At 67.6% G+C, this 114434-nt stretch carries 97 protein-coding genes, 1 tRNA gene, 1 rRNA gene and 3 pseudogenes (2 of these 102 cut by a window edge); 65 read left to right on the top strand and 37 right to left on the bottom strand.

Annotated elements, in window-relative coordinates:
* On the top strand, positions 1 to 1373 hold the 3' portion of the coding sequence (locus ACW17Y_RS11230) for an MBOAT family O-acyltransferase (RefSeq protein WP_492035785.1). Its footprint begins 31 nt before the window's first position; 1373 of the gene's 1404 nt are visible here — the last part of the coding sequence; the start codon falls outside the window, past its left edge; its stop codon occupies positions 1371 to 1373.
* A gap of 10 nt (positions 1374 to 1383) precedes the next feature.
* Positions 1384 to 1917: a hypothetical protein gene (locus tag ACW17Y_RS11225; RefSeq protein ID WP_492035784.1), complete on the top strand. Its 534-nt coding sequence runs from the start codon at positions 1384 to 1386 to the stop codon at positions 1915 to 1917.
* Here ACW17Y_RS11225 and ACW17Y_RS11220 read toward each other — a convergent pair.
* Together ACW17Y_RS11220 and ACW17Y_RS11215 are read right to left on the bottom strand one after the other, a co-directional pair.
* On the bottom strand, positions 1914 to 3461 hold the full coding sequence (locus ACW17Y_RS11220) for a DUF1501 domain-containing protein (RefSeq protein WP_492035783.1): 1548 nt from the start codon (positions 3459 to 3461) through the stop codon (positions 1914 to 1916). The two genes, ACW17Y_RS11225 and ACW17Y_RS11220, sit on opposite strands and share 4 nt — an antisense overlap.
* Positions 3458 to 5041 (bottom strand): DUF1800 domain-containing protein, encoded by a 1584-nt coding sequence (locus tag ACW17Y_RS11215; RefSeq protein WP_492035782.1) that lies wholly within the window; start codon positions 5039 to 5041, stop codon positions 3458 to 3460. Before ACW17Y_RS11215 ends, ACW17Y_RS11220 begins: the two co-directional genes overlap by 4 nt.
* A 340-nt stretch (positions 5042 to 5381) precedes the next feature.
* On the opposite strand from ACW17Y_RS11215, the gene ACW17Y_RS11210 reads away from it, so the two are divergent.
* From ACW17Y_RS11210 to ACW17Y_RS11195, 4 genes and pseudogenes are all read left to right on the top strand, one after another.
* Positions 5382 to 8678, top strand: coding sequence for an amidohydrolase family protein (locus tag ACW17Y_RS11210; protein ID WP_492035781.1), 3297 nt, complete (start codon positions 5382 to 5384; stop codon positions 8676 to 8678).
* 205 nt (positions 8679 to 8883) lie between these two features.
* Positions 8884 to 9111 carry a DUF6894 family protein gene (locus ACW17Y_RS11205; RefSeq protein ID WP_492035780.1) on the top strand — a complete coding sequence of 76 codons (228 nt, stop codon included), beginning with the start codon at positions 8884 to 8886 and terminating at the stop codon, positions 9109 to 9111.
* On the top strand, positions 9111 to 9815 hold the full coding sequence (locus ACW17Y_RS11200) for a Crp/Fnr family transcriptional regulator (RefSeq protein ID WP_492035779.1): 705 nt from the start codon (positions 9111 to 9113) through the stop codon (positions 9813 to 9815). Before ACW17Y_RS11205 ends, ACW17Y_RS11200 begins: the two co-directional genes overlap by 1 nt.
* An 81-nt stretch (positions 9816 to 9896) precedes the next feature.
* Positions 9897 to 10235: pseudogene (locus tag ACW17Y_RS11195) on the top strand (IS5 family transposase); the annotation flags it as partial.
* Between the two features lie 253 nt (positions 10236 to 10488).
* Here the strand turns inward: ACW17Y_RS11195 and ACW17Y_RS11190 are convergent.
* The gene (locus tag ACW17Y_RS11190; RefSeq protein ID WP_492035778.1) at positions 10489 to 11514 is read right to left on the bottom strand and encodes an IS110 family RNA-guided transposase; all 1026 of its coding nucleotides are present in this window, start codon (positions 11512 to 11514) and stop codon (positions 10489 to 10491) included.
* A 33-nt stretch (positions 11515 to 11547) separates the two neighbouring features.
* Here ACW17Y_RS11190 and ACW17Y_RS11185 point away from each other — a divergent pair, with 33 nt between their 5' ends.
* Positions 11548 to 12015 (top strand): IS5 family transposase, encoded by a 468-nt coding sequence (locus ACW17Y_RS11185; RefSeq protein WP_492035777.1) that lies wholly within the window; start codon positions 11548 to 11550, stop codon positions 12013 to 12015.
* A gap of 13 nt (positions 12016 to 12028) precedes the next feature.
* On the opposite strand, the gene ACW17Y_RS11180 is transcribed toward ACW17Y_RS11185, so the two are convergent.
* Positions 12029 to 12847, bottom strand: coding sequence for a DUF2306 domain-containing protein (locus ACW17Y_RS11180; protein WP_492035776.1), 819 nt, complete (start codon positions 12845 to 12847; stop codon positions 12029 to 12031).
* A gap of 146 nt (positions 12848 to 12993) precedes the next feature.
* Here ACW17Y_RS11180 and ACW17Y_RS11175 point away from each other — a divergent pair, with 146 nt between their 5' ends.
* Entirely contained in the window at positions 12994 to 13989 is a 996-nt protein-coding gene (locus ACW17Y_RS11175) for a helix-turn-helix domain-containing protein (RefSeq protein WP_492035775.1), read from the top strand.
* Between the two features lie 10 nt (positions 13990 to 13999).
* Here ACW17Y_RS11175 and ACW17Y_RS11170 read toward each other — a convergent pair.
* A tRNA-Lys gene (locus ACW17Y_RS11170) sits at positions 14000 to 14075 on the bottom strand.
* A gap of 164 nt (positions 14076 to 14239) precedes the next feature.
* Here ACW17Y_RS11170 and ACW17Y_RS11165 point away from each other — a divergent pair.
* Positions 14240 to 15691: an amino acid permease gene (locus ACW17Y_RS11165; RefSeq protein WP_492035774.1), complete on the top strand. Its 1452-nt coding sequence runs from the start codon at positions 14240 to 14242 to the stop codon at positions 15689 to 15691.
* The gene (locus ACW17Y_RS11160) at positions 15691 to 16044 is read left to right on the top strand and encodes an Hpt domain-containing protein (protein ID WP_492035773.1); all 354 of its coding nucleotides are present in this window, start codon (positions 15691 to 15693) and stop codon (positions 16042 to 16044) included. Before ACW17Y_RS11165 ends, ACW17Y_RS11160 begins: the two co-directional genes overlap by 1 nt.
* Here the strand turns inward: ACW17Y_RS11160 and ACW17Y_RS11155 are convergent.
* Both ACW17Y_RS11155 and ACW17Y_RS11150 read right to left on the bottom strand, forming a co-directional pair.
* Positions 16041 to 16313 carry a chorismate mutase gene (locus ACW17Y_RS11155; protein WP_492038290.1) on the bottom strand — a complete coding sequence of 91 codons (273 nt, stop codon included), beginning with the start codon at positions 16311 to 16313 and terminating at the stop codon, positions 16041 to 16043. The genes ACW17Y_RS11160 and ACW17Y_RS11155 overlap by 4 nt on opposite strands.
* A gap of 58 nt (positions 16314 to 16371) precedes the next feature.
* Positions 16372 to 17187 (bottom strand): ferredoxin--NADP reductase, encoded by an 816-nt coding sequence (locus tag ACW17Y_RS11150; protein WP_492035772.1) that lies wholly within the window; start codon positions 17185 to 17187, stop codon positions 16372 to 16374.
* A gap of 211 nt (positions 17188 to 17398) precedes the next feature.
* Here ACW17Y_RS11150 and ACW17Y_RS11145 point away from each other — a divergent pair, with 211 nt between their 5' ends.
* A complete protein-coding gene (locus ACW17Y_RS11145) occupies positions 17399 to 19639 on the top strand; it encodes a S9 family peptidase (RefSeq protein WP_492035771.1) in 2241 nt (746 codons plus the stop codon).
* Entirely contained in the window at positions 19576 to 21138 is a 1563-nt protein-coding gene (locus tag ACW17Y_RS11140) for an amidase (RefSeq protein ID WP_492035770.1), read from the top strand. Before ACW17Y_RS11145 ends, ACW17Y_RS11140 begins: the two co-directional genes overlap by 64 nt.
* Before the next feature lie 83 nt (positions 21139 to 21221).
* On the opposite strand, the gene ACW17Y_RS11135 is transcribed toward ACW17Y_RS11140, so the two are convergent.
* Positions 21222 to 21875: an IPTL-CTERM sorting domain-containing protein gene (locus tag ACW17Y_RS11135; protein ID WP_492035769.1), complete on the bottom strand. Its 654-nt coding sequence runs from the start codon at positions 21873 to 21875 to the stop codon at positions 21222 to 21224.
* A 214-nt stretch (positions 21876 to 22089) separates the two neighbouring features.
* Here ACW17Y_RS11135 and ACW17Y_RS11130 point away from each other — a divergent pair, with 214 nt between their 5' ends.
* Both ACW17Y_RS11130 and ACW17Y_RS11125 read left to right on the top strand, forming a co-directional pair.
* Entirely contained in the window at positions 22090 to 22584 is a 495-nt protein-coding gene (locus tag ACW17Y_RS11130; protein ID WP_492035768.1) for a low affinity iron permease family protein, read from the top strand.
* Positions 22581 to 22862 (top strand): SemiSWEET family sugar transporter, encoded by a 282-nt coding sequence (locus tag ACW17Y_RS11125; RefSeq protein ID WP_492035767.1) that lies wholly within the window; start codon positions 22581 to 22583, stop codon positions 22860 to 22862. Before ACW17Y_RS11130 ends, ACW17Y_RS11125 begins: the two co-directional genes overlap by 4 nt.
* Here the strand turns inward: ACW17Y_RS11125 and ACW17Y_RS11120 are convergent.
* Positions 22859 to 24226, bottom strand: coding sequence for a pectate lyase family protein (locus tag ACW17Y_RS11120; RefSeq protein ID WP_492035766.1), 1368 nt, complete (start codon positions 24224 to 24226; stop codon positions 22859 to 22861). The genes ACW17Y_RS11125 and ACW17Y_RS11120 overlap by 4 nt on opposite strands.
* A 195-nt stretch (positions 24227 to 24421) precedes the next feature.
* Between ACW17Y_RS11120 and ACW17Y_RS11115 the strand changes: the two genes are divergently transcribed.
* Complete coding sequence (locus ACW17Y_RS11115) at positions 24422 to 27370, top strand: TonB-dependent receptor (protein WP_492035765.1); 2949 nt, start codon at positions 24422 to 24424, stop codon at positions 27368 to 27370.
* Between the two features lie 118 nt (positions 27371 to 27488).
* Here ACW17Y_RS11115 and ACW17Y_RS11110 read toward each other — a convergent pair whose 3' ends face one another.
* On the bottom strand, positions 27489 to 28328 hold the full coding sequence (locus ACW17Y_RS11110; RefSeq protein ID WP_492035764.1) for a type II secretion system minor pseudopilin: 840 nt from the start codon (positions 28326 to 28328) through the stop codon (positions 27489 to 27491).
* Positions 28325 to 28900, bottom strand: a complete 576-nt coding sequence (locus tag ACW17Y_RS11105; RefSeq protein WP_492035763.1) for a type II secretion system protein GspJ — start codon at positions 28898 to 28900, stop codon at positions 28325 to 28327. Before ACW17Y_RS11105 ends, ACW17Y_RS11110 begins: the two co-directional genes overlap by 4 nt.
* Positions 28901 to 28980: 80 nt before the next feature.
* Between ACW17Y_RS11105 and ACW17Y_RS11100 the strand changes: the two genes are divergently transcribed.
* Positions 28981 to 29739: a hypothetical protein gene (locus ACW17Y_RS11100; protein ID WP_492035762.1), complete on the top strand. Its 759-nt coding sequence runs from the start codon at positions 28981 to 28983 to the stop codon at positions 29737 to 29739.
* Between the two features lie 10 nt (positions 29740 to 29749).
* Here ACW17Y_RS11100 and ACW17Y_RS11095 read toward each other — a convergent pair whose 3' ends face one another.
* From ACW17Y_RS11095 to gspL, 4 genes are read right to left on the bottom strand one after another with little or no spacing between them, the layout of a single operon-like run.
* Positions 29750 to 30973, bottom strand: coding sequence for a type II secretion system F family protein (locus ACW17Y_RS11095; protein ID WP_492035761.1), 1224 nt, complete (start codon positions 30971 to 30973; stop codon positions 29750 to 29752).
* Positions 30973 to 32460, bottom strand: coding sequence for a type II secretion system ATPase GspE (gene gspE / locus ACW17Y_RS11090; RefSeq protein ID WP_492035760.1), 1488 nt, complete (start codon positions 32458 to 32460; stop codon positions 30973 to 30975). The genes ACW17Y_RS11095 and gspE overlap by 1 nt, the downstream gene beginning before the upstream one ends.
* Positions 32457 to 32924 carry a type II secretion system protein M gene (locus ACW17Y_RS11085; RefSeq protein ID WP_492035759.1) on the bottom strand — a complete coding sequence of 156 codons (468 nt, stop codon included), beginning with the start codon at positions 32922 to 32924 and terminating at the stop codon, positions 32457 to 32459. The genes gspE and ACW17Y_RS11085 overlap by 4 nt, the downstream gene beginning before the upstream one ends.
* Positions 32921 to 34054: a type II secretion system protein GspL gene (gene gspL / locus ACW17Y_RS11080; RefSeq protein ID WP_492035758.1), complete on the bottom strand. Its 1134-nt coding sequence runs from the start codon at positions 34052 to 34054 to the stop codon at positions 32921 to 32923. The genes ACW17Y_RS11085 and gspL overlap by 4 nt, the downstream gene beginning before the upstream one ends.
* 101 nt (positions 34055 to 34155) lie before the next feature.
* Between gspL and gspG the strand changes: the two genes are divergently transcribed.
* The 5 genes from gspG to gspD are packed head-to-tail and all read left to right on the top strand — an operon-like array spanning position 34156 to position 38421.
* Positions 34156 to 34620, top strand: a complete 465-nt coding sequence (gspG, locus tag ACW17Y_RS11075) for a type II secretion system major pseudopilin GspG (protein WP_492035757.1) — start codon at positions 34156 to 34158, stop codon at positions 34618 to 34620.
* The gene (locus tag ACW17Y_RS11070; protein WP_492035756.1) at positions 34620 to 35102 is read left to right on the top strand and encodes a prepilin-type N-terminal cleavage/methylation domain-containing protein; all 483 of its coding nucleotides are present in this window, start codon (positions 34620 to 34622) and stop codon (positions 35100 to 35102) included. The genes gspG and ACW17Y_RS11070 overlap by 1 nt, the downstream gene beginning before the upstream one ends.
* On the top strand, positions 35099 to 35476 hold the full coding sequence (gene gspI, locus ACW17Y_RS11065; protein WP_492035755.1) for a type II secretion system minor pseudopilin GspI: 378 nt from the start codon (positions 35099 to 35101) through the stop codon (positions 35474 to 35476). Before ACW17Y_RS11070 ends, gspI begins: the two co-directional genes overlap by 4 nt.
* Entirely contained in the window at positions 35473 to 36366 is an 894-nt protein-coding gene (locus ACW17Y_RS11060; RefSeq protein ID WP_492035754.1) for a type II secretion system protein N, read from the top strand. Before gspI ends, ACW17Y_RS11060 begins: the two co-directional genes overlap by 4 nt.
* Positions 36367 to 36375: 9 nt before the next feature.
* On the top strand, positions 36376 to 38421 hold the full coding sequence (gene gspD / locus ACW17Y_RS11055) for a type II secretion system secretin GspD (protein WP_492035753.1): 2046 nt from the start codon (positions 36376 to 36378) through the stop codon (positions 38419 to 38421).
* Here gspD and ACW17Y_RS11050 read toward each other — a convergent pair.
* Positions 38418 to 39116, bottom strand: coding sequence for a hypothetical protein (locus tag ACW17Y_RS11050; protein ID WP_492035752.1), 699 nt, complete (start codon positions 39114 to 39116; stop codon positions 38418 to 38420). The two genes, gspD and ACW17Y_RS11050, sit on opposite strands and share 4 nt — an antisense overlap.
* 120 nt (positions 39117 to 39236) lie before the next feature.
* On the opposite strand from ACW17Y_RS11050, the gene mntR reads away from it, so the two are divergent.
* Positions 39237 to 39671 (top strand): manganese-binding transcriptional regulator MntR, encoded by a 435-nt coding sequence (gene mntR / locus ACW17Y_RS11045; RefSeq protein ID WP_492035751.1) that lies wholly within the window; start codon positions 39237 to 39239, stop codon positions 39669 to 39671.
* Between the two features lie 33 nt (positions 39672 to 39704).
* Here mntR and ACW17Y_RS11040 read toward each other — a convergent pair whose 3' ends face one another.
* The 5 genes from ACW17Y_RS11040 to ACW17Y_RS11020 all read right to left on the bottom strand — a co-directional run bounded on the left by ACW17Y_RS11040 (position 39705) and on the right by ACW17Y_RS11020 (position 44156).
* Positions 39705 to 41045 (bottom strand): sulfite reductase subunit alpha, encoded by a 1341-nt coding sequence (locus tag ACW17Y_RS11040; protein WP_492035750.1) that lies wholly within the window; start codon positions 41043 to 41045, stop codon positions 39705 to 39707.
* Positions 41042 to 42028: an FAD:protein FMN transferase gene (locus ACW17Y_RS11035; protein ID WP_492038289.1), complete on the bottom strand. Its 987-nt coding sequence runs from the start codon at positions 42026 to 42028 to the stop codon at positions 41042 to 41044. Before ACW17Y_RS11035 ends, ACW17Y_RS11040 begins: the two co-directional genes overlap by 4 nt.
* An 86-nt stretch (positions 42029 to 42114) precedes the next feature.
* Complete coding sequence (locus ACW17Y_RS11030; RefSeq protein WP_492035749.1) at positions 42115 to 42942, bottom strand: DUF4198 domain-containing protein; 828 nt, start codon at positions 42940 to 42942, stop codon at positions 42115 to 42117.
* Between the two features lie 12 nt (positions 42943 to 42954).
* Positions 42955 to 43476, bottom strand: coding sequence for a DUF2271 domain-containing protein (locus ACW17Y_RS11025; RefSeq protein WP_492035748.1), 522 nt, complete (start codon positions 43474 to 43476; stop codon positions 42955 to 42957).
* A 14-nt stretch (positions 43477 to 43490) separates the two neighbouring features.
* Positions 43491 to 44156, bottom strand: a complete 666-nt coding sequence (locus tag ACW17Y_RS11020; RefSeq protein WP_492035747.1) for a PepSY-associated TM helix domain-containing protein — start codon at positions 44154 to 44156, stop codon at positions 43491 to 43493.
* A gap of 128 nt (positions 44157 to 44284) precedes the next feature.
* On the opposite strand from ACW17Y_RS11020, the gene ACW17Y_RS11015 reads away from it, so the two are divergent.
* Positions 44285 to 46600 carry a GH92 family glycosyl hydrolase gene (locus tag ACW17Y_RS11015; RefSeq protein ID WP_492035746.1) on the top strand — a complete coding sequence of 772 codons (2316 nt, stop codon included), beginning with the start codon at positions 44285 to 44287 and terminating at the stop codon, positions 46598 to 46600.
* A gap of 193 nt (positions 46601 to 46793) precedes the next feature.
* Here the strand turns inward: ACW17Y_RS11015 and ACW17Y_RS11010 are convergent, their stop codons facing one another.
* Positions 46794 to 48185 carry a glycoside hydrolase family 47 protein gene (locus ACW17Y_RS11010; protein WP_492035745.1) on the bottom strand — a complete coding sequence of 464 codons (1392 nt, stop codon included), beginning with the start codon at positions 48183 to 48185 and terminating at the stop codon, positions 46794 to 46796.
* Between the two features lie 164 nt (positions 48186 to 48349).
* Here ACW17Y_RS11010 and ACW17Y_RS11005 point away from each other — a divergent pair, with 164 nt between their 5' ends.
* Complete coding sequence (locus tag ACW17Y_RS11005) at positions 48350 to 50020, top strand: MFS transporter (protein WP_492035744.1); 1671 nt, start codon at positions 48350 to 48352, stop codon at positions 50018 to 50020.
* Positions 50021 to 50043: 23 nt separating this feature from the next.
* On the opposite strand, the gene ACW17Y_RS11000 is transcribed toward ACW17Y_RS11005, so the two are convergent.
* On the bottom strand, positions 50044 to 52290 hold the full coding sequence (locus ACW17Y_RS11000; RefSeq protein WP_492035743.1) for a TonB-dependent receptor domain-containing protein: 2247 nt from the start codon (positions 52288 to 52290) through the stop codon (positions 50044 to 50046).
* 230 nt (positions 52291 to 52520) lie between these two features.
* Positions 52521 to 52862: an iron chaperone gene (locus ACW17Y_RS10995; protein WP_492035742.1), complete on the bottom strand. Its 342-nt coding sequence runs from the start codon at positions 52860 to 52862 to the stop codon at positions 52521 to 52523.
* Positions 52863 to 53019: 157 nt separating this feature from the next.
* Between ACW17Y_RS10995 and ACW17Y_RS10990 the strand changes: the two are divergent.
* From ACW17Y_RS10990 to ACW17Y_RS10970, 5 genes and pseudogenes are all read left to right on the top strand, one after another.
* Positions 53020 to 53139 (top strand): annotated as a pseudogene (locus ACW17Y_RS10990) (LuxR C-terminal-related transcriptional regulator); the annotation flags it as partial.
* 160 nt (positions 53140 to 53299) lie between these two features.
* Positions 53300 to 53557 carry a hypothetical protein gene (locus ACW17Y_RS10985; RefSeq protein ID WP_492038323.1) on the top strand — a complete coding sequence of 86 codons (258 nt, stop codon included), beginning with the start codon at positions 53300 to 53302 and terminating at the stop codon, positions 53555 to 53557.
* 175 nt (positions 53558 to 53732) lie between these two features.
* Positions 53733 to 54074 (top strand): hypothetical protein, encoded by a 342-nt coding sequence (locus tag ACW17Y_RS10980; protein WP_492035741.1) that lies wholly within the window; start codon positions 53733 to 53735, stop codon positions 54072 to 54074.
* 45 nt (positions 54075 to 54119) lie between these two features.
* A complete protein-coding gene (locus ACW17Y_RS10975; RefSeq protein WP_492035740.1) occupies positions 54120 to 54593 on the top strand; it encodes a hypothetical protein in 474 nt (157 codons plus the stop codon).
* Positions 54594 to 54597: 4 nt separating this feature from the next.
* Complete coding sequence (locus ACW17Y_RS10970; RefSeq protein WP_492035739.1) at positions 54598 to 54969, top strand: helix-turn-helix domain-containing protein; 372 nt, start codon at positions 54598 to 54600, stop codon at positions 54967 to 54969.
* 506 nt (positions 54970 to 55475) lie between these two features.
* Here ACW17Y_RS10970 and ACW17Y_RS10965 read toward each other — a convergent pair.
* Entirely contained in the window at positions 55476 to 56417 is a 942-nt protein-coding gene (locus ACW17Y_RS10965; protein WP_492035738.1) for a LysR family transcriptional regulator, read from the bottom strand.
* A 107-nt stretch (positions 56418 to 56524) separates the two neighbouring features.
* Between ACW17Y_RS10965 and ACW17Y_RS10960 the strand changes: the two genes are divergently transcribed.
* The 3 genes from ACW17Y_RS10960 to ACW17Y_RS10950 all read left to right on the top strand — a co-directional run bounded on the left by ACW17Y_RS10960 (position 56525) and on the right by ACW17Y_RS10950 (position 59608).
* Complete coding sequence (locus ACW17Y_RS10960) at positions 56525 to 56710, top strand: hypothetical protein (protein ID WP_492035737.1); 186 nt, start codon at positions 56525 to 56527, stop codon at positions 56708 to 56710.
* 12 nt (positions 56711 to 56722) lie between these two features.
* Entirely contained in the window at positions 56723 to 58528 is a 1806-nt protein-coding gene (locus ACW17Y_RS10955) for a PHA/PHB synthase family protein (RefSeq protein ID WP_492035736.1), read from the top strand.
* Between the two features lie 246 nt (positions 58529 to 58774).
* Entirely contained in the window at positions 58775 to 59608 is an 834-nt protein-coding gene (locus tag ACW17Y_RS10950) for a flagellin (protein WP_492035735.1), read from the top strand.
* A 143-nt stretch (positions 59609 to 59751) separates the two neighbouring features.
* Here ACW17Y_RS10950 and ACW17Y_RS10945 read toward each other — a convergent pair whose 3' ends face one another.
* Entirely contained in the window at positions 59752 to 61194 is a 1443-nt protein-coding gene (locus ACW17Y_RS10945; protein WP_492035734.1) for an aldehyde dehydrogenase family protein, read from the bottom strand.
* Positions 61195 to 61448: 254 nt separating this feature from the next.
* Between ACW17Y_RS10945 and kdgD the strand changes: the two genes are divergently transcribed.
* From kdgD to ACW17Y_RS10930, 3 genes are all read left to right on the top strand, one after another.
* Positions 61449 to 62393 carry a 5-dehydro-4-deoxyglucarate dehydratase gene (gene kdgD, locus ACW17Y_RS10940; protein WP_492035733.1) on the top strand — a complete coding sequence of 315 codons (945 nt, stop codon included), beginning with the start codon at positions 61449 to 61451 and terminating at the stop codon, positions 62391 to 62393.
* A 69-nt stretch (positions 62394 to 62462) separates the two neighbouring features.
* Positions 62463 to 63365 carry a LysR substrate-binding domain-containing protein gene (locus ACW17Y_RS10935; protein WP_492035732.1) on the top strand — a complete coding sequence of 301 codons (903 nt, stop codon included), beginning with the start codon at positions 62463 to 62465 and terminating at the stop codon, positions 63363 to 63365.
* A 13-nt stretch (positions 63366 to 63378) separates the two neighbouring features.
* Positions 63379 to 64956 (top strand): carboxylesterase/lipase family protein, encoded by a 1578-nt coding sequence (locus ACW17Y_RS10930; RefSeq protein ID WP_492035731.1) that lies wholly within the window; start codon positions 63379 to 63381, stop codon positions 64954 to 64956.
* A 108-nt stretch (positions 64957 to 65064) separates the two neighbouring features.
* Here ACW17Y_RS10930 and ACW17Y_RS10925 read toward each other — a convergent pair whose 3' ends face one another.
* Together ACW17Y_RS10925 and ACW17Y_RS10920 are read right to left on the bottom strand one after the other, a co-directional pair.
* Positions 65065 to 66264: an SGNH/GDSL hydrolase family protein gene (locus tag ACW17Y_RS10925; protein ID WP_492035730.1), complete on the bottom strand. Its 1200-nt coding sequence runs from the start codon at positions 66262 to 66264 to the stop codon at positions 65065 to 65067.
* A 100-nt stretch (positions 66265 to 66364) separates the two neighbouring features.
* Complete coding sequence (locus ACW17Y_RS10920; RefSeq protein WP_492035729.1) at positions 66365 to 66949, bottom strand: hypothetical protein; 585 nt, start codon at positions 66947 to 66949, stop codon at positions 66365 to 66367.
* A gap of 147 nt (positions 66950 to 67096) precedes the next feature.
* Here ACW17Y_RS10920 and ACW17Y_RS10915 point away from each other — a divergent pair, with 147 nt between their 5' ends.
* Both ACW17Y_RS10915 and ACW17Y_RS10910 read left to right on the top strand, forming a co-directional pair.
* A complete protein-coding gene (locus tag ACW17Y_RS10915) occupies positions 67097 to 67345 on the top strand; it encodes a hypothetical protein (RefSeq protein WP_492035728.1) in 249 nt (82 codons plus the stop codon).
* A gap of 52 nt (positions 67346 to 67397) precedes the next feature.
* Positions 67398 to 67589, top strand: coding sequence for a hypothetical protein (locus ACW17Y_RS10910; RefSeq protein ID WP_492035727.1), 192 nt, complete (start codon positions 67398 to 67400; stop codon positions 67587 to 67589).
* Positions 67590 to 67730: 141 nt separating this feature from the next.
* Here ACW17Y_RS10910 and ACW17Y_RS10905 read toward each other — a convergent pair whose 3' ends face one another.
* Both ACW17Y_RS10905 and ACW17Y_RS10900 read right to left on the bottom strand, forming a co-directional pair.
* The gene (locus ACW17Y_RS10905) at positions 67731 to 69578 is read right to left on the bottom strand and encodes a DUF8034 domain-containing protein (RefSeq protein ID WP_492035726.1); all 1848 of its coding nucleotides are present in this window, start codon (positions 69576 to 69578) and stop codon (positions 67731 to 67733) included.
* Positions 69578 to 70927, bottom strand: coding sequence for an MFS transporter (locus ACW17Y_RS10900; RefSeq protein ID WP_492035725.1), 1350 nt, complete (start codon positions 70925 to 70927; stop codon positions 69578 to 69580). The genes ACW17Y_RS10905 and ACW17Y_RS10900 overlap by 1 nt, the downstream gene beginning before the upstream one ends.
* Positions 70928 to 71390: 463 nt before the next feature.
* Between ACW17Y_RS10900 and ACW17Y_RS10895 the strand changes: the two genes are divergently transcribed.
* The 12 genes from ACW17Y_RS10895 (at position 71391) to ACW17Y_RS10840 (ending at position 85632) form a co-directional block, all read left to right on the top strand.
* On the top strand, positions 71391 to 74186 hold the full coding sequence (locus tag ACW17Y_RS10895) for a TonB-dependent receptor (RefSeq protein ID WP_492035724.1): 2796 nt from the start codon (positions 71391 to 71393) through the stop codon (positions 74184 to 74186).
* 117 nt (positions 74187 to 74303) lie between these two features.
* Positions 74304 to 75965, top strand: coding sequence for an MFS transporter (locus tag ACW17Y_RS10890; RefSeq protein ID WP_492035723.1), 1662 nt, complete (start codon positions 74304 to 74306; stop codon positions 75963 to 75965).
* 338 nt (positions 75966 to 76303) lie between these two features.
* Positions 76304 to 76501, top strand: a complete 198-nt coding sequence (locus tag ACW17Y_RS10885; protein ID WP_492035722.1) for a hypothetical protein — start codon at positions 76304 to 76306, stop codon at positions 76499 to 76501.
* Entirely contained in the window at positions 76498 to 76683 is a 186-nt protein-coding gene (locus ACW17Y_RS10880) for a hypothetical protein (RefSeq protein WP_492035721.1), read from the top strand. Before ACW17Y_RS10885 ends, ACW17Y_RS10880 begins: the two co-directional genes overlap by 4 nt.
* Before the next feature lie 252 nt (positions 76684 to 76935).
* Complete coding sequence (locus tag ACW17Y_RS10875; protein WP_492038288.1) at positions 76936 to 77019, top strand: potassium-transporting ATPase subunit F; 84 nt, start codon at positions 76936 to 76938, stop codon at positions 77017 to 77019.
* Positions 77020 to 77032: 13 nt separating this feature from the next.
* Positions 77033 to 78736, top strand: a complete 1704-nt coding sequence (gene kdpA / locus ACW17Y_RS10870; RefSeq protein ID WP_492035720.1) for a potassium-transporting ATPase subunit KdpA — start codon at positions 77033 to 77035, stop codon at positions 78734 to 78736.
* Positions 78737 to 78749: 13 nt separating this feature from the next.
* Positions 78750 to 80813 (top strand): potassium-transporting ATPase subunit KdpB, encoded by a 2064-nt coding sequence (kdpB, locus tag ACW17Y_RS10865; RefSeq protein WP_492035719.1) that lies wholly within the window; start codon positions 78750 to 78752, stop codon positions 80811 to 80813.
* Between the two features lie 11 nt (positions 80814 to 80824).
* Positions 80825 to 80986, top strand: coding sequence for a hypothetical protein (locus tag ACW17Y_RS10860; protein ID WP_492035718.1), 162 nt, complete (start codon positions 80825 to 80827; stop codon positions 80984 to 80986).
* A gap of 3 nt (positions 80987 to 80989) precedes the next feature.
* Positions 80990 to 81697, top strand: a complete 708-nt coding sequence (locus ACW17Y_RS10855) for a TorF family putative porin (RefSeq protein ID WP_492035717.1) — start codon at positions 80990 to 80992, stop codon at positions 81695 to 81697.
* Positions 81698 to 81709: 12 nt separating this feature from the next.
* Entirely contained in the window at positions 81710 to 82279 is a 570-nt protein-coding gene (kdpC, locus tag ACW17Y_RS10850) for a potassium-transporting ATPase subunit KdpC (protein ID WP_492035716.1), read from the top strand.
* A 75-nt stretch (positions 82280 to 82354) separates the two neighbouring features.
* Positions 82355 to 84943 (top strand): DUF4118 domain-containing protein, encoded by a 2589-nt coding sequence (locus ACW17Y_RS10845; protein ID WP_492038287.1) that lies wholly within the window; start codon positions 82355 to 82357, stop codon positions 84941 to 84943.
* A complete protein-coding gene (locus ACW17Y_RS10840) occupies positions 84943 to 85632 on the top strand; it encodes a response regulator (protein ID WP_492035715.1) in 690 nt (229 codons plus the stop codon). Before ACW17Y_RS10845 ends, ACW17Y_RS10840 begins: the two co-directional genes overlap by 1 nt.
* 51 nt (positions 85633 to 85683) lie before the next feature.
* On the opposite strand, the gene ACW17Y_RS10835 is transcribed toward ACW17Y_RS10840, so the two are convergent.
* Positions 85684 to 86799, bottom strand: coding sequence for a CapA family protein (locus ACW17Y_RS10835; protein WP_492035714.1), 1116 nt, complete (start codon positions 86797 to 86799; stop codon positions 85684 to 85686).
* Positions 86800 to 86978: 179 nt separating this feature from the next.
* On the opposite strand from ACW17Y_RS10835, the gene ACW17Y_RS10830 reads away from it, so the two are divergent.
* The 5 genes from ACW17Y_RS10830 to ACW17Y_RS10810 all read left to right on the top strand — a co-directional run bounded on the left by ACW17Y_RS10830 (position 86979) and on the right by ACW17Y_RS10810 (position 94633).
* The gene (locus tag ACW17Y_RS10830; RefSeq protein WP_492035713.1) at positions 86979 to 89858 is read left to right on the top strand and encodes a TonB-dependent receptor; all 2880 of its coding nucleotides are present in this window, start codon (positions 86979 to 86981) and stop codon (positions 89856 to 89858) included.
* 15 nt (positions 89859 to 89873) lie between these two features.
* Complete coding sequence (locus ACW17Y_RS10825) at positions 89874 to 91457, top strand: AbgT family transporter (protein ID WP_492035712.1); 1584 nt, start codon at positions 89874 to 89876, stop codon at positions 91455 to 91457.
* On the top strand, positions 91454 to 93313 hold the full coding sequence (locus tag ACW17Y_RS10820; RefSeq protein ID WP_492035711.1) for a CocE/NonD family hydrolase: 1860 nt from the start codon (positions 91454 to 91456) through the stop codon (positions 93311 to 93313). The genes ACW17Y_RS10825 and ACW17Y_RS10820 overlap by 4 nt, the downstream gene beginning before the upstream one ends.
* Before the next feature lie 9 nt (positions 93314 to 93322).
* Positions 93323 to 94240 (top strand): LysR substrate-binding domain-containing protein, encoded by a 918-nt coding sequence (locus ACW17Y_RS10815; RefSeq protein ID WP_492035710.1) that lies wholly within the window; start codon positions 93323 to 93325, stop codon positions 94238 to 94240.
* A gap of 102 nt (positions 94241 to 94342) precedes the next feature.
* A complete protein-coding gene (locus ACW17Y_RS10810; RefSeq protein ID WP_492035709.1) occupies positions 94343 to 94633 on the top strand; it encodes a YciI family protein in 291 nt (96 codons plus the stop codon).
* 48 nt (positions 94634 to 94681) lie between these two features.
* Here ACW17Y_RS10810 and cysC read toward each other — a convergent pair whose 3' ends face one another.
* From cysC to gcvA, 4 genes are all read right to left on the bottom strand, one after another.
* On the bottom strand, positions 94682 to 96556 hold the full coding sequence (gene cysC / locus ACW17Y_RS10805; protein WP_492035708.1) for an adenylyl-sulfate kinase: 1875 nt from the start codon (positions 96554 to 96556) through the stop codon (positions 94682 to 94684).
* Entirely contained in the window at positions 96556 to 97521 is a 966-nt protein-coding gene (gene cysD / locus ACW17Y_RS10800) for a sulfate adenylyltransferase subunit CysD (RefSeq protein ID WP_492035707.1), read from the bottom strand. Before cysD ends, cysC begins: the two co-directional genes overlap by 1 nt.
* 87 nt (positions 97522 to 97608) lie before the next feature.
* Positions 97609 to 98427, bottom strand: a complete 819-nt coding sequence (locus ACW17Y_RS10795; protein ID WP_492035706.1) for a ferredoxin--NADP reductase — start codon at positions 98425 to 98427, stop codon at positions 97609 to 97611.
* Between the two features lie 107 nt (positions 98428 to 98534).
* Positions 98535 to 99464, bottom strand: a complete 930-nt coding sequence (gcvA, locus tag ACW17Y_RS10790) for a transcriptional regulator GcvA (RefSeq protein WP_492035705.1) — start codon at positions 99462 to 99464, stop codon at positions 98535 to 98537.
* A 112-nt stretch (positions 99465 to 99576) separates the two neighbouring features.
* Here gcvA and cysG point away from each other — a divergent pair, with 112 nt between their 5' ends.
* From cysG to ACW17Y_RS10750, 8 genes are all read left to right on the top strand, one after another.
* Positions 99577 to 100941, top strand: coding sequence for a siroheme synthase CysG (cysG, locus tag ACW17Y_RS10785; protein WP_492035704.1), 1365 nt, complete (start codon positions 99577 to 99579; stop codon positions 100939 to 100941).
* A complete protein-coding gene (locus ACW17Y_RS10780) occupies positions 100938 to 101207 on the top strand; it encodes a DUF2849 domain-containing protein (RefSeq protein ID WP_492035703.1) in 270 nt (89 codons plus the stop codon). Before cysG ends, ACW17Y_RS10780 begins: the two co-directional genes overlap by 4 nt.
* Positions 101207 to 102874, top strand: a complete 1668-nt coding sequence (locus ACW17Y_RS10775; RefSeq protein WP_492035702.1) for a nitrite/sulfite reductase — start codon at positions 101207 to 101209, stop codon at positions 102872 to 102874. Before ACW17Y_RS10780 ends, ACW17Y_RS10775 begins: the two co-directional genes overlap by 1 nt.
* A complete protein-coding gene (locus ACW17Y_RS10770) occupies positions 102861 to 103979 on the top strand; it encodes a phosphoadenylyl-sulfate reductase (protein WP_492035701.1) in 1119 nt (372 codons plus the stop codon). The genes ACW17Y_RS10775 and ACW17Y_RS10770 overlap by 14 nt, the downstream gene beginning before the upstream one ends.
* Before the next feature lie 33 nt (positions 103980 to 104012).
* A complete protein-coding gene (locus tag ACW17Y_RS10765; protein WP_492035700.1) occupies positions 104013 to 105032 on the top strand; it encodes a cysteine synthase A in 1020 nt (339 codons plus the stop codon).
* On the top strand, positions 105032 to 105808 hold the full coding sequence (locus ACW17Y_RS10760) for a sulfite exporter TauE/SafE family protein (protein ID WP_492035699.1): 777 nt from the start codon (positions 105032 to 105034) through the stop codon (positions 105806 to 105808). The genes ACW17Y_RS10765 and ACW17Y_RS10760 overlap by 1 nt, the downstream gene beginning before the upstream one ends.
* A 68-nt stretch (positions 105809 to 105876) precedes the next feature.
* Positions 105877 to 106140: a DDE-type integrase/transposase/recombinase gene (locus ACW17Y_RS10755; RefSeq protein WP_492035698.1), complete on the top strand. Its 264-nt coding sequence runs from the start codon at positions 105877 to 105879 to the stop codon at positions 106138 to 106140.
* Positions 106141 to 106253: 113 nt separating this feature from the next.
* On the top strand, positions 106254 to 107630 hold the full coding sequence (locus ACW17Y_RS10750; RefSeq protein ID WP_492035697.1) for a tetratricopeptide repeat protein: 1377 nt from the start codon (positions 106254 to 106256) through the stop codon (positions 107628 to 107630).
* A gap of 500 nt (positions 107631 to 108130) precedes the next feature.
* Here the strand turns inward: ACW17Y_RS10750 and ACW17Y_RS10745 are convergent, their stop codons facing one another.
* The gene (locus ACW17Y_RS10745) at positions 108131 to 109201 is read right to left on the bottom strand and encodes a hypothetical protein (protein ID WP_492035696.1); all 1071 of its coding nucleotides are present in this window, start codon (positions 109199 to 109201) and stop codon (positions 108131 to 108133) included.
* Between the two features lie 40 nt (positions 109202 to 109241).
* Here ACW17Y_RS10745 and ACW17Y_RS10740 point away from each other — a divergent pair, with 40 nt between their 5' ends.
* Positions 109242 to 111704, top strand: a complete 2463-nt coding sequence (locus ACW17Y_RS10740) for a S8 family serine peptidase (protein WP_492035695.1) — start codon at positions 109242 to 109244, stop codon at positions 111702 to 111704.
* 77 nt (positions 111705 to 111781) lie between these two features.
* Positions 111782 to 113416 (top strand): DUF6065 family protein, encoded by a 1635-nt coding sequence (locus tag ACW17Y_RS10735; protein ID WP_492035694.1) that lies wholly within the window; start codon positions 111782 to 111784, stop codon positions 113414 to 113416.
* A 236-nt stretch (positions 113417 to 113652) separates the two neighbouring features.
* Here ACW17Y_RS10735 and ACW17Y_RS10730 read toward each other — a convergent pair.
* Positions 113653 to 113989, bottom strand: a pseudogene (locus ACW17Y_RS10730) (IS3 family transposase); the annotation flags it as partial.
* Positions 113990 to 114368: 379 nt separating this feature from the next.
* On the opposite strand from ACW17Y_RS10730, the gene ACW17Y_RS10725 reads away from it, so the two are divergent.
* A 16S ribosomal RNA gene (locus ACW17Y_RS10725) occupies positions 114369 to 114434 on the top strand (it continues 1395 nt past the right edge of the window).

Here is a 114434-nt window from a genome sequence, read left to right as displayed (position 1 = left end):
TCTTCCTGTTCGTCTATTTCACCGCCTGGTCGCTGGATCGCGACAACGGGCGGCGCAAGCTGTTCCTGCTGCTGGCCAGCTGGTTCTTCTATGCCCAGTGGGACTGGCGGTTCGTCGCCCTGCTGATCGCCTCCGCCATCCTGAACTGGGGCGTGGCGGCGCTGATCGCGCGCTCGGACGAGGCCGGGCGGCGGAAATGGCTGGTCGGGCTGGGCGTTGCGGCCAACCTGCTGATCCTGGGCTTCTTCAAATACTACGGCTTCTTCGTCGAAGAGGCGGGCGACCTGCTGACGCGGTTCGGGTGGGAGCGCGACCTGCCGCTGCTGCAGATCGTGCTGCCGGTGGGGATCAGCTTCTTCACCTTCCAGGGCATCAGCTATGTCGTCGACGTGCATCGCGGGAAGACGCCGGTGGCGAAGTCGCTGCTCGACGTCATGCTGCTGATGAGTTTCTTCCCGCATCTGGTCGCCGGACCGATCGTGCGGGCGTCGGACCTGTTGCCCCAGTTCGACCGGGCGCCGCGGCTGACGCGCGAGATGGCGGCGCATGGGCTGCTGCTGATCTGCTGGGGTCTGTTCAAGAAGACGGTGATCGCTTCGGAGCTGTCGGTGCGGCTGGTCGATCCGGTCTTCTTCGATCCGGCGGCCTATGGAACGCTGGACCTGATGGCGGCGGTCTATGGCTATGCGGTCCAGATCTATTGCGACTTCTCGGCCTATTCGGACATGGCGATCGGGATCGCGGCCCTGCTGGGCTATTCCTTCCCGCGCAACTTCGACCAGCCGTATCGCGCCAGGTCGATGCAGGACTTCTGGCGGCGCTGGCACATCAGCCTGTCGAGCTGGCTGAGGGACTACCTCTATGTGCCGCTGGGGGGCGGCAAGAAGGGGCTGATCCGGTCGTGCCTGAATGTTTTCATCACCATGCTTCTGGGCGGGCTGTGGCACGGGGCGGCGTGGACCTTCGTGGCCTGGGGCGCGCTGCATGGCGGGGTGCAGGTCGTCGAGCGGCTGGGACGGGCCGCCCTGGGAGATCGCAAGGGGCCGCCGGCTTGGCTGGGGGTGCTGGTGACCTTCCACATCGTCTGCCTGGGCTGGATCCTGTTCCGGGCCGAAACCTTCCCGATGGCGATGGAGGTGCTGACGGGTCTGGGTCGGTTCGAGGCGGCGACCCTGGTGACGCCGTTCGTGCTGACGCTGATCGTCGGCGGTCTGGCCATGCACTGGTTGCCGCCGCGTGCGGCCGAGGGGATCGCGACCTGGCTGAAGCCGGCGCCGTCCCTGACGATGGGTCTGCTGGTCGGGGCGGCCATCCTGCTGGTCGAGGCCGTGCGCCCGGACGGCGTGGCCCCCTTCATCTATTTCCAGTTCTGAGGGAGGCGATATGAGCGACCGTCCCGACGATCCCGAAATCCCGCTGGAACCCTTCCCTGCGGCGATCCCGGCCAACCCCTTCCCGCCGCTGGAGGGGGAGGCCGAGCCTTATCTGGACGACCCCGTCGAGGACGTCGGTCAGAATCCCCCCCTTCCTGTTTCAGGGGCCGACTGGATCGAGACGGCCGACGCGCACGACCTGCCGACCGCGCCGGAACCGGTCAATCCGCTGCTGGCGCTGGGGCGGTTCGCCTTCCCGCCGGGAGAGCCGCCGGACGAGGAGGGTGTCGCCGCGCGCGACCGCCGATGGACCAGCCGGATCATTGTGCTGGCCACCGTCTTCCTGCTGATTTTCAACGCCGTCTCGATCCAGAACTGGTCGCGGCAACAGGCGCCGGGCTGGGTGACCACAACGGTGCGACGAATGGCCGATGTCTGGGCCGAACAGATCGCCCAGCTGGGCGCGGACCAGCCGAGACAGGCGGTGCGCGACGGCTATGAGGCTTCGCGCGACGCGGAGTGGGCGGGGACGCCGAAGCGCTAGAGGAAGCCCAACCCGCGCGTGACCATGTTCCTGAGGTTCGGGAAGATGAGGTCGAGGTTGGTCTCCGACACCCCCATCCAGCGGCCGAAGGTGGCGGCGTACTGGTCCACCGAGGTCGTCGGGATCAGGTAGGACGAGGTCATGTCCGGGTTCCGGAAGCTCGTGCCCTGATCCATGCCGATGGTCGGGAACTGGCCGTAGATGTCGCCGCCCCTGACCGACCCGCCCATGACGAGATGGTGGCCGCCCCAGGCATGGTCGGTGCCATCGCCGTTGGTGGTGAAGGTGCGCGAGAAGTCCGAGGCGGTGAAGGTCGTGACCGCCTCGCGCATGTTGACGCCGCCGAGGTTGCCGAGCGCCTCGTCGAAATAGGCGAGGGCGGAGGCGACCTTCGACAGGTTGTTGGGCTGAGCGACGTTCTGGACGTCGTGGCTGTCCCAGCCGCCGAGGCTGACGAAGAAGACCTGGCGCTTGATGCCGAGGGTCGGGCCGGCGGCGATCATGCGGGCGACCGTCTGAAGCTGGACCGCCAGGGAGTTGGTCTCGGTCGCCCCGCTGATCGGGTTGCGATAGGCGGGCGCCGCCAGGACCCCGGTGACGGCGGACGAGGCGAAGGTTGCGTTCAGGGACGTCGCCGCGCCGAGGGAACGGTCGGTGGTGGTGGCGTAGTCGGCGGCGAACAGGCTGGCTGATGACGTATCCCGGATCAGGTCGCGCACGCGGCCGGGCGCGACGGTGGAGCCGAACAGGCTGGTCCCCGATTGCCCGTTGATGACGACGGCGGGCTGGGCGCCCGTGCTCATCTGGTACTGGACGACGTCCCGGCCGGACAGGAAGACGGCGTTGCCGGCCGTTGAGACGGCGGTGAACAGGGCGTTCGTCCCGTTCATTCCGGTCAGGAGGTCGCTGAACGACCCGCCCCAGCCCCGCTGGGCGCCTTCCACCCGTCCGGCCTGCCAGGTCGACTGCTGGTCGTTGTGGGAGAAAAGGTTGGTGGGCAGGGTGACGCTGCGCGCCTCGTACTGGGCGCGCGTGACCGGGCGGATCAGGGTGCCGATATTGGCGACGACGGCCAGGCGACCGGCGTCGAACAGGGTCTTGGCCGGGCCCATGAAGGGATGCAGGCCGAAGGTCCGGGTCCCCCCGCTGGTCGGAACGGTCTGTATGGTGCGCGGGACAATCGGAAGGACGCCGCCCCACGCGTCGGGCGATGCTGCGGTCGCCACGCGTCCGGTCAGGGGATTGGTCGCTCCGACCGCGGTGGGTGCGGTCCCGACGGGCATCAGGGCAATGGGGTCGGCGCCGGTGTTCCGGGCGCTGAAGTAGCGTGTCCAGGAGCTTTGATCGGTCGCCAGGACCATGTTGTTCGCGTCATTGCCGCCGAACAGGAAGACGCAGACCAATGCCTTGTAGTCGGGCGCGCTCTGGCTGACGGCGGCCCCGGCGGCGGCGAGCTGCGCCGCAAAAGGCGCCGCGGCGCCCAGGATGGACAGGCCGCCGCCGACACGCAGCAGCTGACGACGGGTGTGGATTCCGTGGCTCATCGCTGCACCAGATATTCGGGGGAGACCATCGTCATGTAGACGGCGAGCTTGGCCCGGTTGAGTTTGGCCGTGGCGATGGTCGCCGCATTGCTCGCAGTGGGCGCCGGGATCGCGATGCTGTTCACGCTCTCGACGAGACGGGCACGAAGGGTTGGGCTCATCTCGCCGTACAGCAGCATCCGATCCATGCGATCGACAAGGGTGTTGGCGTCCGCAGCGATGGCGATCTCGTTCACATAGGCCGAACGAACGTCCGAGCCCGAGCCGATCCCTGTGCCGATCGCGGTCTGCATGGTGTTGGCGTAGCCGGCGACCGTGACCTCGTCGACGATCTGGAACTCCGGCGCCGTCAGGCCCTGGGCTCCCAGGCGGGTGTTGGGCGGGACATAGCCCGGCCGGTAGAAGTTGAAGACCGAAGGCGAGGTCAGCGGTGACTGCCCGAGGGAGGTGTTCGCGCTGGTCGAGGTGATCAGATAGTTGCCGCTGATCGAGGTCGCCCCGAAGGCGCGCATCCAGTTGGTCAGACGGATCATCGGCTCGCGCACCTTGCCGAAGCTGGGGGTGGAGGCGAGGGACGAACTGCGTGCTTCGGGGTCGAGCAGGATCGCCCGGATGACGGCCTTGAGGTCGCCGCGCACGCCCGAGCCGTTGTTGATGAACACCGCCGAGCAACGCTCGACATAGGCCGGCGTCGGGTTGGAGGTGACCAGCCGCTGGATGATGCGGTGGCACATGAATGGCGGAACGTTCGCGTGGTTGAAGATGGTGTCCAGCGCGATCGTCAGATCGTTGGCGCTTGCGGCGCCGGCCGGGATCGTCGTCCCGAGGAAGGTCTTGGCCGTGATCGAATGATAGTTGGCATAGAAGATCATCGGCCGCACCGAGGCGTCGACGTTGCGCGACCCACCGGCGAAGGTGGTGTTCGTCGGCGTCGGGCTATACCAACTGTAACCGGTGAACACCTTGGCGAGGTTGGAGACGTCGTCCGAGGTGTAGGTCGGGATGGTTGCACCGGCGCCGTCGCGGCGGGGCGTCCCGTCGTTGTTCATCTGGTAGGTGCCGATGGACATGAGCTGGAGAACTTCGCGGGCGAAGTTCTCGTCCGGCTTGCGGCCTGAGGTCGTGTCTTCTTTCTGGTTCGCCAGATGAGTCAGGTAGCGACCCATCATCGGGTGCAGCGCCACCTGCTCCAGCAGGGTGCGGTAGTTGCCGAAGGCGTTGGCGCCCAGCATGTCATAGTAGGAGGCGGCGCCACGGACATCGACCGCGGCATCCACCAGGGAGATGACGAAGATCTCCGACAGGGCCAGCTTGGTCCGTTCGCGTAACTGGGCCGGGCTGGTCGCGGCGTAGAGCCAGTAGCTTTCGTAGAACTGGTTCGCGCTGAGGCTGGCCGACGGATTGGTCAGCCGCATCTGCATCAGGCGGTTGTCCATATAGGCCAGATGCGACGAGGAGACGGCGTTCAGCTGGCCGTCCAGGTAGGCCCCGTAGCCCTGCGCCAGGACGGTCTTGATGTCGTTGTCGGTCGGCCCAAAGGTCGTCTGGGTCAGGAAGCGCGCCGCCGTCGCCGAGTTCAAGACAGCGTCTTCGACAGGCGTGGTGCGTTCACCTGTGCCGCCGAAAACGGACAGTGTTCGACCGTCTCCACACGATGAGAGGCCGGCGACAAGCAGCACCGAGAGCGCGCAGGCGCGAATGCGTTTCAACACCAATTCAGACACGCACAGGTCCCCCGACCGATCTTCGCTATACTTTAACGACAGCCTTGATTGCTCTTGGTCTTACACCGTTACGGTGAATCGTTCCCATAGAACAGTTTCACGAAATCGTGCGCGGCCTGGCCTTTGGCGCGGGCTCTCGCCAAAGCCCGGGACGATGCCTTACACAATCGTGCGAGAGTGTTTTGGGGAACTTCCTATGCTGATGCGTGTCGTGCTGAGCGCCGTCGTGGCGCTGTCCGTGGCCAACACCGGGTGGGCCCAAACCGCGACGCCGCCGGCGATCGCGCCCGCCGCTACGCTGGCGGAGGAGGCTGAGGCCGAAACGCCCGAATGGGACGTGCAGAACCCGCCCGGACCTGCGCACGACGCGGCCATCGACGTCACCGAAGGCACCTGGATGGCGCTGGACGTCAGCCCGGACGGTCAGGAGATCGTCTTCGACATGCTGGGCGACATCTATGTCATGCCCATCGGCGGCGGTGAGGCCCGGGCCATCGCGTCCGGCGTCGCCTGGGACATGCAGCCAAAATATTCGCCGGACGGGACGAAGATCGCCTTCACCTCAGACCGCGACGGCGGCGACAACATCTGGGTCATGAACCGCGACGGGTCGAACCCGACGCAGGTGTCGGACGAGAGTTTCCGCCTCTTGAACTCGCCCGACTGGTCGCCCGACGGCGAGTTCATCGTGGCGCGCAAGCACTTCACTTCGGCCCGCTCGCTAGGGGCCGGCGAGATGTGGATGTATCACCGCTCGGGCGGTGGCGGGGTGCAGCTGACCACGCGCCGGACGCAGCAGAAGGACTCGGGCGAACCCGCCTTCTCGCCAGACGGCCGCTATCTGTATTTCTCGGACGACAATACGCCGGGTGAGACCTTCCAGTATTCCAAGGACGTCAACACCGAGATCTATGTGATCCAGCGGCTGGACCGCGAGACGGGCGAGGTCGAGGAATTCCTGGGCGGACCCGGCGGTTCGATCCGGCCGACGCCCTCGCCGGACGGCAAGAGTTTGGCCTTCATCCGGCGCGTCCGCTACCAGTCGACCCTGTTCGTGATGGACATCGAGAGCGGGCGCGAAACGGCGATCTACTCAGGCCTCGACCGCGACATGCAGGAGACCTGGGCGATCCACGGTGTCTATCCGGCGATGAGCTGGACGCCCGACAACTCGGCCATCGTTTTCTGGGCCGGCGGCAAGATCCGGCGCATCGACGTGGCCTCGCGCGAGGTCGCCGACATCCCGTTCCACGTCGCCGACACGCGTCGTGTCGAGGAGGCCGTGCGCTTCCCCGTGGACGTCGCGCCCGACACCTTCGACGTGAAGATGATCCGCTGGGCGCGGACGTCGCCGGACGGATCGCGCGTGGTCTACGAGGCGCTCGGCAATCTGTGGATCAAGGATCTGCCCAATGGAACGCCGCGTCGCCTGACGCGCCAGAACGACCATTTCGAGCTCTATCCCAACTGGTCGCGGGACGGCCGGTCGATCGTCTACACGACGTGGGACGACCAGGACCTTGGGACCGTGCGCGTGATCCCGGCGGGTGGCGGTGAAGCCCGCGTCGTGACCTCCAACCCCGGCCACTACATCGAGCCGACCTTCTCTCCGGACGGACGGACCATCGTCTATCGCAAGGTGGCGGACGGAACCCTGACCTCGGGTCTGTGGAGCCGCGAGCCCGGCATCTATCGCATCCCGACGGCGGGCGGCGACGCGACCTTCGTCACCGACGACGGCACCGCGCCCCAGTTCGGGGCATCCAACGACCGCATCTATTTCACCGGCCGGGTCGACCGGAACTCCGCCCTGAAGTCGGTCGATCTCACGGGTCACGACGAGCGGGTCCACCTGACTTCGGAATGGGCGGCGGACTATGTCCTGTCGCCGGACGAGCACTGGATCGCCTGGACCGAGCGGTTCAACGCCTTCGTGGCGCCGTTCGCCCGCACGGGGCGACCCGTGACCCTGTCGTCGGATGGCAAGGCCCTGCCGCAGACCCGGTTCACGCGCGATGCGGGCGACTGGCTGACCTGGTCGGGCGATAGCAGCAGCCTGAGCTGGTCGCTCGGGCCGCAGCTGTTCAGCCGCGACCTGAACCAGGGCTTCGCCTTCGTCGAGGGTGCTCCGGAGGAACTGCCCAAGCCGCCGGAGACGGGGATCAACCTCGGCTTCCAGCAGGCCGCGGACCGGCCTGAAGGACGCCTGGCCCTGACCGGTGCGCGCATCGTCACCATGAACGGTGATCGCGTCATCGAGGACGGCGTCATCGTCACCAACGGCAACCGCATCGAAGCTGTCGGCCCCCGCAGCGAGGTGACGGTTCCGGCCGGCGCGACCGTCGTTGACGTCACCGGCAAGACCATAATCCCCGGCATCATCGACGCTCACTGGCACGGGTCGATGGCGTCCGACGAGATCATCCCGCAGCAAAGCTGGGTGAACTATGCGGCGCTGGCCTTCGGGGTGACCACGATCCACGACCCGTCGAACGACACGTCGGAAATCTTCGCCCACTCCGAGCTGGCCCGCGCCGGCCGGGTGGTGGGGCCGCGGATCTTCTCGACGGGGACGATCCTGTACGGCGCGAACACCAACTTCACGGCGGTGGTCAACAACCTGGACGACGCCCTGTCGGTGCTACGGCGTCAGCAGGCCGTCGGGGCCTGGAGCGTCAAGAGCTACAACCAGCCGCGCCGCGAGCAGCGCCAGCAGATCATCGAGGCCGCGCGCCAGCTGGGCATGAACGTTGTGCCGGAGGGCGGGTCCCTCTATCAGCACAATATGACGATGATCGTGGACGGCCACACCACGATCGAACACTCGATCCCGCTGGCCCGGATGTACGACGACGTTCACGACCTGTGGCGTCAGTCGGACACGGCCTACAACCCGACCCTGGTCGTCTCTTACGGCGGGTCGTCGGGCGAGAACTACTGGTACCAGGAGAGCGAGGTCTGGAACCACCCGATCCTGACCCAGTATGTGCCGCGTCGCCTGCTGGACGCGCGCGCGCGCCGGCCGGTGACCCAGCCCGCCAACGAGTGGAACCACATCCAGATCGCGGAACAGGCGAAGGCGCTGAATGACCTCGGCGTCGTTGTCGAGATCGGCGCCCACGGCCAGCGTGAGGGTCTGGGCGCGCACTGGGAGATGTGGATGCTGGCCCAGGGCGGGATGACGCCCATGGAGGCGTTGCGGGCCGGCACCCTGAACGGCGCCCTGGCGCTGGGTCTGGATCGCGACGTCGGCTCGCTGGAGGTGGGCAAGCTGGCCGATCTGGTGGTGCTCGATGCCAACCCGCTGGAGAACATCCGCAACACCACCTCGATCCGTTACACCCTGGCCAACGGGCGGCTCTACGACGACCACATGGACGAGGTCGGTCTGCGTCAAAGGGCAAGGGCGCCGTTCTGGTTCGAGAACGAGAGCGACCAGGGCTTTGCGGTCGGGGCGACGGACGCCGAGGGACACGGCCACAGCGGGGATTGATGTTCGGCGAAACGCCGGCTCATGCCTGAGGACGATGGAACGCCGCGCCGACGCGGGCATGATGCCCTGCGCCGAATGGCCCAGCCCGAGGCGGTGGCCAAGCGATCATCGCCGCCGCCGGGCGCTGAGGGCACGATATCCGGGAACCGTCGGCGGCGGCTGGGCTTTTCGTCCTGCTGATCCAGCGCCGCCGACGGAGACCTGTATGCCCCGATACTTCTTCCGCCTCCGCAACGGGGAGGTGATCCGGGACGAGGATGGCGAAGAGCTGGCCGACAACGATGCGGCTTGTGCGGCCGCGCTTGAGGTGTTCGCCGAGACGATTCCGTCCAGGCGAGAGTCGCTGATGGGCGGCGGCGACTATGAGGTGATGGTGACCAACGCCGACAACGGGCAGGTTTACAGCGTCACGGCGCAGGGTCGGCGGTTCTGATGGTGAGCGCTGCAGAGGATCCGAACGCCAACAGCCTGTGGGCGGCGATGGCGGCGGAGGACAAGGCGGCGTTGCGTCCGCAATTGATTCTGCGCCATCTGCCGCAGGGCGACGTGGTCACACGAGCGGGTGAGCTTGTGGAGGTGGTCTATCTGCCGGTCACTGCGGACCTGGCCAATGTCATCCGGTTCGAGGACGGGCGTTCCGGGATGGCGACCAATGTGGGCCGTCAGGGCGTGACGGGACTGGCGGCCTTCCTGGCCGACGAACCCTGCGGCTGGGACGTTGAGGTGCAGATCGCCGGCGACGCCTGGGCCCTGCCGGCCGATGCGCTGCGGCGGCGGGTGCTGGAGAGTCCCCCGCTGTTACGGGTGCTGATGCGGCTGACGCACAACAACCAGGTCGAGGCGGCGCAGAACGCGGTCTGCAACGCGGTGCATACAGTGACGCCGCGACTGGCGCGCTGGCTGCTGACCATCCAGGACCGGACAGGGCAGGACGCCTTCAAACTGACCCAGGACGACTTGGCCACCACGATGAGCGTGCGGCGGACGACGGTGAACGCGTCCTGGCAGGAGCTGGGGAAGCTCGGCGGCATCAAGGCCTCACGCGGCGTCGTGCGGATCGCCAGCCGCGACGTGCTCGAGCACGCCGCCTGCGAGTGCTACGGCGCGCTGAGGCGACGGATGGTGGCGGTCGACTAGGCTCAATCGACATTCAGGGATTCACGCGCGGCCCGATGCATGATTCATAGGTCTCCGCTTTGGCGGAGGTCTGTGATGGTCGTGAAGCGCTACGAACTGGATGAGGCGCAATGGGCTCGTATCGAGCCCTTGCTGCCGGGGAAGGCGTCGGATCCTGGTCGGACGGGATCGGACAACCGGCTGTTCGTGAACGGCGTCCTCTGGGCGCTGCGATCCGGCGCCCACTGGCAGGATCTTCCCGAGCGCTACGGCAAGTGGAAGACGGCGCACAAGCGCTTCAGCCGATGGGCGGCGGCGGGGGTGTGGGAGAAGGTCTTCGCCGATCTCGTGGAGGATCGGGACAACCAGTATCTGATGCTGGACTCGACCCTGGTGCGGGCTCACCAGCAGGCGACGACCGGCCGGGGCAGCGGCTCAAAAACGTATGGCTCGCCCCGTCGGCAAGCGGTTTGTGCTGATGTTCTAAGCAGTCTGCGAAAACGTATCCGGCCTTTCGACATGAGGTCGTTGGCCAAGATGGAGATCCGCGCGTCCTGGTCCTCATAAAGGGGCCGGCATCGAGTGCCATTTTTAGCCATAGGGTTCCAGGACACCGGTCGACTGTCAGGCCATCTTTCACTCACCTCCCGCAGACATCATCCAGCCGGATGCATGGTGCATCGGCCGATCTTGTTCACACCGCTTTGGCGATCGGATCGTAGTCGCGTTCATGACGCAGCAGTGCCCAGACGATCCTCGCCATCTTCGCGGCCAGCGCTACGACGACTGTGTTGGAATGGGAGCGCGACAGCAAACCGCGCAGCCAGGCACCAAGTCGCGTGTTGCTTTTGCTCATTACGGGCAGTGATGCCCGAGCGCCCTGGATCAGGTTCTTTCGCAGATAGCGGCTCCCGCGCTTGGTGATGCCAAGCAGCCGTGGCTTGCCACCTGTCGTCGCCTGCCGCGGAACCAGACCGAGCCAAGCGGCAAGATCGCGACCACGGCCAAAGGTTCGGGCATCACCGACAGCGGCCACCAGCGCGGTTGCATTGAGCGCTCCTATACCGGGGATGGTCAGCAACCTCCGTGTCCGTGCATCCGTCCGGGCCGCATCGGCGAACTCGGCGTCAAGCTCTCCAATCCGATCGTCGAGGGCGGTCCAGCGCAGGCGCATGTCGCTCACGAGCCGATGGATGCGTGGGCCGAGCACCGGTGCGCTGTCGTCCAGCATCTCACCTAGCCGGACAGCCAGCTTTGCCCGACCTTGAGGCACGATGTGACCCCGCTCGAGAAGAAGGCTTCTGATCTGATTCATCAGTGAGGTGCGGTCCCCGACGAGCTGGTCGCGGATGCGATGCAAGGTCTGCATGTCGAGCTGCTCCTCAGACTTCAACTCGACGAACCGCATGGTCGGCCTGGTTGACGCTTCCGCGATCGCCTCGGCATCCCGGTCGTCGTTCTTTTGCGCCTTGACGTAGGGACGGACATATTCCGGCGACATCAACCGTACCGTATGACCTTGCCGTGCCAGAGTGCGTCCCATGTGATGCGCGCCGCAGCAGGCCTCCATCGCCACGAAGCAGGCGGGCAAGGTCGCCGCGTAGGTGATGACCGTCTCTCGCCGCATCCGCCGACGGACGACAACCTTGCCCGTTGAGTCCAACCCAACGACGCTGCAGCTGTTCTTGCCCAGATCGATTCCAAGAACCGATACGTCCATGACCTTCGCTCCCTCTTCAAACGACCCTCTGTCGTGCGGCACCAACGATACAGTGAGGGGCGAGCCATCCATAAAGGGGGCCTCAATCCGGCTGTGGGGCGTTCCCGAGGCGGACTGACGACCAAGGTTCACATGGCCTGCGACACGCTCGGACGGCCGGTCCGCTTCCTGATCGCACCGGGACAGAGCCACGACATTCTCGCTGTGCCGGCACTTCTGGAAGGTCACCAGCCCAAAGCCGTCCTCGCCGACCGGGCCTATGACGCCAACAGCCTGCGCGCCCACCTGGCCGCGATCGGCGCCGAAGCCGTCATCCCATCGACCCGTTCACGCAAGACCCCGATCCCGCATGATCCCCTGATCTACCGCCTAAGAAACCGCGTCGAGCGCTGCTTCAACAAGCTCAAGCACTTCCGACGCTTCGCCACACGGTTCGACAGGCTCGCTCGCCACTACCTCGCCTTCGTCCACATCGCCGTTTCCATGCTCTGGATGCGCTGAATGTCGATTCGTCCTAGAGGTAGGGGCCCCACATGAAGGCCACGGTTCCGAAGACGCCGAGCGCCGTATAGGCGGCGGCCGCGACGACCACGACGGCGGCGATGACCTTCAGCGCGGCGCCAGGATGGCGCTGGGCGGCGAAATAGAGTTCCAGCACGGTGAGCGGGATCAGGTAGCTGCCGAAGGTCATCACGCTGTCCACGGGACCGCTCATATCAGCGGTCAGGCCGGCGGGGCCGCGGTTGAGCACGACCCAGCCCATCAGCCCGACCCGCAGGAACCAGACCCCGCTGACCACCATGAAGGTGCGCATCGCCCACATTCGATGCTGCTCGAACCTGCGCTTGATCGCGTTTCGCCAGGCGAGGCCGGCGAAGACCAGGATCAGCACGGCGTTGATAAGGATGGCGACGTTGGAGATGGTGGACAGATAGGTCCCCCTGACGAGGGCCAGCCAGACCCCGCTCAGCGCCATGAGGATCGCGATGACGAGGAAGGTGCGGCCGGTCCAGCGGTGCAGGCCTGGCCATCGGCGACGAATGGCGGGGATCAGCTGCATCAGCCCGCCGAGCGTGACAACGGCGGCGAGCAGGACGTGGGCGGCGAAGACGATGTTCCCCGTGTCGTCACCGGCGATGTAGCCGTCGATCAGGGGCTTGTCGTTCCAGCCGGCGAAATTCCCCGTCGCGGTGCGCACGCCGTAGTAGGCGACGATGAAGCCGATGAAGGCCGTCTGCCCGATGGCGGCGATCAGGAACCATAGAAGGCCTGCCCAACGCAGGGCCTTTGCGGCGAGGCCGCGTGAAGGCGACGAGGAAGCGACAGGCGACATGGGTTCTCCCGACAGGTCTCTAGCTTGAAGTCGTCGGCAGGGATGCAGGCCGCCCGGGCGCGGCGTCTCGCCGATTTGGAATTCGGCCAGAAGTTCTTGTTTCGGGGACATGGCCCGGTCATGAAACGGGTCCGGGGAGGGACGCGATGTCCACGACTGCAGGCTTCAGTTCGATCGCCGGCCTGACCGGGCTGCGGTTCCGGCCCCCGGACCGGTTGCGCGCCTATGCGGCGATCGCGGCGTTCTCCTTCGGCTGCTTCATACTCGCGCGTGTGGTGGACGGCGGGTTCGGGACGGCGTTCCAGGCCGTGGGCGTCGGGTCCTGCGGCTGGGCCTGGCTGTTGACACGGGCCCTGTTCGATCCCGCCCCGCGCGACGCCTGGTGGCCGCGCATCGTCGGGCTGATGGTGGCCGTGAGCGGAGCGCTGGCGGTGCTGATGCCTGAGGGCGGCGTGGCGTCGCGTGTGACCGGCAACATCTATGCGATCGGCGGCTCCGCGGCCCTGCTGCTGGCATTCGTCGAGCCGTTCAATCGCTATCGTCGCGACATGCCGGGCGGGGAGAAGCGGTTTCGCCTCGCCTTCCTCGGAGTCTATGCCGTGCTGGTTTCGGCCTCGATGCTGGGCTTGTGGGCCTCAAGCGGCAGTCCGCAGGACGTCTTGCGGGACGATCTGATCAAGGGCGGCTCGGCTGCCGTCGGGTTGGGCGCGGCGATGGCGGCGGTCTGGTTCCGTCTGCGCCATCCGCTGACGGAGCCGGCGCCGGTTCGTCGTGCGCCGACGGCTGAGGACGCCCGTCTGGCCGAGAGATTGCTCCGGCTGCTGAAGGACGAGGAAATCGACAGCGATCCCGACCTGAGGATCGGGGACGTCGCGGCCCGGTTGGGGGAGCCGGAGTACCGGGTGTCGCAGTGCATCAGCGCGGCGACGGGGTTCCCGAACTTCAACCGGCTGATCAACCACCACAGGGTCGAGCGGGCCAGGGCGAGGCTGACCGACCTCGCGGACGACGCTTCGATCCTCGAGATCGCCTTCGACTGCGGCTTCGGCTCGATCGGGCCTTTCAACCGGGCCTTCAAGGCCCAGGTCGGACAGACGCCCCGCGCCTGTAGATCTGCGCGCCGCCAGTCTGTCGTGATCTGAAAGGGGACGATGGTGGGTGATGTAGGGTTCGAACCTACGACCCGCTGATTAAGAGTCAGCTGCTCTACCAACTGAGCTAATCACCCGTACCATCGTCGCACGGTCGTCATGGACGTCCGGCGAAGGGGGCGGAAATAGAGACATCGGCCACGGGATGCAAGGGTTTTCCGCCCGGTGTTTCGGATCGTCGCAGGGCGGTCTAGCATCCCCCGGATTCGGTCCGCAAAGGGCCATCGGGGGAGTTAAGCGAATGGCCTTCTGGAACCGGCGCAAGTCGATCGACGCGATGCACCAGGCATCTGATGGACCGAGGCTGAAGGCGACTCTGAGCTGGCCGCACCTGCTGGCTCTGGGCGTCGGAGCCATCGTCGGCACCGGGATCCTGACCCTGATCGGCGTCGGCGCCGGGCTGGCGGGGCCGGCCGTGATGATCAGCTTCGGTCTGGCCGGACTGGTCTGCGCCTGCGCCGCCCTAGCCTATGCCGAGCTCTCGACCATGATGCCGCAGGCGGGCAGCGCCTATACCTATTCCTATGCGGTGCTGGGCGAACTGATCGCCTGGATCGTGGGGTGGAGCCTCATCCTTGAGTATTCCCTTGTGGTCTCGGCCGTGGCCGTGGGTTGGTCGGGTTATGCCGTCGGCTTCCTGACCGGGTTGGGGATCGACCTGCCGACGGCCCTGACGATGGGACCTCACGTCGAGGGCGGCCTGATCAACCTGCCGGCCGTGGCGATCATCGGCGTGGTGACGGGGTTGCTGCTCCTGGGCACGCGGGAAAGCGCGACGCTGAACGCGGTGCTGGTGGTCATCAAGGTCGTGGCCCTGATCGTGTTCGTGGCCATCGCACTGCCGGCCTTCGACGCGGCCAACTTCACCCCCTTCATGCCGAACGGCTTCGGGGCGCCAACCCTGCCGTTTGCGGAGCTGATCACCGGCCAGCCGGTGGTGCAGACCGGGGTCATGGCGGCGGCGGCGATCATCTTCTTCGCCTTCTACGGCTTCGACGCCATCTCGACGGCGGCGGAAGAGACCAAGAAGCCCGAGCGCGATCTGGCCATCGGCATCGTCGGTTCGATGCTGATCTGCACTGCCCTGTATCTGGTCGTGGCGGCGGCGGCGATCGGCGCGCGGCCGGTGGCGAGCTTCGCGGCCAGCCCGGAACCTCTGGCCCTGATCCTGCGCGAGATGGGGCAGGGGACAGCGGCTCAGTGGATCGCGGCGAGCGCCGTGATCGCCCTGCCGACCGTGCTGCTGGCCTTCCTGTTCGGCCAGAGCCGCATCTTCCTTGGCATGGCGCGCGACGGCCTGCTGCCGACCTCGCTGGCGAAGATCTCGTCGCGTGGCGTGCCGGCAGTGGTGACGGTGTTCACCGCCATCGTGGTCGCGGCCCTCGCGGGCGTCATGCGTCTGGACGAGCTGGCGTCGCTGGCCAATGCGGGGACGCTGGCGGCGTTCGCGGCGGTGGGCGTCAGCCTGATCGTCCTGCGCCTGCGCGATCCGAACCGGGTGCGGATGTTCAAGGCGCCCCTGTGGTGGCTGGTCGGTGCGGTCACGATTGTCGGCTGCATCGTCTTCTTCTTCAGCCTGCAGACCCGGACCCAGCTGTACTTCCTGTACTGGAACCTCGGCGGACTGGTCGTCTACTTCCTCTGGTCGTCGCGGAACGCGCGTCTGGCCAAGAACCCGGATCAGGCCGCCTGATGTCCCGCCGCGACCTGTCGGGCGCCGTCGACTTTTCGGTCCTGGACCGGACGACGGGCGGCGACGACGGGGTCGCGGAAGAGGTCCTCGGCCTGTTCGTGCAGCAGGCCGGGATCTGGTCCCCGATGCTGGATGCCCGGATCGAGGGCTGGCGCGACGCCGTGCACACGATCCGGGGGGCGGCGGCTGGGATCGGGGCAGGCGTGCTGGCCGGGGTCTGCGCCGAAGCCGAGGCGGCGGAAAAGGACGTGGCCCCGGCCAAGCTGGACCATGTCCGTGACGCCCTTGGCCAGGCCCTTGCTGATGTCGCAGCCTGGCGACACGAGCTGATGCTGAGGTCGCTGCGGGGCTAGCGCCGCGTGCGGTCGTAGACGCCGAACTCGTGGGCGATGCAGCGGTCGATCAGCAGGCGCCAGACCGGTTCGGCGATGTCACGCGAGAGGTGATGAGCGTCTGCGGCCGCAAGAACCTTGGACACCACGTCCTCGATGCGGGCATCGTCGTGGACGGCGTCGCGATCGGGCTTGATGCGGGCGGCGGCGTCCATGTAGCGCTGGCGTTCGGACAGCAGGGCGACCAGGGCGCGGTCGAGGGCGTCGACGCCCTGGCGAACCTCGACCATGGTCTCGCAGGCTGCGGGATCCACCCGCGCATCCACGGCCACGATCTGCGGGTGGTGTTCAACCGACAAAGGCGCGCTCCAGTACGTAGTCGCCGGGCTCTGCGTTGGAGCCCTCCTTCATGCCGAAGCCGTCGAGCAGCGCGGCCGTTTCCTTGATCATCGCCATGGAGCCGCACAGCATGACGCGGTCGCGGTCGGGCGAGAAACCCTCCGGCAGGCCGAGGTCGCGGAAGATCGCGCCCGATGAGATGCGGTCGGTGATCCGGCCGGGGGTGTCGAACGCTTCCCGGGTCACGGTGGGATAGTAGGTCAGCTGGGCCTTCGCCTCGTCGCCGATCAGGGGATCCTCATGGATGCCTGTGGTCAGGAAGTTGCGGTAGGACAGGTCGGCGACGTTGCGGACCGTGTGGCAGACGATGACGCGGCCGAAGCGGCTGTAGGTGTCGGGGTCGCGGGCGACGCTGAGCCAGGGCGCCAGGCCCGTGCCCGTTCCGATCAGCCACAGGGTGTCGCCGCCGGTCAGGGCGTCGAGCACGAGGGTGCCGGTCGGCTTCTTGCCCATCAATACGGTGTCGCCGGCCTTGATGTTCACCAGACGCGAGGTCAGGGGGCCGTCGGGCACGGCGATGGAGAGGAACTCCAGTTCTTCGTCCCAGCTCGGGCTCGCGATCGAATAGGCGCGCAGGACCGGCTTGCCGCCGTCAGCGCCGGGCAGGCCGATCATCACGAACTCCCCGGAGCGGAAGCGGAAATCCTCGGGCCGGGCCACGCGGAAGCTGAACAGCTGGTCGGTCCAGTGATGGACCCACTGAACCTCGAGCTCGTGGAAGGCGGAGGGCTTGGGCGGCGGCGGGGAGAGGGCGGCGTCGGTCATTGCGGGTCTTCTAGGCGGACGGGCCGCCGGGTGAAAGGTCGTCAGGGTCGCGGAAGCTGGACTCCTGTCCAATGAGTCCAGCTTGTCCAATGAGTCCAGATCGCGCCCCGCTGGATCGAAGGCCTGGCAGAGGGATACGACAAGGTGGGTCGCAGGGGCCGGAATGGAAGGGGCGTGACGCCGGGAGATTCCACCGCTAGCGTCCGCGCCCATGCGCACAGTTCTTCTTGCTTCCGTCTTCGCCCTGACGGCCGGTTCGGCCTTCGCTCAAGCAAACCCCGCGGTGCTGACGCCGGAACGGGTGTTCGCCAACCCCAGCCTGAACGGCCCGGTGGCCCAGGGGGTCAGCCTGTCGCCCGACGGTGAACTGGTCGCCTTCCTGCGGGCGCGCGAGGACGACGTCTCGGTGCTGGACCTGTGGGCCGCGCCCACGGGAGCGGGAGAGCCGTTCAAGCTGATCGACGCGCGGGCGCTGGTCCCCGACGCCGGCGAACTGTCCGAGGCCGAGAAGGCGCGGCGCGAGCGGATGAGGATCAGCCAGCGCGGCGTGGTTGAGTATTCCTGGGACGAACAGGGGCGCTACATCCTTGCGCCGCTGGAAGGTGACATCTTCCTGGCCAGCCGGGAGGGGGGCGAGATTCGCCGCCTGACCGAGACCGAGGCCGACGAGATCGACGCCAAGGTCAGCCCTGAGGGCAACTACGTGTCCTTCGTGCGCGACCAGGATCTGGTGGTGCTGAACCTCGCGTCCGGGGACGAGCAGGCCGTCACGACAGACGGCGAGGGCCTGATCACCTGGGCCACCGCCGAGTTCATCGCCCAGGAGGAGATGGACCGCGACACCGGCTACTGGTGGAGCCCGAACGAGAAATACATCGCCCTGCAGCGAACCGATGAATCGACCGTCGATATCGTCCCGCGTCTGGACATCACCGGCGGCGGCGCCAGCGTGGTCGAGCAGCGCTATCCGCGCGCGGGCCGGCCGAACGCGGTCGTCGAACTGTATGTGCAGGACGTGGCGGCGAACCGGCGGGTCAAGGTCGACCTGGGCACGAACGCCGACATCTATCTGGCGCGGGTGAACTGGTCGAAGGACGGCGGGACCCTTTACGTCCAGCGGCAGTCGCGGGACCAGCAGACGCTTGACCTGCTGGCGGTCGATCCGGCGACCGGGGCGTCGCGGGTCATCGCAACCCAGCGGTCGGACGCCTGGGTGTCCCTGAGCCACGACTTCAAGGCGCTGGAGGACGGCGCCTTCATCTGGTCGTCGCAGGAGAGCGGCTGGCGGCACCTGTATCTGTACGGCGCCGACGGACGCGTGATCCGGCCGATCACGCAAGGCGACTATGCGATCAAGAGCCTGAGCGGCGTGAATGCCGAAACGGGCGACGTCTATTTCACCGCCTCGATGCGCGACGGCGAGGAATATCCGATCGAGCAGCAGCTGTTCCGCGCCAGCCTGAACCGCACCGTCGAACCCGTGGCGGTGACGCCGGCGGGCGGATGGTGGTCGGCCAGCATGAACCGGACCGGCACGGCCTATGTCGGCAACTACACCGACCCGACGACGCCGATGCGGTCGGGCCTTTATCAGGCGGACGGGACCTTCGTGCGCTGGATCGAGGAGAACGCGCTGGACGCCGATCACCCGTTCGCACCCTATGTCTCGCGTCGCCCGGTAACGGAGTTCGGCACGCTGGAAAGCCACGGGGAGACCCTGGTCTGGCAGATGTCGAAGCCGGTCGATTTCGATCCGTCGAAAACCTATCCGGTGGTGATGCAGGTCTATGGCGGACCCGGCGGCGGCGGGGTGAAACGGGGCTGGCAGCCGGCGACCAATCAACTGTTGACGGAGGCTGGATATATCGTCTTCCGCCTCGACAACCGCGGCGAGGGCGACCGGTCGGCGGCGTTCAAGGAAGCCCTGTATCTGAAGATGGGGCAACCTGAGATCGAGGATCAGGTTCTGGGGGCTGAGTATCTGAGATCACTGCCTTATGTTGATGACGCCCGGATCGCCATGATGGGCTGGTCCTATGGCGGGTTCATGAGCCTGATGGCGCTGACCGAGCCGGACATGGGGCTGGCGTCGGCGATCGCGGGGGCCCCGCCGACGGAGTGGAGCCTCTACGACACCCACTATACCGAGCGGTTCATGTCGACCCCGGAAGCGAACGCGGAAGGCTATGCCGCCTCGGACGCCATTCCGCGCCTGGACAATCTCACTGGCCGGCTTCTGCTGATGCACGGCATGGCCGACGACAACGTCATTCTCGAAAACTCGACGCGGGTCATCGACGCGCTTCAGGCGAAATCCATTCCGTTCGAACTGATGCTCTATCCCGGGCAGCGGCACGGCGTTCGGGGCAACGAAAGGCAGCTGCAACAATGGCGCACGTATCTCGACTTCCTCGATCGCACGATCGGATCGCGGGCGCCGTCGGGGGACTGATCCTCGCGGGGCTGGCGGCGCCGGCGTTCGCGCAGGACACGGCGCCGATCCTGGCCGCGCAAGCGGCGGCATCGGACGTGGAGTGCGGCGCTCTCGCGGCGACGCGGGGCGCGGGTCCTGTCCAATCCGCCGCGTTGGTCCAACTCGCCAAATGCTACTCCGACGCGGCCAACTCCCACGCGGTCATCCGTTGGACTCCGCTGCCGGACGTCGCGGCGTTCGAGGCGCGCGGAGGGGACGGCCTGTCCATCCTGCTGAAGGACAATATCGAGACGGCCGACATGCCGACGACGGCGGGCTCTCTGGCGTTGGCGAACAACGCGCCGGGTCGCGACGCGCCGCTGGTCACGCGGCTGCGCGAGGCGGGCTTCCTGATCCTCGGCAAGGCCAACCTCTCGGAGTGGGCCAACATCCGTTCGAACCGGTCGATCAGCGGCTGGAGCGCTGTCGGGGGGCTGACGCCCAATCCCTATGATACGATGCGAACATCCTGCGGATCGTCGTCGGGCAGCGCCGTCGCAGTGGCCGTCGGACTGGCGCCCGTCGCCATCGGGACGGAGACCAACGGCTCCATCGTCTGCCCGGCCTCGGTCAACGGCGTGGTCGGGTTCAAGCCCACCGTGGGGCTGGTCAGCCGCACCCACATCGTGCCGATCAGCCATTCGCAGGATACCGCGGGCCCCATCGCCGACACGGTGGAGAACGCCGCGCGGGTGATGAACGCGATCGCCGGGTCGGATCCCGCCGATGCTGCGACGGCCGACGCCGATGCGCGCAAGGTCGACTATGTCGCCGCACTAGATGTGAACGCCCTGCGGGGCGCGCGGATCGGGGTGCTGCGGTTCCTGGCGAACAACTTCTCGGACGACACCAAGGCGGCGTTCGAGCGGTCGCTGCAGGCCATGCGCGACGCCGGCGCCGAACTGGTCGAGATTACCGAAGGACCGGACATGCGGGCCATCGGCGGGGCGCAGCTGACGGTGTTGCTGACAGAGCTGAAGGTCGACCTGAACGCCTATCTGGCATCGACCGACCCGGAGCAGGTGCCGACGCGAACCCTGGCGGATGTGATCGCCTTCAACGCCGCCGAGCCGCGCGAGACCGTCCTGTTCGGACAGGAGCTGTTCGAACGGGCCGAGGCGACCGGCGGGCTGGAAGACCCGGCCTATGTGACGGCGCGCGAGACCTCGCTGAGGTTGTCGGGCGTCGAGGGGATCGACAAGATGATGGCGGAGAACGGGGTGGTGGCCCTGGTCTCGCCGACCACCTCGCGCGCCTGGACCAACGACCGGGAGGATGACGACGAGGGGCAGGGGTCGGCCAGCACCCTGGCCGCCGTCGCCGGCTATCCGCACCTGACCGTCCCGATGGGGATGGATCGCGGCATGCCGGTCGGGATCAGCTTCATGGCCGGCGCCTGGCAGGACGCGACGGTCCTGTCGCTGGGGTATGCGTTCGAGCAGAAGACGCATGCGCGGGTGGCGCCGCCGGCGAACTGACCTTCGCAAGGTCCGCTAAGGGTGGGAAGCGGACATGCAAACGGCCCCGCTGTCGCCAGCGAGGCCGCCAAGTCTTTCTGGTGTTACGACCAGGCCGTCAGCTGTCGTCGCTGAAGGTGTAGCGCCGCGACGCCCGCCAGCGTCAGGCCCAGCAGGATCATCGCCCACTCCGACAGGGTCGGAACCGGCGCCGGCGCAGAGAAGCTGGCGGAGAACCGCAGGTCGGAGAGGCCGACACCACCCCCTTGAACGCTCGGAGGGTCACCGAAGATTCTCGATCCCGGGGCATAACCGCCCGCGTTGTTCTGGGCATAGCTGCCGGCCTCGACGCCGGGACTTTGAAGTCTGACGGCAAGCACGTAAATTTTGCTGGGATCCAGGGTGATGCCGCCGGTCGGGATTACGACCGGAGCGCTCGTGGTGCTGGTGATCGAGACCGGAGCGCCGGTCCAGACGATGTTCGGCGTGTAGTTGGTTTGCGGATCACCGGTCCACTCATAGACGAACGGGACGACCGACAACGTCGCCGTGGTTCGCCACACATACAGGGTGTAGCTGTTTAGGATTGCAGCGGGTGGCGAGACGGATTGGCCGATGACGGTCTGAAAACCCTGCTGAACAGGAAAGTCATTGGTGCTCGCCGCTTCGCCGATCGTCTGGGCCCCAGCCGGGTTGCCGAAAGCGAGAAGGGCTGCCGCAAGAGCGGTCGCGAGGATGAGCTGGACGGTTTTGAACACGTATCCCCCAAATGATGCCGCACGCATCGGCGGCCGGTGCGTCAACCGCGAAGCTTACCGCGTTGAGGGACGTTCGCCACTGGACACTTTTGGTGCACTTCGATCGGGGCTGGTGGTAGACCTCGGATGGTCCGCTTCGGGCCGGAAGCGGTCCTAGGCGATCTGCCCGAATGCAGACTCAGGAACCGTCGCCAAGCTTGGCCGTTCCGCCCGCATGGAAAAGCTGTTCGTCCGTTTCGCCACCCTGACCGCCAAGATCGCGGGCAAGCCGTGGACCTTCATCACCTGTCTGGGGATCGTCGTCGTCTGGGCGGCGACCGGGCCGATCTTCGGGTTCAGCGAGACCTGGCAACTGGTGATCAACACCGGTACGACCATCATCACCTTCCTGATGGTCTTCCTGATCCAGAACACCCAGAACCGCGACGGGGCGGCCATGCAGGCCAAGCTGGATGAGCTGGTCTATGCGGTGAAGAAGGCCGACGCGCGGTTCATCGGCATCGAACACCTGACCGAACGCGAGCTCGACAAGATTCTGGAGGAGGTCGAGAAGCGGGGGCTGGAAGTCCATGCGGGCAAGCCTGCACGCGCCATCAAGGGCAAGCCCGCGGTACGCGCCGAAGACGTGGAGGCGCTCCAGCCCAGGGCGGCGACGCCGGCCGCAGAACGCAAACCGGCCGCCAGATCACGCGCCAGGTCCAAGGCGTGAGCGACCTGATCGCCAACGTCTTCGGCACGGCCGCGGCGGCCTGTTCGATCGTCAGTTTCGCGCCGCAGATGATCAAGATCTGGAAGGATCGGGACGCCTCGTCCGTGTCGCTCAAGACCTATTCCCTGACCGTGACCTGTTTCGTGCTGTGGGTCGTCTATGGCGTGCTGACCGAGGCCTGGCCGGTCACGATCGCGAACGCCGCCGCCCTGGTCATGGCGAGCGGGGTGCTGGCGATGAAGTGGCGGTTCCGGGACGGGGACCCGGACAGGGCCTAGGTCGCGAGACTGTTCAGCCAGTCCTCGAGGTTGGTGTAGCCGTCGCCGTTGCGGTCGGCCGCGCCGTCTGCGGTCGCGGGATCGAGACCGTGGGCGGTTTCCCAGTCGTCGGGCATGCCGTCGGCGTCGGTATCGATCCAGGGCGTTCCGGGGGCGAGATCGGGCCAGCCGCCGACGTCGGTCTGGCTGTTGATGATCCGGCCCGTGCGGTCGGCGACGCCGGCGAGGATGCGGGCGTCCACGGCGTCCCGGGCGCGCGAGGCGCCGGCTTTCGCCAGCACCGACGCATAAGCCTGATCCGCCGTCTCGGTCGCGCCCATGGCCCAGTCGGGGAGGGCGGTCAGGCGATAGCCGGGGGCGTCGTCGCCGGTCACCGGCTCCCACGGATCGGCGGGCGTGACGCCGTCGATGCTGTTGCCCTCGAACCAGGCATGGGCCGCCGGGGACTCCTCCTCAAAGATCACCGCGCCGGTCGAATCCGGGCCGCGTCTGTAGGCGTTGCCGGCGAAGACATAGGTCGAGATCGTCGCCGGATCCTTGTCGGCGTTGTAGCCGGCATGGCCCTGACCCCAGTCGTAGAAGACGTTGTTGGTGAACTCGAAATACGGGCCGACCGGATCGATGTCGGGCGTCAGATAGTTGCCGGGCCGCGGCATCCTGGCGCGGTGGGCGGCCCAGAGGTTGTGATGGAAGGTGAAGCGGGCCCCGCGATTGCCGCGCACCAGCGAGCCATAGCCGTGGTCGCCCTTGGAATGGGCCGACAGGTTCAGGCTCTCGGCGATAATCGACCACTGGACGGTGACGGCGTCGATGACGCGGTCGCGGCTGCCGATCGACAGGGTCTCGTCCACCGACCAGGAGGCGGAGACGTGGTCGAGAATGATGCGCTGGCCCCGGTCGATGGTGACCGCGTCGGTCTCAACCCCGTCCTCGTCGCCGAGGCGCGAGCGGATGTAGCGGATCACCACGTCGTCCGCCGAGATCAGCAGGGGCTGGCCGCGCAGGGTGATTCCGCCGCCGGGCGCCGTCTGTCCGGCGAGGGTGAGGCGCGGCTCGCGGATGCGCAGAGGCGTCGTCAGCCGGATCGTGCCGCCGATGTCGAAGACGACCGTGCGCGGGCCGTCTGTCTCGACCGCGGCGCGCAGGCTGCCGGGGCCCGAATCGTTCAGGTTGGTGACGCGAAGCACCGCTCCGCCGCGTCCCCCGACGGCCGCCCGACCCGCGCCGAGCGCGCCCGGGAAGGCGACGATCTCCGCCGCGTCAGCCTGTCCAGGCGCGGCGGCCGTGGCGCATCCGGCGGCTGTGGCGAGAATGCCAGCCGCCACGCTTGCCTGAACGAGACGGGTTGCAAGATCGGTCTTCATCGGGTTAGGTTCGCTATTGATACCGGTGTCAGGTCGTTTGTCGGCTGTAAATGATACCGGTGTCAATCGGTCACGGGGAAGGCTCCGGATCGGCAATAACAGATCGGCGACAAGCCGGCGTCATGACATTCCTTGGGAGGAGGCACTATGTATCAGTATCGTCAGGGGCGCCCGTGCGCTCTTCGTCAAGGGCTTGTGGCCGGTGTATCCGGTCTCGCCATCGCGCTGACCCTTGGGGTGGCGTCGGCGTCTGCACAGACCGCACCCGCGCAGGATGATGAGGCGACCCAGGTCGACGAAATCGTCGTCACCGGCTTCCGCGCCTCGCTCGACGCGGCGCTCGGCATCAAGCGCCGTGAAGCGGGCGTCGTGGACGCCATCGTCGCCGAGGACATCGCCGACTTCCCCGACCTGAACCTGGCCGAAGCCGTCCAGCGCATTCCGGGCGTCTCGATCGACCGCGACGCCGGTGAAGGCCGTTCGATCACGGTCCGCGGCCTGTCTTCGGACTTCACCCGCACCCGTATCAACGGCATGGAGGCCCAGGCCACCACGGGCGGCACGGACTCCTCGGGCGGCGCAAACCGCGGCCGCGGCTTCGACTTCAACGTCTTCGCTTCAGAGCTTTTCAACTCGATCACCGTGCGCAAGACGGCCGCCGCCGAGACCGAAGAGGGCTCGCTGGGCGCGACGATCGACCTGCAGGCCACGCGCCCGTTCGACTATGACGGCTTCACCCTCGCGGCCTCGGTCCAGGGCGGCTACAACGACCTTTCGGAAACGACCAACCCGCGCGGCGCGCTGCTGCTGTCCAACACCTGGAACGACGGCATGTTCGGCGCCCTGGTGTCGGTCGCCTATTCCGAGCGCGACCTGTGGGAAGAGGGCTTCAGCTCCGTGCGCTGGGCCCCCGCCGCAGCTCCGGGCTCCAGCAACTCCGGCGGCTTCTGCTCGCCGCTGGGCCTTACCCCTCAGAACCCCGGCAACAGCACCGCCAACGGCACCACGGCAACGACCTGCGCCACCGGCGTGAACCGTCCGGCCGGCACCGCCGAGAACATCGCCGCCTACAATACGGCCAACCAGGCGGGCGTCTTCATCCCGCGCCTGCCGCGCTATGGCCGCCTGACCCACCACCAGGAGCGGCTGGGCGTCACCGGTTCGTTCCAGTTCGCGCCCGATGACGACACCGTCATGAGCCTCGACATCCTCTATTCGAAGCTGGACGCGACCCGTCAGGAAGACTTCCTGGAATCCCTGTCGTTCAGCCGCAACGCGGCTGCCGGGGGCCAGACCCAGATCGCCGTGCGTCAGGCGGCCGTCGAGAACAACGCCCTGGTCTATGGCGTCTTCGACAACGTCGATGTCCGTTCCGAGCAGCGCTATGACGAGCTGTCGACCGAGTTCACCCAGGTGAACTTCACCATCGATCGCCAGTTCACCGACACCCTGCGCGGCAAGTTCTACGTCGGCCGGGCCCAGTCGGAGTTCTCCAACCCGGTCCAGACGACGGTCACCCTCGATCGCCAGAACGTCCAGGGTTATTCGTTCGACTTCCGCAACAACCCGAACACCCCGGTCATCAACTACGGCTTCGACGTCGCCAATCCGGCCAACTGGGCCTGGCGTGACGTCAGCCTGGGCACGACCCTGGCCAGCCTGCCGCGCTCGGAGATCCGGCTTCGTCCGAACGGCGTGGACACCACCTTCGAAGCCGTATCGGGCGACATCGCCTGGGACGTCAACGACTGGCTGACCCTGAAAGCCGGTCTGAACGGCAAGACCTATCTGTCGGACTCCTATGAGTTCCGCCGGACGGACGAGACGGTGGTTCCGGCCCTGCCGGCCGGCACGACGATCGCCGGCATCACCAATCTGCTGACCGGCTTCGGCGCCGATCTGATCCCCGCCGGCACGGCCTCGTCCTGGGTGCGTCCGAACCTCGACGCCATCGCCAGCCTGTTCAACATCTACTGCAACTGCAACACGGGCGTGGCCGGCGGTGACTTCACCCTGACCAGCATCACCAACGGCAACGCCCGCGGCGGCAACCGGACGATCGAGGAAAACGACTTCGCCTTCTATGTCCAGGCGGACTTCAACACCGACCTCGGCGGCATGCCGTTCCGCGGCAACATCGGCGTTCGCAAGGCCTATACCGAGCTGATCGCCGAGGGTTACTCCTCGACCGGCGGCGGCACGCGCGTCCGTGGCGAGAACAAGTACGACGACGTCCTGCCGTCGATGAACCTGGCCATCGAGCCGATGGAGGACCTGATCGTCCGCTTCGGCGCCGCCAAGGTGATGGCGCGTCCCCAGATCGGCAACACCCTGGCCGGGACCAACTATCTGGTGCCGACCACATCGCTGTCGACGACGGGCCCGAACTTCACGGCCTCGATCGGCAACGTCGGCCTGGAGCCGTTCCGCGCCAAGACCTACGACTTCACTGTCGAATGGTATTTCGCGCCGGAAAGCCTGCTGTCCTTCGCCTACTTCTACAAGGACATCGACACCTACATTCAGATCATCCGTCAGGACCTGCCGTATACGGCCCTGACCGGTCTGAACCCGTCGGCCTTCGATCCGGCCTTCTGCACGGGCGTTTGTTCGGGCTCGACCGTCTTCCAGCTGACCTCCGCGGTGAACACCGAAGGCGGCCCGCTGAAGGGCTTCGAGATCAGCTACCAGCAGCCCTTCCGCTTCCTGCCGGGCTTCCTGGAGAACACGGGAATCCAGCTGAACTACACCCACGTCGAATCCGAAATCGACTACTGCAACGACGCGCTGTGCACGACCTTCGTGACCAACGACCTGATCAACCTGTCGCCGGAAGCTTACAACGGCACCCTGTACTACGAGGATGACCGGTTCTCGGCGCGGGTCTCGGCTTCCTACCGCCAGCAGTATCTGCAGAACGTCCCGGGCCGGAACGGCAACCTGATCGAGGGCAAGAACGAAACCCTGAACTGGGATGTCTCGTCGTCCTTCAACCTGACGGAACAGGTCAGCCTGACCTTCGAAGGTCTGAACCTGACGGACGAGGAGAACCACCAGTACGTCGGCGACGGCAGCCGCCAGTCGACGTCGGTCTATCACCACACGGGCCGCCAGTATTACTTCGGTGCGCGTTACCGCTTCTAGGATCGTTCACTCCTGAACGCGACCTGGGCCGGGGAAGGGAAACCTTCTCCGGCCTTTCTTTGTGCGGCGGCGCCGGAAATCCAGGCGCGGTTGAAGCGGCGCAGGCGAAGGGCTGACCTCAGCCCGCCGTGCGGCGTCGGCCGGTCACCACCACATCGACCGTGCGGTCGCGGCGGATGCGGGCGATGCGGCTGTCGAGCGCCTGGGTCACGTCGCCGACGGTGACGGTGGTGATGACGCGGTAGTGGTTCGAGGTGAAGCCGGTCCCGGCCAGGGTCGGGGCGCCCTCATTCGCGAGGTCGGCAGGGGTCAGCAGGCCATTGCGCGCGCGGACCTCGATCAGCTTGCGCGCGACTTCGGGGTCCTGGGTCATCAGCGACAGCAGCGGCAGGCCGACGGTGTTCAGGTTGATCGTCGCGCCCTCCGGCAGAATGGCGACCCAGGGCCGGAGCGTGTCGAGGTCGGCGCGGGGCACGCCGGCGGCGACGATCAGGCTGTCGTCGGTCAGGGGACCGGCGACGCGGACGACCGAGGCGATGCGGATCATCGATGCGGGGTCGATGTTCAGGCTCGCGCCGATGGCCTGGAACAGGGCGATGGGCGCGGCCTCGCCGGAGTGCATGGCGTTGAGGTTGAAGCGGGACTGCTCGTCCTCGATGGCGAGGGCGAACCGGCCGCCGGGGACGGAGATGTCCTGCTGGCCCAGTTGGGCCCAGGGTTCGGCGAGGTTGTCGGTCCCGGCGGCGACGAGGGCGTCGCGACGCAGGGTGGTGACGGCTGACAGTTCTCCGGCGCGGGCGTAGGCGTTGGCCTGGGCCGCGTCGCGCAGGCGGGTCGAGCGCTGGACCTCTATGTCCTGGGTCGAGACCATGATCAGGACCGCGACACTGGCGACCGCGAGGACCAGCAGGACGTTGAGCAGGATCATGCCCTCGCGGCGGGTGAGTTTGATCCTCATGGCGCGGCGGCCGGGGGCGGGGGATCCATCAGGGGGATGGAGGCGACGCGGCGCAGGGTGGCCGTGGGCTGGTCGTCGAGACCGGTCAGGGTGATGTCGAGGGCGACGGCGGTGACGCCCTCGTCGGGCGCGGGACCGGACGCGGGGATCGTACCGTCGGGGGAGGGAACGGGAGGCGCGACAGGCTGTGCGGGCTGGGGCCAGTTCTCCAGCCAGTCGCCGCGACGACGGTGGAAGGTCCAGCGCAGGGCCGAGACCCGGGTCAGCAGGGTCTGGACCCGTTCGCCGCCCGCGCCCGTGACAGTGCGCGTCAGGGCGTCACCCGCGAGCTCATACCGAACGTTGACGATGCCGCCCGTGATATCCGCCTTCTGTAACGACAGGGACGAACCGCCGCCGCCCAGCGAACCGGTGATCTGGTCGAGGTCGGAGGAGACGACCAGCATGGCGCGCTGGATCTCCGCCATCCGGCCGAGGCGGGTGTCGGTCGCGTCCTGGGTGCGCAGCACGCTGTTCAGCAGGGTAAAGCCGGCGACGCCGATCAGGGCGAACAGGCCGAGGGCGATCAGCACCTCGATCAGGGTGAAACCTTTGCGACGGCGCTTCGCATGGCGCGCTCGCGTGTTATCCGGGGACGAACGGAGAGACGCCGATGCTGAAGGTCTGGAGAACACGCGAGGGCGAAGGCGGCCGGGCTGCGGGCGCATTTCAGTTCGAGCGGCTGACGGTGAAGGTGACGCGCTGGCGCGTGGTCCTGGCCGGCGTCGGGATCGGCGCATATGCGCTGGGCCTCATCGCCATGGCGCCGTCGGAGATCATCGTGGCGCGGTCCTCCAACGGAGAGAGGCAGGCGGTCGGGACCATCTGGGCGGGTGAACGGGCCATGCCGGGCGGGTTCGGAGCGCGCTGGGCGGTGATGCCGTTCAGCTCGATCCTCCACCTGTCGGGCGCGCTGCGGCTGGGTCTGCGCGGGCCGGACACGGCGGCCACGTCACAGGTGCTGGCGCGGCCGGGACGGGTGCTGGTGCGCGACCTCGAGGGGACGGGCTCGATGCGGTTGCTGAACGCCGCGGCGCCCGGCTTGCCGTTCGCATGTTCGTCGGTGATGCGGTTCGACGTGGCGCGGCTGTCGATCAAGGGGACGCCGGAAGGGGCGGGGACGATCGCCGTCTCGCCCGGCGACTGTGCGCCCACGGGCGGCGGGGCGTCGACGCCTTTGCCGGCGTTGAACGGGACAGTCTCGGCCGACGGGGCGGCGACCACGGTCGTGTTCGCGCGGGCGGACTCGGCGGCCGAGGTGATGAAGGCGCGGGTGCAGGCGGACGGCGGACTGACGGCCTCGATCGAGCCCGGCGGCGTCGGCCTGATCCCCGGCGTCGGCGCGCCGGTGTCGATCGAGACCACGCTGTAGGCGGTCTGGCTCACAGCCCGGCGAGGTTGTTGAGGTTCACGATCGGCATGAGGATGGCGAGCACCATCAACAGGACGATGCCGCCCATCACCAGAAGCACGCCGGGCTCGACCAGCGAGACGAGGGCCTGGACGAGCGAGTCCAGCTCCTGCTCCAGGTCCTGGGCCGCGCGTTCGAGGCCGTGGCCCAGCTTTCCCGACTGTTCGCCGGCCGCGACGATGGCCAGCAGCAGGGGCGGGAAGACGTCGGCCTCGGCCATGGCGCGGCGCAGGGACGAGCCCTCGCGCACCCGGGCCGCGACGAGGATGGCGCGTTCGCGGGCGAAGCGGTTGGGAGTGACGGCGGCGGAGGCTTGCAGCGCCTCGACCAGAGGCACGTCGGACTTGACGAGGGTGGCCAGCGATCCCGCGAACCGGGCGGCGTTCAGGTGCTGGACGAAGCCGGCGAAGGGCGGGGTCTTCAGCAGGAATTCGGCGAAGCGGCGGGCATTGGCTGGGACGACCAGCCAGCGGTTCCAGGCGATCCCGGCGACGACGAGCGCGATCAGCACATAGACGCCGAAGGTCTGGACGAAGGCCGACAGTGCGATCAGGGCCCGCGTGAGGAAAGGCAGTTCGGCGCCGCGCGAGACGAACACTTTCACGATGTCCGGCACGACATAGATCATCATCAGAGTGATCATCAGCAGGGACACGCCCGCCAGCAGGGCCGGATAGAGCAGGGCCAGCTGAACCTTGCGGCGGGCCTTCTCCTGATTGCCGACGAACTCGGTCAGGTGGGCGAGCACAGTCGACAGCTTGCCTGACTGTTCGCCGGCGGCGATCGAGGCGCGGTAGAATTCGGGGAAGACCTTGGGGTGGCGAGCGAGGGCGGCGGCGAAGCTGCGGCCTTCCAGGATCGCCGAGCGCACGTCGGTCAGGACCACGCCGATGGGCTGGCCCTCAGTCTGCTGGGCGGCGATGCGCAGCGCCTCCTCGATGCGGATGTCCGAGCCGATCAGGGTCGAGAGCTGGCGGGTGACGGCGGACAGGGTCTTCGAGCTGATGCCCCGCTGGAAGATAACGATGCCCCTGGACAGGTCGGTCTTGCGACGCTCTCCGGCCAGGGCGACGGCGGTGGGGAGCAGGCCCCGGTCGCGGACCAGCTGGCGCGCGCCGACATCGGAGGCGGCCTCGATGGTCCCCTTGTGCGGGCGCCCTTCCGCATCCACGGCCTGAAAGGCGAAGACGGGCATCAGGCGTCCTCGCGGACCACGCGGGCGACTTCCTGGACGGAGGTCTCGCCGGCCAGGGCCTTGGCGGCGCCGTCTTCCAGAAGGCCCGGACCGCGCTGGCGGGCGAGACGGATCAGGTCGGCCTCGGCCGCGCCGTCGTGGATGGCCTGCTGCATCTCGCCGTCGATCTCGATGACCTCATAGACGCCGAGCCGGCCCTTGTAGCCCTCGCCCCGGCACTCGGGGCAGCCGACGGGGCGGAAGATGCGGGCGCCGATCGGGACCACGCCGCCGGTCATCTCGCTGTCCGCCGGGGTGGCCTCCGCGGGCGACTTGCAGTGGGGGCAGAGGCGACGGACCAGACGCTGGGCGATCAGGCCGGACAGCATGGGGGCCAGCAGGTAACGCTCCACGCCCATGTCGATCAGCCGGGTGACGCTGCCGACGGCCGTGTTGGTGTGCAGGGTCGACAGCATCAGGTGGCCGGTCATGGAGGCGCGGACGGCGACCTCGGCCGTCTCGTGGTCGCGGATCTCGCCGACCATGATGACGTCGGGGTCCTGACGCAGGATGGCGCGCAGGCCCCGGGCGAAGGTCAGGTCGATGCGGGCGTTGACCTGCATCTGGCCGATGCCGTCGAGCGCGTACTCGATGGGATCCTCGACCGTCATGATGTTGCGGCGACGATCGTTCAGCCGGGTCAGAGCCGAATAGAGGGTGGTGGTCTTGCCCGAGCCGGTCGGGCCGGTGACGAGGATGACGCCGTGCGGACGGGTGATCATCCGCTCGAACGCATCAAGGTCGCGGGGGCTAAAGCCCAGCTGTGCCAGATCCAGAGAGGTCGAGCCCCGGTCGAGCAGACGCAGGACGACGCGCTCGCCGTGCTGGGACGGGATGGTCGAGACGCGGACGTCGACATCGAGGCCGCCGATGCGCAGGGTGACGCGGCCATCGTGGGGGACGCGCTTCTCGGCGATGTCGAGACGGGCCATGACCTTGATGCGGCTGACCAGCAGGGGGGCCAGGGCGCGGGCGGGCTGGAGCACCTCGCGCAGGACGCCGTCGATGCGGAAGCGGACGACGAGCCGCTTTTCCTCGGCCTCGATATGGATGTCGGAGGCGCCGTCGCGGATGGCCTGGAGCAGAAGGGCGTTGATCAGGCGAACGACGGGGGCGTCGTCGCGGCTGTCCAGCAGGTCGTCGACGGCGGCGGCGTCCTCGGCCAGGGCGGCGAGGTCGTCCTCCGAGGCGGCATAGTCGGCGGCGGGCGCGGCCTCGCCTCCCGTCTGTTCGCGCAGGATGGCGTCGAAGCGGTCGTCGTCCACGGCCTCGAAGGCGATGTCGCCGCCATTGACGCGGCGGACCTCCAGCAGGGTCTCCAGCGTAGCGCTGCGACGGTGCAGGCAGATCGGTCGGTCTCCGCCGCGCAGGATCATGGCGCCGCGCCGGCGGGCGAAGCCGTAGGCGAGGCTGGCGGCGGGGGCGGCGGTGTCTTCGTCGAGGCTCATGGTTGAAGTACGCGCAGGGTGACGTCCACGACGCCTTCGGAGGCGCCGCGCCGGATGTTGACGCTCGACAGGGTCGCGCCGGAGGCTTCCAGCGCCGCCAGCCAGGGGATGACGGCGTCGTAGCGGGCGCCGGTGACACTGACCTCGGCCGAGCTCTCGTCGCCGGTGACGTTGGGGACGATGCCGAAGGTCGCGGCCTGGACCGGAATGGCGGTCTGCAGCGGACCGGACAGGGACGTGGTCGGGGCGACCACGCCGCCGGCGGTGCGGACGTCGACCATGACCTGTTCATAGGCGGCGATGCGGCCGATGGCCGTAGCGCGGGCGTCGAGCAGGGGGCACAGGATGGCGAACCAGACGATGGCGATCACCAGGACGCCGCCAAGGAAGGCGATCAACGCCTGTTCGCGACGCGAACGCGACGCCATCCAGGCGGCGGCGTTGTCGAGGGCGGGGGAATTCATCCGGCGCCTCCGGGTGTGATCTGGATGGTGGCGTTGAGGCCGTTGGTCGCCTGGGTCGCATCGACGGCGGCGGGCGCGCCGGTCGCGGTCAGGCCCGAGGCGTTCAGGGCGGCGACGGCGCGGTCAAGGGTCGCGGCGTCCGAGACAGCCACGCCGAGATCGAGCGACCCGGGCGCATAGACGGCGGAGTTGAAGGCCACGGCGCCCGCGCCCGGCAGGGCGCCCGAGGTCTGGGCCAGCAGGCGGGTGAACGGACGGACGCCGCCCCCGGCCGAGGGCAGAACGCGACCGGCTGCGGCGATCAGATCGTCCTCGGCCGCGATCTGGGGCGCGACGGACTGGAGTAGGGTGCGGGCCTCCGCCTCCTTCTTCTCCGCCATGGTGTGGAGCAGCAGGGTGTCGATGCCGAGGATGCCGATGTGAGCGAGGACGCCGATCCCGGCGACGAGGGCGATCGTGCGGGCGGCGGTCGGGGCGCCGGAGCGGGTGGCCGCATAGACGCCCTGACGCAGGTCGAGCGGCGGCAGGACGGCGACCGTCTCTCCCATCGAACCGAGCAGGGCGGCCTCGTGCTCCACGCCATCGGCCAGGGCCTCGGGCAGGGGATCGCCGACCGTCTGAATCCTGGGCTTGCCGGCGGCGGTCCAGGCCGCGTCGATGGCCGACAGGGGCAGGGCGAAACCGGCGCCGTTGTCGGTGCGGACGAGGGCGCGGTCGCCTTCCGCCTTCACCACCCATGCGCCCGGTGACGGCATGGGCAGGGTCAGGGCGTCGGGCAGCAGGATCGACACATCGAGCTCGGCCTCGGCCAGCAGTGTGATCCACGACTGCATTCGCGCGTGGCGGACCACCCCGGCGATGTGGCGGCGGGGGCCGACCTCCATGCCCAGGGCGAAATGCAGGGTCGCCAGCGGCTCGCCGACGGCGTCCTCCAGCGCATAGGCCAGGTTGGCGACCCGTTGCGCCCGCGTCGGGAACGGCAGGTCGACCGTCAGGGTCAGGACGTCTTCCGAAGGGACCAGAACCGTCGTCGGACCGGCGTAGGACCGATCGACTGCTATGATTCTGTCATCGACGATGCGCCATAAGCCTCGGCTCGGAAGGTTCGAACGGGCGGGTCGACCGAGCATTGGCGAAACTCAATAGAAGGGCGTGGTCGGAGGCGTTGACCCGGTCTATAGCAGCGAAAACAAGCCTGTCGCCACTGGCTGCGTTGTCGAGAAAAAGTGTCATGATTACTTTGTCCGAGCGTCACAAGCTTAACCGTCGTCTTGATACGCGCCGCGCCGGTCTGACCCTGGTGGAGATGATCGTGGTGCTGGCCATCATCGCCGTGGTGGCCGTTCTGATCGTGCCGAATGTCATCGGCCGCCCGGACGAGGCGCGGGTGACCGTGGCCAAGACCGATCTGAAGACCGTCGCCACGGCCCTGCGGATGTACCGGCTCGACAACGGCGACTATCCGACGACGCAGCAGGGGCTGGCCGCCCTGGCGGGTCGACCGACGTCGCCGCCCGAGCCGCGCGCCTATCCGGCCGAACCCTATCTGACCGAGGTTCCCACCGATCCGTGGGGCAAGGACTACATCTATCGCAGCCCCGGCCTGAACGGCCCTTACGACCTGTTGTCCTATGGCAAGGACGGCGAAGAGGGCGGCGAGAAGCTGGACGCCGACCTGACCGAACGAACGCGCTGATGACCGCTGTCGGGGGACAGATATTGAAGCGTCGGTCCGGCATGACGCTGGTCGAGATCCTGGTGGTGCTGGCCATCGTCGGGGTGATGGCGGGCGTCGTGACGCTCGGCGTCGGCGCGGCCGATCGCGGCATGGGCGTCGAGACCGAGGCCAACCGTCTGGCGGACCGGCTCAGGCTGGCCGCCGACGACGTGCTGGTGACGCGCCGGCCCCTGTCTCTGGCCTTCGACGGCGAGGGGTATGTCTTCGTGCGCGGCGACGCGGGCGCGACGGGCGTGGTCGACGCCCTGGCCGAGCGACACGCCCTGCCGGACGGCGTCCGGATGGTCGGGCTGGGCGTAGCTTCCCCCGTGTCGATCGACCCCGACGGCGCACAGCCGGTCGCGGCCTTCGGTCTGGCCAAGGGAGACCGACGCTGGCGCGTAACCTTCGACGGACTGAACGCCGTGGCCGAGCCCGTGAGCGAAGAGGCGCCGGCATGAGGCGGCCTGTTTCGATCCGGGAGGGTTATTCCCTGATGGAGGCGCTGGTCGCCCTGTTCATCCTCGCCATAGCGACGGTCGGGCTGACGCGCGCGACCCAGGCCCATGTCGACGGCGTGCGCGGGCTTGAGCAGCGGGTCGTGGCCCAGTGGGTGGCGGAGAACCGCCTGGTCGAACTGAACCTGGAAGGCCCTGCGCAGACGCCGGACGTGTCGGTGGTTCGCATGATGGATCGCGACTGGGACGTGCGGGTCGCACGCCGGAACACCGACGATCCGGACCTGGTCGCCGTGGACGTCGCCGTCTCGCCGGCCGGGTCGGGTCGTGAGGCCGTGCGCCTGTCGGGCTTCGTCGATCGGGGAGTGTCCGCATGACCCCCGAACGCAGGGACGAGATCGCGCTGAGGGTCGTCAGCGTCGTGGTGACGGGATCGTTGGCTCTGGCGCTGGCGGGCCTGACCTGGCGGCTGACCGGATGGGACGACGGCCGGGACAAAGTAGCCGTGGCCGGGACGCTCGCGCCTCCGGGCGGAGCCGCGGCGCCCGGCGCGGACGCTGACGTGGCTCGGATCGTGTCGCTGGCGCCGTTCGGCGGGGCGGCGGCGGCCGGCGGCCTGCCGGCCTCGACGCTGGGCCTCGTGCTCAAAGGCATACTGATGGCGTATCCGCCCAGCGCCTCGACGGCGCTGATCGCGGTCGGCGAGGGACCTGCGGCCATCTATGGCGTTGGCCAGACGCCGGTCGGCGACGCCGTGATCGAGTCCATCGAGGTCGACCATGTCATTCTGACCTCGGGCGGTGCGCGCCAGCGACTGGACTTCCCGGAGCCTGTGGCGGTCGATCCGGCCACCGTGTCCGGCGCGACGCCGGGAGCCGGGATCACCGTGACGCCGGTTCAACCTGCGCAGTCGCCGGAAGCGGCGGCGGCGCTCGCCATGTCCTCACCCGTGGCCAGCGCGGCCGCAGCGGCTCAGCAGGCGCCGCGCGTCGCCGATGCGGGGGCCACGCCGAACGTGGCTGCAGCCGCGGGAGCCGCCGGTGTGACCGCGACAGCCGCCGGCTATCGCATCGGCCCCAATCCTTCGCCCGAACTGCGTCGCTTCGGCCTGCAGCCCGGCGACGTGATCGAGACGCTCAACGGCCAGGCGGTCGGCGGGGCGGCCAACGATCAGCAGCTCATCGAACGCGCCCGGTCCGCCGGACAGGCGCGCGTTGTCATTCTTCGGGAAGGCCGCCGCCTGACCGTCAACCTTCCCCTTCGCTAGGAGCCCGGCGTGACGAAGTTTCTCCGCCTGACCACCACCAGCGTGCTGGCCCTCAGCCTCGCCGCCGGCCCCGTGGCCGCTCCCTCATTGGCCCAGACCGTCGCTCCGGCGCCGGTCGCCATGCAGGACGTGGTCATCAACATGCGCGGCGCCGACATCAAGGACGTCGCCGAACAGGTCAGCCGCATCACCGGCCGCACCCTGGTGCTGGACCCGCAGGTGCAGGGTGTCGTGAATGTGGTCTCGGCCGAACCGCTGAGCCGCAACGGGGTGTGGGAGCTGTTCCTGTCGGTACTGCGAACCTCGGGCTTCGCGGCCGTTCGCAGCGGCAATGTCTGGCGCGTGGTGCCCCAGGCGACCGTGGTCCAGAGCGGTGCGTCGGAGACCGGCGCGGCCAGCTCTAACCAGCAGATCGTCACGCGCCTGATCCGCCTGCGGAACCTGCCCTCGGATCAGGCTGTGCGGGCCTTGCGTCCTCTGGTGTCGTCCTTTGGCGCCATCGAGCCCCTGACCGAGCCGAACGGCGTCGTCGTCACCGACTACGCCGAGAATATCCGCCGCGTGCAGCAGCTGGCCGCAACTCTGGACCAGGGCGGGGGGACATCGTTCGACAGTATCGCCCTGCGCCATGCTTCGGCGACCGAGGTGGCGGCGTCGGTCAGCGCCCTGCTGGGCTCGGACGCCGGCGGTCCACGCGTGACGGCGGACGAGCGGTCGAACGTCCTCCTGATCCGCGGCGACGCGGCCGATCTGGCCCAGGCCCGGTCGATCGTGCAGGCCCTCGATACGCCGGGCGGGGCGACGCCGGTGACCCGGGTCGTGCGTCTGCGGAATTCCGACGCGGAATCGATCACGGAGATCGTGCGCGGTCTGCTTGGCGGGGAACCGTCGGCGACCAATCCTGTGGCGCGGTCGCTGCGCAACAATACGGGCCTCGCCAGCCTCAGCGCATCAAACCGCGACACGGCGGCCCAGGCAGCCAGTGCGATGTCGTCGTCGGGCGACGGCGCGGCGGCGGCCCCGGCAGGGGCAGCGGCGCGGCCTGAAGGCTTTACCGCGGACGGCGTGACGGTTCAGGCCTCGCCCGAGCTGAACGCCGTCGTCATGCGGGGTCCGCCGGCGACCGTGGACATGCTCGAGGACGTCATCAGCCAGCTCGACCTGCGTCGCGCCCAGGTGAAGATCGAGGTCGCCATCGTCGAGATCACCGGCGAACTGGGCGAACAGATCGGAGTGCAGCTGGGCCTCGGCGGGGCGGTGCCGGACGACGGCGTCATCGGCGGCACGGGCTTCTCCAACGCGGGGACGGATCTCGGCACGGTGTTGACGGCGCTCGGCTATCCGGCCGGGCGTCTGCTGGGCGCGGGCCTGTCGCTGGCGGCGGGGTCGGAGGGCGACTTCGGCCTGCTGCTTCAGGCCGTGGGCACCAACAACGCGGCCAACCTGCTGTCCTCGCCCAGCATCACGGTTCTGGACAACGAGGCGGCGGAGATCGTGGTCGGCCAGAACGTGCCGTTCCGCACCGGCAGTTTCGCCACCGACGGCAACTCGACCAACCCCTTCACGACCATCAGCCGCGAGGACGTGGGCCTCACCCTGCGGGTCGTGCCGCGCGTGCACGAGGGCGGGGTGGTGCGTCTGGAGGTCTCGCAGGAGATTTCATCCCTGGTCCCGACGGCCGTGATCGGCGCGGCGGATCTGGTGACCAACCGGCGCAGCCTGCAGACCTCGGCCCTGGCCGACGACGGCGAGACCATCGTGCTGGGCGGGCTCGTCACCGACGACCGCCAGACCGCCAACAGCCGCGTGCCGGGTCTGGGCAGCCTGCCGCTGGTCGGCGCGGCCTTCCGTTCGCGCCGTGACAGCCAGACGCGCCGGACCCTTTTCATCTTCCTGAAGCCGACGATCCTGCGCGACAGCGCCTCGGTCGCGGCTGATGCGCAGGACGCCTACGACCGGCTGCGCCGTTCGGAGCCGGTGCGGCTTGATCCGACGCGGCCCGAGCCGATCGCGCGCGATCCGCGTCTTCAGCCCGAGGTGGACGAGGTCTTCTAGCCGCGTTTTTCGTTGAAGCGAGGAATGACGAGGTCCGGATCCGCCTCGGCGCCTTCCGGCGGTCGGGCGAGGGGCTGGCGCTGGTCCGTGATCCGCAACACGGGCGCCGCGATCCGTGTCCGTTCCTCGGCGCGGCGGTAGACGGTCTGGCCGCCGAACAGGGCCCCGGCGCCGGCCAGCGCTCCGCCGAAGAAGATCAGCAGGGCGGTGAACGCCCCATCCCACCAGCGGTCCTTGCCATAGATGGCGGTGGGGGCGGCGGCCGTGGCGGCGGGGACCGGCGGGCGCGCCGTGACCGGCTCGGCCAGGGTCATCAGCGATCCGCCGCGCGCCAGCATCATCGGCACATTGGCGCGCGGGATGACGGCATAGGCGCCCGGGGCGGTGCGCATCAGGGCGATGTCCTGGTCCAGCAGGGCGGCGCCGAAATCCTTCAGCAGGGCGTCCGAGGAATACCAGCCGTCGGCGCGGAAGGTGACGATGCCGTCGATCGCCGGATCGATGGTCAGGTCGTAGGCCAGGGCTCCGCCGACCACATCCTGGGCCGCTTCGGCGACGGGGGTGTCGGTGAAGCTGAAGACATAGAACTGCAACGGCTCGGCGGCGGCCGGGATCGGCGCGGTCGCGGGCGCCCGGGCGAGCGCCGGGGCGGCGACCAGCATGAAGACGAACAGGGCGGGGCGGAGCAGACGCATCGGGAGTCTCGATACCATGCCGACCTCATGCGGACCTAAGACGACAGGACGATGAAATCGCGCCCCGCCTCGTCTAGGGTGATCGGGCACGAACCTCACCGTGCGATTCAGGAGACCGACGTGGTCCAGGTTCCCGGCGCCGCCCGACGCGCCGCCGCCTTCCGCCGAATGCGCGACGCCCGCTCCAGCGAGGTCGCGGAGGACTATGTCGAACTGGTCGGCGACCTGATCGCGGAGACGGGGTCGGCGCGGCTCACCGATCTGGCGGACTGCCTCGGCGTCGCCCCGGCGACGGCGGCCAAGGCCCTGCAGCGACTTCAGCGCGATGGACTGGTGGAGACCAAGCCCTATCGGTCGATCGCCCTGACGCCTGAGGGCGAGACGATGGCGGCGGCGTCGCGCGAGCGGCACCGGATCGTGCACGAGTTCCTGATCGCGCTCGGGGTGACGGGAGAGACCGCCGAAGCCGACGCGGAGGGCATCGAACACCACGTCAGCCCCGAAACCCTGACCCTGTTCGAAAGCATGACGAAGCGGCTGCGCGAGGGCGGCTAGGGCCGCCGGCCACACTCCGTCTTGCGCAGGCGCCTAGTAGACGTCGCGGCGGTAGCGGCCTGTCTCGACGAGGTCGCGCAGGGTCTCGAGGCCGAGGGCGGTTTCCAGCGCGGCGTTCACCCCGCCGGCCATGCCTTCGAGGCTGCCGCAGACATAGAGGACGGCGCCGCGCGCGACCCAGTCGCGGACGGTCTGCGCCTCGGCGTCGATCACGGCCTGCACATAGCGGCCGTCGCCGGGGTCGCGGGAGAAGGTTCGGTCCAGCCGGGTCAGGGTCCCGTCCGCCAGCCAGCCCTGCAGTTCGGCGTCGTGGAAGCTGTCGTGGGCGGCGGTGCGCTCGCCGAACATCAGCCAGGCGCCGCCGCTTGTTCCGGCCGCGGCGCGCGTCTTCAGGTGCGAACGAAGCCCGGCCATGCCCGTACCGTTGCCGACCAGGATCATCGGGGTCGCCGCGTCCGGGCCGTGGAAGGCGCGGTTGGCGCGGAGACGCATCGGGGCGATCTCTCCGACCTGCAACGTCCCGGTCAGCCAGCCGGAGGCGAGGCCGGGGGCGCCGTCCGGTCGACGGATCAGGCGGATCAGGAACTCGACGCGGCCGTCGGCGGGCAGGGAGGCGACGGAGTATTCGCGGTGAGCCAGGCCGCCCTCGGGCGAGGGAACGCCGACCTCGGCGATGTCGCCGGCGACCCATTGCAGGACGCCGTCGACCGGCTCGAACGCCAGATGCCAGGCGCCCTCGCCGGGGCTGCCGGGGTTCAGCAGGCGACGCTCGACCAGACGCCAGTCGGCATAGGCGGGCGGGGCCCAGTCGGGGGCGGCGACGCTGCCGGTCAGGCGGCTGAGCTCGCCCTGCCAGTGGCGAATGGCGGCGGCGTCGCCGTTGTCGACCTCGACCGGGTCGAACAGGGGCTGAGCTCCGGCGGAGCGGAGCCAGCCGTCCAGCGCGCGGCCGAAACCGCAGAACTCCGAATAGGTCCGATCGCCGAGGGACAGCAGGCCATAGCTGACGCCCGTCAGGTCGGTCTGGCCCTTCATCACCTTGCGGACGAAGCCGGAGGCGCTGTCAGGAGCGTCGCCCTCGCCCGTGGTCGAGGCGATGAACAGGACGCGCGCTGCGGCCGTCAGGTCGGCGGACTCGATGTCGGCGAAGGACTTCACCTGCACCGACTGGCCGGCATCGGCGAAGGCCTTCGCGGTCATCCCGCCCAGTTCGTCGCCGAACCCGGTCTGGCTGGCCACGGCGATCAGGGTCGCGCCGGGCTGGGCGGCCGGTGCGGGCTTCGCGCGGAACCGCCAGATCGTCCAGCCGGTGAAGACCAGCCAGGCGACGACGGTCAGAGCCGCCCAAAGCCAGCGGACGGAGTCGTCGCTCACGCGGCGTCGTCCTCGTCCATCATGGCGACGAAGGCGGGGGTCAGATGTTCGACGACGCCGTCGGCCGTGCGGACCACCATCTGGGCGGCGAGACCGTAGGCCTCGGCGAGGCCCGGACCTTCGTTCGGGCCCATCACGGTCAGGGCGGTGGCCCAGGCGTCAGCAATCATGGCGCTGGCGTGGAAGACGGTGACCGAGGCCACGCCGTTGTCGATCGGCCGGCCGGTGCGGCCGTCGATCGTGTGCGGATACAGCCGGCCGTCGTGCTCAAAGGCGCGACGCCAGTCGCCGGAGGTGGCGACGGCGATGTCCACGAGCGCGGCGACGGTGCGGGTCGAGGGGGCTCCCGGCGGCTCCTCCAGCCCGATCCACCACGGCTGGCCGTCCGGCTTGACGCCCTTGCCCAGCATCTCTCCACCGATCTCGACCAGATGCGAAGTGGCGCCCAGACGGGTCAGGGCGGCGGAGACGCGGTCGACGGCATGACCCTTGGCGATGCCGGAGAAGTCCAGCTTCATGCCGCCGGGCTGCATAGCGCCCCGCGCATCGCGGTTGAGGCGCAGCTTCTGCCAGCCGCTGACGGTCAGGGCCTCCGCGATCTCCTCGTCCGAGGGAAGGACGGCGCCGATACGCGGACCCGGAGGGCCGAAGCCCCATAGATCGACCAGTGCGCCCAGGGTCGGATCGACCGCGCCGTCGGTGTCGTCTGCCAGGTTCATTGAGGCTTCGAGCACCGTCCAGAACGTCTGCGACAGCGCCCAGATGCCGGTTGGCGCGGCGTTGAAGCGGGAGATTTCGCTGCTGCGCTCCCAGGGGCTGAAGACGGAGACGACCGCGTCCAGTTCGGTCTGGACGGCGGCGGTCAGGGCCGCATCGTCGAGCCCGGCCGGAGCGACGGCGCGGACCGACCAGGTCGTGCCCATGGTCGCCCCGCCCAGACGCCGGACGTCATCGCCGGGCGGCCGGGACGGCGGAGCGTCCATCGGCGGGATCAGGACGCGGGTCGCCGACCGCTCGTCCGCCTCGCGGAGATCGAGCGGCGGCGGGGCGCCGCGCGACCCGCTGCGGGTCAGGGCAGGACCTGCAGGACGGCCGTGTATTGTGCCGAGGCGACCGGCGGGCCGTTGCGGCCGCCGCCGGCCGGCGCCGACGGGTCGCGCCACGCGGTGTTGACCCAGTACAGGCCGGCTTCGGGCCAGGTGATCGAGACCTTGCCGTCGGCGTCGGTCTTCGCGGCGATCTCCTCCGGGTTGTCGCGGTACTGCAGGCCGCCGCGCGCCACGATGACGTCGGCGTTGGCGTAGGGCTGGCCGTCGCGAAGGAACTGGAACGTGCCCGCCTCGCCAGCGACCAGATCGTTCGGGTGGGTCACCGGGACCATCTCGATGCCGACGCCGGTCGGCGCGAAGACGGTCACGGTGGGTTCGCCGAGGGTCACGAAGGTCTCCAGGCGGTTGGCGCTGAAGGCCGAGACGACGTCGGTGGCGCCGGCCGGGATGTTGGCGGCCATCTCGGCCTGGGGCCCGCGCCACCGGCCGGGTTCGCCGTTCAGGGTCCAGGCGGCGTTCATGCCCGCCGAGGCATTGGCGATCTTCCAGGTGCCGGGCTTGTTGATCTCGACGTCGAAGGTGGTGCGATAGGCGCCCTGCATCAGGTTGGCGGCCGCGCCGGCCGAGCCGTCGGGCGCGGTGATCGACAGGGTCTGGGGCGACAGGCGCAGCGGGGCGTGGTCGGCGATGAAGACGCCGTTCGAGGCGCCGGCGTCGAAGGCGACCCAGGCGGAGTCGCCCGACAGGACGGTCGAGGACGGCATCAGCCAGCCGCGGTGCGCCTGGGCGGGCATGGGGGCGGCGACGGCGGCCATGACAGCGAGAGCGGGGAGGATGAACTTCTTCATTGCGGCTGATCCTTAGCGGGTGACGGCGACGCGCACGGCGCCCAGTTCGGAGGTTCCGGCGGCGGAGGCGGTGTTGGCGGCGCCGCCCCAGGTGAAGGGCACGCGGACGATCTCGCGGCCGCCCTGTTCGCGTGCCGCTTCGACGACGACGACATACTGGCCGGCCGGAAGGGCGGACATGCGGCCGGCCGGGGCGGTGATGGTCTGGCGGCCCGGCGCCCGGGTGGGGCCGGTCACTCCGTCGATCGGCAGGGTGGTCGCGCGACCACCCTTGCGCCACCAGGTGCGGATGTCCTTCAGATACTGTTCGCCGTCGCCGTCGCCGCGCGCCGTGGCGCCGGCTTCGTACCACAGGCCGATGGTGTGCATCGGAACCTGATCGGCCGCGCGCTCGATCCACAGTGCGACATAGGGGCGGTGGTAGGCGGCGGTGGCGATCGTCGGCACCTCCACCGTCACCGTCAGGTCGGCGGCCAGGGTCGGGGCGGCGATCGCGGCGGCGCCGGCGGCAAGGATCAGGGGCAGGGGACGCATTGGGGGAGAACTCGTCAGTGGATGAAGATAAGGGCGATGATGACCGGGATGGCGATGCCCAGCCCGACCAGGGGCCAGGTCGAGGCGCGGGTCCGGGCGTGCAGCCAGAGCAGGGTCAGGCCGGTGACGGTGAAGACGATGCAAGCCACGGCGAAGACGTCGATGAACCAGTACCAGACCGGACCGGTGTCGCGGCCCTTGTGCAGGTCGTTGATGTAGGCGACCCAGCCGCGGGTCGTGGTCTCGCGCAGGGCCTCGCCCGAGGCGCGGTCGATGGTGACCCAGCCGTCGGAGCCCGGACCTTTCAGGGCGACATAGATTTCGTCGGGCGCGGTCTCGGTCGGCTTGCCGGCGACGGAGACGTCCAGCTCCGAGGAGACCCAGCGGGCGATGGCGCCGGGCACCGGATCGGTGGTCTCGTCAGGGAAGTCGGACAACCGGGCCAGCAGGGGGGCGGGCAGGGTCGCGGTCAACTCCACCGTCACCGGCTCGGCCGGGATCTGGGCAGCGTGGTTCAGGGTGATGCCGGTAATCGCGAACAGCAGCATTCCGGCCAGGGACAGGCCCGCCGAGATCCAGTGCCAGCGATGCAACTCCTTCAGCCAGAAGGCGCGGGCGCCGTTCATCGAGCGCGCGCGGGGCGCGGCCTTGTCGACAGGTTTTGCGGCGGCGTCGGTCACGGACGGGCTGTGCCAAAGCTGAGAATGATTTGCAAGTGCCTCGACCGAGGTTCGCTTGTTGCAGGCAGTCGGGCGACACGGCGAATCCCGGCTGATAGGGTCCCGAAGTATCGACGAGGAGCAACCTGATGCGGCGTATCGGTCTGGCGGCGGCGATGGCGGCGTGTCTGGCGGGGCCCGCATGGGCACAGGCGTCCGATCCGGTCGAGGCCGTGGACGTCTTCATCGGCACGGCGGGCAAGGGTCACACCTTCCCGGGGCCGGTCGCGCCGTTCGGCATGGTCCAGCTGAGCCCCGACACCGACTACCGCTATTTCCGCCAGTCCTATGACTGGGCCTCGGGATATCGCCACGACGACCCGACCATCATGGGGTTCTCGCATACCCATTTCTCCGGCACCGGCCACTCGGACCTCGGCGACGTCCTGATCACGCCCCAGACGGGCGACGTGGTGAAGTGGGACGTTGGCGACGTCGCCACGCCCGGCTCGGGCTACCGCTCGCGCTACGACAAGGCCTCCGAGACCGCCGAGCCCGGCTACTATTCGGTCCAGCTCACCGACACCAACGCCCGCGCCGAGCTGACGACGGGCGTGCGCACCGGTCTGCACCGCTACACCTTCGCGGAAGGGGAGCGCGCGCGGGTGCTGCTGGATTTGCGCAACTCCATCTACGACTATCCGGGCAAGGTCCTGTGGTCGCGCATCCGGGTGCATCCCGACGGGACAGTGACGGGCTTCCGCGAACTGCGCGGCTGGGCGCCGGGGCGTCAGCTCTATTTCGCCATGCGGTTCTCCGCCCCGATGGTCGGTCACGAGATCCAGAACCGCGAGACCGACGTCCCCTACAACGGCTTCCGCCAGCCGGGTCGGGCGCTGGATGACCGCCAGCAGGTGCAAGGCCGGGCGCTGGAGGCCGCGTTCGACTTCGGCACGCTCGACGGCCCGCTGCTGGTCAAGGTCGCCATCTCCTCGGTCGACGAGGCCGGGGCGATCGCCAATCTGGAATCGGAGGGCGAGGGCTTCGACTTCGACGCCCAGCGCGCGGCGACGCGCGCGGCCTGGACCGAGGCGCTCGGCGTCGTCGATATCGAGGCCGAGCCCGAGCTGCGGACGACCCTCTACACCGCGCTCTACCACGCCCTGATCGCGCCCTCGGTCCACTCCGACGCCGACGGTCGCTGGCGGGGGCCGGACAATGCGGTGCACAGGTCCGGCTTCACCGTCCACTCGACCTTCAGCCTGTGGGACACCTTCCGGGCCGAGCATCCGCTCCTGACCCTGCTGGCCCCGGCACAGCGCAACACCGATATCGTCAACTCGCTGATCGCGGCGCAGCAGGTCAGCCCCTATGGCATCCTGCCGGTCTGGTCGTTCCACGGTCAGGAGACCTGGACCATGATCGGCTATCACGCCGTGCCGGTGATCGCGGATGCCTACCTGAAGGGCATCCCCGGCATCGACGGAAACGCGGCGCTCGACGCCATGGTGGCCTCGGCCACCTACCGTCCCTACGGCGGGCTCGGCGACTATATGGACCTCGGCTATGTCCCCATCGACCGCGAGCCGGAGGCGGCGTCCAAGACGGTCGAATACGCCTATGACGACTGGACCATCGCTCGCATGGCCGAGCGTCTGGGCCGGACGGACGTCGAGACCGAGTTCGACCGCCGCGCCGGCTTCTGGAAGAACACCTGGGATCAGGAGACACGTTTCGTCCGCGCCCGTCTGGCCGATGGCTCCTTCCGCGAGCCCTTCGATCCGGTCGCGATCAACTATGGCTCCGACTACACCGAGGGGAACGCCTGGCAGTATTCGTGGTTCGTGCCCCAGGACATGGCCGCCCTGGTCGACGTCATGGGCGGCGACGAGGCGACGGTCGGCAAGCTCGACGCCATGTTCGACTACGACAACTCCGGCCTCGACTATTCCCACGCCGAGGACATCGCCGGCCTGATCGGCCAGTACATCCACGGCAATGAGCCCAGCCACCACTCGGCCTATGCCTATGTCTATGCCGGCCAGCCGTGGCGGACGCAGGAGCGGCTCAAGCAGATCGTCGAGAGCCAGTACCACTCCCGCCCCGACGGCCTGGCCGGCAATGACGACGTGGGTCAGATGTCGGCCTGGCTGATGTTCACGGCCCTGGGCTTCTATCCGGTGACCCCGGGCTCGGGGCAGTATGTGATCGGCCGCCCGTTCACCGTGCGCACGACGCTGAACCTGCCGAATGGTCGGAGGTTCGTGATCTCTACGGCCGGGCTGGCGGAAGGGAACCGCTACATCCAGTCGGTCACCCTGAACGGCCGCCCGCTGGACCGGACCTGGATCGGGCATGACGAGATCACCGCCGGGGGCGAACTGCACTTCGTCATGGGCGCTGAGCCGAACCGGACCTGGGGCGCGGGCGAGGCGGCGCGGCCGTATTCGATGTCGGCGGAGTGAGGGGAATCAACGCCGAAGAAAACTTTCTATTCGACGTCGAAAACCTGATCTGGTCAGTGCTGGCGGGACGTGTGCTGCTCCGAGCGCGCCTTGGTATCGCGGCGCCCTATAGTGCGCGGTCTCGGTTCTCGGAGAGAGCGAACACCGGATTTCGTCCGTTTCGTCCGTTTCGTCAGGGTGTTTTTCGTCCGGACTAACGGACGAAGCCCTGCAGCACATTGGCCTCGGTCGACAGGACCAGCCGGTCGATGTCGATCCGCTTCGGCTCGGCGAACATCAGGTAGTAGTATTTCATCTGCTCGGACCACCAGTAGCCGGGGCAGTTGTCGCCCTGTGCCATCGGGCGGGTCGTGATGTCGGTCAGGGCCGTGTAGCCCCAGGCCGCCTTCGAGCTCGCTTTCATGTTGCGATAGTGGGTCGCGGCGATGGCCCGGTAGCGGTCGTCGCGGTCGTGCTGCCACAGGTTCAGCGCCGCATCGGCCACCTCGGGCCTAAGGCCGGTGCGCAGGGTGCGCGGGCGGGCGGTGGTGACGTCTGTCGATTCGGGGACGATCAGATACCGCTCCTGCATCGTCGTGTAGGTCTTGAGGAAGTCGTCGCCCTCGGCCTTGAACCCGGCCTGACCCAGCAGCCCGGCCAGATAGGCGCCCAGCACGGTCTGGGACGTGCCCGTCACCTCACCGGTCTCGAAGTCGACCATCGGGAACCACAGAAGGCCGTCGTAGCGCCTGCCCTGATGGTCGATCATGGCCTCAAGGCACTGCTCCGCAGCCAGCTTCAGCTCCGCGTCGCCGAACAGTTCCGAGGCGTCCCACAGGTATTCGTAGAAGCTGTCGGCATAGACATCGATCGAGGCGTTGCGGCTGATGAACTGGCCTGTCTCGGCGTGGATGTTGGCCGCCATCAGCCCGATCGGCGAGCGCAGGTTCAGGGCGTGCATCATCGCCCGCCTGGCCGCCGCATAGTACCGCTCGTCGCCGGTCAGTTCGCCCAGCACCCCGAATTCGGTGATGTAGGTGCCGATCTCGGCGAGGTTGGTCTCGGGGTCGCGCACCGCTCCGGTCTTCAGGTTCACATAGCGATACGGCAGGCCGTGCGGCGAGGCGTCGAACGCCTTCAGCAGCCGGTCGGCCAGATCCTGGGCCTTCTCCAGCAGGACCGGATCGCCACAGGCGAGGAAGGCGGACAGCAGCCCGCCGACGAGCCGGATATTGGTCTCGAATACCTGGGCGTAGCCGTCGATGTCGAAGCTCAGGTTCGCCTTGACCCAGTCGACCCCGGCCTGGAACTCGGCGTCCAGCTCCATGATCCACAGGGTGTCCAGCGCCTCGACCAGCGACAGGCCCAGGTCGTGGCCTTCGATGAAGAAGGACTGGGACGTGCCGGAGACCGGATTGATCTCGTCCTTGCCCCAGGCGCGGTCGACATAGTGATCCCAAGCCCATTTGAACTCGGCCTTCACATCGGCGCCGAGCGCGGCCCAGTCCTCGGATTGCGCGAGTGCGGGCAGGGGAGCCAGACTGGCCAGCAGACCGCCTCCGGCCAGGGTCAGCGCCGAACGACGGTGCAGGGACAGGGTTCTCATCGCCGAACTCTCCGATTCACTCCCGCCGCACCATGCCGGTGGCTTCGGCGTTCCGCCAGCGGGGCCTGACATGGTCGAGGACTTGCTGTCATGGTGGCGGCGACGGGCGCCTTGGGGGGCGATTCCGATGCGGCCGATAACGAGCCTGCCGGGAGGGGACGACCATGACGGACACGACCATCGAGGCGCCGGCGGACCCCGACCACAAGGTCGACCGCAACGACCGGCTCGTGATCCTGGCCTCGTCGGTGGGGACGGTGATCGAATGGTACGACTTCTATCTGTACGGCTCCCTGGCGGCGATCATCACGACCCAGTTCTTCTCGGGCGTGAACGAGACGACCGGCTACATCTTCGCCCTGATGGCCTTCGCCGCCGGGTTCGCAGTGCGGCCGTTCGGGGCCATCGTCTTCGGGCGGCTGGGGGATCTTTGGGGCAGGAAGAACACCTTCCTGGTGACCATGTTGCTGATGGGCCTCTCGACCTTCGTCGTCAGCCTGCTGCCCAACTACGCGACCATCGGCATCGCGGCGCCGATCATCCTGGTGCTGATGCGGCTGTTGCAAGGTCTGGCGCTGGGTGGAGAATACGGCGGCGCGGCCACCTACGTCGCCGAGCATGCGCCTCCGGGCAAGCGCGGCTTCTACACCTCCTTCATCCAGATCACGGCGACGGCCGGTCTGATGATCTCCCTGCTGGTGATCCTCGGCGTGCGGTTCGCGGTGGGCGAGGAAGCCTTCCTCGACTGGGGCTGGCGCATCCCGTTCCTGCTTTCGATCCTGATGCTGGGCGTGTCGTTGCTGATCCGCCTGAAGCTGGCCGAGAGCCCGGCGTTCGCGAAGATGAAGGCCGAGGGCAAGGGCTCGACCACGCCGTTGAAGGACAGCTTCGGCAAGTGGCCCAATCTGAAGCTGGTGCTGATCGCCCTGGTCGGTCTCGCCGCCGGTCAGGCCGTGGTCTGGTACACGGGCCAGTTCTACGCCCTGTTCTTCCTGGAGCGGGTGCTCAAGGTCGACGGCGCCCTGGCGAACATGATGATCGCCGCGGCCCTGTTGCTGGCCACGCCCTTCTTCGTCTTCTGGGGCTGGCTGTCGGACAAGGTCGGTCGGAAGCCCATCATCCTCGGCGGCTGTCTGATCGCGGCCCTGACCTATTTCCCCCTGTTTCACGCCCTGACCGGGGCGGCCAATCCGCAGCTGGCGGCGGCCACCGCCTCGGCCCCGGTCAGCGTCTACGCCGACCCCGCCGACTGCTCGGTCCAGTTCGATCCGATCGGCAAGACGGTCTTCAACACGTCCTGCGACCTGGCCAAGTCGTATCTGGCCAAGGCGGGCGTCACCTATGAGAACGTCGCCGCCCCGGCCGGGGCGGTCGCCGAGGTCCGCATTGGCGAGGCGGTGGTCCAGAGCTTGCGCGGCGAGGCCCTGTCCACCGCCGACTTCAAGACGGCCAAGGCCGACTGGGACAAGGGGCTGGGCGAGGCGCTCGCCGCCGCCGGCTATCCGGCCAAGGCCGACAGCGCCCTGGTGAACAAGCCGCTGGTCATCGCGATCCTGTTCATCCTCGTCTTCTATGTGACCATGGTCTACGGGCCGATCGCGGCGGCCCTGGTCGAGATGTTCCCGACCAATATCCGCTACACCTCGATGTCGCTGCCCTACCACATCGGCAACGGCTGGTTCGGCGGCTTCCTGCCGACCACGGCCTTCGCCATGGTCGCGGCCACGGGCAATATCTACTACGGCCTCTGGTATCCGATCGTCATCGCCCTCGCCACGGCGGTGCTGGGCTTCCTGCTGGTCAAGGAAGGCAAGGACGTGAACATCCACGCCTGAGCCCCGAGGCGATGACGGGCGGGTTATCCGCCCGTCGGGGCGCTGCCGAAGTCGAACTGCGGATCCTGCTGACGACGGGGGCCGGAGCCGAAGGTCCAGGTCAGGCCGACATAGGCGGCGCGGCCGCCGAACTGTCGCTCCGTGCGGTCGCGGAAGGTCGGGGTGTCATAGGTGGTGACGTCGCCAAACTCGTCCAGAAGGTCACGGACGGTCATCTGGAAGGCGACGGTCTCGGTGAGTTTGCGACGGTAGCCGAGGTTGATCATGGCCCGGCTCTCGCGGGTCCCCTGCGCCTGAAGGGTGTCACCGTTCCACTGTCCACTGATCTGGAGGAAGTCCCTGGCTGTCGGCTGCCAATTCAGGTTCAGGCGACCCGAGACGAGGGTGCCAGACCTGTCCGTCGCTCCGGAGATGCCCGAGGCGTCGATCTCGGAGCGGTAGACATTGATGCTTGCGTTGTAGCGCAGCGTCGAGGTCAGCCGGCCGTTGGCGACCATCTCCACACCTGTATCGCGACGGGCGCCGAGGTTTTCGGGGCGGGTCAGGAGGACGCCGCCGCCCACATCCGTCGCGATCTCGGTGAATGCCTTGGTCGTTTCGCGATAGTATGCGGTCGCCTGATAGAAGGTCTGACCCGCCCGCATCTGCCACTGCAGTTCGAAGGCATCCGTCTCCTGCGGCTGCAGGTTCGCGTTGCCCGAGCGCAGGTTCAGCGGATCGACGTAGGACACGAAGGGGTTCAACTGGAAAGGCGCGGGCCGCTGGATGCGGCGCGAGTAGCTGCCGCGCAGGGTCTGGCTCTCGGCCAGTTGGTACTGAAGGTGCATGGTCGGGTAGGCGCGGAAATAATCCTGCGAGGCGCGCACGCCAGTCGTGATCGAGTTGACCTCGATGTCCGCCTGCTCCAGCCTCAGCCCGAACTGGGCCGACAGCTTCTCGCCGAACGGCCGTTCGTAGGTTGCATATAGGGCATGCACCGCCTGCTCGGCCTCAAAGCGGTTGGTCAGGCCGGGAACCACGACGGGCAGGCCCGAGATCGTTCCGCGCCGGACGACATTGTCCTGTTTCGGCTGTCGAATCTCCAGCTCATAGCCGAGACGCAGCTTGGCCAACTCCCCGATCGGCCGGACATAGGCGCTCTTCAGGAAAACGCGGGTGAAGGGACTGTCGGTCGTGACCTGTTCAGACGCCGTCGGGCCCGCGGGAACACCGGGCGTGGTGGTGCTCATCTGGTCGAGAGAGTTTTCGCCTCGGTCGAACTGAACCTCGTTGCTCCATTCGTGGCCCGCGTCATCGAACTGGTGCAGCACCCGCGCGGTCGCGCCATACCCTTCCCACCCCTGCTCGATGTCGCTGTCCCGGCGATATGATGACGCGACCCCGCCCGTGACGTTCTGCGCCTGGAACAGCTCCATGCCGTCGCCCGCATTATCGAACTGGCCGCCGCGCGCTTCCAGCGTCAGCAGGGTCTTGTCGGTCAGCCGATACTCCAGCCCGACGTCGCCGTAGTAGCCGTCGGAGGTGAAATCGACGTTCTGGTCCTGGGTGCTGGGCACGAAGCGGCCCGACGCTGTGTCGAGGCGCTCGCGCTCGCGCCGTATGACTTGCTCGCCCGTGTCGTGGCGCACGCCGAGATTGCCCGATAGCGTCATCCGCCCGGATGTGCGCGAGCCGCTGAAGCCCAGGTTCCAGCGTCCGTCCTCGCCGACGTTGGCGCTCACCGAGCCGGTCGAGACAGTGCCTGGCCGCGGCTGGTTCGGCTTGGTGATCAGGTTGATGACGCCGCCCGATCCCTCCGGGCTGTAGGCGGCGGACGGGTTGGTCATCACCTCGATCCGGGCATACTGGCCGGCCTGCATCTGCTGCAGGGCCAAGGCGCGCCCTTCACCAGACAGGACGCCGGAGGGGCGCCCGTCCACCAGGATGGTGACATTGCCGTCGCCGCGCAGGGAGACGTTGCCCTGGGGGTCGACATCGACGGACGGCACGTTCCGGAGCGCGTCCGCCAGGCTGCCGGTCGTGGCCTGCAGATCGTCGGCGAGGCTGTAGCTGATGGAATCGATCGAAGCGCGCACATCGGTGGTGCGGGCGGTGACCGTGACCTCGTCCACCGTCGTCGCCTCTTCCTCGGGCGTCACCTGCGGTGTCGCGGCCGTAGCGGGCCTGTTCTGCGCTGTCGCTGTGGCGGGCGTCGCCGCCTGGGCCAGCACCGGCGCGGCCGGGAGCGCGAGGGCCGTGGCGGCCAGCAGGCGCAACTTCAAAGACGTCATGATCAGAACCCCGTCGACCCGCTTGTCGGCATCGCCCCGCCTCACTCGGTCATTTCGAAGGTGAGCGGCATGAGCGCGTTCTGAGGTCTTGCTAAAAAGCACCCCGGACGACGATCAGGCGGGCGAGCGAGCCAGTGGCGGCGTGGGTAACATCCGTCTGGGGCAACCGACAGTTACATCGGCTTCATGACCTGGACGTGATGCCCTTGGCCGAGTTGGACGGCCGAACCCTAACCGTATTGCGCCGCCAACACCTCCGCGACATCTCCGATGAGGTCGACGGGGATCGGGTCCTTGTGGGGGAAGATCAGATTGCCCTTGGGCCCGCAATACGGCGCCAGTCTGGCCATCAGTTCATCAGGCCCATCCACTGGCGGGTAGACGCCGATGTGCCGCCTGAAGCCCGCGAAGTAGAAGAAAATGCGGCGCAGACGCCAGGCCGGCATCTTGTAGCCGATGCAGCGCGTCGCGCCCGGAACGCGACGTTCGACCTCGGCCTGGATCGCCAGGAGCCTTTCCCTGACGGCCGGGTCGCAGGCGGCGAAATGGGCGTCGTGTGTCGTGTCGTTCACGTCTCAATCTCCCGACGGCGCCGGCGACACTACGGCCCGCGCGCACGACCCGATACCGTTGCGACCTGTGTGTGTCCTCCCGTACAAAAATTACAAATCGAACGCATAGGATTTGCGTTCCCTTGCGTAACCCTATTGGTTGTCCAGGGGCGAACCGATGAACAACCTTGAGCAACTCACCACTCGAGAACGCCAGTGTCTGGTCGGCGTGGCGCAGCATCGCCAGTCGAAAGAGATCGCGCGCGATCTCGGCATCTCCTCAAAGACCGTCGACAAGCATATCGAGACCGCGTGCAAGCGACTGGGCGTCAGCTCACGCCGTGACGCGGCGCTTCTCTTGCTGCACGCAGGACTACGGAATGAACCCGTAGGGGAACCAGCCCGAGTAGCCGAAACGGCCTCGGGCGACGCCTTCTTTCATACGAAAGGAGGCCCCATTGACCCTCACACTTCCGAACTGGACCTGGGACTATCTCGAGACCGTCTTCGAGGATCTGGCGCAGACCCCGGCAGAGAAAGCCGCAGTTCTGCATCTGGTCGCGGTGACGCGAGAGATGAGCCCATATCTCTCGAAGCTCGATCTGCTGCGCGAGATTATCTGCATCGGGCTCGTACTGTTGCCCGATCACGATCGGCCGCAGAGCGCGGCCCAACTTCGATCGTCGAGTACAGCCGCGTCGGGCGGGACCTGTTGATGGTGATCGTCTTGACCTGCGGCATCGCCCTTCTGCTCGCGGGAGCCATCGGCGCCACCCTGATGATCCAGCAACTTCTGCAAACGGCCGATCAAGCCCAGCGACTTCGCTGACCTGAACCGACCTCACAAACAAGGCCCACCACAGCCCCCGCGAAGCGGGAGAAGGATCCCCCATGCAACGTCGTGAGTATGGACAGAAGCTGGCCACGGCTCTGTTCGAAACCGAAGACGCCATTGATGCGGCCCTTGAAAAGGCCGCCCATCTGATCGCCGCGATGTCGTCCATTCGTCGCGAGAATGGTCTGTCGGCCGTGCTCGGCAGCCACGCCATGACCGGCGTCACCGGGTCGGTGCGTGCGCTGGGTGAAGCCCGGGACCAGATCGTCTCCGCCCACCACGCGCTTCAGACCGCCGCACCGCAGGTGGGACTGGGCAACACCGTCATGCAGGGCACGGGCGCCGGAAAGCCTGAAGAGAGCCTGCCGCGGCCGACCGGTCTCAAGGTCGCCGCATAGTGCTATGCTCGCGGCGCGCTCCGACAGCGCGCCGCGAGCCTTTGCATGTTCAACGATAATGTCCTGTTTCTGGCCACGGCCGCCCAGATCGGCGGCTTGATCCTGACCATCCTCGTGTGCGGTGCGGCCATCTGGAAAGGTGCGCATACGGAGCGGGTCGCCGCCATTTCGATCGTTGTCGCCTCGATCCTCACGCCCCTGGTCCAGAATTGGACGGACTGGACCTCGCCGCAGTGGAACATTCTGATCATCGACGCCGCGAATCTCGGGGTGTTTCTATATTTGCTCGTCAGAACCCACAGGGTCTGGCTTCTGTTCGGCTGCGCGTTCCAGCTCCTGGCGGTCCTGAGCCATTTCGGCATGGTGATCGACCCGCGCATCATGTCGCACGCCTATATCTCCACCCTGTACGTGATGTTCTACGGTCTCATGGCCGCTCTGGCTGCAGGAATCTGGGAGGGCCGGCGGCGCGATTCGCGCGCGCGAGTTGCTTCGGCAGAGCGGAATGTTCTAGCTTGAGCGTATGAGTTCCCCGACGCCTAATCCGATCGACATCGCCGTGGGGCAGCGTGTTCGCGCCATACGCGAACTGCGTGGCCTCACCCAAACTGATCTGGCCAAGGCCACGGGCGTGACTTTCCAGCAGATACAGAAATACGAACGGGGCACGAACCGCGTCTCGGCCTCACGTCTGATGCTCATTTCGCATGCGCTCGGTCAGCCGGTGAGCGCGTTCTTCGACGCTGAGGAGCCCGGAGCCAGCGATGGCCTGGACCTGTTCGCGGTCAGCGGCTCGAAAGCTCTGCTTGAGGCCTACGGCCGGATCGAAACGCCCGATCAACGCCGCATTGTCGTCGCGCTCGCGCGTTCGCTCGCGGGCGAGCCATCCGCCTGATTCATTCGGAAGATCCGACAGGGGCGGGGCCCGGCCGCTATTGGCCAGGCCTTGCGGGCTGAAAGTCCCCGACCGTCCTCGTGCCAGCGCGAGGCGGCAGTGGCGGCCTGACCGGCGAGCGTGGCCGCCGTTTCAGTGATTGTCGCGGGGCAGGCCGAGCGTATCGGTGATCCGGTGGAATCGCGTCGTGCTCTCGAGCACGGCGCCGGTCTGCAGTCGCCGACGAGTCCGCGCTGGATTTCCTGTCATGGAGTCTGGGAGGCCGGATACCTGTAACCTCCGGCGTCCTCCAGGTCGCGGCGACGTTCGGACAGTTCCTCGTTGTTGAGGCCTACATCGACCCGGGCGCGAGCAGATCGATCCGGATCCCCTGTTTGATCAGGCAGGAGGGCGGACGCAGGTTCACGACCTCCGCCGCGCCGGTAGCCGACCGGACCCGACCCGCGCATCAACAGGACGGTTTCCGTCGTGATCGCCTCGGCCGGATCATCGATGTGCCGGGCGGATCAGGTTCGTGCGGCTACAGAGAGAGGCCCCGGTTGATGCGCGTCCTGCCCGATAAATCTCTGTCGGTTGCTTCGCACGGCTTCGATGATCAGGCTCGTGACCGCCCGGATCCGCGCGAGACGTCGGAGATCGGCGTGGGTCACAAGCCAAAGGCTACGCTCCAGTCGCACCGCCTCGGGCAGGACCTGAACGAGAGCCGGTTCCTGTGCGGCGATGAAATTCGGCAGGACGCACAGACCGGCTCCGGCCAGGGCTGCCTGCAGCTGGGCGATCAGGTTGGAGCTCTGCAGTCGAACCACGACTTCCACGTCCGGGGCCTGCATGTAGTCGAGCTCGGGGGCGTAGAGCAGGTCGTCGATATAGCCGATGAACCGGTGCCCGCTCATGTCGGTTCGCTTCAGGATCGGCGGTCGTGCCTCGAGATACGCTGCCGACGCATACAGGCCGAGCCGGTAGTCGGTCAGCCGCCGGGACACCAGTCGGCCCTCGCGTGGCGCGCTGAGGCTGACGGCGATGTCGGCTTCCCGCTTGGACAGGTTCACCGCACCGGCCATGGCGACCAGCTGGATCTCCAGCTCCGGATGGCGATCCGCCAACGCCGCCATCAAGGGGGCGATGACATAGCTGCCGAAGCCTTCGGGCGCGCCGATGCGGACCGTTCCGGTCAGGGCCTGATCGGCCTGGCCGAGTTCGCCGGCTGCGCGGATTGCGAGGGTCTCCATGGCCTCCGCCGTCGGCATCAGGCGTTCGCCGTGCGCCGTCAGAACGTGACCGGCAGGCGTTCGATCGAACAGTTGGGCGCCCAGTTGAGCCTCCAGAGCGCCGATCCGTCGTCCTACCGTGGTGTGATCCGCGTCCAGGCGTGAAGCGGCCGCGGTTAAACGCCCGGTGCGCGCCACTGCCAGAAAAGCCCTCAGATCATTCCAATTGAACTCGGACAACGTGGCTCCTGTGCAAAAATGCACGGCGGTTGGGTATTTCGTAGCATGGTTATGCGAAAATCTCCATGCGATAGGGCGATCGACACGCCCGTTCGAGGAATTCAGCCATGGCTTTCGACTCTTTCGTCGCTCCCCGCACTCCGCTTTCCGCCGACATGACCGCCGCCGAGGTGATTGATCGGGCCGGCGCGCCTTGCCCCGTGTGGACCGCCGAGAACCCGGACCGCGCCCTGGCCTGGCTCTATGTCGCGCCGGCCGACTGCATGGCCGTAGACATCCTGACCGCCCGCTGATCTGAGAGCGCCATGACCACGACGACCGGCGACAAGCCCCCGTTCGATTTTCCGATCCCGATCCTGCCGGACCCCGAAGTCGCGGCGGAGGCCATGATGCGTCTGGCCGAGGTCGCAGCGGCTGCGGCCCGGACGACCGCCGCCAGGTCGATGCAGCCGACGGCGCTGCCCTATGATCCGACCACGCTGGTGCGGGCGGTCGTGGACTTCAACCTGGCGGTGATGGCCCGGCCCAGCGCCCTCCTGGAAGCCCAAACGAAGAACTGGACCGACTGGACCAACCTGTGGACCTCCACCGCCCAGCGCGCGTGGGGCCTGGCCGCCGATCCGGTCGCGGCGCCGATCAAGGGCGACCGCCGCTTCTCCGGCGCCGACTGGAGCGAGCCGGCCTATGACGCACTGAAACAGGCGTATCTGCTGGCGGGCCGCCAGCTTCAGGACTTCATCGCCACCGCGCCTGTCAGCGACGAGATCCGGGGCCAGGTCGACTTCCTGGCGCGCCAACTCACCAACGCCCTGTCGCCCGCCAACTTCGCCCAGACCAATCCCGAGGTCGCACGTCGTGCGATGGCGACCGGCGGTATGAGCCTTGTCACGGGCCTGACCCATCTGCTGGAAGACGTGGCCCGCGGCGACGGACTGGTCGGCCGGCGCGCGCCCAACGACTTCGAACTGGGCGTCAACATCGCCGCCACGCCCGGCGCAGTGGTGTTCAGGAACCGGCTGATGGAGGTGATCCAGTACGCGCCGACGACGGAGACGATCTATCGCCGCCCGCTGCTGTTCGTGCCGCCGCTGGTCAACAAATTCTATCTCTTCGACCTGACACCCAAGGCCAGCTACCTGAAGTGGCTGGTGGATCAGGGCCACACCGTCTTCGTGATCTCCTGGGTCAATCCGGACGCCAGCCACGCCGATGTCGGCCTCGACGACTATGTGACCGAGGGCATCGTGGCGGCCATGGACGCCGTCGAACAGGCGACAGGCGAGCCGGACGTGGATCTGGTCTCCTACTGCCTGGGCGGGACGTTGTCGGCCATGACCCTGGCCTGGCTCGCCCAGACGGGCCGCGCGGATCGCGTCGCTTCGGCCACACTGATCGCCAGCCTGGTCGACTTCTCCGAACTGGGAGAATGGTCGGTCTTCACCGGCGAGAACGACATGAAGGCCTTCCACCGCTATCTGGACGAGCGCGGATATGTCGAGGCGCATGACCTCGCGAGGCTGTTCTCGACGGTTCGCGCCAACGACCTGATCTGGTCCTCCGTGGTCCAGCACTATTTGATGGGTGACGATGCCCGCGCGTCCGACCTGTTGTGGTGGTTCGACGACGGCGCCCGGATGCCGGCGCGCACGCTGAAGGAATACGGTGACTGGGTTCTTCGACAGAACAAGCTCAAGGAACCCGGCGGCGTGTCCATCGATGGCGTCGCCCTGGATCTGAAGGCGATCGAGACCCCGGTGATGATCGTCGGCTTCCACGACGACCACGTCTCGGCGTGGCGTGCAACCTACGCCCAGCGCGGCCATTTCGGCGGGGACACCCGGTTCATCCTGGGCGGTTCGGGTCACAACGCGGGGATGATCAATCCGCCCGCCGCGAACAAGCACGGCTACTGGACCAGCGACGAAACTCCGGCAGAAGCCGACGCCTGGTTGGCCGGGGCGGAGAAAAAGCCGGGCTCCTGGTGGCCCGAGTGGCAGGGATGGCTCGACGCGGCCGCGGTCGACGAGAAGGTCAAGGCCAGGAAAGTCGGTTCCGGCAAGCTGAAGGCCGGCGATCCCGCCCCCGGCACCTACGTGCGCGTTCGCCACTAAGGCCCATGCGGCAGCGGACGGGCTACGGCCGAACGCTCCGCCGGAACGCCGGACCCGCGTAGGCGGCCATGCTGGCGGCGAAGAAGCCGGTCAGGTCAGGACTTGGTTACTCAAGTCTGAACTGTGTTAAGACTCATGTAAAACAATGTTCGACAAATATTAGGTAGATCTACCTATTGTGCAGGACGGGCAAAAAGCTCTCGGACGTCAAAATGACGCCCGGAACCTGCGAATAGGAACATCGTCATGGCGCTGAACAGCGTGAACACGAACTCTGGAGCGCTGGTCGCGCTCCAGAACTTGCAAACAACCAGGGTACAACTCGACACGGTCCAGAGCCGCGTCAACACTGGCAAGAAGGTCAACAACGCCAAGGACAATGGCGCCATCTGGGCTATCGCCCAGGGCCAGCGCGGTGAAATCTCGGCTCTGAACGCCGTCAAGGATAGCCTGGATCGCGGTTCGTCCGCCGTCGACGTTGCCATGGCCGCCGGTGAATCGGTTTCGGACCTGTTGATCCAGCTTAAGGAAAAGGCCCTGTCGGCGACTGACAAGTCGCTGTCGACGGCTTCGCGAAAGGCCTTGAACGAAGACTTCAAGTCCATCCGCGACCAGATCGGCACGGTCGTTTCCAACGCCAAGTTCAACGGCATCAACATGCTGGACAACTCGACCGGCACCAACGGCTTCAAAGCTCTGTCGAACACGGCCGGCTCCACCATCAAGGTGGCTCCTGAAAACCTGTCATTGGGCGGCGCCAACGTGACCCTGGCCGCGACCGCAACCATCGGCACCTCGACCCTGGCGACGACCGCGCTTGCCGCCATCAACACCTCCATCGACAATGTGTCGTCCGCCCTGGCTCGCCTGGGCACCGGCGCCAAGTCGCTCGACACGCATCGCTCGTTCGTCAGCAAGCTCTCCGACGCCCTGGAAAACGGCGTGGGCAACCTGGTCGATGCGGATCTGGCCAAGGAAAGCGCACGACTGCAGTCGCTGCAGACCAAGCAACAGCTGGGAGTGCAGGCTCTGTCGATCGCCAATTCCTCGACCTCGATCCTGCTCGGCCTGTTCCGATAGGCGTGCGGCGCGGGGCGCTGTGCGCCTCGCCCGCATCTGCGAACGACACGATCCCGGGGAAGCTCACGACGGTTACGCGGAACCACTAACCGCTGACGCATTCAGGCGGGAGAGACATCGGCGCACGGACTGGGGGCTCCGCGTCAGCTCCAGGAGTAGGCGGTCTTGGTCTGGGTGTAGAACTCAACGGCTGCGAAGCCCTGTTCGCGCGCGCCGTAGCTGGAGGATTTCGAGCCGCCGAAGGGCACGTGATAGTCGACGCCGGCGGTCGCCAGATTGACCATGGTCATGCCGGCGCGGGCGCGGCGCTGGAAGTCGCGGGCGTGTTTGAGGCTGGTGGTCACGATCCCGGCCGACAGGCCGAACTCGGTGGAGTTGGCGACGGCGAGCGCCTCCTCGTAGTCCTTGACCCGGATGGTCGAGGCGACCGGGCCGAACACCTCTTCGATGTTGATGCGCATCGACGGATCGGTGTTGGCGATCAGGGTCGGCTGGACGTACCAGCCGGGCGTTGAGAGACTGAGCCGTTCGCCTCCGGTGACGATCCGGCCCCCGGCTTCGCGAGCGATGTCTATGTACTTGTAGCTGGTTTCCATCTGGGCCTCGGAGACCGCCGGGCCCATCTGGGTGTTCGGATCCAAGGCGTCGCCGACGCGCAGGGCGGCGACCTTTTCCGCCAGCAGGGCGACGAACCGGTCGTGGATGGCGTCGGTGACGATCAGGCGGCTGGAGGCCGTGCAGCGCTGGCCGGTGGCGAAGAAGGAGCCGTCCAACGCGACCATGACGGCCCGGTCCAGATCGGCGTCGTCGAGCACGATGAGGGGGTTCTTACCGCCCATCTCGAGCTGGACCCGGGCCTGACGCCTGATGGCGCCCAGGGCCACGCCCGCGCCGACGCTCTGCGACCCAGTGAACGACAGGCCGTCGACGTCCGGGTGATCGACGATCGCCTGACCCACGCCCCCGCGACCGATCACGAGGTTGAACACCCCCTTCGGCAGACCGGCCTCGACGAGGATGTCGGCCAGGGCCGAGGCGGTCGCCGGGGTGGGACCCGCCGGCTTCATCACCACGGTATTGCCGAAGGCTAGCGCGGGCGCGGCCTTCCAGGCCGGAATGGCGATGGGGAAGTTCCACGGCGTGATCAGGCCATAGACGCCGACCGCCTGACGATAGGTCTGGATCTCGACGCCGGGGCGGACGCTGTCGAGGTTCTGGCCGTGGCGACGCAGGGCCTCGCCGGCGAAATACTTCAGGATGCGGCCGGCGCGGACAGTCTCGCCGATGCCCTCGGGCAGGGTCTTGCCCTCCTCGCGCGACAGCAGGCGGCCCAGCTGTTCGCGCCGTTCCATGACGAGCGTCCCGGCCCGGTCGAGCACGTCGGAGCGGACCTCGGGCGAGGCCTCGGACCACGACGGGAAGGCGGCCTTCGCAGCAGCGACGGCGGCGTCGACCTCGGCCTGACCGCCGTCCGGCGTGCGGGCGACCACCTCACGGGTGTTCGACGGGTTGAGGCTCTCCGTCGGCCGGGCGACGTCCGCGCGCTCGCCGTCGATCAGATGGCTGAGGTTCAGGGTGGCGGTCATGGGTAGGTCCTTCGGCTGTCTCAGGCGGTTTAGAGCCTGATCCATGCGCTGCGAACACCGAAACACGCATGGATCGAACCGCAATGTGCATCGATCCAGGCCCGCTCCCGCGCCTGTGAGCGCCGATCAAGCCAAAACGCGTATCGGTCGATAGCTCATTTGGCTTAGACCCGCATCGAACCCCCCGATACCGTTTGGACAAGGCGCGGCAATGGCGCCGGGCGGCGAGGCCGTCGAACAGTGAGGGGAATCCCATGTCCAGAATGACGCCCGCGGAAATGGCCGCGACGATCGGCGGCGGTTTGCTGTCGTTCCCCGTGACCCATTTCGACGGCGCGCATCAGTTCGTTGAAAAGGACTACCGCGAGCACTGCGGCTGGATGCTGGAGTACGAGCTGGCCGGCCTGTTTGCCGCGGGCGGCACGGGCGAGTTCTTCTCCCTGACGCCGGCCGAGGTGACCGCGGTGGTCAAGGCGGCCGTGGACGAGACCGCCGGCAAGACCCCGGTCGTGGCCGGTTGCGGCTACGGCACGGCGATCGCGGTCGATCTGGCGAAGTCCGCCGAGGCCAACGGCGCCGACGGCGTCCTTTTGCTGCCGCCCTATCTCATGGTCCCCGGACAGGAAGGCCTGGCGGCGCACGTCGAGGCGGTCTGCAAGGCCACGAAGCTGGGCGTCATCGTCTACAACCGCGACAACGCCGTGCTGAACGAGGATACCCTCGAGAAGCTGTGCGACCGCAACCCGAACCTCGTGGGCTTCAAGGACGGCGTCGGCGACATCGAGTTGATGATGAAGGTCTATGCCCGGATGGGCGATCGCCTGACCTATGTCGGCGGCCTGCCGACGGCGGAGACCTTCGCGCCGGCCTATCTGGAGATGGGCGTGACGACCTACTCGTCGGCGATCTTCAACTTCGTGCCGGAGTTCGCGCTGGACTTCTACAAGGCGGTCCGCGCCCGCGATCATGCGACGATCATGGCGGGTCTGCGCGACTTCGTGCTGCCGTACATCGCCCTGCGCAACAAGGGTAAGGGCTATGCGGTTTCGATCGTGAAGGCGGGCATGACCGCCATCGGTCGCAGCGCCGGGCCGGTTCGGATGCCGCTGGTCGATCTGTCGGAGGCCGAGCTGGCCGAGCTGTCGGCCCTCATCGCACGGGTCCAGCCGGCGGCGCCGAAGCTGGCGGCGAACGGATAAGAACCGTGGCCTGTCCGGCCCGGTCCGGAGCGCCTAGCATGGTCCGCCTGAAAAAGGGCGGGACCGATCATGTTTGAGCTGAGCCAGCTGCGGTGCTTCGTCGCCGTCGCCGAGGAACTGCATTTCGGGCGGGCGGCCCAGCGACTGAACATGACCCAGCCGCCGCTGAGCCGTCAGGTGCAACTGCTGGAGCGGATCCTAGGCGTGGTCCTGCTGGATCGGACCAGCCGGTCGGTGCGGCTGACGCCGGCGGGACGGTCGTTCCTGATCGAGGCCAAACGCATCCTGAGGCTGGCCGAGAGCGCGGCCCTTGCCACGCGACGGATCGGCAAGGGGGATGCCGGGCGGGTCGCGATCGGGTTTACGGCCGCCTCGGGCTACAGCTTCCTGCCCAACCTCGTGGATCTGGCCCGCACGAAGCTGCCGAACGTGGACCTGGCGCTTCGGGAGCTGGTCTCGGGCGAGCAGGTCGAGGCCTTGTTGACCGGGCGCATCGACCTCGGCCTCGTCCGACCGCCCCTGACCCGGCCGGAGTTCGACAAGGTGCGGGTGCTGACCGAACCCCTCGTCGCGGCCCTGCCGAGCGGCGATCCCCGGCTGGAGAAGGAGCGGTTGACCCTGGCCGATTTCGACGGCCTGCCGATGGTCACCTATGCGCCCGAGGGCGCGGGATACTTCCACACCATGCTGACGGCGATGTTCGACGAGGCCGGGGTGTCGCCGAACTATGTCCAGCACATGGCCCAGATCCACTCGATCCTGGCCCTCGTCCACGCCCGGATCGGGGCGGCCGTGGTGCCGGAAGCCGCGACCAAGCTGCATTTCGAGGGGGTGGAGTTCCGCCCGCTGGAGACCGTCCCGGAACGCCCGGTCGAGCTTTTCGTGGCGTGGCGCAAGGACAACGACAATCCGAGCCTGAAACCGCTGCTTGAGCTGATCTCGGCCCAGGTGGAGGACGTACAGGCCCCCTAGAAAGGACACCTCCATGCCCACCCGCCGTACCGTCGTCGCAGGAACTGTCGCCCTGGCGGCCCTGATGCCCGGAGGCGTCCACGCGGAGGGGGCGGCGCCGGTGGCGATGACCCGGCACGGGCCGGTGCGGGGTTATCTCGATCAGGACATCAAGGTCTTCAAGGGCGTCCGCTACGGCGCCGATACGGCGGTGCGGCGGTTCCGGCCGGCGGTGGCGCCGGGGCGCTGGACCGAGGTGGTCGAGGCGACTTCCTATGGCGCGGCCAGCCCGCAGAGGTCGGACGAGGCGAACCAGTCGGAGGACTGCCTGTTCCTGAACGTCTGGACCCCGGCGCTCGACGATCGGAGGCATTCTGGTCGAGGGGGGCGGCCGGTCATGGTCTATGTCCACGGCGGGGCCCACGCCAACGGCTCGGGATCGAGCCCGCTGTATGACGGCGCCGCCCTGTGTCGGCGGGGGGATGTGGTCGTGGTGACCCTGAACCACCGGCTGAACGTCTTTGGCTACAACGGGCTGGGGCAGGTTCTGGGCGGCGACTTCGCCAGGTCGGGCAGCGTGGGCAACCTCGATCTGATGCTGGCGCTGGAGTGGGTCAGGGACAGTATCGCGGCCTTCGGCGGGGACCCGGACAACGTGACCGTCTTCGGCCAGTCCGGCGGCGGGGCCAAGCTGGTGACCCTGATGGCCATGCCGTCGGCGGCGGGGCTGTTCCACAAGGTCATCACCATGAGCGGCCAGCATGTGACGGCCATGGGGCCGCAGCATGCCGAACTCAGGATGCGGGCCTTCCTCGACCATCTAAGCTTGACGCCGGAGCGGGCGGGGGAGCTGGCGACCCTGCCCATGGGCCGGCTGGTCGAAGCGCTGTCGATGGACGATCCGATCGAGAAGGGCGGCATCTATTTCTGGTCGGTGATGGATCACGACACCCTGCCGAGGCACCCCTTCGTCCCCGATGCGCCCAGAGAAAGCGCACATATTCCGATGATTATCGGAAACACCCACGACGAGGCGCGCGCCTTCACCGCGAACGACGAGCGGAACTTCAGCCTGACCTGGGACACGGTGGCGGCCAAGCTGGCGCCCGAGTTCGTGGTCGACCTGAACGCCCAGTATGTCGTCGACTGGTACCGGGCGAGGTTCCCGCAAATGAGCCCGGTCGACGTCTTCTTCGCGGCCGCGACCTGCGGCCGGTCCCGGCCTGGCCATCTGATCCAGGCCCAGGAGCGTGCGCGGATCGGGGACCGGACCTGGATGTACCAGCTCGATTTCGGCTCGCCGGTCGAGCCTAGGCTGGGCGCCTATCACTCGTTCGACATCGCCCTGGCCTTCGACAACTGCCACCAGCCGACGTCGAAGACCGGAACAGGGCCCGAGGCGATCGAGGTGGCGCGAAGGATGAGCGAGACCTTCATCGCCTTCGCCCGCACCGGCGATCCGAACAATGCCGCCATCCCGGCCTGGGCCCCCTATGACCTCGAGCGGCGGCCGACGATGATCTTCGATGTCGACACACGGCCGGTCGATGACCCGCGCGGCGACGAGCGGCGGCTGTTCCAGGTGGCCCCCTTCCTGAAGCAGGGGACGTGATCGACTCCATTCCGGCAAAATAGAATCGGGCTCGACCGCAGAGGCGGCAAAATGGAATGGGGCTGGAGCGCAGAGTCGGCCCAGACGGCACATCTTCGATGAAGTTTGCTAGTCGCAGACATCGAGCGAAATGGCCTGCGCCATCGCCGCGTAGCCCCCGTCCGACGGATGGAGTTTGTCGCCGCTGTCGTTGGCGGCGAGGAGGCGGGTGGAATGCTCCGGGTCACGGACGGCGGCGTCGAAGTCGATGACCGCGTCGGGCTCGCCTGAGGTGCGGATCCAGGCGTTGGCGGCCTGACGGATCGCCTCGCCGGTTTCGGTGAAATAGTTGGCACCCTCGTATGGGGGCAGGGTGGCGAGGATGACGCGGAAGCCGGCGGCATGGGCGCGAGCGATGACCTGTCGGTAGCCGGAGATCAGGTCTTCGGCGGTGATGGCCTCATGCGCGTACTCCGGTCGTGCCGGGCGGCCGAGGTCGTTGATCCCCTCCAGCAGGATCAGACAGCGGGCGCCGGAAATGACCAGGGCGTCGCTGTCGAGACGCTGGAGGCCGGACGGGCCGGAGCCCTGGTACAGCAGGCGGTTACCGCCGATGCCGGCGTTGACGACGGCCCAGGGGGCGTGGGCCTCGACCATCCGCCGGGCCAGCCGCTCGGGCCAGCCGCCGGGGCCGGAGGGAAGGGAGCCGGTGCCCTCGGTGATGGAATCCCCGAAGGCGACGATGACGTTGACCGGGGCGTCGGTCTCGACCTCGACGGCCGTGATCGGGGTGCCGAGACGCAGGGGCGAGGCGTCGGCGGGGACGGCCGAGCCGGTCGCGTCGCCGTCGCGCAGGACCTGGCGGATGCGGTGGACGGGCAGGGGCGTGGAGTCCGGCAGGTATGTGCTGATGGTCAACCGGTCGAGCGCATGGACGGGGAGGGCTACGGGATCGGACAGGCGGGGGACGCCGGCCGGGAGGGTGACGCCCGGGGCACCGTCGAAGGTGATCGGAACGGGCGCGCCGTCGCCGACCGCGACGCTGGCGGCGCCGATGCGGACAGGGGCGGCGCCGTGGAGGTTGGAGAACCGGACCCGGATGCGGTCGCCGTCGGCTGCGACGACAAGGGTCTGGCTGAGGGTCTGGTCGGAGACCTCGGAGGGACCGAGCGGGCCGCGCACGTCGTTGGGATTGGGCAGCGATGCTGCGACGACCGGGCCGAGACTGGCGGACGGCGCCCAGGTCCAGCCGGCGATCCAGCGATCCTGGGCGGAGGCGGGCGTGGCGAGCGCGAGGGTGAGGGCGAGGAGGGCCAGGGGCTTGTGCACGATCCCATTCTAACCGGACTTCGCGAAGGTCGCCTACGGGTGGTTTTCAGACGTTACCGCAGCCGGTCTCAAGACCCTCGACTGACCGCCCCCAGCCGCCTCACCACCTCGGCCCGGCGAGATCAGAGTCATAGGTCGCCCGGCTCCGCCGGATCCCGGTCGTGCCCGCGTTTGTCGCGGGTTGGCCCGCACCGGCACCGCGGCCGCCGGTGCCGGTGCCGCCGAACGGGTTGCGACCGGCCCTGTTGTTCCTGTCCGCACGCCATCCGGCTTCCTGCTCGGCCTCCAGGGCGGAAATGGCAAGGTCGCCGTCACTGCCACTCCTTAGTTGGTTGGTGTCGATAAGTTCCCGACGCGCCACAATAAGAGTAATCAACAATTGCTCTTCTGACAGTAATCTACCAACTGTGTTGAGATTGTGATGAAGGTAATCTTGCAGATGGCGCTTGATTCTCTGTTGCGCGGGCTCTCCGCTCAGGCCATCGTCCTCAGCCATGCCCACGATCGACAGGATTTCGCCCATCACATTTTCCACCCGTGCGCCTGAAACCTCCGCACTGCCACTGAGGAGTCTTCTATCGATCGGCGGTTGAGACTGCATGACAGGCGGTGCGGAAGCCGCCACTGCCCCTGCCATGGCCGCCATCGCGATCACGGCAGCGCTGACCAGACCTATGTTCCGCATCCCAGGCTCCTGCAAAGTTGACCAAAGATACACGGCGCAAGCGCAGAAGATAGCCGTCGGAAGCGTCCGCTAAGGGTCGATAGCGGTCATTTGACCCCGGGCGGAGAACCGACACGTGCTCTAAGGCGACCCCCAGTGGAGTCGCCTATGGCCGTCGAGACCGTCTACATCATTCAGACCTATGTGCAGGGTCGCGGAAAAGGCCTGAAGTCTGAGCAGCAGCAGGGTTGCAAGACCGCCGAAGAGGCTCGACGCAAGGCCGAACGTCTTGCACCTTTGCGGCTCGGCGTGGTCGCATTCGCCGCGTCAGCCGACACAGAGATGGGGGACTACGATGAGAACCCCACGATCCTGTTCAAGGCGGGTCAGTTACCGCCCCCTTGGGACGAGGAATAGGCTAGGGCTGGCGCGTCGCCCTTCCTCACCCTCACTGGGACCTCGCACAATGATGACCGACCCCGAACGCATTGATGCGCTCCTCGACATGGTCGATCCCGCTCGCCCGCCGAACGAGAGCCGGGGACCGGAACTCACCGTTCTCGGGCTGGCCGTCGCGAAAGCCAAGGGCGGTTATGAGCCGACGAATGCCGGCTGGGTGATGATCGGAAATCGCGGCAGGGCGTTTCAGCCGCGCAAGTAGCGTCTTTCTGTTCGCCATCGTTCGGGTCCTGAAAAGCCTGACCCGGCGCTGGAGGGCGGCTGGGGTCCGCGCGGAACGCGGACGCAGTGAACGACCGCCGAGGCTCGGAAGCGGGGATTGGACTAACGGTGTCCCCGGACCCTACCGATCCCAAGGGAAGCGCAGCGTCGGCGGGTTCACATGCCGGTCCATCGCCAGCACCAGACGCGCGCCTGCCCCCGGGGCGAGGGTGACGGTGAACGTCGCCGCATCCACCGCCTGACGCGCGTCTCCGATCGTGACCGAGCGGATCCGGTGCTCGCCGTAGCCGCCGCCTTGCACCGTGACGGTGCGGGCCTCGGTGACGTTGAGATTGACCAGGGTGACGGCGGTTTCGTCGTCGGTCATGCGGTCGACGAGGGCGGCGACGTCCAAGGGCACGCCGGCGCGGCGCTCGACCGGGTCGAAGTAGCGCAGGCGGGCGTAGAGGGGCGAGCCGCCGGCGTTGGCGGTGGTCGGGGACCAGCCCGGGCGGCCGATATGGATGGCGCCCATCATGGTCTGCATCAGGGCGGTGACCCGCGCCGGATTGATGTCGAGGACGGCGTCGGCGAGGCGGGTGTCGGGCGTCGTGGTGTCACGGCGCTGCAACTCCGCGCGGGCGGCCACCTGGGCCAGCCCGTCGCGGAGCGCCGCCTCGGGGAAGTCGGGATTGCGGCCCTCCAGATACGCGACCCAGGGATGGTCCGGCGCACGCGCGCGGTCGGACGCCTTCATCGAGAACCACCAGATGTCGAGGCTGTTGGTCTGGTGCAGGCCGTTCTTCCAGCCGTACCAGCCGTCGGGGCCGTACATCGTCGGGGTCTGGACCTGGCCGTCGACGGTGCGTTTCTCAGCGTTCAGCCGGTCAGCCTGTCTGCGCCAGGTGTCGAGGTATTTGTCGTCGCCGGTCAGCAGGTAGGCGTTGAAGAAGCCGAGGATGGTGCGCAGCACGCGGCTGCGGTCCTCGCGCAGGCCGGTGACAGGGTTCACGGGGGAGAAGCCCCAGCCGTAGGTCCCGCCCCACCAGTTGCCGTCCGCGGCCGAGCCGATGACGCCGTCGAGGCCGACGTTGGAGGGGAGCAGATCGTCGTTCTGTTTCGCCCGCTCGGCCCAGGCGTCGACATAGCCGAGCAGCCAGTCGCGGTATTTGGGCTCGTGGTCGATCATGAAGGCGTTGAGCGCGAGCGTCGTGGCGAACAGGTTCAGCGGGTGGTCGCCGACCACGTCGGTGTATTCGTCGTAGTGGTGCAGGGTCTGTTCGTAGGTGTCCTCGCCGTGCTCCATGAAGAAGCCGGCGGTGTCGAACGGGTCGCCGGCCCAGTCCAGGGCGGTGGCCTTGCGCAGCATCGGGCCGCGCGAACCGTTCATCAGGCTCCTGATGATCCTGTGCTCGGGATCGTAGTTCGGGGCGTCGGCGTCCTCGCCCATATACATCGCGCTGAAGCGTCGGGCGCGGTCGTGGAAGCGGGGATTGTTCGGGTCCGACAGGCCCTGGACGTGGAACAGCGTCATCTCCTCGGCATGGTGCTGCCAATCGAGTTGGACGTTGAATTCCTTGTAGAACATGCCCTCGCGGGCGATCTCGACCTCGGTGGTTTTGGCCGCCGTGAACTGGCGCAGGTGGCCTTCCCAGCCTTGCGTGTACATCGACTTGACGATCTCGGCGCCGCCGAGGGCGTGGAGCAGGGGCCAGTCGTTGAAGTTCTCGATCGCGTCGTCGGGGCCGTCGTTGGCGCCCCAGCGTTCGAAGCAGAGGAAATAGCCGCGCTCGTCGAAATAGCGTTCGTAGAAGACCTGGCAGGCCTCGGCGTTGGCGTGGAGAAGCTGGCGCTGGAGCAGGGCCCAGTCGGGCGGCGACATGGGGGTGGAGATGCGCAGGGTCGTCGCGGCCTTTGCGCGCGGGGCAGCGGCGAGCGCGAGGGCGCCGGCGGCGGAACCGCCAAGGAAGGCGCGACGACTGGCGGCCATCAGGCGGCGCTGGCGGGCTTGAGCGTCAGGCGCTCGATCTTGCCGACGATCAGGAAATAGGCGGCGACCACGAGGATGCAGTGGAGCCCCACGAACCACAGGGCGCCGTCGAAGGAGCCGGTGGCTGCGACGATGTAGCCGATGACGATCGGGGTCACGATGCCGGCCGAGTTGCCGAAGGTGTTGAAGATGCCGCCGGTGACGCCGACCAGCTCCCTGGGCGAGGTATCGGAGACGACGGCCCAGCCGAGCGAGGCGATGCCCTTGCCGAAGAAGGCCACGGCCATGACCACCACGATCAGCCACTCCTGCTGGATGTAGACGCAGGCGATGATGGTCGAGGCCAGGATCATGCCGATCAGGAGCGGAGTCTTGCGGGCCAGGGTCAGGGAGCCCGTGCGCTTCAGGATGGCGTCGGAGATGACGCCGCCGAGGACGCCGCCGACGAAGCCGCAGAGCGCCGGGGCGGCGGCGGCGAAGCCGGCCTCGAGGATGTTCAGGCCGCGCTCCTTCACGAGGTAGATCGGGAACCAGGTGACGAAGAAATAGGTCAGGACGTTGATGCCGTACTGGCCGATGAAGACGCCGATCAGCATGCGGCTGGACAGGACCTGTTTGACGTTGGGCCAGGTGAAGGCGGAGGCCTTCACGACCTTCTCCTCCATGCGGATCAGACCGCCGCCGGCTTCGATGTAGTCGAGCTCGGCCTGGTTCACGGAGGGGTGCTCCACGGGGGAGTGGATCAGCTGCCAGAAGACGACGGCGGCGACGAGACCCAGGCCGCCCATGACGAAGAAGACCGAATGCCAGTCGTAGGTGTGGACCAGCCAGCCCATCAGGGGTGCGAAGACCACCAGCGAGAAATACTGGGCCGAGTTGAAGACCGCGGAGGCGAAGCCGCGCTCCGAACCCGGGAACCAGGCGGCGACGAGGCGGGCGTTGCCGGGGAAGGAGGGGCTCTCGGCCAGGCCCACGGCGAAGCGCATGGCGAACAGGCCGACGAAGATGGCGCCGCCGGTCAGGAAGCCGGAGAAGCCCTGGACCAGGGTGAAGAAGGACCAGGCCGCGATGGCGATGGCGTAGATCAGCTTGGTGCCGAACCGGTCGAGCAGGGCGCCGCCGGGGATCTGGCCCAGCACATAGGCCCAGGCGAAGGCGGACAGGATGTAGCCCATCTCGACCGGGTCCAGGCCGAGGTCCTTCGACGCCGCGTCGCCCGCGATCGAGAATGTGGAGCGGTCCGCATAGTTGATCGTCGTCAGCAGGAAGATCAGCAGCAGGATCAGGAAGCGGACCCGGGTGCGTTTGGCCTGGCCAGAAACGGGGGCAGGTGCGGTGGTGTCGGTCATGGTCTCGGCCTCCTCCTCGGTGCGGCGGGATGCGATGACCGGAATACGGAACGGAAGTCCGACCCCTGAGCGCTGCGCGTTCCCTTTGGCGTCATGTGACGCCGGCCGCCGCCTCTGCGGGCGTTTGATCCAGGGGAACGATAGGGGGCGGGTATCGGACGGTCCAAGCCAATCCGGCTATCGACCGATCCAGAAACGGCATGAATGCGCGACATTTCAGCGCGATCGGCTATGGATCGCCAACCGTCTGACTCTGTCATCTATGCGTCAGGCGTCAATCGGGAGCTGGATTGGTTCACGTCCTGCATCGGTCCATGCCCGATTGGGATTGGCTTACGCCGGTTTCCCAATCCTACAGTCCACTCGAAGCTACGCGGACCAGCAAGGTTTGCGGGATCAATGGGCGCCTCGGCGTCGGCCAAAAACGATCCGCGACAGCGGGCGACCTGGGGAGGATTTATCGATGCGCACGTCGCAGCAGTTCCACGTTTGTCTGAAGGCCGGAGCTTCGGCTCTCGTGCTGGCCATGGCCGCCGCGGCCGGCGCCGCCCAGGCCCAGGACGCTCCCGCCGCCGATGAGCAGCAGGCCGACCAGGTCGACGAGATCGTCGTGACCGGCTTCCGCGCCAGCCTTCAGAGCGCCGTCGCCGCCAAGCGGCGCGAGAGCGGCGTCGTCGATGTCATCAAGGCCGAGGACATCGCCGACTTCCCCGACCTGAACCTGGCCGAGTCGCTGCAGCGGGTTCCGGGCGTCACCATCTCCCGGTCGAACGGCGAGGGCCGGCAGATCTCGGTGCGCGGCCTGGGTTCGGAATACACCCGCGTCCGCGTCAACGGCATGGAGGCGATCGCCACCACCGGCGGCACGGTCAACTCGGGCGGCACCAACCGCACGCGCGGTTTCGACTTCAACATGTTCGCCTCCGAGCTGTTCAACAGCCTGACCGTGCGCAAATCCGCCTCGGCCGATGTCGAGGAAGGTTCGCTGGGCGCCACGGTCGATCTTCAGACCGCGCGGCCGTTCGACTACAGCGAGCCGACCCTCGTGATGGGTGTACAGGCCAGCTACAACGACATGGCGCGCGACGTGCAGCCGCGCTTCACCTTCCTGGCCTCCAACACCTGGATGGACGGTCGTCTGGGTCTGCTGGTTTCCGCAGCCTACGAACAGCGCCACATCCTGGAGGAGGGCGCCAACATCACGCGCTGGACCTTCGGCGGCGCCAACGGCGGCTTCAACACCGCCTCGACGCTGAACGGCTATACGATCGGCCAGATCAACGACTCCAACACCGCGACGGCGCTGTATCACCCGCGCATCCCGGCCTACGTCCAGTACGACCACAATACCGAGCGTCTCGGTCTGACGGGCTCGCTGCAGTTCCGGCCGGACGACCTGACCACCATCAGCCTCGACGTTCTGTACTCCGACGTCCAGGCGACCCGCGACGAGGCCCAGCTGCAGGCCATCGGCTTCAGCCGCGCCGGCACCGGCAAACCGCAGACGATCATCCGTTCGGGCACGGTCGTGGGCCGTAACCTGGTCCAGGGCGTGTTCGACGCCGTCGACGTGCGGACCCAGTCTGCCCATGACGAGTTGCAGACCCAGTTCCAGCAGTACACGCTGACCGGGACCCGCAACTGGTCGGACACCTTCCGCACCGGTTTCGTGGCCGGCTATTCGCGGTCGGAGTTCTCGAACCCGGTTTCGACCATCGTCACCTTCGACCGCGCCAACACCAACGGTTTCTCCTACGACTTCCGCTCGCGGATGCCGAAGTTCGACTTCGGCTTCGACCTGACCAACCCCACCAACTGGTCGATGATCACCGGCACGTCGGAAGTCCGCATTCGTCCGAACGAGGTCATCAACACCTTCTCGACCGCCAAGGCTTACGGCGAGTGGGACGTCAGCGACAACATCACCCTGAAGGCCGGCCTCGACTATCGTCGCTTCCACTTCGACTCCGAAGGCCAGTACCGCACGAGCGAGACCGTGGTGCAGACCCTGACACCTCAGCAGTTGGCGGATGTGTCGCGGGTCTTCTCGGGCTTTGGTCGCAACGCGGGTCTGCCGGGCGGATCGCCGACAAGCTGGCTGGCCCCCGACCTCGACCGGTTCATCGCGACCTACAATATCTATTCCAACACCGGCATCTATGCCCTGACGGGGCTGAACAACTCCTCGGCGCGCGGCCAGTACATCACCGTCGACGAGAAGGACATGGGCGCCTACGGGCAGGTCGACTTCCGCTTCGACGCCCTGGGCATGCCATGGCGCGGCGACATCGGCGCCCGCTACGTCCTGACCGAGCAGTATTCCGACGGGTTCGCTGCAGTCGGCACGACGATCGACCTGGTCCGCGCCCGCCGCGACTACGACATGTTCCTGCCGGCCGCCAACCTGGCTGTGGACCTGACAGAAGACGTCGTGGCCCGCCTGTCGGCCGCGCAGACGATCGCCCGGCCGTCGATCGCGGTCCTGACCCCCGGTGGCGACGTCGGCATCCAAGGCGCGAACCGCAGCTTCTCGTCGGGCAACCCGAACATCCTGCCGACCAAGTCCGACAACGTCGACTTCTCGCTGGAATGGTACCCCGACGCGGACAGCCTGTTCGCAATCGGTGTCTTCTACAAGAAGATCAACACCTTCGTTCAGACCCTGCGTCAGGACATCCCGTTCAACCAACTGGGTCTTCCCTCCAGCCTGCTGACCGGCACCACCGCCCTGCCGACCGACCTCTTCGTGGTGAGCCAACCCGTGAACTCGCCCGGTGGCGATCTGACGGGCTTCGAGATCAACGTGCAGAAGCGTCTCGACTTCCTGCCCGGCTGGCTGGAGAATTTCGGCGTCCAGGCGAACTACACCTTCGTGGACTCCAACATCGAGTATCTCACCTCGACGACCGCCGGCGCGCCGACGATCAACGAGACCCTGGTCGGCCTGTCCAAGAACGCGGCGAACTTCACCCTGTACTACGAGACCGACCGGTTCTCGATCCGCGGGTCGGCCGCCTATCGCGCGGGCTATCTGACCCAGGTTCCGGGCAACGACGGCAACTCGGTGCACGGCACCAATGAGACGCTGAACTTCGACGCCCAGGCTTCGTACAACATCACCGAGCGGCTGAAGGTCTCGGTCGAGGGCATCAACCTGACGGACGAGTTCAACGACCAGTACGTCGACGCCTCCAACCGCCTCAACGTCTACAGCCACACCGGCCGCCAGTTCTTTGCGGGGTTGCGCTACACCTTCTGATCTCTTTCGCAGGCTTCTTCTCCCAGCCAAGCGATCCAGGGCCGGCCCTCCGACGAGGGTCGGCCCATTTTTCTTGCCCGCGGGTGCGTGGGGGGCCGTCGGGCGTTACCGTTGCGAATGGACTCATCAGACGCTTCTGCCGAGGCCGCCCGGTCGCCATGGCGATCGCCGATCTTCCGGTCGGTCTGGACCGCCAACCTGGCGTCCAACTTCGGCGGGTTGATCCAGACCGTCGGCGCGGCCTGGATGATGACGGCGCTCGGCGCCTCGTCCCAGCTCATCGCCCTGGTTCAGACCGCGACGGTCCTGCCGATCATGCTGCTGTCCTTGCCGGCCGGAGCCCTGGCCGACAGTCACGATCGCCGCATCTTGATGCTGATCGCCCAGATCTTCATGCTCGTCGTGTCGGCGGCTCTGGCGATCTGTGCGGCGTTCGGCGTGCTGACGCCCTGGCTGCTGCTTGGTTTCACCTTCCTGATCGGCTGCGGGACATCGCTGAAGAACCCGGCCTGGCAGGCGTCGGTCGGCGACATGGTGCCCCGTCCCGCCCTGCCGGCCGCTGTGGCCATGAACGGGATGGGTTTCAACATCGCCCGCAGCCTGGGCCCCGCGATCGGAGGCGTCATCGTCGCCGCGCTGGGCGCCGCGGCGGCCTTCGCCATCAACGCCGTCAGCTACATCGGACTGATCGCGGTCCTGGCCCGATGGAAACAGCCGCCTTCGCCCAAACTGTTGCCGCCCGAACGGCTGGGCCTCGCCATCGAAGCCGGGCTTCGCTACGTGGCCATGTCGCCGAACCTGCGGGTCGTGCTGATCCGGGCGGCGACGTTCGGCGTGGGGGCCAGCGCCATCCCGGCCCTGATGCCCCTGATTGCGCGCGACCTCGTCGGCGGCGGGGCCCTGGTCTACGGCCTGCTGCTCGGCGCTTTCGGGATCGGGGCGGTTGGCGGAGCCTTCGGCCGCAACCGGTTGAGATCGCGGATGTCCAACGAGGGGCTGGTCCGGTCGGCCGGCGTCGCGCTGGCTCTCGGGGCAGGAGTCTCCGCGATCAGCCCCTGGGCGTTCATCACCCTGCCGGCGCTTGCCCTCGCCGGAGCGGGCTGGGTGCTGGCCCTGTCGACGTTCAATGTCTCGGTGCAACTGGCCTCGCCGCGTTGGGTCGTCGCCCGGACCCTGTCGATCTATCAGATGGCGGTCTTCGGGGGCATGGCGGCGGGCAGCGCCCTGTTCGGCTGGCTGACCGACACGCATGGGGTGGCCTTCAGTTTGCTGGTCGCCGCCGGCGCGCAGATCGCCGCCGTGGCGCTGGGCTTCGCTCTGTCGCTGCCTGATGCGGAGGCGCTGGATCTCGATCCGCTCGACCGGTTCAGGGAGCCGGAGACCGATGTGCCGATCGAGCCTCGCAGCGGACCGATCGTCGTCACGGTGGAGTACAGGATCCCGGAAGACCGGCTTGTGGCCTTCCTCACCGCCATGTCGGAGCGCCGGCGCATCCGTCGCCGCGACGGGGCGCATGGATGGCGGCTGCTGCGCGACCTCGGCGATCGGGGCCTGTGGGTCGAGCGCTATCACGTTGCGACCTGGCTTGATTACGTGCGGCACAACACGCGTCGCACCCGGGCGGACCTGGCCAATATCGAACTGCTGCACGCCCTGCAGGACGAGAACGAGCCGATCCGGGTGCATCGGATGATTGAGCGCCAGACCGGGACCCTGCCATGGACGCGAGGCGCGGATGCGAGAGAACTGGCGGCCGACGATCCGACCGCGAACGCGTGACGATCAAGCCGGATCGGCGGCCGGCTGTGGTCCTGCCAGCGCCGCCTCGATGGCCTCGCCCCCGTCCGATGACGTCGTTGCAATGGCCCTCGCGCGTCTCGGTTTACGGGAAAATGATGCGTGGGCCGCCGTTCCGCATGGCGACGTTACGTCCATCGGGCGTTGGATGCGGTCTCTGAAAGGAGACTGCGCATGACGCGGATCAGTACGCTTTCCCGGCTGGCGACTTCAAAGGAGCCTCCCCCTTTGAGCGTGTGGCGAATGACGATGGCGGTGCTTGGGGCCGCCTTTGGCGCCGCATCCTCGCCGAGGCGGGCTCCGCGGAGGCTGGACCGATGATGACCGGCTGCGTTGACTATCCCGTGGCAGGAAGCGCGCCCAGGCCGAAGGTCTATACGGTGATCGCCCGTTGCGGAGGCTGGAGCGTCCGCCTGAACGGCGCCTGCACCCGGCCTTTCCGGACGCGCAGCGCGGCGAACCGGATCGCCCGGCTGCTGCAGCGCCAGGCCGATGCCTTGTCGGACGGCAGGCGATGAGCCTGATTATCGACGTGCCGCCGGCCATCCTCGAAGTCCTGCCCGAGGGCGGTCGCTGGCGGCTCCGATCCAGCGACAACCTGTTCAGCGGGATATTCATGGACCGGAGGACGGCCCTGAGACACGCGGAGGCCGAGGCGGACAGCCATCCGGGCCACATCGTCATCGTCACCGAGCGCTGACCCATCGACCCCACGCCCGGCGCCCTGCGTCGGGCGTTTTCGCATGCCGAGCCGACGCGCCGCCGTCGGATTTTATGCTCCCGTTATGCGCCGCCGGGAGACTCGCATGGCTCCGTTATGCGGCTTCGTGGTCCTTCCGCCTCCTGAACTTCTGGAGTCGCCTCACATGGCCGATCTGTTTTTCCTGGCGCTGGGCGGCGGGGCGTTCTTGCTCTTCGCCGTCCTCGCCTCAGCCTTGCGGAGGGTGTGACGATGATCGCCCTTCTCTGGGGAGCCGGCGCCGTCGTGGTCGCCGTCTACATGATCGTGGCGCTCGTGCGCCCCGAGCGGTTCTGAAGGAGCCGCCGCAATGAATATTCAAGGCTGGGCGGAAATCGCCCTGATCCTCGGCTTGTCGGTGCTGATCGCATGGCCGCTGGGGATCTATCTGTCGCGCGTCTGGAACGGCGAGCGTACCTGGCTCGATCCGGTGCTGCGGCCTGTGGAAGGCGTCTTCTACAAGGCCTCGGGGGTCGACCCGAAACGCGGTCAGGGCTGGGTCGGCTATGCCGGCGCCCTGATCGCCTTCAACGCCGTCGGCTTCTTCCTGCTGTTCGCCATCCTGCGTCTGCAGGGCCTCCTTCCGCTAAACCCGCAGGGGTTCGCGGGTCTGTCGCCGCATCTGGCGTTCAACACGGCCGTCAGCTTCGTCACCAACACCAACTGGCAGAGCTATGGCGGTGAAAGCACCCTGTCGACCTTCAGCCAGATGGTCGGACTGACGGTGCAGAACTTCCTGTCCGCCGCCACCGGCGCCGCCATCGCGGCCGCCCTGGCGCGCGCCTTCGTCGCCAACCGCGGCGAGGGTGTCGGCAATTTCTGGGCCGACATGACCCGCACGACCCTCTACCTGCTGCTGCCCGCCGCGCTTCTGCTGGCAATGGTGCTGACCGGTCTCGGCGTGGTCCAGAGCCTGGCGGCCTCCGTCACGGCCCGGGGCCTCGAAGGCGGCGAACAGACCCTGTCGCTGTTCCCGGTCGCCAGTCAGCTGGCCATCAAGCAACTGGGCATCAACGGCGGCGGCGTCTTCAACGCCAACTCGGCGCATCCGTTCGAGAACCCTTCGGCCCTGACCAATCTGATCACGGCCGTGTCGATCAACGTCCTCGGCTGGGCGGCCTTCTTCGCCTTCGGCCGCAGCGTGCTGGCGAAGAAGGATGTCCGCGCCCTGGTCATCGCGGCCTTCGTCCTGCTGGCCGCCTGCACGGCCGGCATCTACGTCGCCGAAAGCCAGCCCGCGCCGGCGCTCGTCGCCGCCGGGATCGATCAGCCCGTCAATATGGAAGGCAAGGAAACCCGCTTCGGTCTGCCCGCCTCCGTCGCCTGGGCTGGTCAGACGACCGGCGCCTCGAACGGCTCGGTCAACGCCATGCACGGCAGCTTGATGCCGCTGTCCGGCGGATTGACGATGTTCCTGATGCAACTGGGCGAGATCCTGCCCGGCGGGATCGGCTCGGGCATCGCGATCATGGTCGTGATGGCCATGCTGGCGGTCTTCATCGCCGGACTGATGGTCGGCCGGACCCCGGAATATCTCGGCAAGAAGATCGAGGCGCGCGAGATCCAGTTCGCCATGATCGCGGTGCTGGTGCTGCCGCTCGCCATCCTGGGCTTCACCTCGATCGCCGCCGTCTTCCCGACCGCGATGGAGGGGCTGCTGAATCATGGGCCGCATGGTCTGTCGGAGATGCTGTACGCCTACACCTCGGCGGCGGCGAACAACGGTTCGGCCTTCGCAGGGCTCACCGCCAACGCTCCCTGGTGGAACACGACCCTGGGCATCTCCATGCTGATGGGCCGGTTCATCCCCGCCGTCGCCGTGCTGGCCCTCGCCGGCGCCCTGGTGGTCAAGCCCAAGCTTGCGCCCTCGACCGGCACCCTGCCGACGGACGGCCTGCAGTTCATCGGCCTGCTGATCGGCGTCATCCTCATCCTGGGCGGGCTGCAGTTCTTCCCCGCCCTCGCCCTCGGACCCATCGTCGAGCATTTCCAGATGCTCGGCGGGGTCCAGTGATCGGACATCTGACATGACCTTCGCAAACCCCGAGATCGGCGAAAGCCGGCCCTCGACGTCCAAACTGGGCGGCGGCCTGACCGGCGCCATGCTCGGCCGCGCGTTCGGCGACGCCTTCGTCAAGCTGAACCCGCGTCACCTGCTCAGGAACCCGGTCATCTTCGTCACCTGGATCGTCGCCCTGCTGGCGACGGTCTCGGCGGCGGGGGCGATCGCGTCCGGTCAGTCGGCGGGCTTCGCCATCCAGCTGGCGCTCTGGCTCTGGGCCACGGTTCTGTTCGCCAACATCGCTGAAAGCGTCGCCGAAGGGCGGGGCAAGGCGGCGGCGGACAGCCTGCGCGCCACCCGCGTGACGACGCCCGCCAAGCTGGTTGATCCGACGACCGGCGCGGTCTCGCAGATGCCGGCCGGTGACCTGACGGTCGGCTCCATCGTCCTGGTCGAGGCCGGCGACGTCATCCCCTCCGACGGCGAGATCGTCGAGGGCGTGGCCTCGGTCAACGAGGCCGCCATCACCGGCGAGAGCGCCCCGGTCATTCGCGAATCTGGCGGCGACCGTTCGGCCGTCACCGGCGGCACCACGGTCGTGTCCGACTGGCTGAAGATCCGCATCACCTCGGCGCCCGGCTCGACCTTCCTCGACCGCATGATCGCCATGGTCGAGGGCGCGAACCGTCGCAAGACGCCGAACGAACTGGCCCTGTCGGTTCTGCTGGCCGGCCTGACCCTGGTCTTCCTGATCGCGGTCGTGACCCTGCTGGGCCTCGGCGCCTATTCGGGCGTGAAGCTGGATCCCATCGTACTGGGCGCCCTGTTCATCACCCTGATCCCGACCACGATCGGGGGACTGCTGTCCGCCGTCGGCATCGCCGGCATGGACCGGTTGCTGAAGGTGAACGTGCTGGCCACCTCGGGCCGTGCGGTGGAGGCGGCAGGCGACGTCGACACCCTGCTGCTCGACAAGACCGGCACCATCACCTTCGGCAACCGCATGGCGACCGAGGTCATCCCGGTCGCCGGCGTCCGGCCCGAAGCCGCCCTGCGCGCCGCCGTCATGGCCTCGCTGGCCGACGAGACGCCGGAGGGTCGCTCGATCGTCGAGCTGGGCAGGAATGCCGGCGTGGTCGCCGAACTGCCCGATGGCGCCAAGGCCATCTCCTTCACCGCCGTGACCCGCCAGTCGGGTGTGGACGCCGGAACCCTGTCCTGGCGCAAGGGGGCGGTCGACGCCGTACTCAAGTCGCTGGAGAAGGGCGCCGTCGCCCCGGCCGAGTTCACCGCCGCCGTGGACCGGATTGCCCGTTCGGGGGGCACGCCTCTGGCCGTGACCGAGAACGGCCGTCTGGTCGGGGTCATCCACCTGAAGGACGTCGTCAAGCCGGGGGTCAAGGCGCGCTTCGCCGAACTCCGCGCCATGGGCCTGCGCACCGTGATGATCACCGGCGACAACCCGGTCACGGCCGCCGCCATCGCCTCGGAGGCCGGGGTCGATGACTACCTCGCCGAGGCCACGCCCGAGGACAAGATGCGCCTCATCAAGGCTGAACAGGCCAAGGGTCGGCTGGTCGCCATGTGCGGCGACGGCGCCAACGACGCGCCTGCGCTGGCCCAGGCCGATGTCGGCGTGGCCATGCAGACCGGCGCCCAGGCCGCCCGCGAAGCCGGGAACATGGTCGATCTGGACTCCGACCCGACCAAGGTCATCGAGATCGTCGAGGTCGGGAAACAGCTGCTGATCACGCGCGGCGCCCTGACGACGTTCAGCATCGCCAATGACGTGGCCAAGTATTTCGCCATCATCCCGGCGATGTTCGTGGTCGCCCTGCCGGCGCTCGGCGCGCTGAACGTCATGCAGCTGGGTTCGCCGGAAAGCGCCATCCTGTCGGCGGTCATCTTCAACGCCCTGGTGATCGTGGCCCTGATCCCGCTGGCCCTGCGCGGGGTGAAGTACCGGGCGGTCGGCGCGAGCAAGCTGCTGGGTCGTAACCTGTTGATCTATGGCCTCGGCGGGCTCGTCGCGCCCTTCGTCGGCATCAAGGCGATCGACCTGATCATCACCGGTCTCGGCCTGGCGTGAGGACGATCGCCATGCCCCGCCGTTCCCGGTTGAAGGCCGCCGGCAAGAACGATGCCTGGTTCGCCGTCTTCTTCATCGCCGCGATCGTGATCGCGGCCCTCATCCCCCGACATGACTACGCCGGATCGTCGGCTCGTCCCGCGCCGGTCCCGGCCGCCCAGATCAAGGAATAGACAATGCAAATCCAAACGCGCTCCGCCGTAGCGATCACGGCGCTTCTGACCCTCGGATCTATCGCATCGGCTGCCGCCGCCCAGACGTCCGGACCCCGGTGGTCGTTCAACGCCGCCGCGACCTCGGACTACGTCTTCCGGGGCGTCAGCCAGACGGAAGAGGACTTCGCCCTCTCGGCCGGAGCCGATGTCACGGCCGGCCAGTTCTACGCCGGCGGCTGGGCCTCGAACGTCAGCTTCCCCGGCGACGACGACACCAATGCCGAGATCGACCTGTACGGCGGCGTCCGTCCCGAGGTCGCCGGCTGGAACCTGGACCTCGGCGTCGTCGGCTATTTCTACACCGGCCAGCCCGACGCGGCGGACTATGACTACGTCGAGCTGAAGGCTGCCGCCTCGCGCGCCATTGGCCCGGCCACGGTGGGTGCGGCCGTCTACTGGTCGCCCGACTTCTTCGGCGCGTCGGAAGACGAGGCCACCTACGTCGAGGCCAATGCCGCCTTCAGCCTCGCCGACAAATGGACCGTCAGCGGCGCGGCCGGCCGCCAGTTCCTGTCCTCGGACTTCGACTACACGACGTGGAACGTCGGCGCGGCCTACCAGCTGACTTCCAACCTCGCGGTCGATGTCCGCTATCACGACACCGACGAGCACGACTTCGGCGACATCTACGGCGCGCGCGCCGTGGCCTCGCTGAAGGCGGTTTTCTAGGGAGCGACACAGATGCTCAACCACCTCCGTCCAGCCGTCGTCATGATGGCCCTGTTCACCCTGGTGCTGGGTCTGGCCTATCCGCTGGCCATCACCGGCTTCGCGCAGGGCGTCTTCCCGGTGCAAGCCAACGGCAGCCTCGTCCGCGGCGCCGACGGCGTGGTCCAGGGGTCGTCCCTGATCGGCCAGCCCTTCGCCGAGGCCCGCTACCTGCATCCCCGTCCGTCAGCGGCCGGCGACGGCTACAACGCCGCCGGATCGTCCGGCTCGAACCTGGGGCCGTTGAATCCGGACCTCGCAGCTCGGATCGCCGCCGATGCGGAGGCCATCCGGGTCCAGACCGGCGCGACCGCCATTCCGGCGGACGCGGTGACCACCTCGGCCTCGGGTCTCGACCCGGACATCAGCCCGGCCTATGCCCGTCTTCAGGCCGCCCGTGTCGCGACGGCCCGGGGTCTGACAGTCGAACAGGTGCAGCGCGTGATCGACGACCACACCCAGGGCCCGCTGCTCGGCTTCATCGGTCAGCCGCGCGTCAACGTCCTGATGACCAACCGCGCCCTCGACGCCCTGGCCGGCTAGTTGGCTGAGCCCGCGACAATCGACGATCCACGGCCGGCCTCGCGCAAGCGGGGCCGGCTGAAGGTCTTTCTCGGCATGTCACCCGGCGTCGGCAAGACCTATGAAATGCTGCGCGCCGCCCGCAGGCGAAAGGCCGAGGGTGACGACGTCCTGGTCGGCCTGGTCGAAACCCACGGCCGCCGCGAGACCGAGAGCCTGCTGCGCGGGCTCGATGTGCTGGCCCGGAGCCCCGTCGACTACAAGGGCCGCGCCCTGATGGAGTTCGACATCGACGGCGCCATTGCCCGCCGACCCGCACTTCTGCTGGTCGATGAATACGCCCATTCCAACGCGCCGGGCTCGCGCCATCCCAAGCGCTGGCAGGATGTCGAGGAGATCCTGAAGGCCGGGATCGACGTCTGGACGACGCTGAACGTCCAGCATCTGGAGAGCCTGTCCGACGTCGTCCTGCGTATCACCGGCGCCCGCCAGCGCGAGACGGTCCCCGACAGCGCTCTCGCCAAGGCGGACGATATCGAGGTGGTGGACATCACCCCCGACGAACTCCGCAAGCGGCTGGCCGAAGGGAAAGTCTACGTCCCCGAGACGGCCCGGCTGGCCTCGGAGAATTTCTTCAAGGTCGAGAACCTGACGGCGCTGCGCGAACTGGCGCTGCGGCGCGCGGCGGAAACCGTGGATGACCAGCTGCTGGTGCATCTGCGCGAGAAGGGGGTGCCCGGGCCGTGGGCTGCGGGGGCGCGCATCCTGGTGCTGGTCGGGGGCGACGGCATGGCGGCGTCTCTGGTGCGCGCCGGGCGGCGGCTGTCCGGCATGATGATGGATGCGCCCTGGACGGTCGCGACGGTCGATCGGGCCGTCGCCTCGGTCGAGGCGACCACGCGGCTCAGTGAGGCGCTGAAGCTGGCCGAACAGCTCGGCGCCCGTACCGTGACCCTGACCGGCGACGACGTCGTCCGCACCGTGATGGACCACGTCCAGCGCAACCATGTGACCCAGATCGTCGTCGGCAAGGGCCGCACGAGCCGGTTGCGCGACCTGATGGGGCAATCGCTGTCTGTCGCCCTGCTGCGTTCCGCCAGCGGGGTCGCGATCCATATCATCACCGACGAGGCCGAGACCCCGGCCCCGGCGCCTCGGCCGGCATCCGCCCCCATGGCCTGGCGTGGATACGCCATCGGGGCGGGCTTCATCGGCCTGGCGACTGTCCTGGCCCTCGGTCTGGACCAGACATTCGAGCGGGTCGATCTGGGCGTCATCTATTTGACAGCAGTGGTCGCGGCGGGCGCGCTCCACGGTCTGCGGCCCGCGCTGGCGGCGGCGACGACGGCCTTCCTGATCTACAACTTCCTGTTCCTTCAGCCGCGCTACAGCTTCGCCATAGGCTCGCCCACCGACGTGCTGACGCTTGTCGTCTTCTGGGGCGTCGCCCTGCTGACCGGCGTGCTGGCGGGCCGCGTCCGCGAACAGGCCGGCCGCACCCAGAGACGCGCCTCCGCCGTCTCGGCCCTGCTCGGCGCCAGCGAGGCCCTGGCCGGGGCCGATGACCGTCAGGCGACGGCGAAGGTGCTCGCCGAACAGGCCGCCGAGGCCGCCAGCGCCAAGGCGGTCGTCCTGCTGCCCCTGGGCGACGACCTCATCATCGCCGCCGGGGCGCCCGAGACGCCGACCCTCGGCGCAGCCGCCATGGCAGCCGCCCGCTGGGCCTGGGAGCATGGCGAGGCGGCCGGCTTCGGCACCGGCACCCTGCCGCAGACGAACTGGACCTTCCGCCCGCTGCAGGGCGTGCGCGGCCGGGCGGGTGTCGCGGGCATCGAGGCCGATGCGCTGGCTCCCGGCTCCGACGAAGAGCGACTGACCCTCGCCCTGCTGGATCAGGGCGCCGTCGCCATCGAGCGCGCCGACCTCGCCAGCCAGTCCGTCGAGACCGAGACCCTGCGCCGCGCTGACCGCTTCCGCGCGGTCCTGATGAACTCGGTCAGCCACGACCTGCGGACCCCGCTGTCGACCGTGCTGGGATCGGCGACGACCCTGATCGACTACGGCGAAGGCCTGTCGCCCGCCGTCCGCGCCGACCTCCTGCTCAGCATCCGCGAGGAGGCGGAGCGGTTGAACCGCTATGTCGGCGACCTGCTGGACATGACCCGGCTGGAGGGTGGCGCGCTGCAGGTCCGGGCCGAATGGATCGACGTCCGCGACATCTTGAACGCCGCCGCCGAACGTGTGTCCCGCCGCCTCGGCGACCGCACAATCCGACGCGACTTCCCCGCCGAACTCAGCCTGGTGAAGGCCGACGACGGGCTTCTGGAGCAGGCACTGGTGAACATTCTGGAGAACGCCATCGCCTACAGCCCCGACGGCTCGACGGTCGAACTCGCCGCCTATGAGGATCGCGGCTCGGTCGTCATTTCGATCGAGGACGAGGGCAGGGGCATTCCGACCGAGGAACTGGAACGGGTCTTCGACAAGTTCCAGCGCATGGAGGAATCCACCGACCGCGCCAAGGGCGTGGGTCTGGGCCTCGCCATCGCCAAGGGGTTCGTTGAAGCCATGCAGGGTCGCATCGCCGCCGCCAGCCCGATCCATGACGGCGATGAGGAGCGCCCCGGAACCCGCATCCTGATCCGCCTGCCCAAGGCCATCGTCACCCACCGCGAGCTGCTGTGATGTCCGCGCTGCGTCCCCAGATCCTCGTCATCGACGACGAGCCCCAGATCCACCGCTTCCTGTCCCCCGCGCTGGACGCCGCCGGTTATGACGCCAAGCGCGCCGACAGCGGTCAGGAGGGTTTGCGCGGCATCGCCCTGTGGTCTCCGGATGCGGTGGTCCTCGACCTCGGCCTGCCCGACATGGATGGCAAGGAGGTGCTGCGCCGCGCGCGCGAGTTCTACGAAGGCCCGATCATCGTCCTGTCCGCCCGCGACAAGGAGGCCGAGAAGATCGCAGCGCTTGATCTCGGCGCCAACGACTATGTGGAGAAGCCGTTCGGCGTCGGCGAACTGCTGGCCCGCATCCGGGCCGGCCTGCGTCAGGGCGCGCTGAGGCCTGTGGCGTCCGGGGTGGTCACAGCGGGTGAGGTCTCCATCGACCTGGACCGCCGCCTTGTCACTCGCGGCGAGGAGCGGCTGAAGCTGCGCCCCAAGGAGTACGACGTGCTCGCCTATCTCGCCCGCAACGCCGGCAAGGTCGTCAGCCACACCGGCCTGCTGACCGCCATCTGGGGCCGGGCCCATGCGGACGACGTACAGTATCTGCGGGTCGTCATCGGGCAGTTGCGCCACAAGATCGAGAGTGATCCCTCACATCCCGCCCTTGTCCTGACCGAAGCCGGCGTGGGGTATCGGCTGGACGCCTGAGTCCGACGACAAGGCTTGGCACTGGATTTCCGGCGCGGAACGCGACGGTCGTCACTCCATCGCAAGAACGCCGAGGGTTCCGCGGATCTCGACCCGGCCGCCCAGCGCAGCCGATTGCGCCGCCAGGCGCGCGAGGATGTCCGCGGCGTCCCGATCTCCGGCCAGGGTCGGGAAGCCCCGCGTGGCCTGATCTTCGGAGCCGTTCAACCCGACTTCGTTCATGACGACAGGGGTCAGCTCAACCCGGATCGGTCGGTCGCCGTCGATCGTGAGCGAGGCGATGACGCCCTGCCAGGAGGGCGGCGGATAAGCACCCTGCGGCTTCTCGGTCTGGAAGATGAAGTTGCCGAGGCCGAACAGGAGAGGGCGACGGCGGTGTGTCGCCATGCCCTGCAGGACGGGCGAACCGTGGCCTGCGAAGACGCTCGCGCCCGCATCAATGCAGCGTCGGGCGAAGGCCTGTTGCCAGACGGGGACCCGGCTGTTGTCCGGCTCCCAGTCGTGGTTGTGATGGCAGGCGATCACGGCGTCGGAGCGGGATGCGGCCTCACGGATCGCGGCCAGGATCCGCGCCTCGTCCTCTGCGAGGGGGGCGCCGGACGCATCGCGCCGCAACTCGTTGACGCCGGGATGACCGGGCGCAGCGGCGCCGCCGGGGCGGATCTTGCCCGTGGCGAAGCCGATCGCCGAGACCTTGCCGGCCGGGGTTTCGACGGTGGCGGGGGCGGTCGCCCGGGCCAGGTCCGCGCCGCTGCCTGTCGTGCGAAGACCCGCCCCCTCGATGGCGGCCAGGGTGTCCAGAATGCCTCCGCTCCCGAGGTCGAAGGCGTGGTTGTTCGCCGTGTTGAGCAGGTCGACGCCGGCGTCTTTCAGGGTCTCCAGAATTTCCGGTCCCGCGGCGTGCAGGGTCAGCAACTCCCGTGTCGGCGCCCCGGCGCGGGGGCCGCGGATGACAGTCTCCAGATTGGTGAAGACGGCATCGGCGCCTTCCAGCACGCCGACCACGCCGGCCCTTCCAGGCCATTCCGCAGAAGTGGGCGCATGTTCGATCAGGGCCTGACCCAGAAGGTCTATGCGCAGGCCTGTCGGGTCCGGCGCCGTCCCGCACCCCGACAGACCCGCCAATGCGCCCATGCCCCAGACGAGTTGTCGCCGATCAATCGCCATGTACGCCTCCGGACCCGACCATACGTTTCGCCGAGCGTTGGTTCATAGATCATGCGCCCAGAGCATGACGTGATACGAAATCGCCATATTCTTGCAGATGTGGCGAACCCGCTGCGACTGTCCCCTCCAGGGGGCCGATCCGCGATCAAGGACCGGCAAGAACAACGGGGACCATGAACATGGCGACGACGACTTCCATCCGGACACTGTGCCTGACCGGCTCGGCGCTGGCCGCACTGACGCTGGGCCTGCTGGCATCGCCGGCTGCGGCGCAGACACCGGCCGCCGCACCTCAGGACGACACGTCGTCGGTCGACGAGATTATCGTGACGGGGTCGCGCATCCAGCGTCGCGACGCCGACTCGGTCGGGCCGCTGCTGACCCTGACCGCCGAGGACATCAAGAACTCCGGCGCCGTGTCGGTCGGCGACCTGCTGCAGCGTCTGCCGTCGGCGGGCGTCAGCCTGAACAGCAACGGGACGCAGGGCACCTCCTACGGCGCGTCCTCGATCAATCTGCGCTATCTCGGCGGGGCCGAGGGCAGCGGCAACCGGGTGCTGGTCCTGGTCGACGGCCATCGCTGGGTCGACGGCGTGGGCCAGCGCGGCTTCCGCGACTTCGTCGACCTGAACACCATTCCGCTGGGCATGATCGACGGGATCGAGGTGCTGAAGGACGGCGCATCGGCCATCTATGGCGCCGATGCGATCGCCGGGGTGGTCAACATCCGCACCATCCGCGACTTCGACGGCCTGCGCCTGAACACCCGCGCGGGGATCACTTCGGAAGGGGACGGGGAGCAGTATTCGGCCGTCGCCAACTGGGGTCGCCGGTTCGAGAACAGTTCGGTGGTGCTCTCGGCCAGCTATGCGCGTGAAGACGAGATCCTGACGTCGGACCGCGACCTGACCACGCTCAGCCTGGTGCCCCTGACCGCGCCCGGCACCAGCCCGCGTGGCCTGTTCATCCTGCCGGGCCTGTCGAACAACGCCTATTTCGGCACGCCGACCGGCTTTGGGGCGGCCGCGACGCCGGTCACGCAGATCGCGCTCGGCGGCTATGGCGCGGGCAATCTGGCGGACAACAGTTTCCGCACGGCGACCCTGCCGGAGGACTTCTTCAACACCCAGGCCCAGGGCATCTATTCGGCGGGACCCAGCGAACGCTACGGCCTGTATGGCCGCTTCCGCGCTGACCTGTCGGACAATGTCTCGTTCCACGTCGAGGGACTTTACAACCGGCGTCAGTCGAACCAGCTGTTCTCCCCGGTGTTGCTGGATATCGGCGGCACGGCCGGGACGATCCGGGGCTATTCCCTGGCCAACAACCACCCGTTCAACCCGTTCGGCACGGCCAACGGCGTTCCGACCGCGAACGCCGTGGCCTTCGCGGCCACCTCCGCCTGGCGGGTGCGCAAGGTGATGACGGACCTCGGCAATCGCGACAACATCCAGGACGTCGAGACGTGGCGCATCGGCGCCGGGGCCGAGGGGACCTTCAACGGCTTCGGTCGCGAATGGTCGTGGGACCTCAACGGCAGCTGGTCGCGCAACGAGATCCAGTCTTCGGCCCTGAACGGCGTGAACTACGAACGGCTGTTCCAGGGGCTGGGCAATCCGGCCACCTGTCTCGCCTCGGCCGGGTGCGTGCCGATCAACCTGTTCGGTCCGATGACGGCGCAGATGGCGGACTACATCCGGTTCACGACGCGGGAGTCCAACTCGACCGAGCTGTTCGACGTGACCTACAACATCACGGGCGAACTGTTCCAGCTGCCGGCCGGGCCGCTGTCGGTGGCGGCGGGCTATGAGTATCGCCAGAACAAGGCGACCGACACGCCGGACGCCTATGCCAACTCCACGCCGGTGTTCCTGTCGAACATCTATACGACCACGACGGCCCAGACGCGGGTGCCCACGGTGGGCGAATACAGCCTGCACGAAGGCTATGTGGAGTTCGCCATTCCGCTGCTGGCCGACATGCCACTGGCGCACAGCCTCGATCTGAGCGTGGCGGCCCGCTATTCCAACTATGACACCGTGGGCGACGCGACGACGATCAAGGCGGGCGTGGGCTGGCGGCCGGTCGAGCAGCTGCTGCTGCGCGGCACCTATTCCCAGGGCTTCCGGGCGCCGTCGATCCTGGAACTGTTCCAGGGCGGGCGCGAGGTCAGCATCCAGGCCATCGATCCGTGCAACGGCGGGGCCGCGGCCCGTCCGACCCTGCCGGGCTGCGCCGGCATTCCGGCCAGCTACAACCAGGCCAACTTCAACCTGAACGGCCTGATCCCGGGGACCACTTCCGGCAACCGCCAGCTGGAGCCGGAAACGGCCGACACCGTCAGCCTCGGCTTCGCCTTCCAGCCCGACGCCATTCCCGGATTCACGCTGACCGCTGACTGGTATGACATCAAGATCCAGGACGCGATCGCCTCCCAGGCCGCGGCCCAGATCCTGGGCCTGTGCGCGGCGCGCGGCGGGGCCTTCTGCGACCTGGTGACCCGAGACCCGGTGACCGGCGCCGTGACCCGCCTGACCCAGGGATCGCAGAACCTTTCAGAAATCCGCACCTCGGGCATCGATGCGACGATCCGCTACGAGTTTGACACCGGCATCGGTCGTTTCGCAGCGGTCGTCGATGCCTCGTATCTGGACGAGTTCACGACCGTCAGCCCCGATCCGACCGGAGGTCCCGACATTCTCGATGAACGCGCCGGGAAAGGCGACCGGGCGCGCTCGACCTATCCGCACTGGAAGGGCCAGAGCTCGCTGCGCTGGAACAACGGCGCATGGAGCGCCCTCTGGCGCGGACGCTACATCGGCGAGAGCACCGACATCGTGAACACGGTCAAGGACGATGTGACCGCCGCCATCTTCTACAACGATCTGGAGGCCAGCTACGCCTTCGACATGTACGACGCGACGGTGTCGGTCGGGGTCAGCAACCTGTTCGACGAACAGCCGCCCGCCTCCTATGCGAACGCCCCGATCAACTACGACATCTACACCTATGACGCCCGGGGTCGCAGCGCCTACATTCGCCTCGGGCTGCAGTTCTAGGATCCGGGTTCCGGCATGACGGACGTGAATGGCCCATCCCCGACCGCGCGTCGGGGATGGCTGGACCGGGTGGAACGGCTGGGCAACGCCTTGCCGGACCCGGTCTTCATCCTGGCGGGATGTATCGTGGTGCTGGTCATCGTGTCCGTCATGGCGGCGGGCGCGGGCTGGAGCGCGGTCAATCCGGTGACGGGCGAACAGCTGGCGACGCAGAGCCTGCTGTCGTCCGAAAACGTCGCCAGGCTGTTCGTCGACATGCCCGAGACGCTGACGCGGTTCCCGCCACTGGGTCTGGTCCTCGTCGTCATGCTGGGGGCGGCGGTGGCCGAGCGGTCGGGGTTGTTTGCAGCGCTGCTGGGCGGAGGCGTGCGGCGGTTGCCGACGCGGTTCCTGAGCCCCGCGGTCTTCGTCATCGGCCTGTTCTCGCACCATGCGGCGGACGCGGCCTATGTGGTTCTGATCCCCCTGACGGCGCTGGTGTTCGCGCGAGCCGGACGGCATCCGCTGGCGGGGGTGGCCATCGCCTATGCGGGCATTTCGGGCGCCTTCGCAGGCAACATCATACCGGGCCAGTTCGACCTGTTGATGCTGGGGATCACGGCGCCGGCCGCGCAGCTGATCGACCCGAGCTATGGCGTCAATCCTCTGGGGAACTGGTGGTTCACCCTGGCCATCGGCGTCTTGTTCACCCCCATCGCCTGGTTCGTCACCGACCGGATCATCGAGCCTCGCCTCGGAAAATGGTCGGGTCAGCTGCCGGAGGGCGTGGCCGAGGCTGATGACATGGGGGTGCTGAATGGGCGCCAGCGGCGGGGCCTGATGCTGGCCGGTCTGGTGGCGCTGGCGGTGGTGGGACTGTTCGCGGCGTTGACGATGCTGCCCGGTGCGCCGCTGATCGATGCCGAGGCGGTCGGGCCCAAGCGGCTGGCGCCCTTCTATGGCGCCCTGGTGGCGGCCTTCATGCTGCTGTTTCTCGGCTGCGGCTGGGCCTATGGCGCGGCGGCCGGGACGGTGACCAGCCACCGGACCCTCGTCCGGATGATGGGGGAGGGGATGCGCGACATCGCCCCCTATATCGTGCTGGCCTTTTTCGCCGCCCACTTCGTGGCGATGTTCTCCTGGTCGAACCTCGGACCGGTTCTGGCCGTCAAGGGGGCCGAGGCGCTGACGGCCCTTTCGATGCCCAAACCGCTGTTGCTGGTGTCGTTGCTGGGCATGTCGTCGGGGCTCGACCTCGTCATCGGTTCGGCCTCGGCCAAGTGGAGCGCGATGGCGCCGGTCGTCGTGCCCATGATGATGCTGCTGGGGATCTCGCCGGAGATGACCACGGCCGCCTACCGGATGGGCGACTCGATCTTCAACATCGTCACGCCGCTGGCCTCGAACTTCCCGCTGGTGCTGATCATCAGCCAGAGGTGGAAGCCGGACTTCGGCATCGGCTCGATGATCGCGTTGATGCTGCCCTACAGTATCAGCTTCGGTCTGGCCGGGATCGCCCTGGTCACACTGTGGGTTTCGCTGTCCCTGCCGGTGGGGCCGGGCGCGCCCGCGACCTATACGTTGCCCCCGGCCGCCATCGCCGCACCGGCGATCCCGTGAGCGCCGTTCCTCATCCCCGGCCGGGCGAGGACATCGTCGTCCTGCGCGACGTCATGGCGGCGATGCGCGACGGCGTGCGTCTGGCCGCCGACGTCTATCTGCCGGCCGGCGCGGGTCCGTTCAGCGTCATTCTGGAGCGGACCCCCTATGACAAGCGGGGGACCAACCACGCCGACCGGACCGCCGTCGATCCGACGCCGCGCTCCAAGCCCGAGGTCGCGGCCGATTTCGCGCGCGCTGGATACGCCTATGTCCTGCAGGATTGCCGGGGGCGGTCGGCGTCCGAAGGCGTCTTCTCCAAATACCTGAACGAGGCCGACGACGGCTACGACACCCTGAGCTGGATCGCGGATCAGCCCTGGTGCGACGGGCGGATCGGCATGACCGGCCTGTCCTATTCCGCCCACGTCCAGGCGGCGGTGGCATCGTTGGGGCATCCGGCGCTGGCGGCGATGTTCATGGATTCCGGGGGCTTCTCCAGCGGCTATCACAGCGGCATCCGTCAGGGCGGCGCCTTCGAGCTGAAGCAGCTGACCTGGGCCTACAAGCACGCGCTTCAGGCCCCGGCGACCGCCGCCGATCCCATGCGCCGCGCCGCGCTGGAGGCCGAGGACATCGGCGTATGGGCGCGCGTGAACCCCTGGACCCAGGGTCATTCGCCGCTCGGAGCCGCGCCGGAGTACGAGGACTTCGTCGTGCGCATGTGGGCGCGCGAGACCTTTGGCGACTTCTGGACCCAGCCCGACCTTTGCGCCTCCGCCCACTACGAGCGGTTCACGGACACGCCGATGGTGTTCATGAGCAGCTGGTACGATCCCTATGCGCTGGCGGCGACCGAGAATTTCGCCGCGCTCAGCCGGATGAAGACGGGGCCCGTGCGTCTGGTCATGGGGCCGTGGACCCATGGGCAGCGCTCGGTGACATGGGCCGGAGACGCGGATTTCGGACCGGAAGCGACGCTGGACGGCCATGTGGCGGACGACTACCTGCGCCTGCGGCTGGACTGGTTCGACCGACATCTGCGCCGGGACGCGGACGTCGCCGACCCCTTGCCGTCGCCGGTCAAACTGTTCGTCATGGGCGGAGGGACCGGTCGCAGGACCGAACAGGGTCGACTGGATCACGGCGGGCGCTGGCGCGACGAGGCGGACTGGCCGCCGCCCGAGGCGGAAGCCACAGCCTTCCATCTTTCGAGCGACGGGGGACTGTCGCGCGCCGTTCCCGAAGCCGGTCAGCGCGCCTGGCGGCACGATCCGGCCAATCCCGTTCCCACGATCGGCGGCGCCATCGCCTCGGGCGCGCCGCTGATGGAGGCCGGCGGCTTCGACCAGAGGGAGAGCGTCGATCTGTATGGCGCCTCCGAACCGGGCAGGGCGCTGGCGGACCGCGACGATGTCATTTCCTTCCAGACCGAGGTCCTGAGCGAGGCGGTCGAGGTCACCGGTCCCGTGTCGGCGCGGCTGTGGATCTCGGCCAGCGCGCTGGACTGCGACGTGATGATCAAGCTGGTCGACGTCTACCCGCCCAATGCCGACTATCCCGAGGGCTATGCGCTGAACTTGACCCACGGCGTGCTGCGCCTACGCTTCCGCGACGGGTTCGAGGCTGCACATCCGATGCGGCCGGGGGAAGTCTATGGCGTCGACATCAAGGCCTTCCCGACTTCCAACCTGTTCGCGGCCGGGCATCGGATCCGGCTCGACGTCTCCGCCAGCAACTTCCCGCATTTCGACGTCAATCCGGGCACGGGCGTTCCGGCCGGGGAGCCCAGCGAACCGGTCGTCGCCATCTGCTCGGTGCATTTCGGACCCGACACGCCGTCTCGGATCGTGCTGCCCATCCGGCCGGTCGCCTAGGACCCGGTCATGACGCCGGACGCCGAGGGCCGTCAGACGATCCGCCTCAGGGCGCTGCGGATCTTCCACGCCATCGTCCGGCTGGGTTCGGTGACCAGCGCCGCCCGGTCGCAGGATCTGAGCCAGCCGGCCGCGAGCCGGCTGCTGGCGCAGCTCGAGCGGGACGTGGGGTTCGAGCTGTTTCACCGCGACCGCGGGCGGCTGATGCTGACCGCCGATGGGCTGCTTCTGCATCAGGAGGTGGAGCGCGCGCTCGACAACGTCGATCGCGTGCAGTCGCTGGCGCGCGACATCTCGGACTTCCGCGTCGGCCACCTGCGCCTGGTCGCGCCGCCCAGCATTCTGGAAGCGATCCTGCCCGACATGATCCAGCGCTTTCTGGAGCAGTACCCGCAGGTACATCTGTCGATCGACTCCCACGGAGTCGAGGTCGCCAAGGCGATGATCGCCTCGCGGGCGGTGAACGCCGGCTTCGTCAAACTGCCCCACAACCGGGCGGACCTGAGGACGGAGACGGTGCTGGTCAGCGAGAGCGCCTGCGTCCTGCCGTCCAGCCACCCGCTGGCGGCGCAGGAGACGATTGCGGCGGCGGACATGCGCGGCGTTCCGTTGATCCTGCTGGGTCAGGGCCAGCGGTTCCGGGCCCAGGTCGAGGCGGCCTTCGCCGACGCGGGCGTGGTGCCGCGGGTCAAGGTCGAGACCCATACGATCGCGTCGGCCTGTGCGCTCGCGTCGCGCGGCGTGGGCGTCGCCATCGTCAACGAGCGGCTGGCCAAGCCCTATGTCCGCGACGGCGCCGTCCTGAGGCGGTTCACGCCCGGCATTCGCCATGAGTACGGCTTTGCGACCTCCGCCAACTCCGGGCCGGATCGCCTCGCCGATGCGTTTCTGGGCGTCGTGAGGGCCAATCTTCCGAAGCAGGATTAGGCTGGTCGATCGGACCGCTTCTTGTGCTTCCAGGCCTATCGTTACATCACCGGCGCGAAATCCCCGTCGATGGCGGCATGCACCTTTGAAGGATCCAGTCTCATGCAGTTTCTCATCATCGGCCGTGACGGCACGGACGCCGAAGCCCCGGCGCGTCGCCAGGCCACGCGGCCGGCGCATATCGAGGGGTTGAACGCTCGCAATGCGGCCGGCGAGATCGTCAAGGTGGGCGCCTTGCTGGACGACGCAGGCAATGCGATCGGCTCGGCGATGATCGGGGAATTCCCGGATCGGGCGGCCGCGGACGCCTATGTGGCGAGCGAGCCCTACACCAAGGCGGGCGTCTGGGTGACGACCGAGGTCACGCCGTTGCGGCTCTTGAGCTTCGACTGATCAGATCGCCTGAGCGGAACCCAAGGGCCGGCCCCCGAGCGTCCGCCCTCAGATGGCGCCGATCCAGCGACGTTCTTCGAGCAGATCGAGGATGCGTCGCGCCGCAGCCTCTGGAGACAGGGTGAGGGTGTCGACTACCAGGTCGGGACTGCGCGGCGCCTCATAGGCGGCATCCACGCCCGTGAGGTCTGCAATCTGCCCCGCATCGGACTTCGCATAGAGCCCTTTTGGATCCCGCGCCCTGCAGGCGTTGATGGGGGCGTCCACGAAGACTTCGAGGAAGGCTCCAGCCGGGAACCGCTCCCTTGCGGCCTGGCGGGCGGCTGCGCTCGGGGAAATGAAGGCGCAGAGGCTGATGACGCCTCCATCCGCGAACAGTTTGGCCACCTCGGCGGCGCGACGGACATTCTCTGAGCGATCCTCCGGCGAGAAGCCGAGGTCGCGGTTGAGGCCGTGGCGCAGGTTGTCGCCGTCCAGCAGGATGGTGCGAACCCCACGGGCGTGAAGCTCTCGTTCCAGCACTGCGGCGATGGTCGATTTCCCGGATCCTGAAAGCCCGGTCATCCAGATCGCGCCGCCCTCGTGTCCGTTCATCTGCGAGCGTTCGCGCCGGGAGACGGCCCCGGACGTCGGGTAGATGTTGCGCGATTGATCCAGGGCCTGTTCGGCGACGCCGGCGGCGACAACCGCGCCGGTCTCCCGGTCAATCAGAACGAAGCTGCCCAGAGCGGGGTTGTCCGCGAAGGAGTCGAACGGGATCGGCGAAGAGAGGCTTATGGCCGCGCGCGCGATGTCGTTGGGCGCGAGCGTCGCGGCCGCACCGACCTCTGCATCGACTAGGGCGACGCGTACCGATGCGGTCCTGGATCCGATGCGGATCCGCAGCGCGCGGTCTGGAGAGAACGGCGTGTCGTCCATCCAGAGAAGGCTGGCCGAGAAGCGGTCCACGGTGGCGGGGCGGGCGAAGGGCAGGGCGAAGACGTCGCCCCGGGCGATGTCCACGTCTTCCTTGAGCACGAGCGTGACCGCTTCACCGGTCTCGGCGGAGGTGAGATCTCCGTCCCAGGTCACGATGCGAGAGACCGTCGCTGTACGGCCCGATGGGCTCACCGCGATCTGATCTCCTGCACGGATCCGGCCGGAAGCCACCGTGCCGGCGTAGCCCCGGAAGCTCTGGTCGCGACGATTGACGTACTGGACGATGAACCGGAACGGGCGGGCGGAACGACCGTCTTCGACCGGGAGGCTTTCCAACGCCTCGATCAGGCTCGGTCCTTTGTGCCAGCTCAGGGCCGGGCTGCGCTCGACGATGTTCTCGCCATGGCGGGCGCTGATCGGGACGGTGATCACCGACCGGAACGCCAGCCCCGCCGCGAAGGCGGCATAGGCGGCCTCGATCTTGCGGAAGACCTCGGGATCATGGTCGACCAGGTCAATCTTGTTCACCGCCAGGATGACGTGCCGGATTCCGAACAGGGAGACGATCCGGCTGTGGCGTTCGGTCTGGGCGGTGATGCCGCGCGTGGCGTCGACGAGGATCACGGCCGCGTCTGCGCCGGACGCGCCGGTGGCCATGTTGCGCGTGTACTGCTCGTGTCCGGGCGTGTCGGCGACGATGAAGTTGCGTCGCGCCGTCGAGAAATAGCGGTGGGCGACATCGATGGTGATGCCCTGTTCGCGCTCGGCCTCCAGGCCGTCCAGCAGGAGGGCGAAGTCGAGGTTGTCCCCCGTCGTGCCGAAGCGCGTACTGTCGCGCTTCAGCGTCGCCAGCTGGTCGTCGGCGATCTGGCCGGTGTCGTGAAGCAACCGGCCGATCAGTGTGGATTTGCCGTCATCGACCGAGCCGCAGGTGAGGAAACGCAGGTGATCGCGGAGAGGGCGATCCGGATCGATGCGGCGAAGGGTCAAGAGTTCGCCGTCCATCAGAAATACCCCTCGCGCTTCTTGCGCTCCATCGAGGCGGTCTCGTCAGCGTCGATCAGACGTCCCTGACGCTCCGAACTGCGGGTCGCCCTCAGTTCGGCGATCACTTCGTCGATGTCGTCGGCGTCGGATTCCACGGCCGCGGAAAGCGGGTAGCAGCCCAGCGAGCGGAACCTGACCTTCCGTGTTTCGAGCACCTCGCCGGCGGCCAGAACGAGCCGGTCGTCGTCGCGAACGATCAACGAGCCTCCCCGGACCACCACAGGTCTGGGGGCGGAGAAATAGAGCGGCACGACCGGGATGCCCTGCTGGCGCGTGTATTCCCAGACGTCGAGTTCGGTCCAGTTGGAGAGGGGGAAGACCCGCAGGGATTCGCCCGGCATCAGGCTGGAGTTCCACAGCGTCCAGAGCTCCGGCTTCTGACGGCGGGGGTCCCAGGTGTGACCCGGCCCGCGAACGGAGAAGATGCGCTCCTTGGCGCGGCTCTTTTCCTCGTCGCGCCGGGCGCCGCCGAAGGCGACATCGAACCCGTGCAGGTCCAGGGCCTGCTTCAGGGCGTCGGTCTTCATCACCTGGGTATGGACCGAGGAGCCCGACGCCAGGGGCGAGATCCCCCGCTTCACGCCGTCCTCGTTGATGTGGACGATGAGGCGAACGCCATAGGTGTCGGCGACCGTGTCGCGGTGGCGGATCATGTCCCGGAACTTCCAGGTCGTATCGACGTGCAGCAGCGGGAAGGGGGGCGGGGCCGGGTAGAAGGCCTTGGCGGCCAGATGGAGCAGGACGCCGGAGTCCTTGCCGATCGAATAGAGCATCACCGGATTGCGTGCGGTCGCAGCGACCTCGCGGAAGATCTCGATCGCCTCGGCCTCGAGCCGGCGCAGGTGTGGCGACAACTGTCCGCGCGCTTGCAGGCGCACGGGTGGCGTGTCGATCAGTCGGGCAAGCGGTGCGATCTGCGTCATCGGATCCTCTACGGTCGTCCACTCAAGCGTTCACCGACAGACGGGTCGAACGATATGAACTGGACCAACCGGATAGTTTTTCTGGGGTCAGCCGACGAAGGCGCGTTCGAGCACGAACTGGGCCGGAGCCGCGTTCGATCCTTCGATCAGGCCCGCCTCCTCAAGTCGGGCGCGGACGTCACGGATCATGGCGGTCGAGCCACAGAGCATGACGCGGTCCACGGACGGGTCGAAGCCGCCGGTGATGTTGAGGTCCTCGAACAAGGCGCCGCTGTCGATGCGCTCCGTGATCCGGCCGGTGCGGACGAAGGGTTCGCGGGTGACGGTCGGATAGTAGAGCAGGCGATCGCGAGCGAGGTCGCCGACCAGCGGGTCGTCATAGATGTCGACGGTGAGGAACTGGCGGTAGGCGAGGTCTTTCGCTTCGCGAACGGTATGGGTGACGATCACCTCGTCGAACCGCTCCCAGGTCTCGGGATCCCGAAGCACGCTGAGCCAGGGCGCCAGGCCCGTGCCGGTGGCGATCAGATAGAGGCGGGCGCCGCCAGTCAGTGCGTCCAGCACCAGGGTTCCGGTAGGCTTCTTGCCGAGCAGGACCCGGTCACCTGTGTCCAGGAGACCCAGGCGAGACGTGAGGGGGCCGTCCGGGACCTGGATGGAGAAGAACTCGAGCTCGTCGGCCCAGGCCGGACTGGCGATCGAGTAGGCGCGTAGGGTTGGCTTGCCGCCCGGCTGCTCGGAGGGCAGGCCGATCATTACGAACTCGCCGGACCGGAAGCGGAAGCTCTCCGGTCTTTCGATCACGAAACTGAACAGCCGGTCGGTCCAGCGCCTCGTCCAGAGGATCGGCTGATCGTGCCAGGCTGCGGATACGGCGGGCTTCTCTAGAAGGACGGCGTCGGTCATGCGGGACCCCAGGATGAGAGCCCGCTGTTAGGAGACGGTCACGCTCTGGTGCGAACGACTTCTTCTAATCGTTCCAGGCAGAAAATCTGCCGTGGTCCGTTCTGGGCCTAGAGCTGATCCAGACCGCTGTCATGGAAGGCCGCCTGTTTTTTCAGCCATCCGGTGAAGGCCTGTGCGCTCGGCGACAGGGGGCGCGTCTTGGGATGAACCACGTGATAGGCGAAGCCGACGACCGCCCCGCCGTCGTGGAACGGGGCGATCAGCCGTCCGGCCGCAAGGTCCGCCTGGGCCAGTGTCCGCTTGGCGAGGGCCACGCCGCGTCCGGCGACGGCCGCCTCGATCAAAAGGGCGGACTGGTTGAAGCGAGACCCTCGACGGGGGTCGCCATGCTTCACGCCCCGCGCCATCAGCCACATCGGCCAGTCGGGCCGGCTCGCGTCCCCGTCGCCGGACATGTCGTGCAGGAGCACATGGCCGCTCAGATCCGCCGGGACCCGGATGGGGTTCGGCCCCTGCATCAGCGCCGGGGCGCAGACCGGGAGAACGGTCTCGATCAGCAGCCTGTAAGAGACATGGCCGGCGTAGTCGCCGGCGCCGTAGCGGATCGCCAGATCCGTCGTGCCGTGGTCGAAGGCGACCGGCTCCATGTCGGCCGAGACCCAGACCTCGATGTCCGGGTGGACCCGGTGGAAGTCGTCCATCCGCGGCATCAACCACTTGGATGCGAACGAAGGGGTGACGCTGATCGAGACCTGACGCCGGCGCGGCGGCTCGCGCATCAGGGTCGAGGCATCCCTCAACCGGTCCAGCCCTTCCGCCACGAGGGGCGCAGCCGAGCGGCCAAGGTCGGTGAGTTGCAGCCCCTTGGTTTCACGCTTGAACAGGGGGGCGCGGATAATGTCTTCGAGCTGGCGGATCTGCTGACTGACAGCGCCCGGGGTGACGCCGAGTTCGTCCGCCGCCCGCGAGAAGCTCAGGTGGCGCGAGGCGCTCTCGAAGGCTCGAAGGGCGTTCAGCGGGAGGAGGGTGCGGGACATCCTTGATAGAAATCCTATCAGCTACCCAAAGACAATATCGTTTGTTGGCGAATAGCCCCGCTCGTAGGCCTCGGTTCGAAAGCCTGGCCATAGGAGCGCCAGGGCTGGTCCGATGCGCGTCTTCCTTGCTTCCATCCCCTTGCCCGGCACGACCGTCGTGGTCGTCGGAGAAGGATCGGCCGCGGCCGCAAAGGCGCGGCTGTTCGACGGCTCCGGCGCCGATGTCCGCTGGTTCTCCGGTCCGGCTGCCCAGGCCGAAAACGCCATCCCGCGCTGGCCGACCGAGCCGGACCTGAACGGAGCGCGCCTGGTCTTCATCGCCGTCGCCGACAATGACCTGCGCGATCTCGTGGCGACCTGGGGTCGAGCCTGCGGCGCACAGGTGAACGTGGTCGACCAGCCCGCGCTCAGCGACTTCCACACCCCGGCGCTGATCGACCGCGACGGCGTTGTCGTCGGTATCGCCACCGGGGGCGTCGCACCCGTCCTGGCGCGCGAAGTCCGGTCCCGGGTCGAGGCCGCCCTGCCGGCCGGCCTCGATCGGTTGGCCCAACTTGCCGAGGGTCTTCGCCAGACAGTGATCGCCACCTTGCCGGACTTCACGGCGCGTCGCCGGTTCTGGGAAGCGGCCTTCCGCGGACCGGCCCGCGATCTCGCCGTCGCGGGGCGCACGGCGGAGGCGCGCCGGCACATGCTTCGTCTGCTCAACACCAGCGATGCGTCGCCGGGCGTCGTGCACCTCGTCGGCGCGGGGCCGGGTGATCCGGAGTTGCTGACGCTCAAGGCCTTGCGCGCTCTTCAGGACGCCGACGTGATCGTCCACGATCGCCTGGTGCCGACGGCCATCCTCGAACGCGCCCGCCGCGACGCCCACCGCATCTATGTCGGCAAGCAGAGGAACGACCATTCGGTCCCCCAGGCCGAGATCGCGGATCTCCTGATCGCGGAGGCGCGCAAGGGTCACCGGGTGGTCCGGCTCAAGGGCGGCGATCCCTTCGTCTTCGGACGAGGCGGAGAGGAGCTTGAAGCCGTCCGGGCGGCGGGCGTCGACGTTATCGTCGTGCCCGGCATCACCGCCGCACTGGGTTGCGCGGCGGCGGCCGGCATTCCGCTGACCTACCGCGATGAGGCCCAGGCTGTGACTTTCGTCACGGCCGAGACCCGGCCGGGGGGCGCATCCGCTGACTGGTCTGCCTTGTCAGCCCCGAACCACACCCTGGCGATCTATATGGGCGTCTCCGGCGCCCGGAATGTTCAGGATCGACTGATCTCGGGCGGTCGTGATCCGCAAACGCCGGTCGCGGTGATCGAGAATGGCTCCCGGCCCGATCAGAGGACCTTCACAGGCCGGCTTGCAGACCTCGCCGAACTGGTCCGGCGCGAAGCCATCGCCAGCCCGGCCCTGCTCGTGGTCGGAGAGGTCGCGGCCTGGGCGGAGCCCTCAAGCCGGCTCCTGTCGACGGAAGTCGCGGCATGAAGGTCCTGACCGCCAATCGCCTGTCGGACGGACGAGTCATCTATGTCGGCGTCGCTGGCCGACCGGTCTCAAGCTTCCGCCAGGCCGCCCGGTTCGCCGGTGAAACCGCCGACCGCGCTCTCGAGCGCGCTCTCCTTGAGCCGTCGGAGTTTGTCGGGCCCTACCTGGTCGAGGTCGAGCTCCATGGCCCTTCCGGTCGCGACCGGCTCAAGGAGACCATCCGCGCCCAAGGGCCGACGGTCGGTCACAGTCTGGATCACGCCTGATGTATCGCTACGACGAGTTCGACGCCGCCATTGTCCGCGAACGGATCACCGAGTTCAGCGACCAGGTCGCCCGGCGGGTGTCGGGAGCCTTGACCGAGGACGAGTTCAAGCCGCTGCGACTCATGAACGGTCTCTATCTGCAGCTTCACGCCTACATGCTTCGCGTCGCCATTCCCTACGGGACCATGGACGGCCGCCAACTCCATTGCCTGGCCCACATCGCGCGGACCTATGACAAGGGCTACGGCCATTTCACGACCCGGACGAACATCCAGTACAACTGGCCGGCCCTGAGCGATATTCCCGCCCTGCTCACCGATCTCGCCGAGGTCGAGATGCACGCGATCCAGACCTCGGGGAACTGCATCCGCAACGTCACGACCGATGTCTTCGCCGGATGCGCGGACGACGAGATCGAGGACCCGCGTCCGTGGTGCGAGATCCTGCGCCAGTGGTCGACGATCCATCCCGAGTTCTCCTTCCTGCCGCGCAAGTTCAAGATCGCCGTGATCGGCGCCGCCAAGGACCGTGCGGCGATCCGGACCCACGACGTCGGTCTGCAGATCGTGCGCGGGAATGACGGCCAGACGGCATTCCGCGTCTTCGTCGGCGGCGGGCAGGGGCGTCTGCCCCACATCGCCCAGGAGATCGCACCGGCCGTGCCCGCCAGGGATATCCTGCCCTATCTGACAGCGATCCTGCGCGCCTGGAACCTGCTTGGTCGCCGAGACAACATTCACAAGGCGCGGATCAAGATCCTGGTCGCCTCCCTCGGCATCGACGCCTTCCGCGACGAGGTTGATCGCCACTTCGCCACGCTCAAGCGGGAGGACCTGCGTATCCCTGACGAAGAGGTGGCGCGCATCCGGACCTACTTCGCTCCGCCGGCTTTTGAGCGTCTTCCCAGGGAAAGCGACGCCTTCGACAGTCTTGTTCTGGCCAACCGCCAATTCAGCCGGTTTGCGCGCAACAATGTGCGACGCCACAAACAGCCCGGCTATGCGGCGGTGATTATCTCACTCAAGCCCCGCGGCGGGGTGCCCGGCGACGTCACGGCGGACCAGATGGACGCGGTCGCCGATCTTGCGACCCGGTATTCGTTCGACGAAGTCCGGGCCGCCTATGAGCAGAACCTGGTCCTGCCGCACGTCAAGCTCGACGATGTTCCCGAGCTGTGGCGGCGGCTGTCCGAGCTTGGCCTCGCGACCCCCAATGCCGACCTCGTGACCGATATCATCGCCTGCCCGGGCCTCGACTACTGCAGCCTCGCCAACGCCCGATCGATCCCGGTCGCGCAGGCCCTGTCCGAACGTCTGGCGGATCTCGACTTCCAGGATCGGCTCGGACCGATCCGCGTCAACATGAGCGGCTGCATCAACGCCTGCGGCCATCACCACGTCGGTCACATCGGGGTTCTCGGCGTCGACCGGAAGGGCGAGGAATACTACCAGATCACCCTGGGCGGTTCGCCGGACGAGACGGCGGCGCTCGGCGAGATCGTCGGCCGAAGCCTGCCGGCCGATGACGTGGCGCCCGCGGTCGAGCGGGCGCTGAGGCGGTATCTGGAAATTCGCAACGAGGGTGAGGCGTTCCTGGCCGCCGTGCGTCGTACTGGAGTCGAGCCCTTCCGGGACGCAATCTATGAGACCGTCGATGCAGTGGCTTGATCAGGCGCCGCAGGGCGTTCGCCTGCCCGTGACCAGTCCGCTGGATGAGGTGGAGGCGGCCGCCGCGACCGCCGAAATCATCATCCTGGAGTTCGACGCCTTCCGCGACGGGCGGGGGTTCTCGTTGGCCTCGGTGCTGCGCGAGCGCGGGTTCACCGGCCAGTTGATCGCTGACGGCCGCCTGATCCCCGACCAGGCGCGCCATCTTCGCCGTACCGGCTTTGACGGCGTGGTCGTCGGCGCGAACGCCGACGTGGAGGCCTGGCGTCGCATGGACGGGGTATTCAGCGCCGTCTATCAGCCCGCGGCCACACGGGAGCTTCCGATCTGGCGAGGTCGCCGGGCGGCCGCGCCTGTCGCCCCGGTTCCCCCTCCCGGGACGCCCGGCACACCTCGGCGCGCCAGCGCCATGGTGGCCGACGACTTCAACAACCGCGTCCGCGAAGATCGTGCGGATAACATCCTGTGGGTCGCCCTCAAGGACAACCAGGGTCTTCGCCCCGCCGTCCTGTCATCTTTCGGGGCCGAGTCCGCCGTTCTCCTGTCGCTGGTCGCCCGTATCGACCCGACGACGCCCATCGTCTTCATCGATACCGGCATGCATTTCTTGCAGACGCTGTCCTACCGGGACCTCCTGACGCGACACTTCGGCCTGACCGACATCCGGATAGCGACAGCCTTCAAGGGAGAGCTGGAAGGTGTCGATCCGGACGGGTCTCTCTGGAAAGCCGACACCGACGCCTGCTGCGACGTTCGCAAGGTTCGTCCGCTGGATCGTGCCCTGGCCGATATCGATCTCGTCATCACAGGTCGGAAGCGGCACCAGACCGATGATCGCGCGAATATGAAGCCGTTCGAACTCTTCGAAGGTCGCGTGCGCGCCAACCCCCTGATGCGCTGGTCGGCCGAACAGATCGAGGAGCGGTTCGTCGCCGAGCAGCTGCCCCGGCATCCCCTGAGCCTGAACGGTTTCCCGTCGATCGGCTGTTGGCCCTGTACGAGACCGGTGGAAGCGAACGACGCACCTCGCGACGGACGCTGGTCCGGAGCCGCAAAAACAGAATGCGGCATTCATCTCGTGCGTCAGGCACAGTTCGCCGGCTGATCCAGCCGACACCCCGAATTCAAGAGTATTCCCGTGACGTCTCAACGTTCAGTCCTCGACCTGATCGGTCGAACCCCGCTCATACGCCTCAACCGGTTGTCCGAAGAAACGGGCTGCGAGATCCTGGGCAAGGCGGAGTTTTTAAACCCCGGCCAGTCGATCAAGGACCGCGCCGCCCTGTCGATCATTCAGCGGGCCCGCGCTTCCGGCGAGCTGCGGCCGGGCGGAACCATCGTGGAAGGCACGGCCGGCAACACCGGCATAGGGTTGAGCCTGGTCGGCGCCGCTCTTGGCCACCCGGCGGTCATCGTCATGCCGCGCACCCAGTCCGAGGAGAAGAAGCAGGCTCTCCGGGCCGTCGGCGCCCGGCTGGTCGAGGTCGATGCCGCGCCCTTTTCGAGTCCGAGCCACTTCGTCCACCATTCGGCCAGGCTGGCCAGGGAGCTCGACGCCTCCCTGCCGCACGGAGCCTTCTGGTCAAACCAGTTCGACAACCTGTCGAACCGTCTGGCCCACTACGAGGGCACCGGCCCGGAAATCTGGGAACAGACCGAGGGCAAGGTCGACGCCTTCGTCAGCGTGGTCGGGTCTGGCGGCACGCTCGCCGGGGCCGGGCGCTTCCTCAAGGAACGCAATCCGCAGATCCACACGGCGCTTGCCGATCCGGCCGGAGCCTCCCTGTTCAACTGGTTCACCAGGGGCGAGATGACGTCGGAAGGCACCTCGATCACCGAAGGGATCGGCGTGGGCCGTATCACCGGCAATATCGAAGGCTTCACTCCGGATCACGCCTACAGGGTCGAGGACGCGGACTTCCTGCCCATTCTGTTTGATCTCGTCGCCGGGGAGGGCCTGTCGCTCGGCGGCTCCAGCGGCGTCAATCTCGTGGCCGCCATGCGGCTCGCACGGGAACTGGGTCCCGGCAAGACGATCGTCACCATCCTTTGCGACCCCGGCGGCCGCTACGCGTCGCGTCTGTTCAATCCCGAGTTTTTGAGCGCCCGGGGCCTGCCGACGCCGCCCTGGCTCAATCCTGTCTCCGGAAGCCAATGATGCAGGACTTTCTCCTGTTTCTGCTGGTCGGGTTTGCAGCACAGATCGTCGACGGCGCCCTGGGCATGGCGTTCGGCGTCATCTCCTCGACCCTGCTCCTCAGTCTGGGGACGCCGCCCGCCGCGGCCTCGGCCAGCGTCCATGCCGCGAAGGTCTTCACCGGCACGGCGTCGGGGGCTTCCCACTTCATCAACGGCAATATTCGATGGGCGCTGTTCTGGCCGCTTGCGATCGGCGGCGTGATCGGGGGCGTCGCCGGGGGCATCCTGCTGACCTCCATCGACGGCAAGGTCATCAAGCCGTTCGTGCTCGGCTGGCTGGCGTTGATGGGGCTGGTCATCCTTTTCAGGGCCACAAAGGATATCCGCATCCGGCTGGTGCCTCCTCCGGGCGCGGCGCCGCTCGGCGTACTCGGCGGATTCCTCGACGCCCTCGGGGGAGGGGGCTGGGGTCCGACGGTCACCACCACGCTGGTCAGCGTCGGCGAGCCGCCGCGCCAGGCCGTGGGTACGGGCAACGCCGCTGAAGCCGTCGTCGCCATAGCGGTTTCAACGACCTTCCTGACGGCGCTGCTGACCGGCCACTGGGGAGATGTCGAGGAGTTGCGGCGCTACGGGACCTCCGTCGCCGGCCTGATCTGCGGCGGCGTGATCGCCGCGCCGCTGGCCGCGCGTATCGCCAGGGTCTTGCCGGTCCGGCCCTTCGCCCTGGCCATTGGCTTCCTGATCCTCGCCCTCGCCGCATTCCAGCTCGCAGGACCGTTGTTCAACTCCTGAGGAGAGGCGGCTGTCCGTCGGCGCGTCAGTCTCGCCAACCTGTTTCCGGTTTTTCCGATGGAAAGTGCATGTATCTGTTGAGAGCAGTCGATGACCAAGGCGAGGTTCTGGACCCTGTCGTCCAGAACCGGCGGGAGACCGAAGCCGCCCTGAAGCTGCTCCGACGGCGTCTCCGAAATCAGCCTGTTGAGCCTCAGCTCAGCACGACGGACGGGCTGGCCTCCTGCCTTGCTGCCCTTGGATCAGCTCGAGCTGCGTCATTTCCATCGACGAGTTCGGCTCCTGAACAAGGGAAGGGCAGGGGCCTTTTCGACCACGCGAGTTTACCCTGACAGCACCAATCGGAATCTGACCCCTGCTGTCCGCTTCATGACACGGAGACCTTCCATCGCTACAGCACGACGGGTGGCGGTCCATGGCTGTCAAACGTCCTTGGGGAGGGGTCGTGGCAATTGAGGAACGCCGATTGCGGGGCTGGAAATCCATCGCCGCCCATCTCAACGTCAATCAGAGCACGGCCATTCGCTGGTCCAAGCGGGATGGTTTTCCGGTCATCCGAACGCGCGATGGCGGGTCTGTCTATGCGACGCGCGAAGCCCTCGACAGGTGGCTGGAAGCTGAAGGGGGTGATCGGGGTCAGACGCCGGCAAATGACATCGACGATGTGGCAAGCCAGAATGTCCCTGACCTCGCCAGCCCGTCGGTATTGCCGTCCCGCGGCCCGCTCAACCGTTTGGGGGTCGCGGTGGTTGCCCTTTTGGGGGTGATCGCGATCATTCTGGTCGTCGCCTTGTCGTCCCGGTCGGTTGAGCCCGCAACGGTCGAGCCCATCCGCGATCCTGCCCTTCGCACCCTGTATCTGAGTGCTCGCTCCGACTGGGCCGAACGGACACCGCAGAGCCTGTCCAAGGCCATCACCAGGTTTCAGCGGATCGTTGCGCTCTATCCCGATTTCGGGCCTGGGTTCACGGGGTTGGCGGACGCCTACATCCTGTCGTGCGAGTTCAACTCCGTTGACCGGGACGAGGCGTTCGGGCGGGCGCGTGCGGCGGTGTCCACCGCGCTGGCCCTCGATCCTGATGATCCGGATGCAAACCGGGTCATGGGCTTCCTCGCATATTGGACCACACGCGACCTGTCGGCGGCCCGGCCGTATTTCGTCCGGGCTTTGAGAGCCAGACCGTCCGACGACCTTATCCACCTGTGGTTCGGCAACGCCCTGATCGACGGCGGCGACACGCGCGCGGGAGTAGAGCACCTCCGTCAAGCCGTGATGCTTTCACCTGAATCGCCTGCCGTTCAGACCGACTATGCGATCGGCCTGTGGCAGTCGGGCGAGAACACCGAATCGCTGGAGCTGCTGGCCGATGTTCAGCGCCGCTTTCCCACAAACTCTGCGGCGCCAGGGGCGGACGCCTTGTTCCGGCTAAGCACGGGGGACGTCGAAGGCTATCTGCGAGCGTCGCGTAAGTGGGCCTCCCTGATCGGCGATCAGAAACAGATAGATCGAGTTTCCAGGGAGGAGGCCGCGCTCGCCGCCGGCGGGGCGCGACGCACCCTGGAGATGATGGCGCGCGACCCGGCCATCGATAGCCCGTTCTGGCATGGCGGCAATCTTACCGCCGCGTTGGCGGCGTCACTGCTGGGCGATCGCGATGCACTGCGCGCACGGTTGACCCAGACAGCAGCCAGAAATGAACGATGGCGCAATCTGCCGTTTCCCCGGGCCGCGTTCATGCGGTGGAACGATGACGCGGAGATCGCGCCCTTGATTGCGGAAATCTTCGGCGCGTCCGAAGCGACAGGCGCCACGAGCCGATAGCGGCACGCCCGTCCCACTGCGCGTATATCTGTTCTCACCCGCTTCGATGGGTTGTCAAATGTGCGCATTCGCAGACTGAGGAGTGTCTCCCTGGACCCAATGTTGGCCAAAGAGAACGGCTGTATTGCCCTGAGGGGCGGGGGGATTCGGATGTTCAACACGATTGGCCGCAAAGGCCTGGGCTATTTCACGAGCGTATCGGCTGTGGCGCTGATGGTTGCCGCCGGGCCGACGGCAGCCATCGCCGAGGAGTTTGATGCCCGCGTCACCGAAGCCACACCGGTGGCCGTGTCGGGTTCCGGCGCCCAGGTCATGGCGCTGAGCACGATCGCCGCCGATCTGGTCGCCCATCCCGATGACATTCGCACGATCGTCGCCGCCAATGATCATCTGCTGATCGACGAGTCTTCCGCCGACTACGAGGCCTTCATCGGCGATCTCGAAACAGCCGTTGCGACGTCCGAAGGGTCTGCGGTCGTTTCAGTTCTGGCGCGAAATGTTCAGCCGGCCGTCGCCGCCGCTGGCGTGCAGGTCGGGACGGGCGTCGTGCTGGGAGGCGTGATCGCTGTCGCCGCGATCGCGACCGTGCTGTCGTCCGAGGACAACAACAGCGATACGACGCCCACGCCCACGCCCACGCCTACTCCGACGCCTACGCCTACGCCCACGCCGACGCCTACGCCCACGCCGACGCCTACGCCCACGCCGACGCCGACGCCGACGCCGACGCCCACGCCCACGCCCACGCCTACTCCAACGCCTACGCCTACGCCTACGCCGACGCCGACGCCCACGCCTACGCCCACTCCGACGCCTACGCCGACACCCACTCCGACGCCGACACCCACTCCGACGCCGACACCCACGCCGACACCCACGCCGACGCCGACGCCGACGCCGACGCCTACTCCGACACCCACGCCGACACCCACGCCGACGCCTACGCCGACGCCGACGCCGACGCCTACGCCGACGCCGACGCCGACGCCTACGCCCACGCCGACGCCTACACCCACGCCGACGCCTACGCCGACGCCGACGCCTACACCCACGCCGACGCCCACTCCTACGCCGACACCCACGCCGACGCCTACGCCTACGCCGACGCCGACGCCTACGCCGACGCCTACACCCACGCCGACGCCTACGCCGACGCCGACGCCGACGCCTACACCCACGCCGACGCCCACTCCTACGCCGACACCCACGCCGACGCCTACGCCTACGCCGACGCCTACACCCACGCCGACGCCCACTCCGACGCCGACACCCACGCCGACGCCGACGCCTACACCCACGCCTACGCCTACGCCTACGCCTACGCCGACGCCCACTCCGACGCCTACGCCTACGCCCACTCCGACGCCTACGCCCACGCCGACGCCGACGCCTACACCCACGCCTACGCCTACGCCTACGCCGACGCCCACTCCGACGCCTACGCCTACGCCCACTCCGACGCCTACGCCCACGCCTACGCCGACGCCTACGCCCACTCCGACGCCGACGCCGACGCCGACGCCCCCGCCGCCGCCTGTTTTTGCGCCGACCACCCGGACGCTGGACGCCACGCTGGCTGAGACCCGCCGGACGGAGACAGAGTTCCGGGGAGTGACCCAGAGCCCGAACCGGATTGCCCTGGCCGGCAACACGACCGAAGCCACCGGGGCGACCAACCCCTATGAGCGGGCCAAGATCCACATCGCCTACGGCTATGGCCTGACGGGCGCCGGGGTGAAGGTCGGCGTGGTCGACTCAGGGTTCAACCTGGTCGGCGGCGTTGCCACGCACCAGGATTTCGACAATCCGGGGCACATCGTCCTGCTGACCTCGACGGGGCCCATCGTCACCGACTCGCATGGTATCCACGTGTCCGGTTTGCTGAGCGGTGAGCGTGACGGGCTTGGGACGCATGGCGTTGCCTACGGCTCCACGCTGTATCTGGGCATGTCGCCGAGCAGCGGGACCGGCTTCCGCGATCTGTTCAACGAGTATCGAACAGTCGGCGTCATGTCCTCCAGCAACTCGTATGGCATTCCGATGCCGACCGCTTCGGCGACGTCGCCGTGGAACCCGGTCCTGACCGAACCGAATGCCGACCCGGCCAAGGCAACGTGGGAGGTCACCGCGAGGAACGCCCTGGCCTATCGCGACGCTAACGGTCTCACGAGCGGCCAGATGATGGCGAACATCTTCTCCGGCTCGGGAACGGCAGCGGACTGGGATGCCGCAGTGGCGTCGATGGCGGCCTATCAGGCGGCCGGCGGCGTGATCGTCTGGGCCAACTCCAACTATGGCACCAACGCCACGGCCAACGGCTCCGGCGGTCTCAACGACGCCGACCTGGGCGCCGCCTTGCCGCTGGCCTTCACCCAGCTGTCGGGTGCATGGATCACCGTGGTCAATGCGACCTCGCGCGGCCTGGCGGTGCAGAGCAACGGGGCCGGCTACGTCGCCGCCTCCACGGCCATCGAGAACAACATCTTCCTCAACTCCGCCCCTTGCGGACTGGCAGCGAACTTCTGTCTGTCGATGGATGGCCTGGACGTCTGGTCCGGGTCTAATACCGGGGCCACCTCCTACGAATCCCAGGGTGGCACGTCGCAGGCGACGCCGCAGGTCGCGGGCATGGTGGCGCTGCTGCGCGAAGCCTTCCCGACGGCCAGCGCGGCCGACCTGACCGCGCGCCTGCTGTTTACGGCGAACAACAGCTTCTTCACGACGGGAACCACGGTCTCCACGATCACCACGGCGAGCTATACCAACGCCAACGGCACGATCACCCACCGGGTCAGCAACATCTGGGGCCACGGCTTCCCGGACATGCAGCGCGCCCTCAACCCTGTGGGCGTGACCGCGACCAGCACCGAGCAGGGCCAGAAGGTGTCTGTCGCTGAACTGGTCGGTTCCCTGTCGCTGGGGGCCGCATTCGGCAACGGAGCCGGTCTGGCTGACGCCAACTTCCTGTTCAACGACCAGCTGAACGGCGTCTTTGCCGCCAGCGCATCGACCTTGCTGCAGAGCGCCTCCAGTCAGGGGGTAAGCGGCATCGTCGCCGACCAGGCGGTCGCTCAGGATGCGATCGTGATGCAGAATGGAAACGGGCTGCGCCTATCCTTCAGCCAGCGGGTGCAGGGTGGCGGATTCGGAGAGCGGGCGCAGGTCCGACGCGCCTTCTCAATGGCCTCACCGGTCGGCGAGAACGCGGCGGCCAGTGTCGGCTACGGCGTCAGCATCGGCCAGAGCCTGGGCTTCTCCGGGGACAGCGCGATCGGTTCGGCCAGCTTTACGGACCGCATGATGTCCATCCCCGTGCTGGACTTCGGCAAGGACCGTCAGGCCTGGGGCTCGGCTTCCTTCATCGGCAAGGGTATCCGCGCAAGCTTCGGCATGTTCGGCACCACCGACATGGGTCTGGCCGAGATCGGGTCGCGGGTCCGGTTCAATGAATCGGACGCCTCCGGCTCCGTCATGGACGTCGTGTTCGACGGGCCGATGGGGTCGCAACTGAACGTCACCTCCGGTGTCGTCGATGAAAGTCAGTCCTTCCTGGGTTCGACGTTCCGGATGAACGGCGGCCTGATGGAGGCGGCGACGCGGTTCAACCGCTTTGCCATCCGCACGCCTCTGTCGGATCGCATCACCGCGACGGCGAGCATGACGATGGCTGAAACCGACGTCACGGACGGTGGAACCGCCCTGATCGGTGGATTCAGCCGACTGAGTTCGGATGCGATGGCGATCAACGTCGAGTTCCGGGACGTCATCGCCCCGGGCACACGACTGAGCCTGGGTCTGTCGCGGCCGATGGGGATCTCGACCGGCGAGGCCTCGCTGAACCTGCCCAGCCAGGTGTTGATCAATGCGCCGGGTGACTACAGCTACCTCTACAGCGATCGACGCATATCACTGGCTTCAGGGGCCCGTGAGGTCGACCTGGTGGTCGATGTCGATCGCCAGATCAGCAACGGTCTGTCTTTCGGGGTCGGCGCCATGCTGATGTCGAACCCGGGTCACGTCGCCGATGCGCCGCTCGGCTTCGCGACCACGGCCCGGATGCGGTTGACGTTCTGATCGCACGGGGCTGACTCGTTTGAGGCGGAGCCGCATCGCGGCTCCGCCGAAAGCGTGAATCGCTTAAGGATCGCGTCATGGAACTGCTCTGCTATCTCTATGAGGGCTGGAATCCGCGTATCCGGCCGGCGTCCCAGCGCCGCGACTGGATGGATGCGACGCCCGAGGCTTTTGCCTATCGCTGCCTGCCATTGAACATCGCCAATGCCCACGGCTGGGAGATTCTGGCGCCCTGCGGATTCGAGGCTGAGTGGAACGGGGGGGCAGGGGCGGACGACGTCGTCATTACGCCTGATGCGGGCACTGAACCCCATGACCATCCGGTCGCCCTGTTCGGACAGGGCACCTTCACCTTCCACATCCAGGCGCTGTTCCGCACGCCGCCCGGATGGAATCTGTGGGTCGGCGGGCCACCGAACGGGATGCGCGACGGCGTGGCCCCGCTGGGCGGCGTGATTGAGACCGACTGGTCGCCCTATACCTTCACCATGAACTGGCGCTTCACCCGGCCGAATCAGCGGGTGCGGTTCGAGGCGGGAGATGTGATCTGTCATCTGTTCCCCGTCCAGCGCGATGTGATCGATGGGGTCGAGCCCCGATTCCTGCCGATAGAGTCGGAGCCCGAGTTGAAGGCTGCGTTCGAGGCCTGGAGCCGGTCGCGCGACGCCTTCCAGATCGAGGTCGAGCGGAACCCGCCGACACGTCCAGCCGAGAAGTGGCAAAAACTCTACTATCGCGGCGTCATGCCCGATGGTTCGCCAGGACCGCAGGATCACCATTCCAAGCTGCGCCCGCGCGCGTTCACGCAAGGGCAGGGCAGTGCTGCCGTATGCCCGGTGAGCGTCCCCCCCGCCACGCCGCCCCGGAGCGTCGCAGACACCGGGACGGCCACGACCCTGGCCAAGCGGGACTGGATGCTGCATGCCCAGAGCCGGATGCGGTCGCTGTCGCCGCGCGCCGATGGTTTGTTCCGCTACGAAGGTCTGACGCCCCAGGCCTTTCTCGACGAGTTCTACGCGGCCAACCGACCGGTTGTGCTGGGCGGCGCGGCGGCGGCTTGGCCGTCATCTGGACGATGGACGCCCGACTATCTGCGACAAGCCGTAGGCGCCGCGACGGTGGAGGTTCAGGCGCGTCGTGCGTCGGACAGCGAATACGAACGCAACAAGGACGCGCACAAGGAGACGATGCCGTTCGACGCCTTCATGGATCAGGCAGCGACGCCGGGCGCCGACGTCTATCTGACAGCCTACAATGCGTCGTCCAACCATCAGGCCCTGGCTCCGCTGCAGGCCGATCTTGGCAGGCTCGATGGCATCCTGGATGCCCAGGGGGCGGCTGCTGGCATGATGTGGATTGGCCCTCAGGGCACGTTCACGCCCCTGCATCATGATCTGACCAACAACGTCCTGTTTCAGATCACCGGCCGAAAGCGGGTCGTGCTGGTTGCTCCGAGCGAGACGCCGAAGCTCTACAACGACCGTCACGTCTTCAGCGAAATCAAGGACATCACCGATCCGGCGCTGGACTTCGACCGGTTTCCCCTTGCCCGGGGCATAAAGGTCCAGACCCTTGTTCTTGAACCCGGTGACGCCTTGTTCATTCCGGTCGGCTGGTGGCACCAGGTCCGGTCGCTGGACTTCAGCGTTTCGCTGACCTGCACCAACTTCACCTGGCCCAATGACGTATGGGAGGCGTATCCCCCGGACTGATGCGGCTGTTCACAAGCCGCCGGCCCGTATGGAGTCTCGCCTGGTTCGGGACTCATAGCCAGACGAGTACGGTTGCCGCGAGGGCGATGGAGGACAGGAAGACGGTCCGGAGCCTGTGGGGCAGCGCTCGACCGGCCTCAGCTGCGCCAATGTATCGACCCGGCCGATTTCGGGAGAACAATCGAGCGAAGAGCTCCCACCTTCCGATCAGACGGCGGGAACGCCAGCAGCCGGGGAAGTGTGGTTGCCGGCCTGGCGCGGTCAGCCTGACAACGGACGGCCATGTTGAGAGCGTCCAGGGCGATCTCGGTATGCAGGGTCTGGCGCATGGACCAGCCGACGATCCTGCGGGTGTGCATGCCCAGGATGGCTGGGAGGCAGGACCAGCCTTCACCGGTCGGGATGCAGGTCAGGTCGGCAAGCCAGGCCTGACCGGGAGCCGCCGCTTCGAAGTTGCGGGCCCGCCTGTTGGGTCCGCCTGTTGGGCCCGATCGGACAGCCGTGGCGGCTGTCGGTCGTCCGGGCCCGACGCGGCAGGGCGGCCAGCCCTCGCAAGCCGGCGCGGCGCATCAGGAGGGCTCGAGCCGGTGTTCAGGTCACCCGGAGCTTCTGAATTCTCTTTTTTCGCACGAACACGAAATGGCCGCTTGACCGGAACGCCGCCCCCGCCTAAATCCCCGCCTCCGCCGGACACCGGCGCAAAACAGTGTCTCCGGCGGGTTCGCCGGATTGGTCTTTGAAATCGTTGATTTGGAAAGAGAAACGCAGGCGGCGGTGTCCTAGCGATGACCAGTGATGGTCATTACGACGATACTGACACTCTGCGGTCTTTTTGAAAGATACAACCATGTCGGTTGGCCTTTTGGGTCGATCGAAGTGGTTCTCGTCAAGAATACGTAGAACTAATGCCAATCCGGTTTCGACCGGATCTGCTTTAGTCAGATAGTCAACTCAACCTGAGAGTTTGATCCTGGCTCAGAGCGAACGCTGGCGGCAGGCCTAACACATGCAAGTCGAA

Source organism: Brevundimonas sp. AVps7 (assembly GCF_058681545.1).
Note: the sequence above shows the minus strand (reverse complement) of the source record. Positions and strands in the feature narration are given on the sequence as shown.

Bases quoted from the DNA above. Each gene is read 5' to 3' on its own strand.
- ACW17Y_RS11190 (WP_492035778.1), bottom strand. From the start codon at position 11,514: ATGGACGTATCGGTTCTTGGAATCGATCTGGGCAAGAACAGCTGCAGC.
- gspG (WP_492035757.1), top strand. From the start codon at position 34,156: ATGATTACTTTGTCCGAGCGTCACAAGCTTAACCGTCGTCTTGATACG.
- ACW17Y_RS10830 (WP_492035713.1), top strand. From the start codon at position 86,979: ATGGCGACGACGACTTCCATCCGGACACTGTGCCTGACCGGCTCGGCG.
- ACW17Y_RS10915 (WP_492035728.1), top strand. From the start codon at position 67,097: ATGGCCGTCGAGACCGTCTACATCATTCAGACCTATGTGCAGGGTCGC.
- ACW17Y_RS10845 (WP_492038287.1), top strand. From the start codon at position 82,355: ATGTCACCCGGCGTCGGCAAGACCTATGAAATGCTGCGCGCCGCCCGC.
- ACW17Y_RS10825 (WP_492035712.1), top strand. From the start codon at position 89,874: ATGACGGACGTGAATGGCCCATCCCCGACCGCGCGTCGGGGATGGCTG.
- ACW17Y_RS11025 (WP_492035748.1), bottom strand. From the start codon at position 43,476: ATGCGTCCCCTGCCCCTGATCCTTGCCGCCGGCGCCGCCGCGATCGCC.
- ACW17Y_RS10970 (WP_492035739.1), top strand. From the start codon at position 54,598: ATGAGTTCCCCGACGCCTAATCCGATCGACATCGCCGTGGGGCAGCGT.
- gspE (WP_492035760.1), bottom strand. From the start codon at position 32,460: ATGAGCCTCGACGAAGACACCGCCGCCCCCGCCGCCAGCCTCGCCTAC.
- cysC (WP_492035708.1), bottom strand. From the start codon at position 96,556: ATGGACGGCGAACTCTTGACCCTTCGCCGCATCGATCCGGATCGCCCT.
- ACW17Y_RS11150 (WP_492035772.1), bottom strand. From the start codon at position 17,187: ATGACCGACGCCGCCCTCTCCCCGCCGCCGCCCAAGCCCTCCGCCTTC.
- kdgD (WP_492035733.1), top strand. From the start codon at position 61,449: ATGTCCAGAATGACGCCCGCGGAAATGGCCGCGACGATCGGCGGCGGT.
- ACW17Y_RS10810 (WP_492035709.1), top strand. From the start codon at position 94,343: ATGCAGTTTCTCATCATCGGCCGTGACGGCACGGACGCCGAAGCCCCG.
- ACW17Y_RS10910 (WP_492035727.1), top strand. From the start codon at position 67,398: ATGACCGACCCCGAACGCATTGATGCGCTCCTCGACATGGTCGATCCC.
- ACW17Y_RS10895 (WP_492035724.1), top strand. From the start codon at position 71,391: ATGCGCACGTCGCAGCAGTTCCACGTTTGTCTGAAGGCCGGAGCTTCG.
- ACW17Y_RS11060 (WP_492035754.1), top strand. From the start codon at position 35,473: ATGACCCCCGAACGCAGGGACGAGATCGCGCTGAGGGTCGTCAGCGTC.
- ACW17Y_RS11000 (WP_492035743.1), bottom strand. From the start codon at position 52,290: ATGACGTCTTTGAAGTTGCGCCTGCTGGCCGCCACGGCCCTCGCGCTC.
- ACW17Y_RS11100 (WP_492035762.1), top strand. From the start codon at position 28,981: ATGCTGAAGGTCTGGAGAACACGCGAGGGCGAAGGCGGCCGGGCTGCG.
- ACW17Y_RS11155 (WP_492038290.1), bottom strand. From the start codon at position 16,313: ATGGTCGAGGTTCGCCAGGGCGTCGACGCCCTCGACCGCGCCCTGGTC.
- ACW17Y_RS11210 (WP_492035781.1), top strand. From the start codon at position 5,382: ATGCTGATGCGTGTCGTGCTGAGCGCCGTCGTGGCGCTGTCCGTGGCC.
- ACW17Y_RS10735 (WP_492035694.1), top strand. From the start codon at position 111,782: ATGGAACTGCTCTGCTATCTCTATGAGGGCTGGAATCCGCGTATCCGG.
- ACW17Y_RS11200 (WP_492035779.1), top strand. From the start codon at position 9,111: ATGGTGAGCGCTGCAGAGGATCCGAACGCCAACAGCCTGTGGGCGGCG.
- gspL (WP_492035758.1), bottom strand. From the start codon at position 34,054: ATGCTCGGTCGACCCGCCCGTTCGAACCTTCCGAGCCGAGGCTTATGG.
- ACW17Y_RS10840 (WP_492035715.1), top strand. From the start codon at position 84,943: ATGTCCGCGCTGCGTCCCCAGATCCTCGTCATCGACGACGAGCCCCAG.
- ACW17Y_RS10880 (WP_492035721.1), top strand. From the start codon at position 76,498: ATGAGCCTGATTATCGACGTGCCGCCGGCCATCCTCGAAGTCCTGCCC.
- ACW17Y_RS10950 (WP_492035735.1), top strand. From the start codon at position 58,775: ATGGCGCTGAACAGCGTGAACACGAACTCTGGAGCGCTGGTCGCGCTC.
- ACW17Y_RS11220 (WP_492035783.1), bottom strand. From the start codon at position 3,461: ATGAGCCACGGAATCCACACCCGTCGTCAGCTGCTGCGTGTCGGCGGC.
- ACW17Y_RS11095 (WP_492035761.1), bottom strand. From the start codon at position 30,973: ATGCCCGTCTTCGCCTTTCAGGCCGTGGATGCGGAAGGGCGCCCGCAC.
- ACW17Y_RS10890 (WP_492035723.1), top strand. From the start codon at position 74,304: ATGGACTCATCAGACGCTTCTGCCGAGGCCGCCCGGTCGCCATGGCGA.
- gspI (WP_492035755.1), top strand. From the start codon at position 35,099: ATGAGGCGGCCTGTTTCGATCCGGGAGGGTTATTCCCTGATGGAGGCG.
- ACW17Y_RS10885 (WP_492035722.1), top strand. From the start codon at position 76,304: ATGACCGGCTGCGTTGACTATCCCGTGGCAGGAAGCGCGCCCAGGCCG.
- ACW17Y_RS10935 (WP_492035732.1), top strand. From the start codon at position 62,463: ATGTTTGAGCTGAGCCAGCTGCGGTGCTTCGTCGCCGTCGCCGAGGAA.
- ACW17Y_RS10975 (WP_492035740.1), top strand. From the start codon at position 54,120: ATGTTCAACGATAATGTCCTGTTTCTGGCCACGGCCGCCCAGATCGGC.
- ACW17Y_RS10980 (WP_492035741.1), top strand. From the start codon at position 53,733: ATGCAACGTCGTGAGTATGGACAGAAGCTGGCCACGGCTCTGTTCGAA.
- ACW17Y_RS11205 (WP_492035780.1), top strand. From the start codon at position 8,884: ATGCCCCGATACTTCTTCCGCCTCCGCAACGGGGAGGTGATCCGGGAC.
- ACW17Y_RS10955 (WP_492035736.1), top strand. From the start codon at position 56,723: ATGACCACGACGACCGGCGACAAGCCCCCGTTCGATTTTCCGATCCCG.
- ACW17Y_RS10945 (WP_492035734.1), bottom strand. From the start codon at position 61,194: ATGACCGCCACCCTGAACCTCAGCCATCTGATCGACGGCGAGCGCGCG.
- ACW17Y_RS10815 (WP_492035710.1), top strand. From the start codon at position 93,323: ATGACGCCGGACGCCGAGGGCCGTCAGACGATCCGCCTCAGGGCGCTG.
- ACW17Y_RS11225 (WP_492035784.1), top strand. From the start codon at position 1,384: ATGAGCGACCGTCCCGACGATCCCGAAATCCCGCTGGAACCCTTCCCT.
- ACW17Y_RS11160 (WP_492035773.1), top strand. From the start codon at position 15,691: ATGTCCCGCCGCGACCTGTCGGGCGCCGTCGACTTTTCGGTCCTGGAC.
- ACW17Y_RS10760 (WP_492035699.1), top strand. From the start codon at position 105,032: ATGCAGGACTTTCTCCTGTTTCTGCTGGTCGGGTTTGCAGCACAGATC.
- ACW17Y_RS11145 (WP_492035771.1), top strand. From the start codon at position 17,399: ATGCGCACAGTTCTTCTTGCTTCCGTCTTCGCCCTGACGGCCGGTTCG.
- ACW17Y_RS11180 (WP_492035776.1), bottom strand. From the start codon at position 12,847: ATGTCGCCTGTCGCTTCCTCGTCGCCTTCACGCGGCCTCGCCGCAAAG.
- ACW17Y_RS10920 (WP_492035729.1), bottom strand. From the start codon at position 66,949: ATGCGGAACATAGGTCTGGTCAGCGCTGCCGTGATCGCGATGGCGGCC.
- cysG (WP_492035704.1), top strand. From the start codon at position 99,577: ATGCGCGTCTTCCTTGCTTCCATCCCCTTGCCCGGCACGACCGTCGTG.
- ACW17Y_RS10960 (WP_492035737.1), top strand. From the start codon at position 56,525: ATGGCTTTCGACTCTTTCGTCGCTCCCCGCACTCCGCTTTCCGCCGAC.
- ACW17Y_RS11015 (WP_492035746.1), top strand. From the start codon at position 44,285: ATGCGGCGTATCGGTCTGGCGGCGGCGATGGCGGCGTGTCTGGCGGGG.
- ACW17Y_RS10930 (WP_492035731.1), top strand. From the start codon at position 63,379: ATGCCCACCCGCCGTACCGTCGTCGCAGGAACTGTCGCCCTGGCGGCC.
- ACW17Y_RS10770 (WP_492035701.1), top strand. From the start codon at position 102,861: ATGCAGTGGCTTGATCAGGCGCCGCAGGGCGTTCGCCTGCCCGTGACC.
- ACW17Y_RS11175 (WP_492035775.1), top strand. From the start codon at position 12,994: ATGTCCACGACTGCAGGCTTCAGTTCGATCGCCGGCCTGACCGGGCTG.
- ACW17Y_RS10775 (WP_492035702.1), top strand. From the start codon at position 101,207: ATGTATCGCTACGACGAGTTCGACGCCGCCATTGTCCGCGAACGGATC.
- ACW17Y_RS10900 (WP_492035725.1), bottom strand. From the start codon at position 70,927: ATGACCGACACCACCGCACCTGCCCCCGTTTCTGGCCAGGCCAAACGC.
- ACW17Y_RS11070 (WP_492035756.1), top strand. From the start codon at position 34,620: ATGACCGCTGTCGGGGGACAGATATTGAAGCGTCGGTCCGGCATGACG.
- ACW17Y_RS10875 (WP_492038288.1), top strand. From the start codon at position 76,936: ATGATCGCCCTTCTCTGGGGAGCCGGCGCCGTCGTGGTCGCCGTCTAC.
- ACW17Y_RS10905 (WP_492035726.1), bottom strand. From the start codon at position 69,578: ATGGCCGCCAGTCGTCGCGCCTTCCTTGGCGGTTCCGCCGCCGGCGCC.
- ACW17Y_RS11130 (WP_492035768.1), top strand. From the start codon at position 22,090: ATGGAAAAGCTGTTCGTCCGTTTCGCCACCCTGACCGCCAAGATCGCG.
- ACW17Y_RS11010 (WP_492035745.1), bottom strand. From the start codon at position 48,185: ATGAGAACCCTGTCCCTGCACCGTCGTTCGGCGCTGACCCTGGCCGGA.
- ACW17Y_RS10780 (WP_492035703.1), top strand. From the start codon at position 100,938: ATGAAGGTCCTGACCGCCAATCGCCTGTCGGACGGACGAGTCATCTAT.
- kdpC (WP_492035716.1), top strand. From the start codon at position 81,710: ATGCTCAACCACCTCCGTCCAGCCGTCGTCATGATGGCCCTGTTCACC.
- ACW17Y_RS11120 (WP_492035766.1), bottom strand. From the start codon at position 24,226: ATGAAGACCGATCTTGCAACCCGTCTCGTTCAGGCAAGCGTGGCGGCT.
- kdpA (WP_492035720.1), top strand. From the start codon at position 77,033: ATGAATATTCAAGGCTGGGCGGAAATCGCCCTGATCCTCGGCTTGTCG.
- ACW17Y_RS11035 (WP_492038289.1), bottom strand. From the start codon at position 42,028: ATGGACGCTCCGCCGTCCCGGCCGCCCGGCGATGACGTCCGGCGTCTG.
- ACW17Y_RS11005 (WP_492035744.1), top strand. From the start codon at position 48,350: ATGACGGACACGACCATCGAGGCGCCGGCGGACCCCGACCACAAGGTC.
- ACW17Y_RS11085 (WP_492035759.1), bottom strand. From the start codon at position 32,924: ATGAATTCCCCCGCCCTCGACAACGCCGCCGCCTGGATGGCGTCGCGT.
- ACW17Y_RS11165 (WP_492035774.1), top strand. From the start codon at position 14,240: ATGGCCTTCTGGAACCGGCGCAAGTCGATCGACGCGATGCACCAGGCA.
- ACW17Y_RS10855 (WP_492035717.1), top strand. From the start codon at position 80,990: ATGCAAATCCAAACGCGCTCCGCCGTAGCGATCACGGCGCTTCTGACC.
- ACW17Y_RS11140 (WP_492035770.1), top strand. From the start codon at position 19,576: ATGGCGCACGTATCTCGACTTCCTCGATCGCACGATCGGATCGCGGGC.
- ACW17Y_RS11110 (WP_492035764.1), bottom strand. From the start codon at position 28,328: ATGAGGATCAAACTCACCCGCCGCGAGGGCATGATCCTGCTCAACGTC.
- ACW17Y_RS11050 (WP_492035752.1), bottom strand. From the start codon at position 39,116: ATGCGTCTGCTCCGCCCCGCCCTGTTCGTCTTCATGCTGGTCGCCGCC.
- ACW17Y_RS10835 (WP_492035714.1), bottom strand. From the start codon at position 86,799: ATGGCGATTGATCGGCGACAACTCGTCTGGGGCATGGGCGCATTGGCG.
- gcvA (WP_492035705.1), bottom strand. From the start codon at position 99,464: ATGTCCCGCACCCTCCTCCCGCTGAACGCCCTTCGAGCCTTCGAGAGC.
- cysD (WP_492035707.1), bottom strand. From the start codon at position 97,521: ATGACGCAGATCGCACCGCTTGCCCGACTGATCGACACGCCACCCGTG.
- ACW17Y_RS10755 (WP_492035698.1), top strand. From the start codon at position 105,877: ATGTATCTGTTGAGAGCAGTCGATGACCAAGGCGAGGTTCTGGACCCT.
- ACW17Y_RS10795 (WP_492035706.1), bottom strand. From the start codon at position 98,427: ATGACCGACGCCGTCCTTCTAGAGAAGCCCGCCGTATCCGCAGCCTGG.
- ACW17Y_RS11030 (WP_492035749.1), bottom strand. From the start codon at position 42,942: ATGAAGAAGTTCATCCTCCCCGCTCTCGCTGTCATGGCCGCCGTCGCC.
- kdpB (WP_492035719.1), top strand. From the start codon at position 78,750: ATGACCTTCGCAAACCCCGAGATCGGCGAAAGCCGGCCCTCGACGTCC.
- ACW17Y_RS10860 (WP_492035718.1), top strand. From the start codon at position 80,825: ATGCCCCGCCGTTCCCGGTTGAAGGCCGCCGGCAAGAACGATGCCTGG.